102 protein-coding genes, 2 tRNA genes and 5 pseudogenes (2 of these 109 running past the window's edge) are annotated in these 113,292 nt (G+C 64.1%); 68 read left to right on the top strand and 41 right to left on the bottom strand.

The window, feature by feature from the left end; genetic code table 11:
• The 3 genes from WDM24_RS18930 to WDM24_RS18940 form a co-directional block, all read right to left on the bottom strand.
• Positions 1 to 2,139, bottom strand: the 5' portion of a protein-coding gene (locus WDM24_RS18930; protein ID WP_338832079.1) for an autotransporter domain-containing protein. The gene continues 1,728 nt to the left of window position 1, outside the view; 2,139 of the gene's 3,867 nt are visible here — the first part of the coding sequence; the start codon lies at positions 2,137 to 2,139; its stop codon lies off the left edge, out of view.
• A 185-nt stretch (positions 2,140 to 2,324) separates the two neighbouring features.
• The gene (locus tag WDM24_RS18935; protein WP_338832080.1) at positions 2,325 to 2,957 is read right to left on the bottom strand and encodes a helix-turn-helix transcriptional regulator; all 633 of its coding nucleotides are present in this window, start codon (positions 2,955 to 2,957) and stop codon (positions 2,325 to 2,327) included.
• Between the two features lie 251 nt (positions 2,958 to 3,208).
• Positions 3,209 to 4,162, bottom strand: a complete 954-nt coding sequence (locus tag WDM24_RS18940) for a helix-turn-helix transcriptional regulator (RefSeq protein ID WP_338832081.1) — start codon at positions 4,160 to 4,162, stop codon at positions 3,209 to 3,211.
• 344 nt (positions 4,163 to 4,506) lie between these two features.
• On the opposite strand from WDM24_RS18940, the gene WDM24_RS18945 reads away from it, so the two are divergent.
• Complete coding sequence (locus tag WDM24_RS18945) at positions 4,507 to 6,003, top strand: caspase family protein (RefSeq protein WP_338832082.1); 1,497 nt, start codon at positions 4,507 to 4,509, stop codon at positions 6,001 to 6,003.
• A 72-nt stretch (positions 6,004 to 6,075) separates the two neighbouring features.
• The gene (locus WDM24_RS18950) at positions 6,076 to 7,320 is read left to right on the top strand and encodes an FAD-dependent oxidoreductase (protein ID WP_338700598.1); all 1,245 of its coding nucleotides are present in this window, start codon (positions 6,076 to 6,078) and stop codon (positions 7,318 to 7,320) included.
• Positions 7,321 to 7,450: 130 nt separating this feature from the next.
• On the opposite strand, the gene WDM24_RS18955 is transcribed toward WDM24_RS18950, so the two are convergent.
• The 4 genes from WDM24_RS18955 to WDM24_RS18970 form a co-directional block, all read right to left on the bottom strand.
• Positions 7,451 to 8,221 carry an SDR family NAD(P)-dependent oxidoreductase gene (locus WDM24_RS18955; protein WP_166294959.1) on the bottom strand — a complete coding sequence of 257 codons (771 nt, stop codon included), beginning with the start codon at positions 8,219 to 8,221 and terminating at the stop codon, positions 7,451 to 7,453.
• Between the two features lie 186 nt (positions 8,222 to 8,407).
• On the bottom strand, positions 8,408 to 9,199 hold the full coding sequence (locus WDM24_RS18960; RefSeq protein WP_338832083.1) for a porin family protein: 792 nt from the start codon (positions 9,197 to 9,199) through the stop codon (positions 8,408 to 8,410).
• 229 nt (positions 9,200 to 9,428) lie between these two features.
• Entirely contained in the window at positions 9,429 to 11,489 is a 2,061-nt protein-coding gene (parE, locus tag WDM24_RS18965; RefSeq protein WP_338832084.1) for a DNA topoisomerase IV subunit B, read from the bottom strand.
• A 127-nt stretch (positions 11,490 to 11,616) separates the two neighbouring features.
• Positions 11,617 to 11,985 (bottom strand): hypothetical protein, encoded by a 369-nt coding sequence (locus WDM24_RS18970; RefSeq protein ID WP_338832085.1) that lies wholly within the window; start codon positions 11,983 to 11,985, stop codon positions 11,617 to 11,619.
• 188 nt (positions 11,986 to 12,173) lie between these two features.
• Between WDM24_RS18970 and WDM24_RS18975 the strand changes: the two genes are divergently transcribed.
• The 5 genes from WDM24_RS18975 (at position 12,174) to WDM24_RS18995 (ending at position 16,451) form a co-directional block, all read left to right on the top strand.
• Positions 12,174 to 12,704, top strand: a complete 531-nt coding sequence (locus WDM24_RS18975) for a DedA family protein (protein ID WP_166294967.1) — start codon at positions 12,174 to 12,176, stop codon at positions 12,702 to 12,704.
• 152 nt (positions 12,705 to 12,856) lie between these two features.
• Complete coding sequence (locus WDM24_RS18980) at positions 12,857 to 13,846, top strand: MBL fold metallo-hydrolase (RefSeq protein ID WP_338832086.1); 990 nt, start codon at positions 12,857 to 12,859, stop codon at positions 13,844 to 13,846.
• Between the two features lie 336 nt (positions 13,847 to 14,182).
• Complete coding sequence (locus WDM24_RS18985; RefSeq protein WP_338700610.1) at positions 14,183 to 14,860, top strand: FMN-binding negative transcriptional regulator; 678 nt, start codon at positions 14,183 to 14,185, stop codon at positions 14,858 to 14,860.
• Positions 14,857 to 15,849: an N-acetyl-gamma-glutamyl-phosphate reductase gene (gene argC / locus WDM24_RS18990; RefSeq protein WP_338832087.1), complete on the top strand. Its 993-nt coding sequence runs from the start codon at positions 14,857 to 14,859 to the stop codon at positions 15,847 to 15,849. The genes WDM24_RS18985 and argC overlap by 4 nt, the downstream gene beginning before the upstream one ends.
• Before the next feature lie 14 nt (positions 15,850 to 15,863).
• Positions 15,864 to 16,451 (top strand): class I SAM-dependent methyltransferase, encoded by a 588-nt coding sequence (locus tag WDM24_RS18995; protein ID WP_338832088.1) that lies wholly within the window; start codon positions 15,864 to 15,866, stop codon positions 16,449 to 16,451.
• 137 nt (positions 16,452 to 16,588) lie between these two features.
• On the opposite strand, the gene WDM24_RS19000 is transcribed toward WDM24_RS18995, so the two are convergent.
• Together WDM24_RS19000 and WDM24_RS19005 are read right to left on the bottom strand one after the other, a co-directional pair.
• The gene (locus WDM24_RS19000; protein WP_029083359.1) at positions 16,589 to 16,987 is read right to left on the bottom strand and encodes an MAPEG family protein; all 399 of its coding nucleotides are present in this window, start codon (positions 16,985 to 16,987) and stop codon (positions 16,589 to 16,591) included.
• A 73-nt stretch (positions 16,988 to 17,060) separates the two neighbouring features.
• Positions 17,061 to 18,860, bottom strand: coding sequence for a PHA/PHB synthase family protein (locus WDM24_RS19005; RefSeq protein WP_166294974.1), 1,800 nt, complete (start codon positions 18,858 to 18,860; stop codon positions 17,061 to 17,063).
• Between the two features lie 303 nt (positions 18,861 to 19,163).
• Between WDM24_RS19005 and WDM24_RS19010 the strand changes: the two genes are divergently transcribed.
• The 7 genes from WDM24_RS19010 to WDM24_RS19040 all read left to right on the top strand — a co-directional run bounded on the left by WDM24_RS19010 (position 19,164) and on the right by WDM24_RS19040 (position 27,006).
• On the top strand, positions 19,164 to 19,475 hold the full coding sequence (locus tag WDM24_RS19010; RefSeq protein WP_166294976.1) for a hypothetical protein: 312 nt from the start codon (positions 19,164 to 19,166) through the stop codon (positions 19,473 to 19,475).
• 214 nt (positions 19,476 to 19,689) lie between these two features.
• The gene (locus WDM24_RS19015) at positions 19,690 to 20,910 is read left to right on the top strand and encodes an LL-diaminopimelate aminotransferase (RefSeq protein ID WP_166294978.1); all 1,221 of its coding nucleotides are present in this window, start codon (positions 19,690 to 19,692) and stop codon (positions 20,908 to 20,910) included.
• Between the two features lie 22 nt (positions 20,911 to 20,932).
• A complete protein-coding gene (locus WDM24_RS19020) occupies positions 20,933 to 22,252 on the top strand; it encodes a homoserine dehydrogenase (protein WP_338832089.1) in 1,320 nt (439 codons plus the stop codon).
• Between the two features lie 79 nt (positions 22,253 to 22,331).
• Entirely contained in the window at positions 22,332 to 23,330 is a 999-nt protein-coding gene (glpX, locus tag WDM24_RS19025; RefSeq protein ID WP_029083354.1) for a class II fructose-bisphosphatase, read from the top strand.
• A 126-nt stretch (positions 23,331 to 23,456) separates the two neighbouring features.
• Entirely contained in the window at positions 23,457 to 24,176 is a 720-nt protein-coding gene (locus WDM24_RS19030; protein WP_338832090.1) for a haloacid dehalogenase type II, read from the top strand.
• Positions 24,177 to 24,330: 154 nt separating this feature from the next.
• On the top strand, positions 24,331 to 26,172 hold the full coding sequence (recJ, locus tag WDM24_RS19035; protein ID WP_338832091.1) for a single-stranded-DNA-specific exonuclease RecJ: 1,842 nt from the start codon (positions 24,331 to 24,333) through the stop codon (positions 26,170 to 26,172).
• A gap of 18 nt (positions 26,173 to 26,190) precedes the next feature.
• Positions 26,191 to 27,006 carry a glucose 1-dehydrogenase gene (locus WDM24_RS19040; RefSeq protein WP_338832092.1) on the top strand — a complete coding sequence of 272 codons (816 nt, stop codon included), beginning with the start codon at positions 26,191 to 26,193 and terminating at the stop codon, positions 27,004 to 27,006.
• Positions 27,007 to 27,105: 99 nt separating this feature from the next.
• Here the strand turns inward: WDM24_RS19040 and WDM24_RS19045 are convergent, their stop codons facing one another.
• Together WDM24_RS19045 and WDM24_RS19050 are read right to left on the bottom strand one after the other, a co-directional pair.
• Entirely contained in the window at positions 27,106 to 28,338 is a 1,233-nt protein-coding gene (locus WDM24_RS19045; RefSeq protein WP_166294990.1) for a lytic murein transglycosylase, read from the bottom strand.
• A gap of 55 nt (positions 28,339 to 28,393) precedes the next feature.
• Entirely contained in the window at positions 28,394 to 28,966 is a 573-nt protein-coding gene (locus WDM24_RS19050) for a MarR family winged helix-turn-helix transcriptional regulator (RefSeq protein ID WP_338701316.1), read from the bottom strand.
• Positions 28,967 to 29,059: 93 nt separating this feature from the next.
• Between WDM24_RS19050 and WDM24_RS19055 the strand changes: the two genes are divergently transcribed.
• The 4 genes from WDM24_RS19055 to WDM24_RS19070 all read left to right on the top strand — a co-directional run bounded on the left by WDM24_RS19055 (position 29,060) and on the right by WDM24_RS19070 (position 31,795).
• On the top strand, positions 29,060 to 29,533 hold the full coding sequence (locus tag WDM24_RS19055) for a carboxymuconolactone decarboxylase family protein (RefSeq protein ID WP_338700629.1): 474 nt from the start codon (positions 29,060 to 29,062) through the stop codon (positions 29,531 to 29,533).
• Between the two features lie 51 nt (positions 29,534 to 29,584).
• Positions 29,585 to 30,091, top strand: coding sequence for a cupin domain-containing protein (locus tag WDM24_RS19060; RefSeq protein ID WP_338832093.1), 507 nt, complete (start codon positions 29,585 to 29,587; stop codon positions 30,089 to 30,091).
• A gap of 147 nt (positions 30,092 to 30,238) precedes the next feature.
• The gene (locus tag WDM24_RS19065) at positions 30,239 to 31,132 is read left to right on the top strand and encodes a dihydrodipicolinate synthase family protein (RefSeq protein WP_338832094.1); all 894 of its coding nucleotides are present in this window, start codon (positions 30,239 to 30,241) and stop codon (positions 31,130 to 31,132) included.
• Between the two features lie 240 nt (positions 31,133 to 31,372).
• A complete protein-coding gene (locus WDM24_RS19070) occupies positions 31,373 to 31,795 on the top strand; it encodes a chorismate mutase (RefSeq protein WP_338832095.1) in 423 nt (140 codons plus the stop codon).
• A 101-nt stretch (positions 31,796 to 31,896) separates the two neighbouring features.
• Here WDM24_RS19070 and WDM24_RS44270 read toward each other — a convergent pair.
• The 4 genes and pseudogenes from WDM24_RS44270 to WDM24_RS19100 all read right to left on the bottom strand — a co-directional run bounded on the left by WDM24_RS44270 (position 31,897) and on the right by WDM24_RS19100 (position 36,031).
• Positions 31,897 to 32,673, bottom strand: a pseudogene (locus WDM24_RS44270) (IS5 family transposase).
• 169 nt (positions 32,674 to 32,842) lie between these two features.
• The gene (locus WDM24_RS19090; protein WP_338832097.1) at positions 32,843 to 34,429 is read right to left on the bottom strand and encodes a M23 family peptidase; all 1,587 of its coding nucleotides are present in this window, start codon (positions 34,427 to 34,429) and stop codon (positions 32,843 to 32,845) included.
• A gap of 144 nt (positions 34,430 to 34,573) precedes the next feature.
• Entirely contained in the window at positions 34,574 to 35,140 is a 567-nt protein-coding gene (efp, locus tag WDM24_RS19095) for an elongation factor P (protein WP_029083344.1), read from the bottom strand.
• 165 nt (positions 35,141 to 35,305) lie between these two features.
• The gene (locus tag WDM24_RS19100; RefSeq protein ID WP_338832098.1) at positions 35,306 to 36,031 is read right to left on the bottom strand and encodes a hypothetical protein; all 726 of its coding nucleotides are present in this window, start codon (positions 36,029 to 36,031) and stop codon (positions 35,306 to 35,308) included.
• 243 nt (positions 36,032 to 36,274) lie between these two features.
• Here WDM24_RS19100 and epmA point away from each other — a divergent pair, with 243 nt between their 5' ends.
• Genes epmA through WDM24_RS19120 form a run of 4 tightly spaced genes read left to right on the top strand, consistent with a single transcriptional unit; the run spans position 36,275 to position 38,927 of the window.
• Entirely contained in the window at positions 36,275 to 37,327 is a 1,053-nt protein-coding gene (gene epmA, locus WDM24_RS19105; protein ID WP_338832099.1) for an EF-P lysine aminoacylase EpmA, read from the top strand.
• Entirely contained in the window at positions 37,324 to 38,415 is a 1,092-nt protein-coding gene (locus WDM24_RS19110; RefSeq protein ID WP_338832100.1) for a lysine-2,3-aminomutase-like protein, read from the top strand. Before epmA ends, WDM24_RS19110 begins: the two co-directional genes overlap by 4 nt.
• Positions 38,416 to 38,422: 7 nt before the next feature.
• Positions 38,423 to 38,635: a hypothetical protein gene (locus WDM24_RS19115; RefSeq protein WP_338832101.1), complete on the top strand. Its 213-nt coding sequence runs from the start codon at positions 38,423 to 38,425 to the stop codon at positions 38,633 to 38,635.
• A 25-nt stretch (positions 38,636 to 38,660) separates the two neighbouring features.
• On the top strand, positions 38,661 to 38,927 hold the full coding sequence (locus WDM24_RS19120; protein ID WP_166295008.1) for a hypothetical protein: 267 nt from the start codon (positions 38,661 to 38,663) through the stop codon (positions 38,925 to 38,927).
• A 119-nt stretch (positions 38,928 to 39,046) separates the two neighbouring features.
• On the opposite strand, the gene WDM24_RS19125 is transcribed toward WDM24_RS19120, so the two are convergent.
• The 5 genes from WDM24_RS19125 to WDM24_RS19145 form a co-directional block, all read right to left on the bottom strand.
• The gene (locus tag WDM24_RS19125; protein ID WP_338832407.1) at positions 39,047 to 39,886 is read right to left on the bottom strand and encodes a DMT family transporter; all 840 of its coding nucleotides are present in this window, start codon (positions 39,884 to 39,886) and stop codon (positions 39,047 to 39,049) included.
• A gap of 69 nt (positions 39,887 to 39,955) precedes the next feature.
• Positions 39,956 to 40,570, bottom strand: coding sequence for a TetR/AcrR family transcriptional regulator (locus WDM24_RS19130; RefSeq protein ID WP_338832408.1), 615 nt, complete (start codon positions 40,568 to 40,570; stop codon positions 39,956 to 39,958).
• Between the two features lie 188 nt (positions 40,571 to 40,758).
• Positions 40,759 to 41,844, bottom strand: coding sequence for a 3-deoxy-7-phosphoheptulonate synthase (locus WDM24_RS19135; protein ID WP_338832102.1), 1,086 nt, complete (start codon positions 41,842 to 41,844; stop codon positions 40,759 to 40,761).
• Between the two features lie 237 nt (positions 41,845 to 42,081).
• Entirely contained in the window at positions 42,082 to 42,654 is a 573-nt protein-coding gene (locus WDM24_RS19140; protein ID WP_338832103.1) for an HdeD family acid-resistance protein, read from the bottom strand.
• Between the two features lie 50 nt (positions 42,655 to 42,704).
• Entirely contained in the window at positions 42,705 to 43,742 is a 1,038-nt protein-coding gene (locus WDM24_RS19145; protein ID WP_338700652.1) for a PrsW family glutamic-type intramembrane protease, read from the bottom strand.
• Positions 43,743 to 44,308: 566 nt separating this feature from the next.
• Here WDM24_RS19145 and WDM24_RS19150 point away from each other — a divergent pair.
• Positions 44,309 to 45,214 (top strand): sulfite exporter TauE/SafE family protein, encoded by a 906-nt coding sequence (locus WDM24_RS19150; protein WP_338832104.1) that lies wholly within the window; start codon positions 44,309 to 44,311, stop codon positions 45,212 to 45,214.
• Positions 45,215 to 45,241: 27 nt separating this feature from the next.
• Here WDM24_RS19150 and WDM24_RS19155 read toward each other — a convergent pair whose 3' ends face one another.
• Positions 45,242 to 46,474, bottom strand: a complete 1,233-nt coding sequence (locus WDM24_RS19155; RefSeq protein WP_338832105.1) for a Zn-dependent hydrolase — start codon at positions 46,472 to 46,474, stop codon at positions 45,242 to 45,244.
• A gap of 163 nt (positions 46,475 to 46,637) precedes the next feature.
• On the opposite strand from WDM24_RS19155, the gene WDM24_RS19160 reads away from it, so the two are divergent.
• The 3 genes from WDM24_RS19160 to WDM24_RS19170 all read left to right on the top strand — a co-directional run bounded on the left by WDM24_RS19160 (position 46,638) and on the right by WDM24_RS19170 (position 47,449).
• Positions 46,638 to 46,991, top strand: coding sequence for a hypothetical protein (locus WDM24_RS19160; protein WP_338832106.1), 354 nt, complete (start codon positions 46,638 to 46,640; stop codon positions 46,989 to 46,991).
• Positions 46,992 to 47,066: 75 nt separating this feature from the next.
• Positions 47,067 to 47,228, top strand: coding sequence for a hypothetical protein (locus WDM24_RS19165; RefSeq protein WP_224741639.1), 162 nt, complete (start codon positions 47,067 to 47,069; stop codon positions 47,226 to 47,228).
• Between the two features lie 146 nt (positions 47,229 to 47,374).
• Positions 47,375 to 47,449: transfer RNA gene (locus WDM24_RS19170), tRNA-Glu, on the top strand.
• Positions 47,450 to 47,538: 89 nt separating this feature from the next.
• Here WDM24_RS19170 and WDM24_RS19175 read toward each other — a convergent pair.
• Together WDM24_RS19175 and WDM24_RS19180 are read right to left on the bottom strand one after the other, a co-directional pair.
• Positions 47,539 to 48,540 (bottom strand): NADP-dependent oxidoreductase, encoded by a 1,002-nt coding sequence (locus WDM24_RS19175; RefSeq protein ID WP_338832107.1) that lies wholly within the window; start codon positions 48,538 to 48,540, stop codon positions 47,539 to 47,541.
• 67 nt (positions 48,541 to 48,607) lie between these two features.
• Positions 48,608 to 49,465, bottom strand: coding sequence for an oxidoreductase (locus WDM24_RS19180; RefSeq protein WP_338832108.1), 858 nt, complete (start codon positions 49,463 to 49,465; stop codon positions 48,608 to 48,610).
• Positions 49,466 to 49,583: 118 nt separating this feature from the next.
• On the opposite strand from WDM24_RS19180, the gene WDM24_RS19185 reads away from it, so the two are divergent.
• From WDM24_RS19185 to WDM24_RS19195, 3 genes are all read left to right on the top strand, one after another.
• Positions 49,584 to 50,135 (top strand): TetR/AcrR family transcriptional regulator, encoded by a 552-nt coding sequence (locus WDM24_RS19185; protein WP_338832109.1) that lies wholly within the window; start codon positions 49,584 to 49,586, stop codon positions 50,133 to 50,135.
• Positions 50,136 to 50,389: 254 nt separating this feature from the next.
• Positions 50,390 to 50,647 (top strand): PilZ domain-containing protein, encoded by a 258-nt coding sequence (locus tag WDM24_RS19190; RefSeq protein WP_029083331.1) that lies wholly within the window; start codon positions 50,390 to 50,392, stop codon positions 50,645 to 50,647.
• A gap of 131 nt (positions 50,648 to 50,778) precedes the next feature.
• Complete coding sequence (locus WDM24_RS19195; protein WP_029083330.1) at positions 50,779 to 51,024, top strand: hypothetical protein; 246 nt, start codon at positions 50,779 to 50,781, stop codon at positions 51,022 to 51,024.
• 12 nt (positions 51,025 to 51,036) lie between these two features.
• Here WDM24_RS19195 and WDM24_RS19200 read toward each other — a convergent pair whose 3' ends face one another.
• The 3 genes from WDM24_RS19200 to WDM24_RS19210 form a co-directional block, all read right to left on the bottom strand.
• Positions 51,037 to 51,678, bottom strand: coding sequence for a glutathione S-transferase family protein (locus tag WDM24_RS19200; protein WP_338832409.1), 642 nt, complete (start codon positions 51,676 to 51,678; stop codon positions 51,037 to 51,039).
• Between the two features lie 367 nt (positions 51,679 to 52,045).
• Positions 52,046 to 52,498, bottom strand: a complete 453-nt coding sequence (locus WDM24_RS19205) for a VOC family protein (protein WP_338700799.1) — start codon at positions 52,496 to 52,498, stop codon at positions 52,046 to 52,048.
• Positions 52,499 to 53,375: 877 nt separating this feature from the next.
• Complete coding sequence (locus WDM24_RS19210) at positions 53,376 to 53,549, bottom strand: hypothetical protein (RefSeq protein WP_166295083.1); 174 nt, start codon at positions 53,547 to 53,549, stop codon at positions 53,376 to 53,378.
• Between the two features lie 165 nt (positions 53,550 to 53,714).
• On the opposite strand from WDM24_RS19210, the gene WDM24_RS19215 reads away from it, so the two are divergent.
• The 3 genes from WDM24_RS19215 to WDM24_RS19225 all read left to right on the top strand — a co-directional run bounded on the left by WDM24_RS19215 (position 53,715) and on the right by WDM24_RS19225 (position 55,094).
• The gene (locus WDM24_RS19215) at positions 53,715 to 54,062 is read left to right on the top strand and encodes a GrlR family regulatory protein (protein WP_166295085.1); all 348 of its coding nucleotides are present in this window, start codon (positions 53,715 to 53,717) and stop codon (positions 54,060 to 54,062) included.
• 244 nt (positions 54,063 to 54,306) lie between these two features.
• Positions 54,307 to 54,492, top strand: coding sequence for a hypothetical protein (locus tag WDM24_RS19220; RefSeq protein ID WP_166295087.1), 186 nt, complete (start codon positions 54,307 to 54,309; stop codon positions 54,490 to 54,492).
• A gap of 317 nt (positions 54,493 to 54,809) precedes the next feature.
• Positions 54,810 to 55,094 (top strand): hypothetical protein, encoded by a 285-nt coding sequence (locus tag WDM24_RS19225; RefSeq protein ID WP_338832110.1) that lies wholly within the window; start codon positions 54,810 to 54,812, stop codon positions 55,092 to 55,094.
• 150 nt (positions 55,095 to 55,244) lie between these two features.
• On the opposite strand, the gene WDM24_RS19230 is transcribed toward WDM24_RS19225, so the two are convergent.
• Positions 55,245 to 55,406, bottom strand: a complete 162-nt coding sequence (locus WDM24_RS19230) for a hypothetical protein (protein WP_338832111.1) — start codon at positions 55,404 to 55,406, stop codon at positions 55,245 to 55,247.
• A 266-nt stretch (positions 55,407 to 55,672) separates the two neighbouring features.
• Here WDM24_RS19230 and WDM24_RS19235 point away from each other — a divergent pair.
• The 6 genes and pseudogenes from WDM24_RS19235 to WDM24_RS19260 form a co-directional block, all read left to right on the top strand.
• Positions 55,673 to 56,432: pseudogene (locus WDM24_RS19235) on the top strand (SIR2 family NAD-dependent protein deacylase).
• 211 nt (positions 56,433 to 56,643) lie between these two features.
• Entirely contained in the window at positions 56,644 to 57,309 is a 666-nt protein-coding gene (locus tag WDM24_RS19240; RefSeq protein WP_166295093.1) for a cold-shock protein, read from the top strand.
• Between the two features lie 198 nt (positions 57,310 to 57,507).
• The gene (locus WDM24_RS19245) at positions 57,508 to 57,987 is read left to right on the top strand and encodes a DUF192 domain-containing protein (protein WP_338832112.1); all 480 of its coding nucleotides are present in this window, start codon (positions 57,508 to 57,510) and stop codon (positions 57,985 to 57,987) included.
• A 120-nt stretch (positions 57,988 to 58,107) separates the two neighbouring features.
• Positions 58,108 to 58,184: transfer RNA gene (locus tag WDM24_RS19250), tRNA-Pro, on the top strand.
• A gap of 498 nt (positions 58,185 to 58,682) precedes the next feature.
• Positions 58,683 to 59,459 carry a cyclase family protein gene (locus WDM24_RS19255; RefSeq protein WP_338832113.1) on the top strand — a complete coding sequence of 259 codons (777 nt, stop codon included), beginning with the start codon at positions 58,683 to 58,685 and terminating at the stop codon, positions 59,457 to 59,459.
• 428 nt (positions 59,460 to 59,887) lie between these two features.
• Positions 59,888 to 60,124 (top strand): annotated as a pseudogene (locus WDM24_RS19260) (carbamoyltransferase C-terminal domain-containing protein); the annotation flags it as partial.
• A 111-nt stretch (positions 60,125 to 60,235) separates the two neighbouring features.
• Here WDM24_RS19260 and WDM24_RS19265 read toward each other — a convergent pair.
• The 6 genes and pseudogenes from WDM24_RS19265 to WDM24_RS19295 form a co-directional block, all read right to left on the bottom strand.
• Entirely contained in the window at positions 60,236 to 60,601 is a 366-nt protein-coding gene (locus WDM24_RS19265) for a hypothetical protein (protein ID WP_338832114.1), read from the bottom strand.
• On the bottom strand, positions 60,598 to 61,032 hold the full coding sequence (locus tag WDM24_RS19270) for a hypothetical protein (protein ID WP_338832115.1): 435 nt from the start codon (positions 61,030 to 61,032) through the stop codon (positions 60,598 to 60,600). Before WDM24_RS19270 ends, WDM24_RS19265 begins: the two co-directional genes overlap by 4 nt.
• A gap of 61 nt (positions 61,033 to 61,093) precedes the next feature.
• Complete coding sequence (locus WDM24_RS19275; RefSeq protein WP_338832116.1) at positions 61,094 to 62,431, bottom strand: metallophosphoesterase family protein; 1,338 nt, start codon at positions 62,429 to 62,431, stop codon at positions 61,094 to 61,096.
• A 481-nt stretch (positions 62,432 to 62,912) separates the two neighbouring features.
• Complete coding sequence (locus WDM24_RS19280; RefSeq protein ID WP_338832117.1) at positions 62,913 to 64,052, bottom strand: SagB family peptide dehydrogenase; 1,140 nt, start codon at positions 64,050 to 64,052, stop codon at positions 62,913 to 62,915.
• A 342-nt stretch (positions 64,053 to 64,394) separates the two neighbouring features.
• A pseudogene (locus WDM24_RS19290) lies at positions 64,395 to 66,658 on the bottom strand (TOMM precursor leader peptide-binding protein).
• Between the two features lie 183 nt (positions 66,659 to 66,841).
• Positions 66,842 to 67,240 (bottom strand): hypothetical protein, encoded by a 399-nt coding sequence (locus WDM24_RS19295; RefSeq protein ID WP_338832118.1) that lies wholly within the window; start codon positions 67,238 to 67,240, stop codon positions 66,842 to 66,844.
• A 258-nt stretch (positions 67,241 to 67,498) separates the two neighbouring features.
• On the opposite strand from WDM24_RS19295, the gene WDM24_RS19300 reads away from it, so the two are divergent.
• Positions 67,499 to 68,389, top strand: coding sequence for a VOC family protein (locus tag WDM24_RS19300; RefSeq protein WP_338832119.1), 891 nt, complete (start codon positions 67,499 to 67,501; stop codon positions 68,387 to 68,389).
• A 34-nt stretch (positions 68,390 to 68,423) separates the two neighbouring features.
• Here the strand turns inward: WDM24_RS19300 and WDM24_RS19305 are convergent, their stop codons facing one another.
• Positions 68,424 to 69,590 (bottom strand): OpgC domain-containing protein, encoded by a 1,167-nt coding sequence (locus WDM24_RS19305; RefSeq protein ID WP_166295878.1) that lies wholly within the window; start codon positions 69,588 to 69,590, stop codon positions 68,424 to 68,426.
• A gap of 243 nt (positions 69,591 to 69,833) precedes the next feature.
• On the opposite strand from WDM24_RS19305, the gene WDM24_RS19310 reads away from it, so the two are divergent.
• Positions 69,834 to 70,139 (top strand): ETC complex I subunit, encoded by a 306-nt coding sequence (locus WDM24_RS19310; RefSeq protein ID WP_029082714.1) that lies wholly within the window; start codon positions 69,834 to 69,836, stop codon positions 70,137 to 70,139.
• Between the two features lie 26 nt (positions 70,140 to 70,165).
• Here WDM24_RS19310 and WDM24_RS19315 read toward each other — a convergent pair whose 3' ends face one another.
• On the bottom strand, positions 70,166 to 70,660 hold the full coding sequence (locus WDM24_RS19315) for an Lrp/AsnC family transcriptional regulator (protein WP_338832411.1): 495 nt from the start codon (positions 70,658 to 70,660) through the stop codon (positions 70,166 to 70,168).
• Between the two features lie 2 nt (positions 70,661 to 70,662).
• Positions 70,663 to 71,316 (bottom strand): TetR/AcrR family transcriptional regulator, encoded by a 654-nt coding sequence (locus WDM24_RS19320; protein ID WP_166295875.1) that lies wholly within the window; start codon positions 71,314 to 71,316, stop codon positions 70,663 to 70,665.
• 192 nt (positions 71,317 to 71,508) lie between these two features.
• Here WDM24_RS19320 and WDM24_RS19325 point away from each other — a divergent pair, with 192 nt between their 5' ends.
• The 10 genes from WDM24_RS19325 (at position 71,509) to WDM24_RS19370 (ending at position 87,553) form a co-directional block, all read left to right on the top strand.
• Complete coding sequence (locus tag WDM24_RS19325; RefSeq protein ID WP_166205202.1) at positions 71,509 to 72,681, top strand: isovaleryl-CoA dehydrogenase; 1,173 nt, start codon at positions 71,509 to 71,511, stop codon at positions 72,679 to 72,681.
• Between the two features lie 84 nt (positions 72,682 to 72,765).
• Positions 72,766 to 74,370 carry a carboxyl transferase domain-containing protein gene (locus WDM24_RS19330; RefSeq protein ID WP_166295872.1) on the top strand — a complete coding sequence of 535 codons (1,605 nt, stop codon included), beginning with the start codon at positions 72,766 to 72,768 and terminating at the stop codon, positions 74,368 to 74,370.
• Between the two features lie 14 nt (positions 74,371 to 74,384).
• Positions 74,385 to 76,394, top strand: a complete 2,010-nt coding sequence (locus WDM24_RS19335) for an acetyl/propionyl/methylcrotonyl-CoA carboxylase subunit alpha (RefSeq protein ID WP_338832120.1) — start codon at positions 74,385 to 74,387, stop codon at positions 76,392 to 76,394.
• Positions 76,391 to 77,305, top strand: coding sequence for a hydroxymethylglutaryl-CoA lyase (locus WDM24_RS19340; protein ID WP_338832121.1), 915 nt, complete (start codon positions 76,391 to 76,393; stop codon positions 77,303 to 77,305). Before WDM24_RS19335 ends, WDM24_RS19340 begins: the two co-directional genes overlap by 4 nt.
• Positions 77,306 to 77,970: 665 nt before the next feature.
• The gene (locus WDM24_RS19345; RefSeq protein WP_338832412.1) at positions 77,971 to 78,897 is read left to right on the top strand and encodes a formylglycine-generating enzyme family protein; all 927 of its coding nucleotides are present in this window, start codon (positions 77,971 to 77,973) and stop codon (positions 78,895 to 78,897) included.
• Between the two features lie 127 nt (positions 78,898 to 79,024).
• Positions 79,025 to 80,701, top strand: coding sequence for an arylsulfatase (locus WDM24_RS19350; protein WP_414645760.1), 1,677 nt, complete (start codon positions 79,025 to 79,027; stop codon positions 80,699 to 80,701).
• 186 nt (positions 80,702 to 80,887) lie between these two features.
• Positions 80,888 to 81,913 (top strand): HAD family hydrolase, encoded by a 1,026-nt coding sequence (locus tag WDM24_RS19355; RefSeq protein WP_414645761.1) that lies wholly within the window; start codon positions 80,888 to 80,890, stop codon positions 81,911 to 81,913.
• Positions 81,914 to 82,364: 451 nt separating this feature from the next.
• Entirely contained in the window at positions 82,365 to 83,864 is a 1,500-nt protein-coding gene (locus WDM24_RS19360) for an arylsulfatase (protein ID WP_338832122.1), read from the top strand.
• Between the two features lie 1,141 nt (positions 83,865 to 85,005).
• On the top strand, positions 85,006 to 86,730 hold the full coding sequence (gene ilvD / locus WDM24_RS19365) for a dihydroxy-acid dehydratase (protein ID WP_338700843.1): 1,725 nt from the start codon (positions 85,006 to 85,008) through the stop codon (positions 86,728 to 86,730).
• On the top strand, positions 86,717 to 87,553 hold the full coding sequence (locus WDM24_RS19370; RefSeq protein ID WP_166205194.1) for a tetratricopeptide repeat protein: 837 nt from the start codon (positions 86,717 to 86,719) through the stop codon (positions 87,551 to 87,553). Before ilvD ends, WDM24_RS19370 begins: the two co-directional genes overlap by 14 nt.
• Positions 87,554 to 87,591: 38 nt before the next feature.
• Here WDM24_RS19370 and xth read toward each other — a convergent pair whose 3' ends face one another.
• Positions 87,592 to 88,383: an exodeoxyribonuclease III gene (xth, locus tag WDM24_RS19375; protein WP_166205193.1), complete on the bottom strand. Its 792-nt coding sequence runs from the start codon at positions 88,381 to 88,383 to the stop codon at positions 87,592 to 87,594.
• A 162-nt stretch (positions 88,384 to 88,545) separates the two neighbouring features.
• Between xth and WDM24_RS19380 the strand changes: the two genes are divergently transcribed.
• The gene (locus tag WDM24_RS19380) at positions 88,546 to 89,679 is read left to right on the top strand and encodes an efflux RND transporter periplasmic adaptor subunit (RefSeq protein WP_338832123.1); all 1,134 of its coding nucleotides are present in this window, start codon (positions 88,546 to 88,548) and stop codon (positions 89,677 to 89,679) included.
• Positions 89,680 to 89,682: 3 nt separating this feature from the next.
• Positions 89,683 to 92,808, top strand: a complete 3,126-nt coding sequence (locus WDM24_RS19385; protein ID WP_338832124.1) for an efflux RND transporter permease subunit — start codon at positions 89,683 to 89,685, stop codon at positions 92,806 to 92,808.
• A gap of 56 nt (positions 92,809 to 92,864) precedes the next feature.
• Here the strand turns inward: WDM24_RS19385 and erpA are convergent, their stop codons facing one another.
• Positions 92,865 to 93,194, bottom strand: coding sequence for an iron-sulfur cluster insertion protein ErpA (gene erpA / locus WDM24_RS19390; RefSeq protein WP_338832125.1), 330 nt, complete (start codon positions 93,192 to 93,194; stop codon positions 92,865 to 92,867).
• A gap of 137 nt (positions 93,195 to 93,331) precedes the next feature.
• Between erpA and WDM24_RS19395 the strand changes: the two genes are divergently transcribed.
• The 10 genes and pseudogenes from WDM24_RS19395 to serS all read left to right on the top strand — a co-directional run bounded on the left by WDM24_RS19395 (position 93,332) and on the right by serS (position 104,168).
• Positions 93,332 to 94,540 (top strand): deoxyguanosinetriphosphate triphosphohydrolase, encoded by a 1,209-nt coding sequence (locus tag WDM24_RS19395; RefSeq protein ID WP_166295854.1) that lies wholly within the window; start codon positions 93,332 to 93,334, stop codon positions 94,538 to 94,540.
• 9 nt (positions 94,541 to 94,549) lie between these two features.
• A complete protein-coding gene (gene argS / locus WDM24_RS19400) occupies positions 94,550 to 96,346 on the top strand; it encodes an arginine--tRNA ligase (RefSeq protein ID WP_338832126.1) in 1,797 nt (598 codons plus the stop codon).
• A gap of 118 nt (positions 96,347 to 96,464) precedes the next feature.
• Positions 96,465 to 97,952, top strand: coding sequence for an SPOR domain-containing protein (locus tag WDM24_RS19405; RefSeq protein WP_338700857.1), 1,488 nt, complete (start codon positions 96,465 to 96,467; stop codon positions 97,950 to 97,952).
• Between the two features lie 46 nt (positions 97,953 to 97,998).
• Positions 97,999 to 99,021 (top strand): beta-N-acetylhexosaminidase, encoded by a 1,023-nt coding sequence (gene nagZ, locus WDM24_RS19410; RefSeq protein ID WP_166295846.1) that lies wholly within the window; start codon positions 97,999 to 98,001, stop codon positions 99,019 to 99,021.
• Positions 99,018 to 99,839: a segregation and condensation protein A gene (locus tag WDM24_RS19415; protein WP_166295843.1), complete on the top strand. Its 822-nt coding sequence runs from the start codon at positions 99,018 to 99,020 to the stop codon at positions 99,837 to 99,839. The genes nagZ and WDM24_RS19415 overlap by 4 nt, the downstream gene beginning before the upstream one ends.
• Before the next feature lie 22 nt (positions 99,840 to 99,861).
• Positions 99,862 to 100,617, top strand: a pseudogene (gene scpB, locus WDM24_RS19420) (SMC-Scp complex subunit ScpB); the annotation flags it as partial.
• A 280-nt stretch (positions 100,618 to 100,897) separates the two neighbouring features.
• Positions 100,898 to 101,131 carry a twin-arginine translocase TatA/TatE family subunit gene (locus WDM24_RS19425; RefSeq protein WP_028332136.1) on the top strand — a complete coding sequence of 78 codons (234 nt, stop codon included), beginning with the start codon at positions 100,898 to 100,900 and terminating at the stop codon, positions 101,129 to 101,131.
• A gap of 159 nt (positions 101,132 to 101,290) precedes the next feature.
• Positions 101,291 to 101,836, top strand: a complete 546-nt coding sequence (gene tatB / locus WDM24_RS19430; RefSeq protein WP_338832128.1) for a Sec-independent protein translocase protein TatB — start codon at positions 101,291 to 101,293, stop codon at positions 101,834 to 101,836.
• Positions 101,833 to 102,639, top strand: coding sequence for a twin-arginine translocase subunit TatC (gene tatC / locus WDM24_RS19435; protein ID WP_338700867.1), 807 nt, complete (start codon positions 101,833 to 101,835; stop codon positions 102,637 to 102,639). Before tatB ends, tatC begins: the two co-directional genes overlap by 4 nt.
• Before the next feature lie 197 nt (positions 102,640 to 102,836).
• Positions 102,837 to 104,168, top strand: coding sequence for a serine--tRNA ligase (serS, locus tag WDM24_RS19440; protein WP_338700868.1), 1,332 nt, complete (start codon positions 102,837 to 102,839; stop codon positions 104,166 to 104,168).
• Positions 104,169 to 104,276: 108 nt separating this feature from the next.
• Here serS and WDM24_RS19445 read toward each other — a convergent pair whose 3' ends face one another.
• On the bottom strand, positions 104,277 to 104,588 hold the full coding sequence (locus WDM24_RS19445; protein ID WP_338832129.1) for a hypothetical protein: 312 nt from the start codon (positions 104,586 to 104,588) through the stop codon (positions 104,277 to 104,279).
• A gap of 750 nt (positions 104,589 to 105,338) precedes the next feature.
• Here WDM24_RS19445 and surE point away from each other — a divergent pair.
• The gene (surE, locus tag WDM24_RS19450; RefSeq protein ID WP_338832130.1) at positions 105,339 to 106,106 is read left to right on the top strand and encodes a 5'/3'-nucleotidase SurE; all 768 of its coding nucleotides are present in this window, start codon (positions 105,339 to 105,341) and stop codon (positions 106,104 to 106,106) included.
• A gap of 135 nt (positions 106,107 to 106,241) precedes the next feature.
• On the opposite strand, the gene WDM24_RS19455 is transcribed toward surE, so the two are convergent.
• A complete protein-coding gene (locus tag WDM24_RS19455; RefSeq protein ID WP_029082686.1) occupies positions 106,242 to 106,619 on the bottom strand; it encodes a response regulator in 378 nt (125 codons plus the stop codon).
• 357 nt (positions 106,620 to 106,976) lie between these two features.
• Here WDM24_RS19455 and WDM24_RS19460 point away from each other — a divergent pair, with 357 nt between their 5' ends.
• Positions 106,977 to 107,627, top strand: coding sequence for a protein-L-isoaspartate(D-aspartate) O-methyltransferase (locus tag WDM24_RS19460; RefSeq protein ID WP_338700873.1), 651 nt, complete (start codon positions 106,977 to 106,979; stop codon positions 107,625 to 107,627).
• A gap of 110 nt (positions 107,628 to 107,737) precedes the next feature.
• Positions 107,738 to 109,120, top strand: a complete 1,383-nt coding sequence (locus tag WDM24_RS19465) for a LysM peptidoglycan-binding domain-containing M23 family metallopeptidase (RefSeq protein ID WP_338832131.1) — start codon at positions 107,738 to 107,740, stop codon at positions 109,118 to 109,120.
• Positions 109,121 to 109,228: 108 nt separating this feature from the next.
• On the opposite strand, the gene WDM24_RS19470 is transcribed toward WDM24_RS19465, so the two are convergent.
• Positions 109,229 to 110,200: an ATP-binding protein gene (locus WDM24_RS19470; protein WP_338832132.1), complete on the bottom strand. Its 972-nt coding sequence runs from the start codon at positions 110,198 to 110,200 to the stop codon at positions 109,229 to 109,231.
• Positions 110,201 to 110,390: 190 nt separating this feature from the next.
• On the opposite strand from WDM24_RS19470, the gene yajC reads away from it, so the two are divergent.
• The 3 genes in view from yajC to secF are tightly spaced (at most 40 nt apart) and all read left to right on the top strand, a layout consistent with a single transcriptional unit that may run on beyond the window.
• Complete coding sequence (gene yajC / locus WDM24_RS19475; RefSeq protein WP_166295821.1) at positions 110,391 to 110,747, top strand: preprotein translocase subunit YajC; 357 nt, start codon at positions 110,391 to 110,393, stop codon at positions 110,745 to 110,747.
• A gap of 40 nt (positions 110,748 to 110,787) precedes the next feature.
• On the top strand, positions 110,788 to 112,392 hold the full coding sequence (gene secD, locus WDM24_RS19480; RefSeq protein ID WP_166295818.1) for a protein translocase subunit SecD: 1,605 nt from the start codon (positions 110,788 to 110,790) through the stop codon (positions 112,390 to 112,392).
• A gap of 10 nt (positions 112,393 to 112,402) precedes the next feature.
• On the top strand, positions 112,403 to 113,292 hold the 5' portion of the coding sequence (secF, locus tag WDM24_RS19485; RefSeq protein ID WP_166295815.1) for a protein translocase subunit SecF. 139 nt of this gene lie beyond the right edge of the window; 890 of the gene's 1,029 nt are visible here — the first part of the coding sequence; its start codon is at positions 112,403 to 112,405; its stop codon lies beyond the right edge, outside the window.

Here is a 113,292-nt window from a genome sequence, read left to right on the forward strand (position 1 = left end):
GGAGAAGCCCGAAAACTGGGCGCCGCTGCCGAGCTTCGACAGGTCGAAGCTCGTCGCGGTCGTGCCGCCGAACTGCAGGATGCTGGTCCCGGTGCCGATGACATTGCCGTTGAACGCGGCGCCGGACTGCATTTGCAGCACGTCGTTGGTGCCGCCGAACTGGACAGCGGTGCCACCGGTGCCGGTGATGGTGCCGTTGGCGATCAGCGTTGCGGTGCCGCCCGACGTCGTGATGCCGGTGGCACCGGTGACGGAAGTCCCGGTGGTGATGAAGATGTTGCCCGGCGTCGAGCGCGATGCGGCGATGCCGATGCCACTGCTCAGCACACTGCCCAGCGCGTCGATCCTGATGTCGCCGAGACCGTCGCGCTGGGCGAAGATGCCGTAGCTGCCAGCGGCGAGGCCGTTCGCAACCACATTGCCTTCCGCGCGCAGCGCCAGCGTTGCGGCGTTGTCGGCGCCATGGGTAATGACGCCACTGATGCCGATCGCCGCGGCACTTGTCGAGGTGGCGCTCACGGTGCCTTTGGTAACGAGATCGATGCCGCCGAGCCCCGCGGTGATGGACGAGAAGCGGCTGACGCCGCGGCTCAGCGTGATGCCGGTCGCGGCGCCGTCAGAAGTCGCGGTCACGTCGCCATTGGCGCGAACGGTAAGTGTGCCGGTGTTGACGATGGTCGGCGGCAGGCTGACGGTTGAGGCAGTAATTCCGGTGGCCGTGCTGCCGGCGCCGATCGCAGTGGCCGTCACGGCGCCATCGGCGGTCAACCGGGTCGCGCTCAGATTGTTTTGTGCCACGCTGATGCCAACGACTGTCGACGCGGTGTCGCTGATCGACGTTGCCGTCACGGCGCCGTGCAGGTTGAAGTCGACCGCAACCACGCCGGAGGCTGTCAGGGACGCTCCGGTCACATTTGCGACTGCGCCGGACCGCGTCATGCCGGTGATCGTGATCGATCCGTTGGCGTTCAGTGCCGCGGCGCCGTTGCTGGACGTACTTCCCAAACCGGCGGAAAGGCCGGCGACGCTGCCACCGGCCGAAGGAGACGTGGAAGTCCTGGTGTCGAATGTTCCGGAGATATCGCCATTGAAGGTCGCGGTGTTGGTGCCGGCGCCGGAAAAACCGACGGACGCCAGGGCGCCGTAGTAGGCTTGGTCGGGGCCGTTTCCCTTGGCAATATTGCCGTCCACGACGAGGCTGTTGTTGCCGCCGCCGCCGCCGGACACGGTAAGCGTCCCGCCCGTGATGCCGCGCGTCCGGACCGTCATGGTGCCGGAGCCGTAGTTCTGCAAACTGACGGAGCCGCTGACATCCTGATTGAGTTTCGCCGTGAACGCGCTGATGTTGGCGGAATTGTTGGCCTGCAGGATGATGCCGCCCGCGACGCTCGCATTGGTGGTGAGGTCGACGGTACCGGTGCCGCCGTCCTGGAGATAGATGCCGCCGACGACCGCGCCGTTGGTCGTGACGGAAAGATTGCGCGCATAATAGCTGCCCTGTCCCATGCGGACGTAAATCCCGCCGCCTGTTTGGGTGGTGTCGCCGGTGACTGCGCCTGTCGCGATCGTGACGTCGGACTGGTTACCGTTGCTCAGGACGTAGATTCCGAGGCCGCCTCGGGTCACGATCTGGCTGCCAACCGTGTTGATGTTGACGCTACCCCCCGGTCCTGCACTCAAGACATTGATGCCGGTGCCGGCCGTGATCGTGCCGGCGGTCTGCGTAATCGAGACCGGACCACTGGCCGAGACGTTGATTGCGTACCAGTTGGCGGTGACGTCGGCCGATCCCGTGTAGGTGATCGGGGCTTGGCTGCCGCCGAGGAGCAGGATGCCGTCGTACAGAGCCGATGTGATGCCCGCGGGGTCGTTGTGATTGAACGTGATACTGCCGGAGGCGCTCACGACCACGCCGCGGGTGGTGATCTCGGCGCCGGCGTTGACGTTCACGGTGACATCACCGTTGAAACTCGTGTTGAGCCCGCCGTCCGACGGATGGGCGGCGTCGCAGAGCACGTTGCCGGTGCCGACGCCCGAGCAGTAGACCGCCGCCTCGGCCGTGGACGCCATCGCAATCAATGACGCCGATCCAAGCAGCGCGCCGCGCCACATCCCCGGCCTGCCGCCGCCGCCCGCCATGACCTTGCCCCCACACGCCATTGTAGCTGTTTGTTTCTGGCGTAACGGTCGTGCGGTGTCTTCTCAGTGCGCGCATACCGTCGATCCAAAGCGCACTTGCCGCCGAAATGAGCGCAAGTGTGGCCGCTCGGCACCATGCTGCACGGGCCGCTTCGAGGGCAGCGCCGCCGCGCGGTGCCGCCGTGCTAGAGCCCCGCGGCCCGGTACTCGCCCGGTGTCAGGCCCTCGGATGCGCTGAAGATCCGGTAGAACGTGGCCAGGCTGCCAAATCCGCAGGCAAGGGCGATATCGGCGATCGGCTGCGGCGGCTTTTCGCGCAGCAGCCTTCGGCTCTCGCTCAGGCGCTGCGCCGTGACGGTCTGCGAAAAGCTCGCCTCAGTCGCCTCGAACAGGACGTGCAGGTAACGGACCGAGACGTCGAGCAGGTCGGCGACCATGCCTGGCGACAGCGCCGGCTTCGCGAGATGGCGCGTGATCAGGCGTCGCGCCAGGCTGAGCCGGCCGACGCGGAGCGCCTGCTGGGCACGGCGGCTGCCTGGCCTGATCGCGCCGCGCTCGATCAGCGCGAGGTCGGCCACGATCTTAACCAGCGCAGGGATTCTCGCGGTATCACCGGCCTCGGTCGCGTCCTTGAAGTCGGCAAGGCAGGCTTCGAGCAACGGTGCCCAGCCGCGATTGCTTGCCGTCGGAGCGCTGTGATGAGCGGCCTCGAGGGCTGGCGCCTGATCCGGATGCAACTCCACGACACCGGGGACAACAATGCGCGCCGGGCTGCTGGATGACGCTTCCGGGCTCCGATCCTCGTGCTTGCCGCGCATCGTGCATGACCCCTCGCTCTGCATAAGAGCGCGCGTCGCCGGTAACGAGATTTGCGGTGTCTTGTCCGGGCGAAGCGCCTGCGCGGTTCTGGCGAAATCGCCGGAAAATATCTTCTCAATGCGCGCAGGCTGTTCACGTCGGGTCGGAGAGCGTCGGATTGCGCGGCGGCGTGCCCGGTCGCCGGCACGGACATAGCCATGCTTTAGCAACCCGCCACAGCCCCAGGGCGCGTGCGCGTCCGAACCGACGCTCAGGCCAGTCGTGCCCGGTAATCGCCCGGCGTCATCGATTCCGACGCATTGAAGAGGCGGTAGAACGTCGCAAGGCTCTCGAAGCCGCAGGCAAAAGCGACCTCGGCAATCGTCTGCCCGGGCGTCTCGCGGAGCAGGCGGCGGCTTTGCGCGAGCCGGAGCACGGTGACGGTCTCCGAGAAGCTCATCTCCGTCTCCTCGAACAGGATGTGCAGGTGACGGACCGAGATGCCGAGCAGGCCGGCAATCAGCCTTGGCGACAGCGCCGCATTCGACAGATGCCGCCGGATCAGGCGGCGGGCCAGCGACAAATGGCCGGTTCGCAACGCCTGCTGCGCGAGCCGGCTCTTCGGCCGCATGATGCCGCGGTCGATCAGCGCGATATGGGCGAGCGCCTGCACCGTCGGAGGCGCGTCCGCCGCCGCGGCGTTGCTGCCTTCGACGAGGTCGCGGAAGCATGATTCGAGCAGCGTCCGCAGCGCGGTCTGATCCGGCACGGGCCTGGGAACGAGTTCGCCGAGCTCGGCGCCCGGTGGGATAATCCCTGCTACCGGGATCTTGATGATGCGCAGATGGAAGCCGTCGTCGTGCAGCGGGACGGTGCGATAGGGCAGGTCCGAATAGCTGGTCGCGAACATGCCGTCGCGAACCGCGAACTCATCGAGCCGTGCGCCGCCGAACCAGCCGCCACCGCCGAGCTGCTGATAGATGCACAGGCTGTCGCTCTGCGCATCGGCGATGTCAGCTGCGCGCCGTTCGACGCGGTAGGGCGAGGCGCGCAGCTCGACCAGCCCTGCATCGCCGAGCTTGCGCAGCGAGAACTCGCCGAAGAAGTCCCGACGCTGCTCGGGCTCGAGCTCCGCGGTGACGCCGAACAACCCCTTGGCGCGCACCTCGCGCCAATAGTCAAAGCGATCCCGGGGATCGACTTGCTCAGTGGACCATGTGTACACGGAAAAGCTCGTGGAAAACCTGTGGGACCTGCGGAGAGCTCGAGCCGGATGGAGAGGGCGAATCTTATCACGCGGACCGGAAAAAGAAACTTGACCTAAGGCCGGTGGGGCGCCTCATTCGGGCCGGGGGTGGTCGGTCGGAACGGCCATCCGCGGCCGGCCTTGAACCGGCCAAACGGCTGATCCGACTATTAGAGCGCGATGAGATTAGGTTGAATCGTCCATCGCGCATTAGTCTGTTGTTTAAGCATGATCTTTTCGGAAAACCGCTTCGCACTTTTCCGGATCATGCTCTAGGCGGCGGTCGCACGGGCGGCGCACTTGTCGTGCAGGCGGGAAATCGGATGAAGAGCTGGCTTTCGAGACTTTCGGCGACCGTTTTGGCGGTTGGATTGGTCGCATTGGCCGCGCCCGCCCAGGCCGAGAAGCGCGTCGCGCTGGTGATCGGCAACAATGACTACAGGAACGTACCCAAGCTGCAGAAGGCGGTGAACGACGCCCGCACCATGGGCGACGCGCTGAAGCAACTCGGCTTCAACGTCATGGTGGCCGAGAATTTGAACCGGCAGGCGTTCTCCGAGACATTGCTCGCTTTCGACCGCGCCGTGGAACCCGGCGACACCGCGTTCTTCTTCTATGCCGGCCACGGCTTCGAGATCGCCGGCCAGAACTTCCTGCTGCCGACCGACGTACCGGCCGCGACCGAAGGGCAGGAGGAACTGGTGCGCGACGCCTCGGTGCTCGCCGACCGCATCATCGAGCGGTTGCAGAACAAGAAGGCGCGTACCTCGATCCTGGTGTTCGACGCCTGCCGCAACAATCCGTTCGAACGCGCCGGCACGCGCGCCGTTGCCGGCGGCGGCGGGCTGGCGCCGATGACGCAGCTGCCCGAAGGCGTGTTCTCGGTGTTTTCGGCCGGGCCGCGCCAGACCGCGCTCGACCGTCTCTCGAACGACGATGCCAATCCCAATTCGGTGTTCACGCGAACCTTCGCCAGGGAGTTGCTGCAACCCGGCGAGAACATGGTGCAGGTCGCCCAGCGCACGCGGCGCCTGGTCAGCGAGATGGCCGACACCGTGAAGCACAAGCAGATCCCGGTCTATTTCGACCAGATGGTCGACGATGTCTTCCTGAACGGAATCGCGAAGGGGCAGGCCGAGGCGGCCAAGCCGTCCGCTCCACCGCAGCAAGTGGCCGCGCTGCCGCCGGTATCGGTGCCGAAGCTGCCGAAGGAGGATACCGTCAACGCGCCGATCGCGAGCTTCTCGCGGCACAATGGCGGCTGGTCCGTCGTGTTCTCGATCGCCGATCCGACGCTCGGCATTTCCTGGCGGATCGGCGACAGCGGCGATTTCCGCGAGACCGGCTTCATGGACACGCTCGACCCGCGCACCCGCAAGCGGATGCCCAATCCGTCGATCGAGCTGCCGGCCGACGCGCCGGCGGCCACGATCCAGCTGTGCTATGTCGACACCCAGGGCGAGATGCAGGGGCCGTTCCCGATCAAGTTCGATCCCGACGCCGCGCTGATCCGCGACCAGCGCAAGATCCTCGACATGACCGCGACGAGCTGGCTGTCGTTCCGCGAGTTCAACGGGCTGCTGGTCTACTACACCCATTTGATGTCGTATCGCTGCGCGATCCGCGAGGTGCGGATCGGCATCGATAGCGCGGTGCCGGACAAGGTGTTGAAGATGCCGGCCTGTAATCAGCGCGATCCCAGCGCGATCCCGTCCGACGCGCAGCCCTATCTGAAACTCGCGCCGCAAACCAAATCGGTCTCGGTGGAGCTGACCTATCGCGACGGCAGCGTGTCGGAAATCAAGACGTTCAGGCGATAGGCTTGCAGCCCAGTCGTCCGATCCGCGCTACAATCAGGACCTGAGGCGCGCAGCAGCGGTGAGGACGGCATCATGGATGCAGGCAATCCGGAGCAGGCGAACCGGCGTCGGATGAAGGTGCGCTGCTGCGTGGTCGGCGGCGGCCCGGCCGGCATGATGCTCGGCTATCTGCTCGGACGCGCCGGGGTCGACGTCGTGGTGCTGGAGAAGCACGCCGACTTCTTCCGCGACTTCCGCGGCGATACCGTGCATCCCTCGACCCTGCAGGTGATGGACGAGCTCGGTCTGATCGACGGCTTCCTCAAGCTGCCGCACCAGGACATCCAGAAGCTCGACGGCATGTTCGGCGGCAAATCTGTGCGGATCGCCGACCTCAGCCGCCTCAGCGTCAAATATCCCTTCATCGCAATGATGCCGCAGTGGGATTTCCTCAATTTCCTGCGCGAGAGCGGCAGGCGCTTTCCTTCGCTGCAGGTGCTGATGAGCGCCGAGGCGACCGACCTGATCCGGCGCGGCGACGCCGTGACGGGCGTCCGGGCCAACACGGCTGATGGTCCCGTCGATATCGAAGCCGAGCTGACGATCGGCTGCGACGGCCGCCATTCCATCGTGCGCGAGCGCGCCGGCCTCGAGGTCGAGGAGATCGGCGCGCCGATGGACGTGCTGTGGTTTCGCGTCGGCCGCCGTCCGGACGAGACCGAGAATCTGTTCGCCCGTGTCGAGCACGGCAAGATGATGGTGACGTTCGACCGCGGCAACTATTGGCAATGCGCCTATGTGATCGCCAAGGGACAATACGAGGCCGTGAAGGCGAGGGGGCTAGCGGCGCTGCTCGACGACGTGGTGCGTCTCGCGCCGATCCTCAGGGACGGCATTGCCGACGTCAAAAGCTTTGACGACGTCAAGCTGCTCACGGTGGCGATCAATCGCCTGACGCGCTGGACCCGTCCCGGCCTGCTCTGCATCGGCGACGCCGCGCATGCGATGTCGCCGATCGGCGGCGTCGGCGTCAACCTCGCGGTGCAGGACGCGGTCGCCACCGCCAATATCCTGGCGGCCAAGCTCGTGCACGGCTTGCCGTCGGAGGACGAGCTCGATGCTGTCAGGCGTCGCCGCGAATTTCCGGTGCGGGTCACGCAGCGCATGCAGGTGATCGCGCAGAACAACCTCATCACCGCGGCGCTGAAGCCAGGCGATCAGCCGGCGCCGTTCGCGTTGCGGCTGATCACGGCGATGCCCTGGCTGCAGGGGCTCACGGCGCGTCTGGTCGCTGTCGGGGTGCGGCCGGAGCACGTCCATTCGCCGGCGGCGCGCTGATCCGCGCGGTCGGAAATTATCAAGGACAACAGTTACTTAAATTGGTCATTAAAAGTTGCGTGGTCGCGCCGGTCAGCGCGCTACTCAACAGGATGCAGGAGCCCCGGCGATCCGCCGGGGCTTTTGTGTTTCAGGCCATCACCGAATAGCCGCCATCGACCGGGATAGCGGTGCCGGTGACGAAGTCCGAGGCCGGCGACGCCAGGAACACGGCGATGCCGGCGAAGTCGTCGATCGCCCCCCAGCGTGCCGCCGGCGTGCGTGCGAGCACGCGCTCGTGCAGACCGGCGACCTGCTGGCGCGCGCCCTTGGTCAGATCGGTGTCGATCCAGCCGGGAAGGATGGCATTGACCTGGATGTTGTCGGGGGCCCAGGCATTGGCGCAGGCGCGCGTGTACTGCACGATGCCGCCCTTGCTCGCGGCATAGGCCGCAGCGAAGCTCGCGCCGAAGATCGACATCATCGAGCCGATATTGATGATCTTGCCGTGGCCCGACGCCTTGAGCGCCGGATAGGCCGCCTTCGAGCACAGGAATGCGCTGGTGAGGTTGGTGTCGATCACCTTGCTCCACTCGTCGAGCTCGAGCTCGTGCGGCGGCTTGCGGATGCTCATGCCGGCGTTGTTGACGAGGATGTCGATCCCGCCGAGCTCGCCGATGACCCGCGCGACCATCGCCGCGACCGCCGCCTTGTCGGTCACGTCGGTTGCCACCGCGATCGCCTTGACGCCGCGCTTGCCGAGATCCTCGACGGCGGCTTTCGATTTCGCCTCGTTGCGGCCGACCACGGCAATCGCGGCGCCGGCGTCCGCCAGGCCGCGCGCCATGCCGAGCCCGATGCCGCCATTGCCGCCGGTGACGATGGCGACCCGGCCCGAGAGATCAAACTGTCCGTTTTTCATTGTTGTTGTCCGCTTTGGTTTGAACCGGGGATCAAGAGTGCCCGATCGCTACAACGCTGACCAGATCAGGCGCAGCCGGGCGGCTCTGCGCCAGCCGGCATGCGCAGGGGGCTGCCTCGCGAAGACGTTAGCGCAACAAAAAAGCCCCGGACAATGCCGGGGCTTTTGGTCTGCTATCAGCAGAGATCAGTACTTGGCGACAACCGGGCCGGTCCAGTTGAAGCGGTAGACCAGTGCGGTGCTGATGGTCTGGACGAGCGGCCTGAAGGTGATGTCGCGACCGTTCGAGATATTGGTGCCGTCAGCCAGCTCGGAGATGTTCCTGTTGTCGTAGTAAGCGGCGCGGTACTCGGTCTTCATGAACCAGCCCGGCGCGGTGATGCCGAAGATGTTCAGGTTGTTCTCGACGCCGCCGCCGACGAACCAGCCGCTGCGGTCGAAGCCGTCGGTGTGCAGACCCGAGGGAAGAGCGGTCGCGGTGTTGAACAGCGTGGTGCCCTTCCAGTGCGAGCTGGAGTAACCGGCGTTGACGTAGGACAGAACGTTCGGAGCGACCAGATAACCCAGGCGCGCACCGGCGGCCCAGCTGTAGTCGTTCTTGATATTGCCGGCGAGGAACGTACCCTGATCCTGGATCGTGCCCTTCAGGCTGCCGAACTGACCGTCGGCGAACACGCCGATAACCCAGCTGTTGGCGGTCTGCCAGTCGTAACCGGCGCCGACGGTGCCATACCAGCCATCGCCGCCCTGGCGCTGGTTGAAGCCGAGGATCGGCGCGCCCGTGGTGGTCGACTGGACACCGGTGTCAGCGTCCCAGATGCCGCCGCCGCCACCGCCGAAGATGTAGAAGCCGGTCCAGCTCGGAGCGACCGGGAGCGGAGCGGGGGCCTTGGTGTAGGGGCGGGCGGCCAGGTCGGCAGCCGACGCCGAAGCCGTCATCGCAGCAACCGCGGTCAGAGCGAGCAAAATCTTCTTCATTTCCAAATCCTCGACTTTAGCGTTCGATCGGGTCGCTGACGGGAGCGCCTTGGCACCGATTCCCGAAACTCATGTTGGGGACTATACGTGGTTCCGCCGGAAATGCTGTTGCGGGTGAGACACAACCGCCCGAAAACGAAATCGTCGGCGCTCTCGGAAAAGGCGAATGAAAACGGCCGCCCCGATCAGGAGGTGGCCGGAAAATCATTTCAAATCAGTTGGTTACGACCTAGACGTCGAGCAGATCGTCGCTCGCGAATTCGGCCTTGTCCGAGATGAAGGCAAAACGGGCTTCCGCCTTGGTGCCCATCAGCCGCTCGACCGAGTCGGCGGTGCCCTCGCGATCGTCGGCGAGCAGCACCACGCGCAGCATCGTGCGCTTGGCCGGATCCATCGTGGTTTCCTTCAGCTGCGCCGGCATCATTTCGCCGAGGCCTTTGAAGCGGTTCACCTCGACCTTGGCGTTGGCGTTGAACTCGTTCTTCAGCAACTCGTCCTTGTGCGCGTCGTCGCGGGCATAGATCGACTTGGTGCCGTGCTTCAGCTTGTAGAGCGGCGGAACCGCCAGATAGAGATGCCCTTCGTCGATCAGCCGCGGCATCTGCCGGTAGAAGAAGGTGATCAGGAGCGAAGCGATGTGCGCGCCGTCGACGTCGGCGTCGGTCATGATGATGATGCGCTGATAGCGCAGATCCTCTTCGCGGTAATGTGCGAGCGTGCCGCAGCCGATCGCCTGCACGAGGTCGGAGAGCTGCGCGTTGGCGGTCAGCTTGTCCTTGCCGGCAGACGCGACGTTGAGGATCTTGCCGCGCAGCGGCAGCACGGCCTGCGTCTTGCGATCGCGCGCCTGCTTGGCGCTGCCGCCGGCCGAGTCACCTTCGACGATGAACAGTTCGGAGCCTTCGGTGCCGGCGTCGGAGCAATCCGCGAGCTTGCCGGGCAGACGCAGCTTCTTGCCGGCGGTCTTGCGCGCGGTTTCCTTCTCCTGGCGGCGGCGCAGCCGCTCCTCGGCACGATCGATCACAAAATCGAGCAACCGGTTGGCCTGGTTCGGATTGCCTGACAGCCAGTGATCGAACGGGTCCTTGATCGCCTGTTCGACGATGCGCTGCGCTTCGGCGGTGGCGAGGCGATCCTTGGTCTGACCCTGGAATTCAGGCTCGCGCACGAACACCGAAAGCATCACGGCCGCGCCGACCATCACGTCTTCCGAGGTGATGGAGGCTGCGCGTTTGCCCTGGCCTGCACGTTCGGCATGATCCTTCAAGCCGCGCAGCAGCGCGCTGCGCAGGCCCGATTCATGCGTGCCGCCGTCGGGCGTCGGCACCGTGTTCGTGTAGGACGACAGGAAGCCGTCGGCATCGGCGGTCCAGGCCACCGCCCATTCGCAGGCGCCGTGGGCGCCGCTGCGGCCGGACTTGCCGGAGAAGATGTCCTGATGCACCAGTGTGTCGGCGTGGATCGCCGCGGCCAGATAATCCTTCAGGCCGCCGGGGAAGTGGAATTTGGCTTCCGCCGGGACGTCTTCGACGCCCTTCAACAGCTCCTGGTCGCAACGCCAGCGAATCTCGACACCGCCGAACAGATACGCCTTCGAGCGCGTCATCTTGAACAGACGCTGCGGCTTGAAGGCCGCCTTGGCGCCGAAAATGTCGGTGTCCGGCTTGAAGCGGATGCGCGTGCCGCGGCGGTTGTTGATCTTGCCGAGGTCTTCGAGCTTGCCCTTGGGATGGCCGCGCTCGAAGGTCATGCGGTGCAACTGTCCGCTGCGTGCAACCTCCACCTCGAGCCGCGAGGAGAGGGCGTTGACGACGGAGACGCCGACGCCGTGCAGACCGCCCGAGGTCTCATAGACCTTGGAGTCGAACTTGCCGCCCGAATGCAGCGTGCACATGATGACTTCGAGCGCCGACTTCTTCGGGAATTTCTTGTGCGCGTCGACCGGAATGCCGCGGCCATTGTCTGTCACGGTCAGGAAGCCGTCGGCGGTCAGCTCGACCTCGATGAAGGTGGCGTGCCCGGCAAGCGCCTCGTCCATCGAATTGTCGATCACTTCGGCGAACAGGTGATGCAACGCCTTTTCATCGGTGCCGCCGATATACATGCCGGGGCGCCGGCGGACCGGCTCGAGCCCCTCCAGCACCTCGATATCATCAGCGGTATAGCTGGCTTCGGCGCCTGAGGTCGGCCGGGAAGCAGCCTTCGCCGGGGCGCGGCCCTTCGGTTCCGGGGCTCCGAACAGATCTTCAGCGGATTTGCTTTTGGCGTTCGACTTCAATGCTTTGGCCATGGTTCTTCAAGTGGCGCGCCAGTTTTGGCGCAGCGAATCGGTTGCTCTGACTATGCCACGGATGGGCTGCCAATGGGGACGGCCGCGTCCCGGGGGCCCGGCCGCCTCTGTAGATAGGAGCCCGCGATTACGCTTTCGAGGTGCGGAACACAACGACCGTGAACAGGGCCATGGCGACAACCACGGTCAGGGATCCGACGATCGGCGCCGCCTCGAACGAAGGCCCCTTGAGCAGCACCGCCGCCACGCCGGCCGGGAACAGGATGCCGCCGACGATATGCAGCCAGCCCTGGATCTTGGCCAGCAGCATGGTGCCCGCGGCCGGCACCAGCCGGTAGTACAGGCCGAACAGGAACAGCAGCACGCCGCCCACGAGGTTGAGATGCGCGTGCGCCGGTCCTAACGTGAAGTCGTGCTCGATACCCATGGCAATGCCCGCGAGCATTCCGAACAACAGGACGACAACGCTCACGCACATCATCAGTGATCCAATCATCCAGTATTTCCTTTTTCTTGTGAGGGGGATGCCAGCTAGCCTGGACCGCAGGGGCCTTACGGGAAATCACGTTCGATCCCCGCCTTTGTGACTTGATGTCACGCAATCGGCTGGCTTACCTGTTCTTAGGCTGCGAGCCGCTACAAAGGTTCATTCGAGGTTCAACGGAGCGGAAGGCACTCGACGAGATGGAAGATATTACGCGGGCCCTGGCCGAATTCGTCCGCCATCACCAGGTCTGGGCCGCTCCGATCGTCATGCTGCTGGCGTTCGCTGAATCGCTCGCCTTCATTTCATTGCTGGTGCCCGCCTGGGGCGCGCTGGTTGCGATCGGCGCGTTGATCGGCGTCAGCGGCATCAGCTTCTGGCCGATCTGGATCGCCGGCGGCATTGGCGCCGCGCTCGGCGACTGGGTCTCGTACTGGTTCGGCTACCGCTACAAGGAGCAGGTCGCGCAGATGTGGCCGTTGTCGCGCTATCCGGAAATCCTGCCGCGCGGCGAGGCCTTCGTGAAGAGCTGGGGCGTGCCCAGCATCTTCATCGGCCGCTTCTTCGGCCCGCTGCGCGCCTCGGTGCCGCTGGCGGCCGGCATTTTCGAGATGTCGTACTGGCAATTCCAGGTCGCCAATTTCGTCTCCGCGCTGATCTGGTCGGCCGCGCTGCTGCTGTTCGGCGACGTCATTGGCCAGGTCATCGAGTGGATGTGGCGGGCGGTGTAGTGAGCCCGGAATAAGGTCATGAAGCAGGGGTTAGTCGAAGGACGGCCGGCCGCGCGGCCGTCATCGCGCGAGCATCGAAACGCTGATACAACCTCACCCCAACAAGCGCGGCTTCCATCGATCGCATCATCGTTTCACCGGGAGGACATGATATGGAATTGACACGACGTCACGCTCTCGCCGGCGCTGCCGGCATCGCGGCCGCACCGTTGTTGTCAGCCGTTCCCGCGGCGGCCACGGCGCCCGCAGCCGACAAGCAGGCGCCGAGCTTCTATCGCTACAAGGTCGGCGACATCACGGTCACCGCGGTATCCGACGGCAAGAACGTCTTCAAGCTGGAAGACGCCTTCATTCCCAATGCGAAGCGGGAAGATATCAACGCGGCGCTGGAGAAGGCGTTCATGCCGCGCGACATGGTGACGATCTGGTTCGCGCCGCTGGTGCTCAACACCGGCGGCAAGCTGGTCGTGATCGACACCGGCAACGGCGCGCTGGCAAAGGCCAGCTCGAAGGGCGCCAACGGCCTGTTCGCCGACAATTTCGTCGCGGCCGGCTTCGATCCCAAGGCCGTCGACATGGTGGTGATCTCGCACTTCCACGGCGACCACGTGAACGGCTTGCTGACCGCCGAAGGCACGCCGGCCTTCCCGAATGCCGAGGTGCTGGTGCCGGCCACCGAATGGAAGTTCTGGATGGACGATGGCGAGATGAGCCGGGCGCCGGCCGGCCGCATGGCGGGCCTGTTCAAGAACAACCGCAATATCTTCGAGGCCGGCCTGAAGAAGAAGGTCACGCCCTACGAATGGGGCAAGGAGATCGCGCCGGGCCTGACCTCGGTCGAAACCGTCGGCCATACGCCGGGCCACACCTCCTATGTGCTGGCCTCGGGCCCGGACAAGGTCTTCATCCAGTCCGACGTCACCAACAATCCGCATTTGTTCGCGACCAATCCCGGCTGGCATGCGTTCTTCGACCAGGACGCCGACGTGGCGGAGAAGACCCGCCGCCGCATCTACGACATGATCGTTGCGGAGCGGCTGCAGGTGCAGGGCTTCCACTATCCGTTCCCGGGCCTCGGTAACGTGGTGAAGGACGGCAGCGGCTACCGGCTCGTGCCGGCGCCGTGGAATCCGGTGATTTAGCCAGTCATTTCGGGGCGCGCGGAGCGCGAACCTCAGATGCGGTTTGCGCATCGGGGAATCCAGAAGTTACGGCGCGAGATTCCGGGTTCGCCTCTTCGAGGCGCTCCGGAATGACGAGACTGTATCTTGACGCCAAGCGGGCGCGGCCTTATAGCCGCGCCCATGATCAACGCCGCGACCATCATCATTGCCCGCCGCCGCCGCATTCTCGCGGTATGGGCGGTCGCTCGCGTTTAAGACCATCGCCTCTGCCGCCGGATCCTGTCCCGCGGCGCTCTCCTCAAAAAGACACGCGGTTCGATCTGGCGGCTCCTTCGTCATGCAGGAGCTTCGACCATGTATACGCCGCCGCCTTTCAAGCCCGACCGCGCCGCAAGCCTCGCCTTTGCGGAAGCGCGCGGTTTTGGCATGGCCTGCGCGTGGGACGGCGGCAAGCCGATCGCCTCCGCACTGCCGTTCTACCTGAGCTACGCCGCCGACGGGACGCCGCGGGCGCTGTTTCATGTTGCCCGTCACAATCCGCTGGTAAAGCTGGCAGGCGAGGCGGCTTGCGAGGTGCCTTGGCTGCTGGCTGTCACCGGCGCGGATGCCTATGTGTCGCCGGACTGGTACGTGTCGCCTGACCAAGTGCCGACCTGGCTCTATCAGGCCGTGCATCTGACCGGGCCGGTGCGGATGTTGTCGGGTGAGGAACTTGCCGCTCAGATCGACGCGCTGAGCGCCAAGTTCGAGGACCGGCTGTTGCCGAAGAAGCCGTGGACGTCGGCTAAGATGACCGCGGCGCGGCTCGATGCCATGAAGAAGGCGATCGTGGGCCTTGAGATGACGGTGGAAGAGGTGGAGGGCAGCTTCAAGCTGAACCAGCACAAGTCCGAGACCGATTATGCGGCGGTCGCGGGCAACCTTGCCGCGCAGGCGGACGCCGGCGCGCAGCACATCGCGCATCTGATGCGGCAGGCGCGGCCGGATGTCTTTGCTATCAAAACGAACGAGCTCGAAAGGAGCGTGCCATGACCCTCACCGACACCAACCAGCCCAAGAACCAGCTCAAGACCACAAGCGGTGCGACCAGGGCCACCGTGTTCGTCGACGGCGCATCCGGCACCACCGGTCTCGGCATTCAGGAGCGGCTGCACGCGATCGGCGACGTCTCGGTGAAGCACATCGCCGAGGACAAGCGGAAGGATGCCGGTGCCAAGCGCGCACTGATGGAGGAGGTGGATCTCGTGATCCTCTGCCTGCCTGACGAGGCCGCCAAGGAGACCGTCGCGCTGATCGACACCATGGGTAATTCAGCGCCGAAGGTGCTCGACGCATCGACGGCCTATCGGGTCGCGCCCGACTGGGCCTATGGCTTCGCCGAGCTGGCGCCCGACCAGGCCGACAAGATTCGCAACGCGAAGAAGGTCTCCAATCCGGGCTGCTATCCGACCGGCGCAATCGCGCTGCTGCGGCCGATCGTCGATGCCGGCCTGCTGCCGGCGGATTACCCCGTCACCGTCAACGCGGTGAGCGGCTATTCGGGCGGCGGCAAGTCGATGATCGCAAGCTTCGAGGACGGCTCGGCGCCGGCCTTCGAGCTCTATGGCCTCGGCTTCGAGCACAAGCACGTGCCGGAGATGCAGCTGTATTCGCATTTGACGCGGCGGCCGATCTTCATCCCGTCGGTCGGCAACTACCGGCAGGGCATGCTGGTCTCGGTGCCGCTGCAGCTCGACGCGCTGCCGGGTAAGCCGACCGGCGCTGATCTGCAGGCTGTATTGGCGAAGTGGTACGCCGGCAGCAAATACGTCTCGGTGATGCCGCTGCAGAACGAGGCCAGCAAGGGCGGCCGGCTCGAGCCGGAGGCGCTCAACGAGACCAACCAGCTCGAACTCTATGTCTTCGCCAGCGACAAGCACCATCAGGCGGTGCTGGTCGCCCGCCTCGACAATCTCGGCAAGGGTGCGTCGGGCGCTGCCGTGCAGAACATGCGGCTGATGCTTGGACTGGCCGACAGCTAACCGCGAGGCGTATCGTGGACGACGCCACGCTGCAATTCTACCGGCGCAATGCCGAGGCCTATGCCGGGTGGGCGAAAGCACCGTCCGCCCGGCTCAAGGGCTTTCTTGGCCTGTTGCCGAGAGGCGGCGCGATCCTCGAACTCGGCTGCGGCGCCGGCAATCATGCCGCCGTCATGCTCGCCGAAGGCTTTGTGCTGCGTGCGACCGATGGTTCACCCGAGATGGCTGAAGTCGCCGCGCGCCGCATCAATCATCCGGTCGAGGCGATGCTGTTCGATCAGCTCGAGGATCTGGACGCCTATGACGGCGTCTGGGCCAGCGCCTGCCTGCTGCACGTGCGGCGCGACGAACTGGCCGGCATCATCGGCCGCATCCACCGGGCGCTGAAATCCGGCGGTATCTTCTACGCGAGCTACAAGATCGGCCATAGCGATGGCCGCGACAGCATCGGCCGCTACTACAATTACCCCGCGGCCGACTGGCTGGCGGCGACCTACGCATCGTCAGGGGCGTGGACCCAAGTCTCGTCCGACACCAGCGAGGTCAAGAGTTTTGACGAGGCGCCCGCGACGATGCTGCATATCGTCGTGCGCAAGGGCTAAGGAATAGCGCCGGCGCGGCTAGAGCATGATCCGGAAAAGTGTGAAGCGGTTTTCCGAAGCGATCATGCTCAAGAAAAGGGTTGAAGCGCAATGACTTCATCGTGCTTCAGCACCGCGGCCGGCGCGAATCTTGTTGCTCAGACGATCTTGAAGATCGCGAGCGCGAGCACCGCTTGCGCGATGAAGCCGACCGTAAAGGCCAGGGTGCGGAACACCGGCAGGCCGAGCGTGTAGACGACCAGATGCGCGACGCGGGCCCAGAAATAGACGGCGCAGGCGAGCACGGTCCATTTGGTGGAATAGTCGGCGGCGTTGAGGATCAAGACCAGCGGCGCGAAGATCACGAGGTTCTCGACCGCGTTGTCGTGCGCGAACATCAGCCGGTTGGCCCATTCGGCGTGCGGCTTGTCGTTGCGCGAGGGATTGCCCATCGCGCCGGAGAGGCCGCGCACCTGGCAGCGGTTGATGATGTAGGGAACCCACAGCAGCCCGGTCAGGATCACCGTCAGCGACAGCCAGAACAGTTCGCGCGTCATCGTCTCCCCCTCACGTCAATTCGATTCCCGACCGTCGGGATCGTCCGTTTATAGCTGAGCGGGAGACCGCGCGCTACGCGCGGACACGGACATAGCTGCCCGGGGCGTCCTCGAGCGCCGGCATCCCGACCGTGCGCGCCGGCACCGTCTCCGGATCATGGCTCTCCAGCCAGCCGCGCCAATCGGGCCACCATGAACCTTTGTGCTCCTCGGCGCCTTTGAGCCAGTCGGCGAGCTTGATGTCCTTGATGTTGTCGTTGGTCCAGTACTGGTACTTCTTCGAGGCCGGCGGATTGACCACGCCGGCGATATGGCCGGAGCCGGACAGCACATATTTCACCGGGCCGCCGAAGAACTGCGAGCCGTACAGCACCGATTCCGCCGGCGCGATGTGATCTTCGCGTGCGGCGAGGTTGTAGACCGGCACCTTCACCTTCGACAGATCGAGCAGCGTGTTGTCGAGCACCATGGTGCCGGTCGACAGCCGGTTCTCCAGATAGCAGTTGCGCAGATAGTAGGAGTGGTTCGACGACGGCATCCGGGTCGCATCCGAATTCCAGTGCAGCAGGTCGAACGAGGACGGCGACTGGCCCTTCAAATAGTTGTTCACGACATACGACCAGATCAGGTCGTTGGAGCGCAGCATGTTGAAGGCCATCGCCATCTTGCTGCCTTCGAGCACGCCGGATTCCTGCATGTCGCGTTCCAGCGCCGAGATCTGGTCCTCGTCGACGAACACCAGGAGGTCGCCGGCGTGGCTGAAGTCGACCTGCGCGGCAAAGAACGTCGCCGACGTCACGCGCTGGCGGCGCTTCTCGGCGAGGTAGGCGAGCGTCGAGGCGAGCAGGGTGCCGCCGACGCAATAGCCGGCGGTGTGCACCTTCAGCTCGCCGGTGGCCTTCTCGATCACGTCCATCGCGGTGAGCGGGCCTCCGGTCATGTAGTCGGCCCAGGTCTTCTTGCCGAGCTCCTTGTCCGGATTGACCCAGGAGATCACGAACACCGTGATGCCCTGGTCGACGCACCATTTGATGTAGGATTTCTCAGGGCGCAGATCGAGGATGTAGAACTTGTTGATCCACGGCGGCACGATCAGGAGCGGCGTGCGCAGCACGTTCTCGGTCGCCGGCGAATACTGGATCAGCTGCATCAGCTCGTTCTGGTAGATCACCTTGCCCGGCGTCGTCGCCATGTTGACGCCGACCTCGAGATTGGCCGAATCGGACTGGCGGATCCGCAGCGTGCCGTGGCCGGCCTCGATATCCTCGGCCAGCATCTTCATGCCGCGCACCAGATTGTCGCCGTTGCTCTCGACGGTGGCGCGCAGCACCTCCGGATTGGTCAGCACGAAATTCGACGGCGCCAGCGCGTTGCTGATCTGCTGGACATAGAACTCCGCCTTCTTGCGGGTATGCGGATCGATCCCGTCGGCGTCGTGAACCAGCTGCTGCGCCCATTTCGCGGTCAGCAGATAGAGCTGCAGGATGAAGTCGAAGAACTGGTTCGACTTCCACTCCGGATCCTGGAACCGCTTGTCGCGCGGTGCCGGCGCGATCGCGGGCTTGGCATCGGCTTCGCCGGCCATGCGGCGCACTGCCGCGCCCCAGAGATCGAGGTAGTCCTTGCCGAGTTGCATCTGCAGCGACGAGGCGCGCTCCTTGTCGGACAGCCAGTATTCGGCGATCACGCTGAAGGTCTTGATGACCTCACCGAGCTCATTCGGCGGCTTGTCGCGGACTTCCCCGGTCTGGCGCGGCTTTAGATAGGCTGCAAGCGCCTGGCCGCTGCTCTCCAGCGCCCGGGCGATGTTCATGGCGAAGGCTTCGGCGTTGAATTTCGGGGTGGCTTGGGTGTCGGTACTGACGTTGCTCATCTGAGGGACAATATCGCCTGGTTTGGGGGGCGTCATCGCGCGGTGCGGCAACGGGAATCGGTCAAAATCCAATGTTTCGCTCTGCTGCAGTGCGATAAAAAATTCTTTGTTCTGACATATTGAAGCCTCAGGGGTCGCATTTCTTGTTCACGCTTTAAGCGTTTCGGGCGACAATGGTTTGAAACGCTAAAGCCGGGATTAACGCAGCGGGGACGCTGCAAAGCTCGTACCAAGGCTCGTACAGTGCGACCCGTGTCGGCAACGTGCGACATGCGCGCTAGCTTGTTGGGGACAATTCGGCACATGCCGATCGATTGGATGAAAAGGGCGCTCGTTGCCGCAGCGCTGCTCGCGTCGTTGACGGCGCTGAGCGGCTGCTCGAGCACGATTGCCGATATGACCATGCCGGCCGACGCTCCGGCGCGGCCGAAGGATGCCACCGGCTACCTCCCGGTCCACGATCTGCCGCCCGACCGCGCCGATCCGACCATCAAGCCGGCGGATCAGGCCAAGATCGAGCAGGAGCTGATCGCCGCGCGCGAGCGCCAGGCGTCGGCGGCAGCCCAGAGCGGGACGCCAGCCCCAAGCGCGACGACAGCCCAGAGCGGGAAGTAGGCGTTCCAGGTGGCCGATCAGCGCTGGCGCCGCCCGGTGTCCGTGCTAAAAGAACCTCAATTCAACCGCATATCCGGCCGTAGCCTTCAGATCGTGCGCCTGAATTCGCTCTAAGTTATTGATTTGGCGCGATTTCTGTAAGAGCCCGAGCAGGCTTCGGCATCGATCCCAAGGGCGTCGATTCTGGCATTGCGGTTGTCGGAGCAAGGGTCCCATGGAAGATTTTTACCGCATTCGCCGTCTGCCGCCTTACGTCTTTGAGAAGGTCAACCAGGCCAAGGCGGCCGCGCGCAACGCCGGGGCCGACATCATCGACATGGGCATGGGGAACCCGGACCTGCCGACCCCGCCGCATGTGATCGAGAAGCTGAAGGAGACGCTGGGCAAGCCGCGGACCGACCGCTACTCGGCCTCGCGCGGCATCAACGGCCTGCGCAAGGCCCAGGCCGCCTATTATGCCCGCCGTTTCGGCGTCAAGCTCAACCCCGATACCCAGGTCGTGGCCACCCTCGGCTCGAAGGAGGGGTTTGCCAACGTCGCGCAGGCGATTACCGCGCCCGGCGACGTCGTGCTGTGCCCCAATCCGAGCTATCCGATCCATGCCTTCGGCTTCCTGATGGCGGGCGGCGTGATCCGCTCGGTGCCGTCGGAGCCGACGCCGCAGTTCTTCGAGGCGGTCGAGCGGGCCATCATTCATTCGATCCCGAAGCCGATCGCGCTGATCGTCTGCTATCCGTCGAACCCGACCGCCTATGTCGCGGACCTCGACTTCTACAAGGATCTCGTCGCCTTCGCGAAGAAGCACGACATCTTCATCCTGTCCGATCTCGCCTACGCCGAGGTCTATTTCGACGAGAACAATCCGCCGCCGTCGGTGCTGCAGGTGCCCGGCGCGATCGACGTCACCGTCGAGTTCACCTCGATGTCGAAGACGTTCTCGATGGCCGGCTGGCGCATGGGCTTTGCGGTCGGCAATGAGCGCATCATCGCCGCACTTGCGCGGGTCAAATCCTATCTCGATTACGGCGCCTTCACGCCGGTCCAGGTGGCGGCGACCGCCGCGCTGAACGGCCCTGACGACTGCATCCGCGAGATGCGCGACACCTACCGCAAGCGCCGCGACGCGCTGGTCGAGTCGTTTGGCCGCGCCGGCTGGGAGATTCCGCCGCCGCAGGCCTCGATGTTCGCCTGGGCGCCGCTGCCCAAGGCGTTCGAGGCGGTCGGCAGCATGCAGTTCGCAACCCTGATGGTGGAGAAATCCGGCGTCGTGGTGTCGCCCGGCGTGGCGTTCGGCGAGCACGGCGAAGGCTATGTCCGCATCGCGATGGTGGAGAACGAGCAGCGTATCCGGCAGGCCGCGCGTGGCGTGCGCCGCTTCCTTGAAAGCGGCATCGAAACGTTGCACAACGTCGTTCCTCTCGCCAACCGGCGCTAATCCTTCCAGGTTGCTTAATCTCATGGTCGCACCCCTGAACGTGGGCATAGCGGGGCTCGGCACCGTCGGTGCCGATGTCGTCCGCCTCATCGAAACGCAAGGACGGGCGCTGGCCGAGCGCAGCGGCCGCGGCATTCGCGTCGTCGCCGTCACGGCGCGCTCGAAGGCCAAGAAGCGCGGCCTCGACCTGCGCGGCATCGCGTGGGCGAAGAGCCCGCAAGCGCTGGCCGAGGATCCCAATATCGACTGCTTCGTCGAATTGATGGGCGGGGCCGGCGATCCTGCGCTCTCTGCGATCGAGACGGCGCTGAAGGCCGGCAAGTCGGTCGTCACCGCCAACAAGGCGCTGATCGCCAAACACGGCCTGCGTCTCGCCACAGCCGCCGAGAAGCACGGCGGCGCACTGAATTTCGAGGCGGCGGTCGGTGCGGCGATCCCGGTCATCAAGACGCTGCGCGAGGGTCTCGCCGGCACCAGCGTCAACCGCGTCTATGGCATCCTCAACGGCACCTGCAATTACATCCTGACCCGGATGGAGCAGGAGGGATTGTCGTTCGAAGAATGCCTCAAGGACGCCCAGCGTCTCGGCTATGCCGAAGCCAACCCGTCGTTCGACGTCGATGGTCACGACACCGCGCAGAAGCTCGCGATCCTGGCGAGCCTCGCGTTCGGAACCAAGGTCGCCGAAAGCGCCGTCTACGTCGAGGGCATCTCCTCGATCACGCCGGAGGACCTCAAAGCGGCCGCGGAACTCGGCTACCGGGTCAAGCTGCTCGGCGTCGCGGTGCGCACGGCAAAGGGCATTGAGCAGCGCGTGCATCCGACCATGGTGCCGAAATCGTCCCCGATCGCGCAGGTGATGGGCGTCACCAACGCGGTGGCGATCGACGGCGAGGGCATTCCGCCGATCACGCTGGTCGGCCCGGGCGCCGGTGGCGGCGCGACCGCCTCGGCCGTGGTCGCCGACATCGCCGACGTCGCCCGCGGCATCCGCGCCAAGCCGTTCGGGCGCCCGGTGGAGCGGTTGCGCGACACCGCCAAGGCGCCGATGGAACGTCATGAGGGTGGTTATTATATCCGCCTGATGGCGCGCGATCTTGCAGGCACTGCCGCAACAATCGCCACCCGGCTTGCGGAACAGAAGATATCTCTGGAGTCCATCGTGCAGCGGCATCCGGATGGCGTCGATGTGAACGGTGCGGCCAAAAAACCTTCACCGGTCCCGGTCATTCTGATTACCTATGCGACCAGCGAGGATGCGGTGCATCGCGCGCTGGCCGCAGTGCAGCGCGATAAGGTCATCAGCGGCCGGCCGCAGGTGATCCGGATCGAGAAAAACTAGCGCATGGCCTGAACGGGTCGGGCGTGAGACGATTGATGCGGGCAGGCTGGCCTGTCCCCGAGGCTTAAGGAGTACGCTGATGTCGACCCATATTTCCGTTCCGCCGCAAATGTTGCTTGAGCGCATCCTGACGCTCGAAATCGTGCGGGTGACGGAGCGCGCGGCGGTGTCGGCCGCGCGGCTGCGCGGCCACGGCCAGGAAAAGGCCGCCGACAAGGCTGCGGTCGATGCGATGCGGCGCGAGCTCAACAAGCTGCCGATCGAGGGCACGGTCGTGATCGGCGAGGGCGAGCGCGACGAGGCGCCGATGCTGTTCATCGGCGAGAAGGTCGGCCTCAATGCCGGTCCCAAGGTCGACATCGCGGTCGACCCGCTCGAAGGCACCACGCTGTGCGCCAAGAACATGCCGGGCTCGATCGCCACCATGGCGATGGCCGATGGCGGCACGCTGCTGCACGCGCCCGACGTCTACATGCAGAAGATCGCGATCGGTCCGGGCTACGCCAAGAACGTGATCGAGCTCGACGCGCCGCCGGCCGACAATGTCCGTCGGCTCGCCAAGGCCAAGGGCGTCGACCCCACCGCCATCAACGTGCTGGTGCTCGACCGTCCGCGACATGCCGACATCATCAACAGCGTGCGCTCCACGGGCGCTGCCGTGCAGCTGATCACCGACGGCGACGTCGCCGGCGTCATTCACTGTGCCAAGCCCGATGAGACCGGCGTCGACATGTATATCGGCACCGGCGGCGCGCCCGAGGGCGTGCTGGCGGCGGTCGCGCTGCGCTGCATCGGCGGTCAGATGCAGTGCCGCCTGATCCTCGACACCGAGGAGAAGCGCGAGCGCGCGCACAAGATGGGCGTCATCGATCCGAAGATGATCTACGGCATCGAGGACATGGCCAAGGGCGACTGCCTGTTCGCCGCCACCGGCGTCACCACCGGCTCGCTGCTGACCGGCGTGAAGTTCAAGAAGGACGTGATCGAGACCGAGACGGTCGTGATGCGCTCGGTCACCGGCACGGTGCGCTACATCAAGGCCGAGCACCGGCAGCTGGAGAAGTTCCACCTCGACTAATATCCGCTGTCGTTCCGGGGCGATGCGTAGCATCGAACCCGGAACCTCGAGGTTCCGGGTCTGGTGCTGCGCACCATCCCGGAACGACGGGATCAATAAATAACAACAAGAAAAAGGGAGACGAGCATGTCCGATCTGTCCGGCGTCAAGGCACTGGTGTTCGACGTGTTCGGAACCGTCGTCGACTGGCGCACCAGCCTGATCAACGATTTCGCCAAATGGGGCGAGACGCGGGGTATCAAGGCCGACTGGACCGCGCTGGTCGATGGCTGGCGCGCGGTCTATGCCGCCTCGATGGACGAGGTGCGCAAGAACCCGCAGAACGGCTACGTGATCCTCGACGTGCTGCACCGCCGCTCGCTGGAGAAGCTGGTCGCGCAATTCGACATCCAGGGGCTGACCGAGGTCGACTTGCAGCACCTGACGCTGGGCTGGCATCGCCTGCACGGTTGGCCCGACAGCGTCGCCGGCCTGACGCGGCTGAAGACCAAGTACATCATCTCACCGCTCTCGAACGGCAACGTCGCGCTGCTCACCAACATGGCGAAGTTCGCAGGCCTGCCGTGGGATCTGGTCATGTCCGCCGAACTGTTCGAGCATTACAAGCCCGATCCGGAAACCTATCTCGGTGCCGCAAAACTGCTCTGCCTGCGGCCGGAGCAGGTGATGATGGTGGCCGCGCACAATTACGATCTGAAGCATGCGCAGAAGCATGGCCTGAAAACGGCGTTCGTGGCGCGGCCGGCCGAATACGGACCCCTGCAGAAAGTCGATTTCGAGGCCACCGGCGAATGGGACATCGTGGCCAAGGATTTCGGGGAAATCGCCACCCGGATGGGTTGCTAGAACTGGTCTGCGAATCATCGAAGCGCTACGATTCCTGGCTGGAGCGTCGGTTCTGATTGGGTCAGAACCGAAGCCCTAGATTTATTTTGACGCGTTTTCTTCACGCGAACCGCTACCCGCTTCGCTCGAAATCGCTCTGGCTCCAGAAGGGATCATGACGCTGCACGCATCCGCACTGCCCGTCGAGGCGCCGCCGGCGTTCCTCGGCGTGAGGCGGTCGTTGACCGGAAAGCTCTGGCGCGACCGGCTGGATGCGCGCGGGGCGGCGCGTGCGCTTGCGATGGTCCAGCGTCACAATCTGCCGGAAATGCTGGCGCGCGTGCTGGCCGGGCGCGACGTCGCGATCGATGAGGTCGCCGACTTCCTCGACCCGACCATCCGCAAGCTGATGCCGGATCCCCACACCGTCACCGAAATGGAGCTTGCCGCCAAGCGCATTGCGGATGCCGCGGTGCGTGGCGAGAAGGTCGCGATGTTCGGCGACTATGACGTCGACGGCGCGACCTCGGCGGCGTTGCTCACCTGGCATCTGCGCCATTGCGGGCTTGATCCGCTGATCCACATTCCGGACCGCATCTTCGAAGGCTACGGTCCGAACATCGACGCTGTCCGCGCGCTGGCTGCCAAGGGCGCGACGCTGCTGGTCACGGTCGATTGCGGCACCACCAGCATCGAGCCGCTGGCGGAGGCGAAGAAGCTCGGCATGTCGGTGGTGGTGATCGATCATCACCAGACCGGCGATGAGTTGCCCGAGGTGGACGCGCTTGTGAATCCGAACCGGCCCGACGATCTCTCGGGCCTCGGTCATCTTGCAGCCGTCGGCCTCGTGCTGGTGACATTGGTCGCGGTCAATCGCGAGCTGCGCCAGCGCGGCTTCTGGACCGGCGAGATGCCGGAGCCGGACCTGCTCGGCATGCTGCATCATGTCGCGCTCGGCACCGTGGCCGACGTCGCGCCGCTGATCGGGCTCAACCGCGCCTTCGTCGCCAAGGGCCTGATCGCGATGCGCCGCCGCGACCATGTCGGTCATACCGCGCTGATGGATGTGGCGCGGCTCAACGGCCCGCCGGAGGCCTGGCATCTCGGCTTCATGCTGGGGCCGCGCATCAATGCCGGCGGCCGCATCGGGCGCGCCGATCTTGGCGTGCGGCTGTTGCTCGAAGGCGATGTCTCGGAGGCCGCGCGGATCGCGGCCGAGCTCGACCGCCTCAATGCCGAACGGCGCGTGATCGAGCAGGCCGCTGAGGCGCAGGCCGAAGCCGAGGCGTTGGCCTCGCTCGGGCTCGAGGACAAGGGCGCGGTGATCGTCACCGCCGCCGAAGGCTGGCATCCCGGCGTGGTTGGGCTGGTCGCGGCGCGGCTGAAGGAGAAGTTCGCGCGTCCGGCGTTTGCGATCGCGCTCGAGCCGGGCGGCATCGGTACCGGATCGGGCCGCTCGATCGGCGGCGTCGATCTCGGCAAGGCGGTGCGGCAGGCGGTGCACGACGGCCTCCTGATGAAGGGGGGCGGGCACGCGATGGCGGCCGGCGTCACGCTACGCAAGGAGAAGCTCGCCGAATTCCGCGCCTACATGGAGAGCGCGCTCGCGGCCGACGTCGCCAACTCGCGTCACGAGAACGAGCTGTTCATCGACGGTGCGGTGACCGCGCGCGCGGTGACGCCGGAATTTGCCGCGACGCTCAATCGCGCCGGCCCGTTCGGCAGCGCCAATCCGGAGCCGGTGATCGCGCTGCCGTCGCATCAGCTGGTCTATGCCGACGAGGTCGGGCAGGCGCATTTGCGGCTGCGCTTCAAGTCCGGCGACGGTTCGATCGTCAACGGTATCGCATTCCGCTCCGTCGGACAGAAGCTCGGCAGCGCCTTGACGCAAAATCGCGGCCAGCAATTGCACGTGGCAGGCTCTCTCGCAGTCGACCGTTGGCAAGGCACCGAACGTGTGCAATTCCGTGTGCTCGACGTCGCGGTGCCGGATCAGGGCCCGACGGTGATCCGATAAGAAACGTTGGGAGTGAACATGTCAGGACAGGTTCAAGGCAAGGTCGCGCTGGTGACCGGCGGCGCATCAGGTATCGGCGAGGCGATCGTTGAATTGTTCGCGCAGGAAGGCGCGACCGTTGTTGCGACCGATATCGACGAGTTGAGGGGACCGGAGCTCGCCGCGCGGCTCAAGAAGGCGGGTCGCGAGGTGATCTTTCTGCCGCAGGACGTCACCAGCGAGGAGCGCTGGATCGAGGTCGTCGCTGACATCGGCAAGCGCTATGGCCGCCTCGATATCATGGTGTCGAACGCCGGCATCGGCATCGGCGCGCCTTCGATTGTCGAGATGTCGCTCGCCGACTGGCGCCGGCAGACCGCGATCAATATCGACGGCGTGTTCCTGTCGGTGAAGCATTCCTTGCCGCTGATGCGCAAGCATGGCGGCGGCTCCATCATCATGATGTCGTCGCTCGCGGGTCTGCGCGGAGCCGCGAACCTCTCCGGCTACAGCGCGACCAAGGGCGCGGTGCGGCTGTTCGCCAAATCGATCGCGATGGAATGCGCGCAGGTGAACGACGGCATCCGCGTCAACTCGGTGCATCCCGGCATCATCGACACGCCGATCTGGGGCAAGATCCCGACCGGGGCGACCGGCGCCGGCCAGAACGCGCCGATCGATCCGGAGGAGCGCGCGAGATTCGCAACGCCGCTCGGCCGCGCCGGCCAGGCCATCGAGATCGCGCAGGGCGTGCTCTATCTCGCCTCCGACGCGTCGCGCTACGTCACCGGCACCGAGCTCGTGATCGACGGCGGCATGAACGCGGGCGGCGTGGTGCGACAGCCGGCGAAGTAGGGACCGTAGCCCGCATGAACGAAGCGACATGCGGGAATGCGGCCCCCGGATATCGCTTCCGCTCACCCGGGCTACGCAGCTCACCGTGACGGCAGAGGGCTAGCCGCCTTGCCGTAGCCGCGCCAGCACCTTGAGCCCGCCGTAACCATCGGCGGGCAACAGGCCCATTTTGACCTGATAGTCCTTGATCGCCTTCATGGTGTCGTTGCCGACGCGGCCGTCGGTGCCGCCGGTGTCGAAGCCGGCCTTGGTCAGGCGCGTCTGCATCTCCTGCACCTCCGCGAGCGTCAGTGCGCGCTCCGAGCCGGGGAAGGGCTGGATGAAGGGCGGTCCGCCGAGGCAGCGGTCGCCGAGATGGCAGATCGCCAGCGCGTAGTTCATCGAGGGATTGTAGCTCTTCACCGAATTGAAGTTGGGGCCGAGCAGGAACGCGGGGCCGCCGGCAACCGGGATCCAGAGCTGCGCTGACGCGTTCGGCTGCGGAAACGGCTGGCCGTCGGCTCTGACGACGCCGGCGCTGGCCCAGGCCGCGTAGGTGCGGCTGCCGCTGGCACCGCCGGGCGCGCGGACCTCGTAGCCCCAATGCTCGCCGCGGTGCCACTTGCCGCGATTGACCAGGTATTTCGCAGTCGAGCCCAGCGCGTCGTCGGGACGGCCGAACGGCGAGACCTTGCCGTCGCCGTCATAGTCGAAGCCGACATTGAGCCAGACTTCCGGCATCCATTGCGAATGGCCCATCGCGCCGGCCCAGGAGCCGTTCATCTCCTCAGGCGTGCTCCAGCCGCGCTGCACGATCTTCATCGCGTTGATCAGCTCGGTCTCCCAATAGGCCTTGCGACGCGGCTCGTTCCAGGCGAGCGCCGCAAGCGAGGGAAACACCGGCGTCATGTGGTTCTGCTGCACCAGCGGATCGCCATAGGCTGATTCGACGCCCCACAGCGCGAGCAGCGTGCCGCGCTCGACGCCGAAGTCGCGCTCGATCCGGCCGAACAGCGCCTCGTTCTTCTTGAGCGCCTCGCGGCCGTGGATGATCCGCCAGTCGGAGACGCGCCGGTTGATGTACTGCCAGATCTGCTCGTGGAATTCGGGCTGGTTGCGCATCTGCCTGAACACGCTCATGTCGGGCTCGACCCGTCCCATGCAGCGGTTCCAGGTCGCCTCCGAAATGCCCTTTGCGAGGGCGCGGGCGCGAAAATTGTCGCGCCATTGGTCGAAGCCAGGAGGCGCGGCCGCCAGCGCGTCGAGCGGATTGGTCAGCGCGACGCCTGCCGCGAGCCCCGCCTTCAGGAGGTCGCGACGGGTAGGGGAGTTCAAAGAATCAGGCTGTTTCATGCGGCCAGTCTAGCGGCGCCGTCGAAATGGGCCAAAAGCCACGCCGCCGCATGGACTAGCTATCCTGCAAATCTGTGGCGATTTTTGACAGCCATTGGCGGACAATTTGTTCCGACTTGCCGTCAAGGCTGGCGGCGAGCCGGCGCTCCTGCGCCTGGGCGATATGGCGGCATTTCTCCAGCAGCGCGGTTCCATGGCTGGTCAGCGTCCACTGCAGCACCCGGCCGTGGACGGGGTGCGGCGTCTTGCGGATCGCGCCGTCGCGTTCGAGGTTGCGGATGATCACGCTGACGGTCTGCGGAGTCAGAAACGCCACCCGCGCCAGATCGGCGCCTGAGAGCCCCGGATAGGCCTTCAGCATCGTCAGCACGACGAATTGCGGCGAGGTGACGCCAAGCTGCGCGAGCGCGCGCTCCATCGACAGCCGCGAGGCCGCGTGCGCCTGGCGCAGCAGATAGGCGAGATAGCCCTGTTCGCCGCGCTTGCCTTCGCCGGGCGGCGGGATGGGCGTGGCGAGCAGGGCGTCTGCGGCCGATCCTGTCCCGACAGTAACCTTGCCGGCCGCCGTTTTCTCCGCCGGCCGCCGCTCGGCGACGCCCGATTTCCCGCGTTTCTGCATTCCCGCCATGTCGTCCGATGCCGCCTTCGCCGATGTCCGCATCTTGCTCAGTATCAGAGCTCTGATAATATATCAGTACACTGATAACATGAGGCCAGGCCGATGTCACATGCCCGCAAGGAATACACCGACTTCGAGAAGCTCGCGCCCGATGTCTTCGCCACCGTGCGTGCGCTCGGCCAGTTCGCGGCCAAGGCCGGTCTCGACAAGCAGCTGCTCGAGCTCGTCAAGCTGCGCGCCTCGCAGATCAACGGCTGCGCGTTTTGCGTGCAGTACCACATCCTGCAAGGCGAGAGCCTCGGCGTGCCCACAGACAAGCTCAACCTCGTCGTGGTGTGGCGCGAGGCGCCGCAGTTCTCGGCCCGCGAGCGCGCGGCGCTGGCCTGGACCGAAGCGCTGACGACCTTGCCGAACGGTGTCAGCGACGAGGTCTATGCCGAGGTCTCCGCCGAATTCTCCGAGCAGGAGCTGACCTATCTCACCTCGGCGATCGCATCGATCAATGTCTGGAACCGGTTCGGCGCAGCCTATCGCTGGACGCCGCCGCCGCGCAGGCAGAACGCGGCGGCTTCGTGAGCCGGACCGCGCGCGACGAATGAAGCAGCAACTGACAGGGGAGAAACACCAATGACCTCGATCGTGATGACACCATTTCTTCCATTCGCGCGACCGCCGCGGCCGGTCTCGCTGGCCATAGCAGCGGGACTGGCCTGCGCCTTCGTGATCGGCAAGGCCTTGCCGACGCCGATGGATGCGATCGCCTCGGTGATCGCGCCGCTATGCGCGAGCGCGAATGCGGCGTCGCCGCTCGACAAGGTCGAGGTCATCACCTCGCATGCGTTGCCGAACGTGGCGGGCAAGCGGGTCACGGTGGTGCGCGTGTTCTACGGTCCCGGCGGGTTCACGCCGCCGCACCGTCATTCGGGTTCGGTGACCGCCTACATCACCAAGGGTGAAATCCGGTCCCAGCTCGGCGGCGGACCGGTCGAGACCTTCAAGGTCGGCCAGTCCTTCTTCGAGCCGCCGGGCTCGACCCACATGGTGTCGGCCAATGCGAGCACCACGGAGCCGGCGGAGCTGATCGCCGTGTTCGTCGCGGATGAGGGCGCGCAGCTGACCACGATGCTCGAATAGCGATCGGCGGGGCTCAGGTCTTGCAAGACGCGCGCACTGGACCAGTTCGGTGCCGAACTCGCGTGAAAGTGGACCTTGCGCGCAATGCGGTGCGTGGATTGATTGCGCGACAGGTTGCTGCGCAGGCTACTGACGAGGAACAAACCGATGACAAGTCTGAAGGGGCTCTCCGCCTTCCCGATTACGCCCTCGAACCGGGATGGGCGGGTGGATGTGGGAGCTCTCCGCGCATTGCTCGAGCCCGTGATCGCGGCGAAGGTGGATTCGATCGGGCTGCTCGGAAGTACCGGTTCATATCCGTATTTCAGCCGCGACGAGCGGCGGCGGGCCGTTCAGGCAGCTGTTGCCCTGGCCGAAGGTCAAATGCCGATCTTGGTTGGCATCGGCGCACTGCGCACCGACGATACGGTGCGGCTGGCCCAGGATGCGCGTGCGGCCGGCGCGACGGCCGGCCTTTTGGCGGCGGTTTCCTATACGCCTTTGACCGACGACGAGGTCTTTGAGCATTTTCAAACCGTGGCCCGCGAGAGCGGGCTGCCGATTTGCATCTACGACAATCCCGGAACGACCCATTTCCGATTCACGCCGGCACTCATCGGCCGTTTGAGCTGCGTCGAGGGGATCGTCGCGGTGAAGAGTCCTGCGCCGGACGCGTCCGCTGTGTCCGGCCATCTCGGGGAATTGCGGGCTGTCGTTCCAGGCGGCCTCGCGTTGGGTTACAGCGCCGACTGGAATTGCACCGAGGCGCTGTTGGCAGGTGGGGACACCTGGTACAGCGTTCTTGCAGGCATTTTCCCCAAGGTTTGCGTGAACATCGTCCGTGCCGTGACGAGCGGCGATGCGGTCCGGGCGCGGCAGCTCAATGCGAGTCTGCAGCCGATGTGGGATCTGTTCAAGACATTCTCGGGTCTGCGCGTTGTCTACGCGATCGCCAATCTCAGAGGTGTCTGCGTGGCCGAGCCGCCGCGTCCGATCTTGCCGCTGCCCGCGGACGCCCAGAAGAAGATCAGTGAGGTGTTGGCCGGAATGGACATCGGTTGATCGCATCACACGGTGTGATGGCGCGCATCGATGCCATTTCGAATGGAGCCCGCGGTCGTCCCGCTGGCGTCGTGGCTTCCATCGGCGTGCAAAATCGGCATAACAATCGCTGGAGCGTTTTCGAGCGAAGTGGACGCCGGTTCGCGTGAAGAAAGCGCGTCAAGACAAGAAACTAGAGCTTCGGTTCTGATTCCATCAGAACCGAAGCTCTAGGTGTGCTCGCTAGCCCGGAGGTGTTCGATGCGATTGCCGGCAATTCTGTTGACGCTTCTGGTTCCCGCGATGGCCTGGGCCGAGGAGCCGGCAACCAATGCGCCTGCGCTGTGGGGCAGTCCCACCGTCGACAATGGCGCGTGCTGCAAGACGCTTGGCGAGGTGCGCAGCAATATCGACCGGCTCGACCGCGAGATCGTGCGCCTGATAGCCGAGCGCGGCCGTTACGTTCATGAAGCTGCCCGCTTCAAGGCCAACCCCGCGCAAGTCGAGGCGCCGGAGCGCGCCGAGGCGGTGGTGAAGAAGGCGATGGCGCTCGCGGAAGCGGACGGGCTGTCGCCCAAGGTTGCCGAAGCCGCCTATCGCGCGATGGTGCGCGCCTTCATCGACTACGAGCAGGGCATCTTCGCCGATGCCGCCGCGCGCGGCGACGCGCCCTGGAAGAAGTAAGCGCACGCGCTGACCATGCGGTGCTCGCTCCAGCGCATGGTCGCGAAATAGCCGGTCGACGGCACTGCACAGCGATGGTGCGCGCTAGGTGGTGTGGACACTTATCGCATCCATAGGACGATGGCTGCGAGAGTGACGACGGCCAGGTAATTTCGGGCGGTCTTTTCGAAGCGGGTTGCAACGCGGCGGAACTGCTTGAGCTTTGAGAAGCAGCACTCGACGAGATGGCGCTGGGCATAGAAATGCTTGTCGAGTGGATATTTGAGCGCACGTGACGGGTTGTTGGGGATGACGGCGAGCGCGCCTTTGGCGGCGACGGCTTGGCGCAAGTGGTCGGCGTCATAGGCCGTGTCGGCCATGACGACCTCGGCGGATAAGCCTTCGATCAATGCGGCGGCTTGCGGTGCATCGCCCTTCTGACCTGCGGTAAGCGTGAACCGCACCGGACATCCCAAGCCGCGGACGGCCATGTGTATCTTGGTGCTCAGGCCGCCGCGCGAGCGGCCGATCGCTTGATCTTCCGCTTGATCTTCAGACCCCCCTTTTTGGCGCCGGCGGCGTGCTGATGCGCCCGAACAATGGTGGAATCGACGATCAGATATTCGAAGTCCGGATCATCGGACATCGCCTCGAAGATCCGCCACCAAACACCCTTGATGCTCCATCGACTGAAGCGCCGGAACACGCTGTTCCAGTCCCCAAACACCTCCGGAAGATCGCGCCAGGGAGAACCCCGTACGCACGATCCACAGCACACCTTCCACGAACATCCGGTTGTCGCGCCCGGTGGAGCCCTTCTGATCGGGGCGCCCTATGATCAGCGGCGCTATCCGCTCCCACGCCGCGTCGCTCAATACCAAACGGTCCATCACACCCAAGGCTGCCTCCCCAAAAGCAGCCTTGAATCTGATTTGCTCCTAAAAGGGAATCCTTAGAGTCCACACCACCTAGAGCTTCGGTTCTGATTGAATCAGAACCGAAGCTCGAGCTTCTTGTTTTGACGCGTTTTCTTCACGCGAACCGGTGCCCACTTCGCTCGAAAACGCTCTAGTTGCCGCCACCCTCCAGGGTGTCGATGCGATGCACGACGTCGTCGGGCAGGGCGTGCGCCACGGCGGCCGCAGGTCCGGGCTCGGGTCCGATCTCGCGGCCGCGGCCGCGGATCAGCCGCTCATAGGCCGACACCAGCGTGGTGTACGGATTGACCCACAGCCAGCCGTCGCGGGTGAACACCTGGACGTCGAAGTGCAGATGTCGCGAGGTGCCGTTGGGGTGGTCGAGATAGTTCGAGACCACGCCGATCTTCTCGCCCTCGCTGACGCGGCGTCCGTTGAGCAAACCATCGGCATCCATCGCCGACGGGTTCATGTGCATGTAGCGGAAGCGGATATGCTCGGTGCGGGTGTTGACCTGTAATGTCGCGGCCTGCTGCTGCGGCGAACGGATCACGATGCTGTCGCGCACCGCGACCACGCCCTGCTGCTTGGGGTCGCAACCGTCCTTGCTGTCTGCGGGACAGGCGCCTGGCCTGATATCCTGGCCCTGATGGCCAAAGCCGCTGGTGCATTGGCCGACCTCAAAGCTGCGGGCCTCGCAGAAATTGTCCTGCCAGGGATACACGTCGACCGTCGCGCCCGCCTTGCGCCTGGCGAAGGATTGCGAGTGTGCGAAGGCCGGCGCCTTCTCCAGTGGAAAGCGGATCTGCGAATAGACGGTGAAGTCGGCGTGGCCCCCTTGCTGCCTGTGTCCGCCGCTGCCCGCGACGATGTCGCCGCTCGGGCGGTAGGTGAAGTCAGCCGATGCGGCCGCCGGCCGCTCCGCGATGTCGGAGGCGATGTCGCTGCGCGACCGCGACGGCTGGCCGCCTGCGATGTGCAACGCCTTCAGGAAGCGCTCGGCGACCGGATAGGCCTCACGACAGGCCAGCCGCTTCGGCCGCGGCGCGCTGTCGAGGCACTGGATCGAGACGACATAGGGAATCCCGAAACGGGTGAAGGCGTAGCGGACATAGCCTTCGCGGATGAAGCGGCGGATGTCCGGAAACTGCGCGGCCAGCGTCTTGACCGGCTCGCCCTTGCCGCCGAGCCGGTCGGCGAGGTCGTAGACCAGGATCGAGCCCGAGATCTGCACCTCGACCGGTTTGGCAAACGTCCGCGGCGGCATGCCGTCGCCGGCGCCCGGGTCGAGCGAGAACACCGCGTCGTAGCCGGACGTGCCGGCATGAAAGATATCGGCCGCGCGGAAATCGGCCTGATAGCGCGCGACCGAGAGGCTGTCCGGCGCACCGCTTTGCCGCGCATCGAGATAGCTTGCGGGGTCGAACGGCAGCAGCACCGGGATCGGGCTGCGCGCGATGCCGGGGAAGAGCGGCGACGTCAGCGCGTTCAGTTGCACCAGCGCGGGGGTCGCGCGCGGATCGGTGGCCGGGACCCGGCGTTGGCCGGCGAAGGCGAAGTTGGAGGCAATCGCCGGGCGGGTGCCGATCTCCTGCCGCAACTGGTCGAGCACCGCGCGCCATTCGACCCGCATGGCCGAGATCGACGCCGTTCGGAATTCGTCGGCATGAGCGCTGGGAGGAGGCGAGAGCAGGACTGCCAGCCAGCAACTGATGAAGCTGACAACCTTCCTGTTCACTGCACCCCCCGGCTCATGTCTGACCGCCGGGGATTCTAAAGCAATATCCGGAAAACTGTGTAGCGGTTTTCCGGAAACTTTATGCTTAAACAACGAGCTGATGCGCGGTGATGATTCATTCTAAATTACACCGCGCCTCAGCGCTCAGTCCTTGGCGCGTTCGACGTAGGAGCCGTCCTCGGTCATGACCACGATGCGCGTTCCGGCGGCAACGTGCGGCGGCACGCCGGTGCGCACGCCATTGGACAGGATCGCGGGCTTGTAGGACGAGGAGGCGGTCTGCCCCTTGGTGACGGGCTCGGTCTCGACCACTTCCAGCGTCACGCGCTGCGGCAGCTGGATCGCGACCGGGTTGCCCTCGTGCATCGAGAGCTTCACGGTCATGTTCTCCTGCAGATACGGCGAGGAGGAGCCGACGATCTCCTTGGAGACCTGGACCTGATCGTAGTTGTCGTTGTTCATGAAGTGGAAGCCGTCGGCGTCTTCATAAAGGTAGTTGTAGTTGTGGTCTTCGACGGTGGCCTTCTCGACCTGGTCGGTGGTCTTGTAGCGCTCGGAGACCTTCACGCCGTCGCCGATGCGGCGCATTTCGATCTGGCTGACCGGGGTGCCCTTGCCGGGGTGAATGTTCTCAGCGGACAAGACCACATAGAGCCGACCGTCCTGCTCGATGATGTTGCCCTTGCGGATGGAACTGGCGATGACTTTCAAAGGTGTTTTCCTGAATTTGGGAGGCGGGGGCGCAAACCGGATGGCAGCCCCTCGGCCATGGCGGCGATTTCGGGCTGCAACATACTGATTTGTCCCTGAGATGCCAGCCTTTTGCGGCCGATTTTGGCAGTTTGCCAACCGCTGAAACCGGCCCGGAACGGGCCGTTATGGCTGGTCCTTGCCGGGGATATTGCGGGCCTTCGCGTTGTGTTCGGCAAAGCTTGCAGGAACCGAAAACGTCCCGGTCTTCAGATCGTAGACGCAGCGCCAGTCCTCGACCCATGGGAAGGGGGGATGCTCGCCCTGGATGTCGAAGGACATGCCGAGCACGAGGTAGCGGCTGTCGGGCCATTTCATGCCCAGCCAGGCGTAGTTCTCGTCAAAACCCTTGATCAGTCCGATCTGCATATGGTCGAGCGTATAGGGGTCATCCGGGTCGCGGCGCACGCCTTCGGCTGCCGGCTGGGTGTAGAAGAAGTCCCAGGCGGCCTCGCCAAGCGGCTTTTCGGTCGCCGGCACGAACCGTTCGCCGGTCCGCTTGTAGAGGTAGAGGGTGTGGTAGCCGGCGCCGAGCTTCTGCATCCGCACCAGCCAGCGGCTGTCCGGGCTGAAGCGGAAGCCAGCCTGATAGCCGGCCGCATCGGTGCCTTCGCCCTGGTTCAGCAGCGCGCCGTGCTTGCGGGCGCGGTCGAAGGTCCAGAACTGGAAGAGGAGACCTTCATCGCCCATGTCCTTCGCATACTGCTCGACGCGGACCGTTCGATCCGGCGAGGTAAAGCTTGCGTCCGCAACCCGCTTGAACTCGCTGCCCGGGCTGTCGGCCATTGCCGGCGTCGCCGCGGCCAAGCCGAGCAACAGCAGCAGTCCTGCACTTCGTAACCAGCCGACCATGGGCGCATCCCGTTTTCGCGCAACTGGCGGTGGGACGCGCGAACCGGTGTTCAGGTTCAGCGGATCGCGAACATGGACAAGGCGGGCGTCTTTCGACATGAAGGGATCAGCTAAGCCGGGTGGCGCGGAGACCAAGGTCGTGTGGGCCATGAAGTCATTTGAAATCAGTCACTTGTTCCCGACTCTTAAGTGGAGCCGGCGGCTTGTTGATGTGGAATCCATGAGATCCGGGGTGCACCGGCAATGACGGGTCATGACCAGACCTCGCCGTGGTGGACGCCGCAGCGCTATGCCGACCGCCGGCCATTCCTGCAGGCGCGGTCCGCGATCACGCGGGCGCTCCGCGGCTGGTTCGAGGAGCAGGGATTCGCTGAGGTCGAGACCGCCATCCTGCAGATCTCGCCGGGCAACGAGACGCATCTGCACGCGCCGCGCACCGAGCTCACGCGGGCCGACGGTTCGCATGCGACGCGCTATCTGCGCACCTCTCCGGAGTTCGCCTGCAAGAAGCTGCTCGCGGCCGGCGAGCCCAAGATCTACGAGTTCGCGCGGGTGTTCCGCGACCGCGAGCGCGGCGATCTGCATTTGCCCGAATTCACCATGCTGGAATGGTACCGCGCCAATGCCCCCTACGATGCCATCATGGCCGACACGATCGTCGTGATCGCGCATGCGGCGCAGGCGACCGGGATCGGGCGGTTTTCCTTCCGCGGCAGGATGGCCGATCCGTTTGCCGAGCCGGAGCTGCTGACGGTCGCGGCCGGCTTCGAGCGCTTCGCCGGCATCGATCTGCTGGCAACGATTGCGGGCCGCAAGGGCGATCGCGAGGCGCTGGCGTCGGCGGCGAAGGGGCGGGTGCGGATCGCCGACGACGACACCTGGTCGGATATCTTCAGCAAGGTGCTGGTCGAGCATGTCGAGCCCAATCTCGGTCAGGGCCGTCTGACCGTGCTGTTCGAATACCCGTCGCCCGAGGCCGCGCTGGCGCGCACCAAGGCTGGCGAACCACGCGTCGCGGAGCGTTTCGAGGTCTATGCCTGCGGGGTCGAACTCGCCAACGGCTTTGGCGAGCTGACCGATGCGGTCGAGCAGCGCCATCGTTTCACCGCTGATATGGACGAGAAGGCCCGCCGTTACGGCGAGCGCTATCCGCTCGACGAGGATTTCCTTGCCGCGGTCGGCCAGATGCCGGAGGCCAGCGGGGTTGCGCTCGGCTTCGACCGGCTGGTGATGCTGGCGAGCGGCGCACCACGAATTGATCAGGTGGTCTGGACAGCGCCTGCAGGAGAGACATGAACAGGATCGATCCGAAGATGGCGGCGACCCTGCGCCAGCCGCGCGAACTGGTCGATGCGGGCCTCGCGCCGGTCGATGCGCTTGCCGGGCTCGAGCAGGTGGCCGCGCGCTACGCGGTCGCGGTGACGCCGGAGCTTGTCGCGCTGATCGATCCGGCCGACGTCAACGACCCGATCGCACGGCAGTTCATCCCGAGCGCCGACGAGCTCATGGAGCAGCCGGGCGAGAACGCCGATCCGATCGGCGACGATGCGCATTCGCCGGTTTCCGGGATCGTGCATCGTTATCCTGATCGGGTTCTGTTCAAGCTCGTGCATGTCTGCGCGGTCTATTGCCGGTTCTGCTTCCGGCGCGAAATGGTCGGGCCGGGAAAGGCCTCGGCCTTGTCCGACGACGCCTATCGCGCGGCGCTGGATTACATCCGGAGCCATCGGGAGATCTGGGAAGTCATCCTGACCGGCGGCGATCCGCTGATGCTGTCGCCGCGCCGGCTGACCGAGATCATGGCCGATCTCGCTGCCATCGATCATGTGAAGATCATCCGCATCCACACCCGCGTCCCGATCGCCGATCCCGGACGCATCAATTTCGACATGATCGCGGCGCTGCGGGTCGAGGGCGCGACGACCTGGATTGCTGTTCACGCCAACCATCCGCGTGAACTGGGCGTCAATGCCCGCGCGGCGTGCGCGCGCCTTGCCGATGCCGGCATCCCGCTGGTCAGCCAGTCGGTCCTGCTGCGCGGGGTCAACGACGATGCCGCGACCCTCGAGGCGCTGATGCGCGCCCTCGTCGAGTGCCGCATCAAGCCGTATTATCTGCATCATGGCGACCTTGCGCCCGGCACGGCACATCTGCGCACCACGATCGAAGCGGGGCAGGAGCTGATGCGGGCCTTGCGCGGCCGTGTCTCCGGACTGTGTCAGCCGGACTACGTGCTCGACATCCCCGGCGGCCATGGCAAGGCGCCGATCGGCCCGGCTTATTTGTCGCAGTCGGCTTCGCGCGAACGTGAAGATTCCGCGGAACGGCGCTACCGTATCGTCGATTATTGCGGTGACGTTCATCTCTACCCGCCGCAATCGTGAGCCTGTCATGAGCGGGGCCGGGGACGGACGGCAGGAGCCGCCCGAGGACGAGAGCAACCGCAGCATCGAAAATGCTGTGATGTTCGGCTTCTTTGCGGTGCTGGTCGCCGCGGGAATCTGGCTCCTTGGCACGATGGCCGATATACGGAAAGTGCAGGATTGCGCAGCGCAGGGACGACGCAATTGTGCTACCGTCGAGGCGCCGGAACGGGCGCGATAGGGTTGAGAAGCAGCGGAGACGCGAGATGCGGAAGACAGTTTTGGTGATGGCTCTGATGATGGTTGCCCTTGGAGCGCCCCAGATCGGAGCACCCCAGGCTTGGGCGCAGCAGCAGGGCGGATCGTCCTCCATGCAGAAGAGCGCGCCGCTGCCGGAGGCGCCGATCGGACATCGTCAGCCACGCCGCGGCGACGTTCCCAACGAGAAGAACCTCAACGATCCGAACAGCGCGGTGAACAAGGAAGACGCCGCGCTCGACAGGAAGATCAAGAACATCTGCCGCGGTTGCTAGGCTGCGTTCTCATTAACTTCGACGACGCCGGCTTCGCTCCGATAGCGGCGATCTTGTGCCAGCGCGCAAAATGATGCGATCGGCCGAACCCGGAAGTCGCCGCGGCGAGACTTCCGGGTTCAAACGGGTCGAGCGCGTGGTCTTGCTTGGGTCATGGCGACGCCGGAGATCGCGAGCAGTCCACCGACAATCAACTTTGGCGTCATGCGGTCACCAAGGAACAACACGCTCGAAATCAAGGCGAACACCGGAAGCAGCAGGCCGAATGGTGCGACGCGGCCCATGGAGCAACGGGCAATCAGCCAGAACCAAAGGCCAAACCCGACAATTCCTCCGATGAAGATTGTGTAGGCGAGTGCCAGCCAACCGCGTCCGTCCGCCGTGACAAGGCTCGCCAGCTGTCCGTATTCGAGCAGCAGCGACATCACCATGACCTGCGGCACCGTGAGCAGCGACGACCACCCCATCAACATCAGGGGATCAAAAGGGCCATAGCGTTTCGTCAAGACGTTGGATACGGCGAATGCGAAGGCTGCGCCAACCACAAGCAGCAGCGGAAGCGGGTTCGCCGACAGGCCTGGCTCCGCTGCCAGCACGACGACGCCGGCGAATGCGAGCACCACTCCGGCTGATGTGATGAGCGACGGTCGCTCCGCGAGCAGCGGCCAGGCCAGCAGGACCGTGAAGGGCGTGGCGAGTTGATAGGCGATGGCCGACAGGCTTCCCGAGCCGAGCCCAAGGCCAACATAGAACAGCCCGAAGTTCAGTCCGCCAAGGAAAAGAGAAATAGCGGCGACAGGGCCGAACTGTTGGCGCGTGGGTCTTTTGACGAACGGAACAAGCAGCAGCGCGAGGAAGAACAGCGGCGGAAACTCCGCAACTCCCACCTTGATGGCCACGAACTGATAACCCCACAGCAAGGGAACGGCCACTGCGCAGACCATCTGAATGGCAGACATGGCATCTTTTCTTTCAAGACCGTTCAGTCCAGATTTAGGCGTGCTCAAAGCCGGAGTGTCCATGGGTGCTTACCTGATGAAACGGTCGAGAAGGGCGTCGGCGGTGGCTTGCGATGTGATCCGTGCCGGCGCCGTTTTGCCGACCACCCGCAGCCCCTCGACGAAACAGACGAGAATTCGGGCGGCGGTCGAAGGCTCCACGCCATCGGCCAGCTTGCCGACTGCCTTTGCGCGGGAAAGTGCATCCGCCACTCTGGCCTCCATGACTTTGAAGAAGCTCGCGATGCGACGGCCAACGTCGGCATCCTGGCCGGCCAGTTCCATGGCTGTGGCCACGAGCAGGCATCCGCGCCGGCCATTGGCACCGCTGGTGCGGTCGACGTAGCCGGCAAGGTAGGCCCGCAGGCCGTCGACCGGCTCTCTGCCGGGAGCGAGTTCGATATCCATCCGTGTCACGGCATCGGCGATGTAGCGATCAAGCGCGCGCAGGAACAGCGAGTGCTTGTCGCCGAACGCGGCGTAGAGGCTGCCGCGCGAGAGCTTCGTCGCACGAAGCAGGTCCGGCAGCGCGGTGGCATGATAGCCGCGCGACCAGAACACGCCCATCGCGCGTTCGACAGCAGCGTCCACGTCGAAACTTCGGGGGCGGCCACGGGGCAACTGCACAGGGGTTTGGCGGCTCATCGCCAATATATAGACCAATTGGTCTTGAAATCGCAAGTCACCGCTTCGGGGGCATTTTCGACCGGTTCAGCGGGATTGTCGGCTGGTTGATGTCCGCTTGGCCCTGACGGCTCCGCGGCCTCACACGCGGGAGACCGGCGGAACGCAACATTGCGTCCCGCCGGCAGCGCTCAATCGGTTCGGCGGCGTCAGGCCGAACGCCCCTTAAGGCCGTCGCGCTGCACGCTGCGCCTTGCGTCGACGGCGTCGGCGAGCTGCTTCAGCACGTCGGCCGTCGTCGCCAGATCGATGCAGCCGTCCGTGATGCTCTGACCGTAGGTCAGCGCCTTGCCCGGCACGACGTCCTGGCGTCCGGCGACAAGATTGCTCTCGATCATCACGCCGACGATGCGCTGTTCGCCGCCTGCGACCTGGCGGGCGATATCGGCGGCGACCACCGGCTGGTTCTCCGGCTTCTTGCTGCTGTTGGCGTGGCTGGTGTCGATCATCAGGCGTGCTGCGACACCGGCGTGGCCGAGCTCGGCCGCGGCGGCATCGACGCTTGCGGAATCATAGTTCGGCACCCGGCCGCCGCGCAGGATGACGTGGCAGTCCTCATTGCCGCTGGTGGCGGCGATGGCCGAGCGGCCGCCCTTGGTGACCGCCATGAAGTGATGCGGGTGCGAGGCCGACTTCACCGCGTCCGCAGCGATCCGCACACCACCATCGGTGCTGTTCTTGAAGCCGACCGGGCAGGACAGGCCGGAGGCCAGCTCGCGATGGATCTGGCTCTCGGTGGTACGCGCGCCGATCGCCGCCCAGGAGACCAAATCGGCGATGTATTGAGGCGTCGTCATGTCGAGGAATTCGGTGCCGGCGGGCAGGCCGAGATTGTTCACGGCCGACAGCACGCTGCGGGCGAGGCGCAGGCCCCTGTTGATGTCGAAGCTGTTGTCGAGATCGGGATCGTTGATCAGGCCCTTCCAGCCCACGGTGGTGCGCGGCTTCTCGAAATAGACCCGCATCACGATCTCGAGGCGGTCGGCGAGCTGTTCGCGCAGGCCGGCGAGACGCTCGGCGTAATCGACGGCCGCCGCGGGATCGTGAATGGAGCAGGGGCCGACGACGACCAGCAGGCGGTCATCGCTGCCGTTGAGGATCGCGTGGATGGCGTTGCGGGCGCCCATCACGACGCGTGTCGCGGTCAGGGTGCGCGGAACTTCCCGCATCACCTCTTCGGGCGTACTGAGCTCTTTCAATTCCTTGATGCGAAGATCGTCTGTCGTACTCAACACGGCTGGCTCCTTTGGATTTTTGGGACCTGCCGGCGCATAAAAAAAAGCCGCCAGGTCTGGCGGCTTGTTTCGGACGTTTGCTGCAATTCTTCAGATTGAGCGCGATCCTCCTGCCGCCAGCGAGCTGTCGTAGCTAAAGTACCAAAAATAGCTGGTGGCGACGGTGATCATGGCGGCTCTATAGCGCAGGGATTTCTGCCTGTCACCCCCAAATCCGCGGGGGCAGCCGGTTCGGCGTCAGGTGTTGCGCGCCGCCAACGCCATACCTATCAGGGTCGCCCCGCCGAACATCAGATTGAGGCCGACCAGGAGGCCGATCGCCCATTCCGCCGAGCCCGGCAGGCCCGCGATGACGAAGAAGGCGATCACGATGTCCATCAGCCCGGCGATCAGGAGCCAGGACCAGCGTCCTGACAATTCGCGGCGGTGCTCCAGCGCGTACATGATGGTGGCGACGCCCTCGGCGACGAAATAGGCGCCGATGACAATGGTCAGCGTCAGCACGCCCTGCATCGGACGGGCGAGCAGCACCATCCCGGCCAGCACGGCGAGCGCGGCTGAAATCAGCGACCACCAGAAGCCCGGCATGTTGCGCGCCCAGAACGTCACGATCAGCCCGCCGATGCCTGAGATCAGGAACATCCAGCCGAGGAAGATGGTGACGGCGAGGCTCGCGAGGGCCGGCACGATCATCGCCGCGATGCCGAGGATCGCGAGCAGGATGCCTTCGAACAGGAACGCCTTCCAGTGCTGCTTGACCGCGGCCTGCATCTGCGATCGCAGCTTGTCGAGGTCGTTGGACAGGGTCATCGCGGCTCTCCAAATCTGCGAACGAGACGTTTGCGCGCGTGCGGCGTATCCTAGCCCTGGCTTGGCGCTGACGGAAAGCCCTCCGCGGCGGTCCGCATCCGGTTGCGGCCGAACAGGTAGACAGCGGTGGTCGCGATCAGCAGCGCCAGCCCGATCAGGATCGAGGTGAAGCCGATCGGGACCAGGATGAACGACGCATTGCGCTCGGGATTGACGTACCAGTGATGCAGTGAGGTGAGCAGGAAGCAGACGCCGGCAAAGCCGGTGCCGCCGCCGATCAAGAGCAGCGCCCACATCCGCCGCAGCTGGCTGAGCCGCTCGCGCGCAACGTCGGTGCGCGGCGCATGATGCTTGCCGAGGCGGCGCACCAGGCGGATCGCAAAACCGATCGAGGAGAAGCCGATCAGCACGCTGGCCGAACCGAGCAGCAGCCGCGTGGTCGAGCCGAGATCGGGGATGCGCTGCAGCGCGAGCAGCGGAAAATCGAACGCCGCGTGCAGCGCGACCGGCGCGACCAGCACCAGCGCCCAGTTCGTGATGCGCGCCCAGTCGCGGTGGCCGCGATAGGCGCCGAGCGCGCCGCCGGAGCGCGCGATGGCGAGATAGGCGCCGGCGATGATGCCGAGCGCGCCGTGGAACGGCACGGTGAGCACGCTGCGCAACGCCGCAAGCGCGCGCCACATGTCCTTGTGCTGGACCAGATAGGCGAGGTTCTCATAGGCGGCGAAGCCGAGACCGGCGGCCGCGCCATAGACCACCGTATCCATCGGATCGGCGAAGGCGCGGCGCCGCGTCGAGATCGCGACGATGACGAGAACCTTGACGATCTCCTCCGGCGCCGCGACGCCGAATGCCGCGCGCACCGCCTGCGTCGCCCAGGGATTGTCGGGAATGGCGAGCAGCGCGTTGAAGGGAATTCGTGCCAGGCCGAGCAGCGAGATGCTGGCCGCGCCGAGCACGAAGGCGAGCCACACCTGCACCGGCGGTCCGGGGCGCTCATCGGCGGCGATGACGAGCCACAACACGAGCAATGCGGGGGCAATGGCGGCGGCGCCGATTACTGTTGGAAGCGACTCAAGCAACAACATGAGCCGGACGGGCCCCTTTGATGGCACCAAAGCGATGCGTCCCGAAGAAATGGCAGCAAGTTCAGCGGATTGCAAATCGAGCGATGGGGAGAATCGGTTCGACAGACGCCGTTCTCGTGTCCAAAATGCCACGGTGCCTGCGAAAGCGTGGCGGAAGCGTCTCGTAACGGGGGCTCGGTCAGCTCAAAGCAGAGGGCGGCTACCCGGCCGCCGGGCGGGTTCCCGACGGCGCTGCGTACGCGGTGGCGACCTGCGGGTCCAACCAGTTGCCGGAACGTCGCGGGCCGTGCGGCGACGCCGTACCACTGTGAGGTGGGGTGTGCACCGACAGGGTGGCCCATGCCATGACGACATCGCCGATCCGCAGATCGCGGCGAATTTCACGGCGCGTGGCTGTGCGCACGTGGCGGCAGCCGATGGTCTCTCGCGGGCGCAATTCGTTGCTCGGTCAGGCAGACGCGATGCGTCGGCTTCGCAAAGCACGACCGCCGCAAGTTTTGGCACCGCATGCCCATCGTTGCGCTATAATGCCGCGGGCAAAGCGACTGATCCGGTAGAAGCCAAAGATGCTTTCGATTGATTCTGCGGTGATCGTTCTTGCCGTGATCGCTCTGTTTGCGGCCTTTGTGAACGGTGCGCTTGGTTACGGGTTTTCCTCTCTCACCGTGCCGGTCGCGCTGGTCTTCTATACCAACCGCGTTCTCAATCCTGCGGTTGTCATCGTCGAAGTCTTCGTCAACCTGTATGTTCTGTGCATCAATCTGAGCGGCGTTCCGGCCGTGTGGCGGCGCGTGCTGCCTATTCTCATCGGCATGCTGCCCGGCATCGCAGTCGGAGCCTTTGCTCTGACGTCGCTGCAGCCCGGCTGGATCAAATTCGCCACCTACTCGATCATTCTGCCGCTTATCCTGCTGCAGGCGGCCGGTTGGCGGAAGCCGATGCAGTCGAAATGGCTCGTCGGTTTGCCCTTTGGCGCGGCGCTCGGAGTCCTGTACTCGGTCACGACCATCTCGGGACCGCCGCTGGCGATCCTTTTCAACAATCAAGGCCTCGTCAAAGATGAGTTTCGGGCCGGTCTCGCGCTGGTTCGGGTGACGGAGTCGAGCTTGACTGCGATCGCATACTACAAGCTTGGTCTGTTCATCGAAGAGAGCCGGAGCATCCTGTTCGTGCTCGTTCCCTGCGTTGTCGTCGGCATACCGCTCGGTGCCTATCTCATCCGGCGGCTGGATGCGGAGACGTTTCGCCGGATCTGCATGAGCTTTGATGCATGGGTCGTGGGATTCGGCCTGTCGCGCGTGTTGATCGAAGTGAAGCTGATGGAAAGCCCGTGGGCCTACAGCGTCATGGCCGGCACGATCCTGATCGACGTCTGCTTGTTGTACGTCTTCTTCACCGCGCGGAGAGGGACCGCGCAGGGCCCGCATGCGTTGGCTTCGCTGAGATCGGGCAACCAGGGCGGTCCGACCTGATACCGACATGCCGTGGGACGGCGTCGGCTAACCTGCCAGTAGGCGCCGGCAGGTTTCGACGAAGACCTCGGCGCCGGTGACGATGTCGGCGTCGTCGGTGTTCTCGGTCCAGTGATGGCTGATGCCGCCGATCGACGGCACGAACAGCATCGCCGCCGGCATGATGGTGGCGAGCACCTGGGCGTCATGGCCGGCGCCGCTCGGCATCCGGATCGATTTGCCGCCGGCGCAGGCTGCGCTCGCGGCCTCGATCGCATCCTGGAAGGCAGGCGTCATCATCGCAGGCACGCCGGTGCGGATGCGCTCGACCTCTACGGCGCAGCGGCCCTGCGCAGTGGCCTCGGCTGCCAGGCGATGCAGCTGCGCCTCCAGACGCGCGATCACCTCGGGATTGTCGTCGCGGATCTGGAACAGCATGTCGGCGCCGCCGGGGATGATGCTCGGCGCACCCGGGTCCAGCGTGATGCGGCCGGTGGTCCACACCGTGCGCGGTCCGCACAAGGCGGGGAAGCAGTCGTCGATCGCGACACAGAACCGCGCCAGCGCCAGGCCGGCATCCTTGCGCACCGCCATCCGTGTGGTGCCGGCATGGTTCTGCTCGCCGGTGAAGCTGATGCGGTACTGCCAGATGCCGACAATCGAGGTGACGACGCCGATCTTGAGCCCGCTGCTTTCCAGCGTGTCGCCTTGCTCGATATGGGCCTCGAGATAGCCGATGTGGCGGCGCGGTTCGGCGGTGAGGCGCGGGCGGCCGGCGAAGCCTGCCTCGCGGAGCGCCTGTCGCATCGTGCGATCGCTGGAGCGGTCGCGCGCCGCATCGATGTCGGCGTCGGTCACGGCGCCAACGAAGGACCGGCTGCCGAGGAAACTGCCGAAATGTCCTTCCTCGTCGCACCACGCAGCGACCTCGACTGCACCGTTCGTGCCGGGATCGGTGTTGATGACGCGCGCGGCTTCCAGCGCATAGATCACGCCGAGCGGCCCGTCGAGCCAGCCGGCGTGGTTCTGGCTCTCGAGATGCGAGCCGGCGAGCAGTTTCGGTCCCGCCTTCGCGCTGGTGCCGAGCACATTGCCGATGCCGTCGATCGTCGCGACAAGGCCGGCGTCGGGCAAATGTCCGGCGAGCCAGTCCAGTGAGCGCAGATGCGGTTCCGAGAAGGTCGGCTTGTGCACGCCGGTCTTGTAGGCGCCGATCGCGCGCAACGCGTTGAGATCGGCGAGCACGCGCTTGCCGTCGAAGCGACCGTTGATGCCTGGCATGAGTTGGACTCCGGATTTGCGTCTTGATCTTACGTGTTGGCGCCTCAATCCCGTCTTGATGCCGTCGCGGTTGGATGCGACGGAACAATCAGGGCAAACGATTTCTTAGCGGTTCTGCTCTTAGGTCGCAGTACGACAGTACGAATAGCGTGTGAGTGTGATGATGTCTGCATTCCGGAACTGGGCTCGCAAGGCCGCTGTGCTGTTTCTTCCGATCGCGCTCGGCGCCTGCGCGCAATATTCGCAGCAATACAGCATGACCACACCGTCGGCGGGGACCGGGCCGCTGGCCTGGGACGGTGCCGGACAGGACCCCAATCTCCCGCAATCGCGGCGCCATGCCCGCAATGCGTCACCGGCCGTCGCGGAGACGCCGGATGCGCAGATGTCGGAAGCCGATGCGGACGCTCGGCTGGCGCGCAAGCTCGTGATCTGCAGCACCTGCATCAAGCAGACGCCGGTGGCGCAAGCGAACAATCGTCAGGGCCAGGACGTCGCGAGCGCGGCCAATCATTAGCGCTCGGCGAGGCGTGCGCCGTTCCCAGATTTCGATCGATGTCCGCTGGCCTTAGTTAGGCCACGATATCGTTCGATGCGCAGCCTCATGTCGCTCCGAAGATTCATTGTTCCCGCCGTCGTCGTTGCGCTTGCCGCCGCCATCCTGATTCATGTGGGCGGTTCGCGGGCCCATGCGCATGTGCCGTTGCATTGCGGCTTCTGGACCTCGATCGAGGCCGGATTGTCCTGCCAGTGACCCGGGGGGCGGGGATCCGGGAAAAGCATTCTCAACGCTTGCCCGTCCGCCCAATCGCCACTATACGTTCGGCCGTCGCAGCCGTTCGCCGGTAGCGGCCAATCTGGCATGTCTCACGTCTAACGTATTGATTTGCCGGGAGTTTTGCTCCCTTCGTCTATCGGTTAGGACGCCACCCTTTCACGGTGGAGAGAGCGGTTCGATTCCGCTAGGGAGCGCCATCGGCGCCAATCCGCGATGATCTGCGACAATGCATGATGCGGTCCTGTTCAGCTCAGGGAACCGCAATCGACGGCCAACGTCGACGCCATTACGTCATCCGGACAACGACCTTTCCTTTGGCTCGACCCTGATCGAGATACGCAAGCGCTTCCTTTGCCTGCTCGAATGGAAATACCCGATCTATCACCGGCCGAATGTGCCCAGCCTTGAGAAGCTCACCGATCTCTGCAAGTTGACCACCGTCCGGGCGCACGAACAGGAACGAGTAGGCGACGCCGTACTTTTTGGAGCGGCGAATAATCTTGCGGCTCAGTAACCCGAACAAGGACACCATAAGAAAGTTCATGCCTCGGGCCCGAGCGAATACGGCGTCGGGCGGGCCGATAAGCGAGATGACGGTGCTTTTAGGCTTCAGAATCCGCAGGGATTTTTCGAGAGCGTCGCCCCTGACTGTGCCCAGCACGGCATCATAGTCCCGCAGCACATCCTCAAATTCCTGCTTCTTGTAATCAATCACCTCGTCGGCGCCGAGGCTCCGCACCAGATCCACGTTTCCGGTGCTGGTCGTCGTCGCCACCTTTGCTCCAAGGTATTTCGCGAGCTGGATCGCGAACGTGCCAATGCCCCCGGAGCCTGCGGGGATGAACACCTTGTTACCCGGCTTGAGGTGCGCACGCTCCTTGAGCGCCTGCCACGACGTCAACCCGACCATCGGGATCGAGGCCGCTTGCACAAAGTCGAGATTTGGCGGTTTGAGTGCCGCGGCACTCTCGGGCACGAGCGCAAATTCGGCAAGCGCGCCGCCGACCAGATCGAAGATACTGGCGAAGACGGCATCGCCCGGCTTGAAGCGAGTCACGCGACTTCCAACCTCCACAACGACCCCGGCCAAATCGCTGCCCAGCGTGGCCGGCAGCTGAAGCCGGAGGATGGGCTTGAACATTCCTTTCGGAATCATGTTGTCGATTGGATTCAATCCCGCCGCGTGGACCTGAACGAGAATGTCATCCGGCTTTGGCACTGGCCGGGGAGCATCAACCAACGCGACTTGATCCGGCTTGCCATAACGCTTTAAGACAAGTGCTCTCATGCTTTGCGATGTCCCTGGGGGCTTGACTGTGGCAACGACAGTAGACGCATGCACCGCGCGCACGCCGTCAGAAAGCACGGGCAGGGCGGGCGGGCTGCGACGCGATTGGTGCATCTAGCCGAAGGTCCTTTCGAATCCCGGCGTCCACCAGGCGTGCAGGCGCGAATCTGCGAAGCAATCGCAACCGGTTCGCAAGTCGACCGGCAGCGTATCGGATCTTCGGACGCGCCGCGTTGGCCGCCTTCAGCACGGTGTCTGCAACGACGCCACGCGGTTCGGCGGTCGCCATCACTTCGCTCACCCTTTTGCTTACGCCCGCACGGGCCTCGCGATACTCATCGAGCTTGGCATCCGGTTCGATCAAGTTCGCGTCGAATGGCGTCTTCGTGTAGGCAGGCTCGATGACCGAGACCCGGATGCCCCTCGTGCGGAGCTCGTGGTCGAGTGATTCTGAATAGCCTTCCACTGCGTGCTTGGTGGCGGCATAGAGCGCGCCATACGGCATCGGCAGAAAGCCGAGCACGGAGCCGATGTTGATGATGCGACCACTGCCTTGCCGTCGCATGTGAGGCACGACGGCGCGCGTCATCCGGACAAGCCCGAAGAAGTTTGTTTCGAAGATCGACCGGGCCTGTTCGAGCGAGCTCTCTTCCGCGCCGGCGGGCGCAACACCGAAGCCGGCGTTGTTCACGAGCAGATCGATGCGACCGTGGCGCCGTATCACTTCGCTGACGGCAGCCTCCACGGATTCGTCGCTTGTCACGTCGAGGGGTAGGATCTCGAACGATCGTTTGCCTGCTCGGGCTTCCCGTCTGCTGGTGCCGTAGACTTTGTAGCCAGCTTTCGCGAGCCGCTCCGCCGTGGCTTCGCCGATGCCTGACGAAGCGCCGGTCACGAGCGCGATTTTTTCCTCGATCCTGGTCATGGCCTTCTCCTGACAACGCGCCGATCCCATCGTTGTTGATGACGATCGTAACTATTGATTTACATGACGATCGTAATTATAATTGTCAAGACCCCGCCCCAACCCCGGGAACTGCGACATGCGCGTTTCAAAAGAGCAGGCTGCCGAAAATCGCGAGCGTATCCTCAAGGCCGCCTCACGCCTGATGCGGGAGCGCGGCATCTCCGGCGTAGGCGTCGACGCGCTGACCGAGGCGGCCGGGATGACGCACGGCAGCCTGTACAGTCAGTTTGGCTCCAAGGAACGGCTGGTCGAGGAAGCGGTGGCCTATGCGATAGCCACCAAAGGGCAAGAAGTGCCTGAGGTATTTGCTCTCTCCGACTACATTTCAGAATACCTTTCGGACGCGCACCGGGACATGCCGGGAAGCGGCTGCCCCTTCGCAGCCCTGTGCTGTGAGATGCCGCGCCAAAGCAGCGGTGTGCGAGAGCGTTTCACGGCAGGAGTGCGGGGCATGATCGGGCAGCTGAGCGGTCGAATGGGTTCCGGGCTGAAGCCACGGCAGCGCGAGGAGAAGGCGCTCGCGACCGCCGCCTCCCTGGTTGGGGCGCTCGTGCTCGCGCGGGCCGTGAACGATCCCAAGCTGTCGGACGACATTCTTCGCGCAACCAAGAAAGAATTGGGCAACTGACCGCTCATCGCAATGGCTGCGGTGGAGTGCGGGAGGCGGGGGCCATCGCCCGAATTGGGGGATCGGCCGCGGGCGCAGTGCAGATTTGGCGCCAAATCGAAAATCCAGCAAACTCAACAAATTAGCGCAGGAGCGGACGCTTCGCCGGACTGCTGTGCGCTGATGTGTACAACCCCGCGATTGCTGCAATCCGCCGCGATTTCGCAACCCTTTGTAAAGCCAGCGGCGCTAGGCGTGAGCCTGGGGATGATGGAATGGCTTTAGGGTCCAAGAAGCGCGAAACGCGCAAATCGCTCCGTCAATCCGGCTGGATCACGCTCGACGGCGGATTCGCCGCGCGTCCCTGCATGGTCGAGGACATCTCCTCGACGGGTGCAAAGATCACCGTCCAGGACAACAACACGCTGCCGGCCAAGCTGCGGCTGGCGTTTGCGCGGGATGCCCGCACCGGGCGCGCCTGCGAAGTGGTCTGGCGCAAGGGCAAGACGTTCGGCGTCAAATTCGTGCGCTGAGCATGATCCGGAAAAGTGGAGGCCGGTTTTCCGAACAGATCATGCTCAAAAGAATGAGCTAGCTCATGATGCGATTCCTCCAAATCGCATCATGCGCTAGCCTGATCCGGTCGCGCGCGATAAAAGGCCGGATGCGCAAGATCTGCTTCGCCATCGTCGCCGTCCTGCTTCCCGCCGCTGCGTTCGCGCAAGCCGGCGACCGCCGGAATTTTCAGACGCCCCCCGACGCCGGCAAGACCTTGCCGTCGAAATCCGCGACGCGGAGCAATCCTTGCGCCTCGTACGGACCGGGCTTCGTCAAGGTCGAGGGCTCCGACACCTGCGTGAAGCTCGGTGGCGCCGTCAGTGTCGGTGCCGGGATGTCCAGCGGGCGCTGAACGGCTTGCGGTTCAGGACATCGGCGGCGCGACGACGCGCACAAAGGCCGGCCGCTGTGCGATCTCGCCGAACCAGCGTTCGAGATTGGGCAGCTTCGGCTTGGTGACCCCCTCGACACCGAACCAGCGCCGCGCAAAGGCGCCGAGCGCGACGTCGGCGATCGTGAACTGATCGCCCTCGACAAAGCGGCGCGCTGCAAGCTGCGCCTCGACCACGCGCCACACCACGCCTTCGGCATCGGCGTCCTTCTGGATCTGAACCATGTCGCGCTTCTCCGGCGGCGTGCGCACCAGTCCCCAGAACACCGGGCGGTCGACCGGCTGCAGCGTCGACAGCGTCCAGTCGAGCCAGCGGTCGACGACGGCGCGCGCCTTCGGCGATTGCGGATAGAGCGGCGAACTCTGGCCATAGGCCATGCAGAGATAGCGCATCACCGAATTGGATTCCCACAGCACATAGTCGCCGTCGACCATGGTCGGGACGCGGCCATTCGGATTCATCGCGAGATAATCAGGCTGATCGTTCTTGCCGAACTGCATGCCGGCATCGATGCGCTGATAGGGGAGGTCGAGCTCGGCGAGGCACCACAGCACCTTCTGCACATTGACCGAATTGGCCCGGCCCCAGATCGTCAGTTGCGGCTTGCTGTCCATCACGCGTTTCTTCCCGCTGTTGTGCTTTGCGCGCGTTCTTAGCGGAATCGATCCGGAAATGCGCGGGATGATTTGTACCGAGAGCAAAAAAGAGCACAGAAAAAGAGGCTCCGCCGCATCGCGGCAGAGCCTCGTTCATACGCGTTACGCATCAAGACGCGGTCAGTGACCGAACAACAACCACAGCACGATGATCACCGGGATCGGCACACCCAACAGCCAAAGCAAAACACCTTTTCCCATCTCGTCGCCTCCTCGCATCCGTCATATGGGGAGGCAACGTCAGGGGGTGCGCCATGTTCCTATCGTTTGCTCCGCGTTGATCACGTGGCAACGTTGACCGGGAACGGACACGCAAGCGGGGCGTTTACCAGTGCCCGGTGTTCGGCATCGAGGCCCACGGCTCGGCCGGCGCCTTCGGTTCGCCCTTCTGCAGGAGCTCGATCGAGTGCAGGTCGGGCGAACGGACGAACGCCATGTTGCCGTCGCGCGGCGGCCGGTTGATGGTGACGCCCATCTTCATCAGCTTCTCGCAGGTCGCGTAGATGTCGTCGACCTCGTAGGCGAGATGGCCGAAATGCCGGTCCTCGCCGTATTTCTCCTCGTCCCAATTGTAGGTCAGCTCGACCAGCGGCGCGCCGCGGCTTTGCGGCAGCGACTTGAGCAGATAGAGATCCTCCTCCGCGCAGAGAAACACCAGCGTGAAGCGGCCCTTGTCGTTGTCGATGCGGCGCACTTCCCTCAGCCCCAGCGCGTGCTGATAGAACTTCATCGCGATATCGAGATTGCGAACGCGCAGCATGGTGTGGAGATAACGCATTTTTTTATCCTCCTGAGGATTCAGCGATTTTGTTTGGGCTCGGGCGAGACGGGGCAAGAAATAGCAGCAAAATGCGACGTGGGGCAGGGGTCTGCACGACTTTTGCCGACCCCTCAGGTCCCTCGCATTCTCAAGCTTTCGCGAGCTTTCAACGCGCGGCGGCGATCGCGCTCCGGGTCGAGAGACCCTGCCATCACTCAGCCTGGTGATAGAGCGCGCGGATGCGGTTGCTCAGAATGCGGTCGACACCAACGACTGGCACAGCGACACGCTTGCACAGGACGAGATACGAGAAAGCCCCGCCCGGCAAAATTTCCGGGACGGGGCTTTCGTGGTCGAGCCTTGTAGTCACGCCTTGGAGGCGCGGCCTCTATCTCACCAATCGCTCATCACGGCCAATCAAGGACGCGCGAGGTTGGACGTCCTCTAAAAAGAAAATCCCGCGAGCGGGCTCGCGAGGTCTGCTGCCGACCGGCCTTGGGGAGATCGTGCCGGCAACCGGACACACAACAGTGCGCGCGGCGGAAGGCTCCCCCATCCCAAAAAATGGAAAGCCCCGCAGGCTGGATGCGGGGCTTTCCCAGCTGACGGACTGGGGATCTCTCAGGGCGTGAGCCGTCAACTGTTGGGAGCCAAACTTAAGGTTGAATTCATAAAATGCAACAGCGCCGCGTAGACGGAGTATCTTCGTCCCACAGCGCTGCGCCAGACACTGGGCCCTGAAATCCCCAGTGCCGGTTTGTCTTCGAATTGCCCCGAAGGTTCAAAAGAAAAACCCGTTAGCAGGATTTCGCGCGGGCTTCCAAACGCAGGGTGCAATCTGCGCGGGTGCGCGTCGCTTACATCTCACGAGCAACCCGGCGTCGATCGCCGGTCCTCACACCTTGATGTCGAGGATGGTCTCGACGGCATCGCGAACGGCCTGGTTCTTGGCGGCGAAGACGTCAAGCAGGTCCTCGCTGATGACGCGCGGCTGCGCCTTCGCCGTCTGGTCGACGACGAGCTGCACCCTGGCTTGCGTCACTTCGGCAGGTATGGGGTAAACCAGCATGGCTCTGTCCCTCCGGCTGACGAACCTTGTCAGGGCTTTCTTAACGATTTGTAAGCGCCCGGATCGGGCCTTTTGGGCGCGAATCGGTGGCCGAACCGGTCGGCCCGCTCGCGTGCGGCGCCGGTTGGGGCCATAATGTGGGCCTTTCGGAACATGGCATGATCGATGAAGAACGGGCTCTATTCGGTCCATCTCCACATGACTGACGGCGTGCAGGGCCGCGACAGCAGCGTCCTTATCCTGCGCGACGGTCTCTTGATCGGCGGCGGGCCGCACTACTGGTCGATCGGGGCCTATACGGTCGGCGAGGGAACGTGGAAGGGCTATCTCAGCACCAACCAGCATACCCCCTTTTCCGATCCGTTCGTCCGGCCACTGTTCGCCGGGCAGGAGGTGACGAGCGGCTTCTCCGGCACGTTCAGCGGTGACGAGGCCGAGGTGTTCGGGACCGTGCTGGTTGGAACCCGCAGCATGAGCTTCCAGGCAACCCTGAAATGGCTGGCGGATGCATGATCGCCGCGAGGCTGTGGACGAGTGCGCAGCAAGATGCGCATCTTGTTGGGCAAATGCGTCCGCCGGGGCTGTGGATTTGCTGCGGACAAGGGCGGGATATCGCTGTGGATCAGCGCAGACGGCCGGCGAGGGGGCGTCGTCGGAGACCATACCGGGCTACCGCTAACCCTACCTAGTTAGGTTAAGGGCAGCATCGTGTTGTCACGACCTGGGATTGCACCGAGGATGGCTGCAGGTGACAGCCATGACGCCATCGTTCCACAACGCTGACCGACCGACCCACCGGCGAGTGATGGTGGTGGGCTTGCTGTTCTGTTCGGCGTTTGTCGTGATCAGCTTCTGGCTCCGGCCGCAGCCGGACAACGGCAAGGTGCTGGTGAAGGCGGACCGGCTGGTCCGGACCGCGGGAGAGCCACGCAAGTCAAACTAGGACTGGCGAACTCCAATGCCGCCGGCGCTCAGTCCGGCGATTTCCCGTTCGGATGCTTGTGATGCATCGCGATGCCGATAAAGCCGGCGAAGCCCAGCACATTCAGCAGCAGTTCCATCCAAACTGGCATCGATGCCAACCTCTTTCACCACCGAAGATAATCTTTGAGGTTGTGTTTTTGTTCCCGCGCTAACCGATGGTAGCTTTGCGCAATCGCATGGCTGCGGAACCAGAACGCGCGCCCCGGAACCCACTCCTGTTGCAACCGTCCCATCCGGGCCGACGTTAGCCCTTCGAACCTACGTGAGGAGGTTGCGATGAAAAAGGCATTGGCAGTTTTAGCGACGGTTGCGACCGTTGGCGCGACGATGGTCAGTGCGCCGGCGCAGGCGCGCGGTACGCGCGGTATTGGTCCTGGTCTGGCCTTTGGTTTGGCCGCCGGTGCGCTCGCCGCGGGCGCGGCCGGAGCGTATGCGTACGGCCCACACTATTACGGGCCCGGCTATTATTATGGCCCGCGTTACGGCTACTACGGCGATCCCGGCTACGCCTATTATCGGGGTCCGTACTCCCGGCACCATTACTACCGCCATTATTGGTAACGGCGATCAGCCCGGAGCACACCGCTCCGGGCTTTCTCGATTGCGCCTCATGGCGTGATTGCGTGCGAGCACGGGCATCAACGGCAGCTTCCCGCATCGTCGGACCATGAGCACGCTCGCTTCCGCGCGACATCAAGCGCGCTCCTGCGATCAAGCGCTCTTGCGCTGAAATCCGCTCCAGACATTGCCGAGCGTGTTGTCGTAATATTCCTGGCGATCGCGCTCGAACTTCTGCTGGGTCGCCCGGAAGCTGGCAACGCGTGCGACGATCTCCTCGCGCTCGCGCGCGACGCGGTCTTCCTGATCGGTCATTACCCATCCTCTTCGTCGTGGTCCTATCCCCGCCGCGCATTGGCATCAGTGAATTGGGCGTCAATGCGGAGCAGGCTTTGCAGGATTGTGATGAAGCCAAGGCAGCGGGAGAGGAAACTGACGCGCCGGCGGAGCAGGTCGCCCACGCAGCCGGCATCGCTGCGGCCTGACGCCGATCGCTCACGTCCTGGTTGAGCTCGCAATCGCTTCGACCATGCTATAGTCGCGACCGGCCAACCTAATCGTTCCCAGTGATTGCAAAAGAAGTGATTGCAAAAGACTTGCGCAGCGGCGTCGAGCAACTCGGCAACATGATTGCCGAGGCATCATCGATCGTGCCCTTCACCGGGGCGGGCATCTCCACCGAGTGCGGCATTCCGGACTTCCGTTCGCCGGGCGGGTTGTGGACCCGCAACCGGCCGATCCCGTTCGACGAGTTCGTCGCCAGCCAGGAAGCGCGCGCCGAGTCATGGCGCCGCCGCTTCGCGATGGAACCGACATTTGCTGCAGCAAAGCCCGGTCGCGGGCATCGCGCGCTTGCTTCGCTCTACCGGGCCGGCAAGGTTCCCGGCATCATCACGCAGAATATCGACAATCTGCATCAGACCTCAGGCTTCAAGGCCGACGACGTCATCGAGCTGCACGGCAACACCACCTACGCCCGCTGCATCGGGTGCGGCAAGGACTACGACCTCTCGTGGGTGAAGCTGCACTTCGACAAGACCGGGTGTGCGCCCGACTGCGCGGACTGCGGCGATCCGGTGAAGACCGCGACCATCTCGTTCGGGCAATCGATGCCCGAGGATGCGATGCGCCGCGCGGCGGAACTCTCGGCAGTGCGATCTGTTCCTGGCGATCGGATCGTCGCTGGTGGTGTGGCCCGCCGCAGGCTTTCCGATGATGGCGAAGGAGAGCGGCGCGCGGCTCGTGATCATCAACAACGAGCCGACCGATCAGGACGACATCGCCGACTTGGTGATCCGCCACGACATCGGCGACACGCTTGGTCCTTTCGTAGGCAATTGATGCCCGATTGATTCGCGGCTGTGCAAGGCTGTTCATAGTTCCCGCAAGAATCGATTTTTAGCTATGCCCGGCAACCGGGAGTGTTATCTTTTGATTGAGAGATTCGCGCAGCGTCCAGATGAGTGTCCAAGTGAGTTGGTCATGGAGAGCAGCGTGTACAGGGTGCGCCGCAACGACGGCGATTTGCATTTGATGTGTGGGGTCCGGGGTCATGGGGTCGGACGGATTTGAGTCCAAGAAGCTCGGCGGACCGCCGACCGGCGGGGTTGGGCAAAGCAGGATTGGACAAGGCGAGTACGGCGGCAGCGCGCCGCGCGACCCGGCGATGGATGCCTTCTCCGGTCTCGGCGACGCTGCGGCAAACCTCGTCGAAGTCTCCGGCGTCATCAAATGGTTCGACGCCTCGAAGGGATACGGCTTCATCGTTCCCGACAATGGCTGGCCCGACATCCTGCTGCATGTGACGGTGCTGCGCCGCGACGGCTATCAGACCGCCTATGAGGGCGCACGCCTGATCGTCGAATGCGTGCAGCGCGCCAAGGGCTACCAGGCCTTCCGCATCGTCTCGATGGACGAGTCGACCGCGATCCATCCGGCGCAGATGCTGCCGCCGCGAACCCATGTCACGGTGACCGCGACCAGCGGGCTCGAGCGCGCGCAGGTCAAGTGGTTCAACCGGCTGCGCGGCTTCGGCTTCGTGACTTGCGGGGAGGGCACGCCCGACATCTTCGTGCACATGGAGACGCTGCGCCGCTTCGGCATGACCGAGCTGCGACCCGGCCAGTATGTGCTGGTGCGGTTCGGGCCCGGCTCCAAGGGCATGATGGCCGCCGAGATCCACCCGGAGACCGGCCCGTCGGCGCTGTCGTCGCACTAAAGTGTGATCTTCAAAACGTGCGAAACGGTTTTCCCTCGCGACAAGCGCGGAGCGATCGCGCGTTAAGCGCAAGTTGGAGCCGACGCCGGACGCCCTGACGGAAACGTGAGCCGCCGGCGAGCCTCCTGGGCTCTGGCATTTGCCGCAATCATCGGGTTAGGGTCCGCCGGAAAATCTTCTCGGTGCGAGTATTTGTCGATGAATTTCGATCGTGTTGTGGGGCGGCTTCGCCCGTGGCTGCTGGCCGGGCTCGTCGTCATGTTCGGAGCGCTCTTGGCTCCGGCTGCGCAGGCTGCAAGCGTCCAGCCGCTTGAGATCGTCACCAAGTCCGGCGTGCACGTCTTCGCGGTCGAAATGGCGACCACCGAGCAGGAGAAGGAGACCGGCCTGATGTACCGCAAGGAGCTCGCGGACGGCAAAGGCATGCTGTTCGACTTCTCGCCGGAGCAGGAGGTGTCGATGTGGATGAAGAACACCTACATCTCGCTCGACATGATCTTCATCCGCGCCGACGGGCGCATCCTGCGGATCGCCGAAAACACCGAGCCGCTGTCGACCAAGATCATCCCGTCGCGGGGGCTCGCCAAGGGCGTCCTCGAAGTGATCGGGGGCACCGCGCAGAAATACGGCATCCAGCCCGGCGACCGGGTCGCCCATCCGCTGTTCGGCGGCCGCTAGCTCTCTGTTACTACGTGATTTCCGGCCCGAAACCGGTGCCGATTTCGCTGCAACAAGCCCCGCATCGGCGCCTTGCTGGCGCTGGCTGAAGCGTGTATCCACGGGGCTTCTCGGAAATGTCGGGGTATAGCGCAGCCTGGTAGCGCGGCAGTTTTGGGTACTGCAGGTCGTTGGTTCGAATCCAGCTGCCCCGACCATCCCATCCCAAGGCATCATCCCAAGGCATCATCCCGAGGCATCATCCCAAGGCAAATTGCCAAGAACTTGTCGCCAAGAACGTGCCGCGCTGGCCCTGCGCGCGCGGCGGGAAACTCCGGGTCGAAATTGTATCGCCTGATGCAACAACGCCGCCTGGACGGAATATGCTCGTCCAGACGGCGCCGTCGAATTACTGGGCCCTGAAATCCCCAGTGCCCATGGGTCGCCCCGGTGGCCAATAGGTTCAACGTTGCGGCGCCTTGCCGCTGCGGCAGGCCGCAGGGTGTGAGCAGCATCACGAGCAGATGATGGGGCCCGGCGGTCGAACGGGATGCGGCAACTTGTCCCGTTCCGGTTGCCTGCTAGTGTCCCGGCGGCGAGAGGGCTTGCTGGATCGGGGGCCGGCGTGTGAGCACCGCCAAATGAATGCAGACGTTCTTAGCGGTATCGATCGGCAGCTAGCCCAGCTCGACAACAACAATCAGAGAGGAACGGCCATGGCGCGCAGACTGATCGATATCTCCGTTCCCCTGCAGAACGACATTCCGGCCGATCCGCCGGGCAATCACCCGACCATTCAATATATCGACCATCAGCAAGGGCTGCCGCGCATGCTGCAGTTCTTCGATGGATTGAAGGCCGAGGACCTGCCTGACGGGCAGGGCTGGGCGGTCGAGCAGGTCTCGCTCTCCACCCATAACGGCACGCATCTCGATGCGCCCTGGCATTTTCATCCGACCATGAACCGCGGCGAGCGGTCCTGGACCATCGATGAAGTGCCGCTGGAATGGTGCTTTCAGCCGGGCGTGAAGCTCGACTTCCGGCATCTGCCTGATGGCTACGTCGCGACCGCCGGCGATGTCGAGGCCGAGCTGAAGCGCATCGGTCACACCCTGTCGCCGCTCGAGATCGTCGTCGTCAACACCAGCGCCGGCGCGAAATACGGCCAGCCCGATTACGTCAATTCGGGCTGCGGCATGGGCTACGAGGCGACGATGTATCTGCTCGAGCGCGGCGTGCGGCTGACCGGCATCGACGGCTGGAGCTGGGACGCGCCGTTCGTCTTCACCGCGAAGAAATATGCCGAGACCAAGGACGCCAGCCTGATCTGGGAAGGCCACAAGGCCGGACGCCACATCGGCTATTGCCACATCGAGAAGCTGCACAATCTGGAGCTGTTGCCGTCGACCGGGTTCATGGTGTCGTGCTTCCCGGTGAAGATCGAGCGTGCCTCGGCGGGGTGGACGAGGGCGGTCGCGATCCTCGACGGTTAGGCGTTTTCGGGGTTTCCGCCAGTTTAGGGAACCGGTGGACAAGCCGATCATTCCATCAGGTTGTTGCGGCACGGCTACAGCCTGAGGCAGCCGAATCTGCTTTCATGCACGTCGTAGATGCATTGGGTGATCGGGCCGGCGGCTCGTCCTCGCGTCCTGACCTCCGAAGCGTTCTCTCCCGTGACTAGAGCCCCGGCGTCTTCCGGGGCTCTTTCTTGCGCGCGTCAGGTCGGCCATCACTTCAAAGAAAATCATGCCCGCAAAAGAAAATCAGGTGCGCCGGAACCGACACACATGATCTCTGTCTGCAATGTCGCTTGTCTTGATCGCTTATCTTGGCCGGGCAGTTGTCGATCGCTTCCTTATAGAAGCCCGAGGCGTGCCTCTCGCGAGCGATGCGCTCCTTGGAGATCGCGCAGGCAATCGCGACCGGCGCGCCGGTCTTGATCAACACCTCGTTCAACGTCAAGGGCGAGCCGATCATCGAAACGCCTGAGGACGCCGTAAGCTGCTTCCTCACCACAGGGATCGACCATCTCGTGCTGTACGACACGCTGGTGTCGAAGACCGCCATGCACAAGGTCGTCACGCCCGTGATGACGACGTTCGGCGACGTCGCCACCATTGTCTCCTCGACCACGCAGGACGGCAGTCGCGGTGGCTGATCACAATCTTCCAACTAACTCATAAATCCGGGATGTCCGCTTTCGAGAGGTAAAGCGGACAGGCGGCCGCAGGGATGTCGCCTTGTGGCCCAATTCGGAAATCGCGCCCCGTCAGAGCCGAAACCAAGGCAGCGTGAGATAGACGCACGCGATCATCGAGAGCGCGGGAACCAACCATACCCATCCTCGCCAAAGGGCTCGCGTCCACCGCCCGGGCAAAAGCGTAGCAACAAAGCCGAACGTCGATGCCCCGAGCGCGGCCGTTGCTGCCCAGCCATACCAGTAGATCGCCGGTGCGAGGAAGCCCATCGCGGGGTCGGCGACGTCTCGTGTATGATGCGTGCCCGCGAGCACAACGCCCAGCGAGGGAAAAACGGTGAACAGCGCCATATCCTTGGCGACGGCAACCACGTAAAGGACCGCGAATGTCGTGCCGAACGCAAATCCAAAGCGGCGGAACGAGGCCGATGACGTCATGAACCAAAGCCCATGATGTTGTTTGCGAAATGACCGGTCAGGAAGCTCCACCAGACAATAAAGGCAAGGATCGAGGTGAGCGCGGTGCGTGTTTGGGCAGACTCATCGGCATGCGGTTGTCGCCAGCAAACCCAGTACGCGGGTAGCAAGGCCAATCCGATGGCCGTGAAGTGCTCCTTGAGGTCGAAGAAGCCGAGGACATGCCAGTGACCGGCGCGCTCTAGTTCAGGCCTGACATCGAGGCGAAAGTGCAGATACAAGATTGCGCCCAGTAGCGCGGAGACCACGTACAAGATGACGACGGCGTTGGCGAACGAGGCCGACGGTATGGAACGAAAGCGGCCAAAGAACGAGCCGGGTCGCGCGTCCGCCGATCCCCATGCCGCTAAAGTCTGGTGTGTTATCGCGCCAAGCAGTGCGACCGCGACCAAGCCGTGAATGATCAGAATAGCTGTCGCCAGAACCTCACTCCCGTAAACACCGGCATCCTGCTCACTTGAAGAGTTCCTCAGTCCCGAATGGCTCTGCCGACCAAGGCCGAAAGCGATTGAGGGTGAATTTCGTCTTCTGGCCGGGTTCGACGTCCACCAGCACGTAGTTGTACTCCTCTTGCGGAGGCTGGCCCTTCCAGTAAAGGTCCTGCGGATAGTCAGCGGGCACCTTGATGCTCGTTCGCCCCGGCAGGATTGGGTCTTGTTCTGCGCCCCCACCGCCCAACATCAGATACTTTATCCCATCTACGTCGTAGATTTCCGTGGTGTGGACGTGCCCGTTCAATACGACCACCTCCATGTCCTTGGCATACGACGCAATCACCTTGTGCGGGTTATCGGGAGCCGGGATCGGGCCTAAGCCTGACCGCGCAAACACGGGATAATGGAAGACGATGAACGCCTTCCGAATGCCATTGGCCTTCGCCTCGTCCATCCACTTTTGAAGCTGGGTCATCTGCTCGGCATATTTTGGCCGGTCAGCGTCCCACAGTGACGGCGAACGGTAATCGTACTTGCCACTCCAGAGATAGATGAAGCGGGTGCCCTTGAAGTCGAATTTGTAGATGAGGTTTTCCGGCGTGACGCCGAATTTTTTCAGATACGGCACAGCGGAAAGAACGCCCTCAATCTTTGGGTCGGCCCACACCTCATGATTGCCCACACTCATGAAAAAGCGCCCATCCAGACCGGCTGCGCGCATCTCCTCATCCGGCGCCGGTAGCTTCTTCAACATCGTATCATTCACGCGCTTCCAGTATGGGCTGTCACTGACGGTCAAGCCTTGATTGCCCCACCAGACGGCGTCACCACTATTGACCACGAATTTGGCGCGACTGGATTGAACGTCCTTCACGATTTCACGGGTCACCCATTCGCCGCCCTGAAGCCGGAACATCGTCCGATGCACTCCAGGAAGCAGTTTCAAGTCTTCAACGGATGCCTCAGTGACCCAACCTTTATCTACCGTCAGGGTCATCACTTCCGTCTTGGATGCGAACGGCATGACTACCTTGATCAGGTCTTTGGTGACCGGATCGAAAATCATCTTTACATCCTTCGCCACAACGGCTTCAGCGACCTTCTCCGGCATCACCAACCCGAACATTTCGACGAAGAACTTGTTGAGGTCCGGCTGCCCCTCCTTCAACGGGAGGTACATCATCGGACGGGTATCGCCGACCGCTGCGAACGAAAAACCGGCCCCCGCGGCAATTGGTGTCTGCGCTACAGTAGTCCGCACACTTGCGACTAGCGGCATGGAGACCACGGGCAGCGCAGCGAGCGTTTTGATTAAGAGGCGGCGGCTTGGTTTGTTGGGTGATTTGGATGATGGCATGATCGCTAATCCCTAGATTGACGAGCGGGAATGACCTACGCCTGCTGCGTGCGGCAAACGACTTCAAGCACGCACGGAACATTATATCCCGACCTCGCGATATTGTCCTTAAGGGAAACAACGGTTACCCGACCCGGGTTGCGCGAATGTCCGCTGTTGGCCCTTATCGGACATGCCGCACTGGCTATCGAAAGTCCGGTGTCGGGGGTGAAGCGGACTTCACGGTTGTGCGTTCCGACTTCCGAGTGTGACCCCTTGGCGGACATTCACCCAAGCATCGTCGATGTCTGCTTTTGAGGGCAACGGGCACCTCGCCAGTCCAGCACGCGCGTACCGGATTTATGAGTACACGCCTTAGAGCGTTTTCGAGCGAAGTGGCAACCGGTTCGCGTGAAGAAACGCGTCAAAACAAGAATCCAGACTCCCGTTCCGATTGATCGGAACGAAAAAGGCTCTGGCTTGTTGCAGCGCTGATCGAGGACTATCCCGCAGGGGGCGATTCCATACCGCGCCCCAGGGCGAACTGGCCGACCGGTCCCTCGACGTGAAAGTCGAGGCCGGTCATCTTCGCGAACAGATCGATATTGGCGGTGCCGATCGCGCAGCCGCCGAGGCCCAGATTCGTCGCCACCAGATACAGCGTCTGGGTCAGGACGCCGACATCCTTCAGGATCAGCGCATAGGCGATGGCGCTGTACTTCCAGGAGATCCGGCCGAAGCGCGCGGCGATCGTGATCAGGATCTGCGGCGGAGACGGCGCGTCCATGGCAAATCCCGCGCTTTGCATCATGGCCTCGACATGCTGCGGGCGGACGTCGATGGCTGCCAGCGCGTGCGCATCGGCGTCGTAGTGATAGAAACCCGGCGTGAGGCCATCGCAATTCGCGACGGCCAGATAGAGCTCGAGCTCGTAGGCGCTGCCTGCTGCGGGGTACGGCCTGCTGGTGTATTCGATGTCGGGACCGTCGTCGACAAACTCAAGCGGGCTGCTCCATTTCGCCCGGACCCGCGCGACGCTGTTCAGGAACGTCGAAAGTTCAGCCAGCGTGATCGGCTTCTGATCGTCGAACTCGCGCGTCGAATGCCTGTCATGCAGCAGTTGGTCGAGTGGCGATGCGATCCGGTCGGAGTCCGGCAGCTTGATGGTTTTGCCGGGCCAGGCAGGCCGGATCGCGGGGAGCGGCGCAATCAGGCCGGTGTGCGGATAAAGGCCACCCAGCGGACTGGCCTGTCGACCCTCCGTGCTGCGGGCATGGAACAGCAGATCGTGAAAATCCCAGAGCACGAGGCTGTCATCGCCCTCCGCCTGCCGCAGCGTATCGGGTTTTGCCGCGTCGACCTTGATCAGGATTTGGCAGTCCAGCAGCAGGGAGAGCAGTGCAGGGCCCGGATAGCCATCCAGGCGCCGGATGCGGCTGATTTTCTGCGGCGTGGCAAGGATAGTCAGCAGGGCCGCAATCCGCTCATCGCAGATGCGCAACAGCGCGCCGGCCCGTGGCGATTCCAGAACCATCTCGGTGCCGCGCCGTCGCAGATAGGCGAAGCGTGACAGCACGACGGTTGCCGCATCGTCGAGCTTCGGCGTGCGCGGCCAGTAATCAGGGGTCTGCGGCTCGACCACAACGAGATCACTGGCGTCGGCTGCACGCGCCAGGCGATATTCCAGCAGGCCGCGGCGTGCCAATTGCCGCATCAGCCGCTCGACCTCTCGCGTGACCGCATCGCCGCTCTCGGAGGAAGGCAGCGGCAGGCCTGCGCCCAGCTTCCGGGCGCGTTCCGCTGCGGCCGTGCTGAATGTCCCCAAAGGCTCCGAATAGCCTTCGACGTGAGCCGCTATGCTCCCGTCAGGTTGCGCTTCGAGCGCGACAGCCGGGTTGAGCCGAACGAACAGAGCCGGCGGCGCGGCGCGTGGTGATTTCTTCTTCTCGTGGGTTTTCCTGGACGCGCGCACGCCGGCATCACCTCAGGTGTGCGGGAGGAATGGCGTCAGCCCGCTTTCCAGCGATGGTCGATCGCGCAATCCGAGGTTGACGGGCACATCATAGAGCCGTCCCGGCGCGAAGCGGCGATAGAAATGGCGCATCCCGGGAACGATGACCCGGACCACCGGAACCTCGACATCGGGCCGTGTCTGGTCGAGAACGAGGAAGTCGAGACCTGCGCGCGCCGCGATGTCGACGCAGGCATCGACTTGTGCACGGGTGTTGTCGAGCGGCACGTCTGCCGCGGCAGCCGGCGGGATCACGGGATTGCGCTTGGAATCAGGAACGGATGTTCGTCGAGCCGCAGCGGATTGACGCCATCGAGGCTCGGCTTCTCGCCGCTGCCGCCGCCCATCAGGCCGATCGAGAGGAACTGATTCAACTCGGTCAACGACCGCAGCAATGCGATGCGCGGATCGAAGTGCGCGCCCGAACCGAACTCGATGTTCTCCTGACCGTTCTGCATCCAGTGCACGATCGCGACATAGGTCGGGACGCGGAGATCGCTGGTGATATCCAGCACCCAGAGCCGGCGGCCCGATTCCTCGAGTTGGGTCTTCAGATCACGGACGTAGGAATCGTCGAACTGGTTCAGATCGACCGCGGCGCGTTGCGACCGGTTGTACCACCAGATCGCGTAGGCATCGCGCTCCATCAGTTCGAGGAAGCCCTGCACGATGGCTTCCTCGCGAGTATTGCCGGCCGCGCAGCCGTTGGAATCGGCAGCGAAGGGGGCGGGACCCTCGTAGAAGAAATACAGCAGGCTGGTTGGAATGTGCCTGAACCGCTTGTCGCGCAACGACCAGACCGGCGTCCATTCGATCCGGGCTGTGGGATCAAACGGCTCCGGGGCCGGTTGGGTGTGGTGCGAGTCGTGGTGGTTCGGCTCAGCCCTGCCGCGGTACTGTTCGTCGCTGAACAGCAGGATGTCGTTGGGGCGGATGGCATCGCCCGACGGAAAGTCGGTGAAGCGCTTGCGCGCCCGGATCTCGTCGCCCTGGAAAATTCCCGAATACCGCTCGATTGCTTCCATCAGCGCGCTGGCTTCGCCTTGCTCGGCCGTGCTGCCCTTGCCGAAACTGCCGCCGCTCAGCCCTGCGCGAAGCTGGTCCACATTCTGCGCCGGTGCGGAGAAATTATGCTGCGCGTAGAAATTGGTGTTCATCGGCAGGTCGACCTCGATCCGCTCCAGCCGTGTCACCACGCCGGTGAGGGGGCTGACATGCTTCCTGAAGCGCGCCACCGTGGCGCCTGACGTCACCGTACGATAGCCGCCGCTGGTCATGACAAGCTTGGCGCCGGGCCCCAATTCAATCGGCTCCGGTGCGCGTCGCGGGTTCTGCAATTTCTTGCTTCCGCAGGTCGGACATTGCGGGCGGGCTGCCACGTAGTGCCTGGCGATGGTCGAGCCCAAGAGGTCGAGACTGACGATGTGATTGCGCAGATCGGTGCGGAAGCCGCTGGCGATCGCCTTGGCGATTTCAACGGCAGCCAGCTGAATGGCGCTCTGCCCAACCGGGTGCTGCGCGAGTGGAGAAACCGCGACCGGCCGCGCCGCGCCGCGATCAAGGAAGCCCTTGACCTCGCGGTTGCGGATCATCCGATCGAACAGGCAGGTCCAGCACGCGGTCTCGCCCGGATTGAACACAGGGCCGACCAGGGGAAATACGCCTGACGGCTGCACCAGCAGCCAGGGTGATCCGTCGGATACGCGCTGCAGGTTGCGCTCGGCAAGCCGCCGGTCGAGATAGTCGTTCACCAGTGTGACCGTGAGGTCGGCCGATGTCTTGACGACGCGGACGCCGAGCTCCTGCAGCGCCTTGCTCAATTCGGCGGCGCCCTTGACGTCGATCGTCTCAAGTCGCACGCGGCAGTTGTGAAGGTTTTGTTCGGCGGCCGTGTCGGGAAGGCCAAGGCTCGCCCAAAGCCCGGCAACCGTGTTGGCGTGAGCTGGTACGTGACCTGACGGCTTCGAGATCACATAGCGGCGGTCGAGCAGTCGCTTGATGGCTTCATTGATCGCCTCAGGCGGAAATTTTCGCGCGAGCTCGTCGGCGAGCTTGGCGGCGCTGCATCCCTTGGTGCCGATAGCGGATGCAAGTGCACAATAGAGCTCGCCGTGAAGAAAGAACTTTCGGTCTTCGGAATAGAGGCAGACGACCTCCGGAGGCAGCACATAGGCCGTGAAATTCGGTGCGAACTGCAGAACGTCCTTGTTGGCGCGCTGGCTGGATTTTCCTGGCAAAGAATCGTTCCTGTGCAGCTTGTGGGGCGATTGTGGAATCGGGCGAGGCGCCGGCCTCGACAGCTCCGCTCCGTTGGGCGAAGCGAGCCGCGCAACGATACGGGGACAACATAATTTGGCCGGGTCGACGTGTGTCGGACCCGGCCATAACGATCGATAGATGTCAACGTGACGCTGTCTCGATCAGCAGAGGCGGCAGGCGCCCCACGACAGACAGCAGCCACCGCCGCAACCACCACAGCCACCGCAGCGGCAGCCACGGCAAGCGCGACAGCCACGGCAACCTCGGCAGCCGCCGCATCCGCGCCACGCCACCTGGACGCCGGCGCCGGCGGTCTCCTTGTCGAACAGATGGAATGTCGCCAAGCTGACGTCGGCGATTTCTTCTTCGCCGAGTGTGATGGCTTGCGTCGGGGTGTACTTCTGGATCTGCGGCGCGTCTGCTGCCGGCACGGCGGCCGCCGACGCACTGCCCACCAGTGAGATCGTCAATCCGGCTGCACCCAGAGCGGGCACAGCGGCCTTGGTCACACGCTTGCTGGTCACGCGCTTGCTCTTGGGGGCTTGCTTCACTCGTGGCATACTCGCATCCTCCATTCCTGACGTGGAATTCAACTCTCGCGCAGTTGTACAATCCGTCGCAGCTGCATGCAAGACGCGCTACGCACACACACTCGCGAGGTGCTAGCGTGTATCAAGTGTTGTCGTTCATCTTCGTTCCCAGGTTCATCTTGATGAACACGATTATTGGCCGGCGCTCTCGCCCAGCCGCAATCGTTAACACTTCGAGAATCTCCATGCTGCATTGCGATCACGCCGCCGCCGAAGCGAGGAATAGGCATGCCGGATGATGGCGCGAGCTTCGCCTGGTACGAGCTGCTGACCACGGACGTGGATGGCGCGACTGCCTTTTACGGCAGCGTCCTCGGCTGGACGACAAAGGATGCGTCCACGCCCGCGCTTTCTTACAGATTGTTCATGTCGGGCGAATTTGCCCGCAGCGGCCTGATGGAATTGCCGGAGGAGGGAAGGCGCCAGGGCGCGACCCCGCGCTGGATCGGCTATGTCGGTGTCGACGACGTCGACCTCGCCGTCCGCCGCATGCAGGAACGCGGCGGCGCCGTTTACGTGCCGCCGACCGGCACCAATATCGGCCGCGTCTCGATCGTCGCCGATCCGCAGCGGGCGACATTCGGATTGCTGAGCGGATCAAGCATCGCGCGTCCCGCGGCCGAAGGCCTCGATGCCCTTGGCCGCGTCGGCTGGCACGAGCTGTTGGCGGCCGACTGGCGCAAGGCCTTTGGTTTCTACAGCGAGGTTTTCGGCTGGCGGCAGGCGGACGGCGGCAACGCCCCCGCCGAGACCTATCAATTGTTCTCGGCCGGTGGGCAGACCATTGGCGGTATCTTCAACAAGCGTCCGCTCGAGCCGATCGCGTTCTGGCTTTACTATTTCAACGTCGACGACGTCGACGCCGCCATCGTGCGGGTCAAGGCCGGTGGCGGACGCGTCTATGAAGGGCCGCTGGAGCTGCCGAACGGGAGCTGGATCGTCCGCTGCCTTGATCCGCAGGGCGCCACGTTTGCCCTGGAGGGAGCGCGCAGCCCCGACGGCATCGCGAAGGCGCCGGCGGCCGAATATCGCTGGACCACCACCTGGGATGAGTTCAGCTCGAAGGGCAGGTGGCGCAGCGGCCAACCGGGCGGCAAAGGGCGGCCGCCCGGAAAATGAGGCGGATCGTCAGCCCGCCGCCTTAGCCTGCGCCTTAGCCCGCCTTGGCGGCCGGTGCGGCGGGTTTCGGCGCCGGCGGCTTGACCGGCTTGTCCTGCCGCTTCGACCACGAGATGTAATAGGCCACGATCGTCATGATCGCGATGCCGGAGATGCTGACGAAGATCTGCGCGAGCAGCGAGCCCGAGCTCATCGAGAGCTCGAAATGTCCGACAAAGGACAGGAACACGCCGACGCAGAACACCGCGAGCGACTGCTGGCCGCAGACGATCAGGGGATCGAACACCTTCCACTCCAGCGCTGCCCAGTCCTTCGGGATGAAGCGGATCACCAGCACCGTGATCACCACGAAATGCAGGAAGCGATAGGGCGCGAGGTTGGTCTTGTCGTTCGGGTTGAAGGTCGCATAGAGCCAATGCGGGAACATCGCGCCGAAGTCCGGGAAGCGGCCGGCCATCGTCATGACGAGCGCGAAGATCATGTAGGCGATGCAGAACCACAGCGTATAGGGCGAGTTGATGATGTGCATGTTCTGCCGTGCGCCACCCATCGCGCACCACGAGCCGAACACGAACAGCACCTGCCAGGCGAACGGATTGAAGTACCAGGTCCCGGCCGGGTAGGCCGGCAGGTTCCAGCCCATCTGGCGCGATACCAGCCACAGGATGATCGAGGCCGCCATGGTCCAGTTCGGCTGCCGCAGCATGAACCACAGCACCGGCGGGAACAGGCCCATCAGCACGATATAGAGCGGCAGCACGTCGAGATTGACCGGCTTGAATTTCAGGAACAGACCCTGCCGCAGCGTCTCGGTGGCGTTGTCGACGAGACCCGCGACGTTGAACTCGTTGATGATCTCGGAATCGCCGAAGCGCAGCGCCAGATAGCTGATCGAGGCGATGTAGATCACGAACAGGATGATGTGGGCGACATAGAGCTGCCAGACCCGCTTGGTCAGCCTTGTCGCGCCGACGATGAAGCCGCGCTCCAGCATCATGCGGGCATAGACGAAGGATGCGGTATAGCCGGAGATGAAGACGAACAGATCCGCGGCGTCGCTGAAGCCGTAATTCCGCGTCGTGATCCAGTTCACGACATTGTCCGGGATGTGATCCAGATAGATGTACCAGTTCGCGACCCCGCGGAACAGGTCGAGCCGGAGGTCACGTCCTTTTTCGGGCAGGGTGGCGTGGATTTCCATGGGAGCGCCGCTTCCTCGATGTGATGTTGTCGAGAACACCGCGCCGCCGGCCCAAGGGACTCCTAAGGGAAGCCTCCCGGGGCCAGATTGTCACAGCGCGGCAGAATGACTATACCGGTCCGGCGAAGGCTACCTCCGAGATCGAGGAATCACCGATCAGATCGTTGATTGGTGTCTCTATACTATCCCGGCGGTCTCCTTCAAATCGCTTCCATGTCGCACATCCCACGGGGCCGACCATCCATGACCGCACGCATTTTTAAGCCCGCCAAAAACGCGATGCAATCGGGACGCGCCAAGACCAAAGAGTGGCAACTGGATTTCGAGCCGGAGCAGCCGCGCACCGTGGAGCCGTTGATGGGCTGGACCTCGTCCACCGACATGAAGCAGCAGCTCACGCTGCATTTCGAGACCAAGGAGGAGGCGACAGCCTATTGCGAGCGCAAGGGCATCGCCTACCAGGTGATCGAGCCGAAGGATTCGGCGCACCGCCAGATTGCCTATGCCGACAATTTTGCGTTCCGCCGCTGGGAGCCTTGGACGCACTAGGTTGGACGCACTGAGGTCCCGACCGATCAGGTCGCCGTAGGAGCGGCGAGGACGCCCGGGAGCGGCAGTGGCGCGTCTTTGGAGACGCCGAGCACCGGAAAGCTTCTAATTTTACGCACGTTCGGCAGGCCGGCAAATTGCAGCAGCTGCTGGCGCATGTCGTCGACGCTGGGGGCGACGCATCTCAGCACAAAATCGGCGTCGCCCGAGATCCGCCAGCATTGCAGGAAGCGCGGCACGGCCGCCACCGCGGCCTCGAACGCCTCGATCGCAGTCAGGGTCTGGCTGTCGAGCTGGATCAGGACGAAGGTCGTCACCTCATAGCCGAGCAGCCGTTCGTCGAGCGTGGCGCGGATCGCCTGGACCACGCCGCGGGTGCGCAGGGCGCGGACCCGGCGCAGGCAGGGCGGGGCGGTGATGCCGACCCGCTCGGCCAGTTCGTTGATCCTGATCCGGCCGTCCCGCTGCAACTCGGACAGGATCCGCAAATCGATGTCATCGAGCTGTGGGCGTTCTGTCACAGTCACGAACCCGCCACCGCGGTCCGCGGGCTCTTGCTGCCGGCACGGAGCTGGGCGATCGCGACCTGCGGTGCGACGCCCGACAGCACCAGCTTCTCATGCGCTGCGATGATGGCGTCCCGGGTCAGGCGGCCGCCGGGGCGGTACCAGGTGCAGAGCCCGGTCAGCATCGCGATGATCGCGAAGGTCCCGACCTGGATGTCGACCACCTCGAACACACCCTCGGCCACGCCGTCGGCGAGGATCTGCGCCAGCCGCTGCTCATAGGCGCCGCGCAGCGCCACCACCGCGTCATAGTTCTTCGGCTCGAGGCTGCGCAGCTCGGAATTGGCGATGAACACCTCGCGCTTGCGGGTCATGTGGTAGCTGACATGGAAGGCCACGAAGGCGCGCAGCTTCTCGACCGGATCGGCCTTGCCCTCCAGCGCCAGATCGAGCTCGCGCAGCAAATCATTGATATGATCCTGCACCAGATCGAACAGCAGCTCCTGCTTGGTTGAGATATGATTGTAGAGAGAGCCGGCCTGGATGCCGACCTCGGCGGCGAGCTGGCGCAGGCTCATTGCCTCGTAGCCGCGCTCGAAGATCAGGCGCACGCCGGCCTTGCGGATCGCCTCCAGCGTCGTGGGGCCATGTGAGCCGATCGTGCGTGCCATCGCGGGCCTCGGATGGGTGTTGGCTTGCTGGAAGCGGAGGAAACAAGCGAACGACCGTATGTTTATTGCATGAAATCCCAGCAGATTCAATGCGCTGCCGATTTCATGCGCAAACCATAGCACGGTTGCTTGCGAAGCCAAGAAAAAAACGTATGATCGTTTAATTGCAAGATGAATCTCACGGGAGGGATCATGGCCTCAAACCGGGCGGCAGTGTTCAATTTCGACCTTGGCGAGACCGCGGATGCGATCCGCGAGACGGTGCACGATTTCTCCAGCAACGAGATCGCGCCGCGCGCCGCCGAGATCGATCGCTCCAACAGCTTTCCGCGCGACCTCTGGCCCAAGATCGGCGCGCTCGGCCTGCACGGCATCACGGTCGAGGAGGAGTATGGCGGCAGTGGCCTCGGCTATCTCGAGCACTGCATCGCGGTGGAGGAGATCTCGCGGGCATCCGCCTCGATCGGACTGGCCTACGGCGCGCATTCCAATCTCTGCGTCAACCAAATCCGCCGCAACGGCAACGAGGCGCAGAAGCGCAAATACCTGCCGAAGCTGATCTCGGGCGAGCATGTCGGGTCGCTGGCGATGTCGGAGCCCGGCGCCGGCTCCGACGTGGTCTCGATGAAGACCCGCGCCGAGAAGAAGGGCGACCGCTTCGTGCTCAACGGCAACAAGATGTGGATCACCAACGGTCCGCACGCCGAGACGCTGGTGGTCTATGCCAAGACCGATGCGAGCGCTGGCCCGCGCGGCATCACCGCCTTCATCATCGAAAAGGGCATGAAGGGGTTTTCCACCGCGCAGAAGCTCGACAAGCTCGGCATGCGCGGCTCCGACACCTGCGAGCTGGTGTTTGAGGACTGCGAGGTGCCGGAGGAGAACGTGCTGAGCGAGGTCGGCCGCGGCGTCAACGTCCTGATGTCAGGCCTCGACTATGAGCGCGCGGTGCTGGCGGCCGGTCCGATCGGCATCATGCAGGCCTGCATGGACGTGGTGCTGCCCTACGTCCACGAGCGCCAGCAGTTCGGCGAGCCGATCGGCTCGTTCCAGCTGGTGCAGGGCAAGATCGCCGACATGTACACCACGATGAACGCTTCGCGCGCCTATGTGTACGCTGTTGCCAAGGCATGCGACCGCGGCGAGACCACGCGCGAGGATGCCGCCGGCGCCATCCTTTACGCCGCGGAGAAGGCCACTCAATGCGCGCTGGATGCGATCCAGCTGCTCGGCGGCAACGGCTACATCAATGAATATCCCACCGGCCGGCTGCTGCGTGACGCCAAGCTCTACGAGATCGGCGCCGGCACCAGCGAGATCCGCCGCATGCTGATCGGCCGCGAGTTGTACGCCAAGACGGCCTGAGCTTCGCACCTGCTGCCGCGCTCCCGGCGCGGCGGCCTGCCTTCAAAAAATCCCGACGGCTCCTCCAACGAACGTGCAACACAGATGCCGCTTCATTCGACGATCGATCCCGCATCTTCTGAATTCGCCCGCAACGCCGATGTGATGCGCAGCCTGGTCGCGGAGCTGCGCGACAAGCTCGGCAAGGTGGCCCACGGCGGCGGCGAGACCTCGCGCAAGCGCCACACCTCGCGCGGCAAGATGCTGGCGCGCGATCGCGTCGATCTCCTGGTCGATCCCGGCACCGCGTTCCTCGAGCTGTCGCCGCTCGCCGCCAACGGGCTGTACGGCGGTGACGTGCATTCGGCGAGCGTCATCACCGGCGTCGGGCGCATCTCCGGGCGCGAATGCATCATCGTCGCCAACGACGCCACCATCAAGGGCGGCACCTATTACCCGATGACGGTGAAGAAGCATCTGCGCGCCCAGGACATCGCGCGGCAGAACAATCTGCCCTGCGTCTACATGGTGGATTCCGGCGGCGCCTTCCTGCCGCTGCAGGACGAGATATTTCCCGATGAGCGGCATTTCGGCCGCATCTTCTACAACCAGGCGCAGATGTCGTCGCAGGGCATCCCGCAGATCGCGATCGTGATGGGCTCCTGCACCGCCGGTGGCGCCTATGTGCCGGCGATGTCGGACGAGAGCATCATCGTGCGCAACCAGGGCACGATCTTTCTCGGCGGTCCGCCGCTGGTGAAGGCTGCGACCGGCGAGGTCGTCACCGCGGAAGAGCTCGGCGGCGCCGATGTCCATTCGCGACAGTCGGGGGTTACAGATCATTACGCGCAGAACGACGCCCACGCGATCGGCATCGCGCGCCGCATCGTCGGCACGCTGAAGCAGCCGGCGAAGGCGCCGCTCAATATGCGCACCGTCCAGGAGCCGCTGTTTCCGGCCGAGGAGATCTACGGCGTCGTCTCCGCCGACGGCCGCAAGCCGTTCGACGTGCACGACATCATCGCGCGGATCGTCGACGGCTCCGAATTCGACGAATTCAAGAAGCTGTACGGCACCACGCTGATCTGCGGCTTCGCCCATATCTGGGGCTATCCGGTCGGCATCATCGCCAACAACGGCATCCTGTTCAGCGAGAGCTCGCTGAAGGGCGCGCATTTCATCGAGCTGTGCTGCCAGCGCGGCATTCCCCTGGTGTTTTTGCAGAACATCACCGGCTTCATGGTCGGCAAGAAGTACGAGGCCGGCGGCATCGCGCGCGACGGCGCCAAGCTGGTGACCGCGGTTGCGACCGCCGGCGTGCCGAAATTCACCGTCGTGATCGGCGGCTCCTACGGCGCCGGCAATTACGGCATGTGCGGCCGCGCCTACAGCCCGCGCTTCCTCTGGCTGTGGCCGAACGCCCGCATCTCGGTGATGGGCGGCGAGCAGGCCTCGATGGTGCTCAGCCAGGTGCGCCGCGACAATATCGAGGCCAAGGGCGAGAGCTGGTCGGCGGAGGAGGAGGACAAGTTCCGCGCGCCGATCCGCGCCCAGTATGAAAGCCAGGGCAATCCCTATTACGCCACCGCGCGGCTGTGGGACGACGGCGTGATCGATCCGGCCGATACGCGCCTCGTGCTCGGGCTCGGATTGTCGGCCGCCGCCAATGCGCCGATCGAGCCGACGAAGTTCGGCCTGTTCAGGATGTGACCCAGGAACTGACCATGGACCGCTCAAAACTCTACCGGCGTTTCCGTACGCTTCTGATCGCCAACCGCGGCGAGATCGCCTGCCGCGTCATCCGCTCGGCGCGTGCGATGGGGCTGCGCACCGTTGCGGTCTATTCCGAGGCCGACCGCGACGCGATGCATGTCGCACTCGCCGACGAGGCCGTGCTGCTCGGGCCCGCGCGGGCGCGCGACAGCTATCTCAACATCGAACGCGTGATCGCGGCGGCCAAGCAGACCGGCGCCGAGGCCGTGCATCCCGGCTACGGCTTCCTGTCTGAGAATGCCGAGTTCGCGCAGGCCTGCCTCGAGGCAGGTTTGGTGTTCGTCGGCCCAACCGCCGCGATGATGACGGCGATGGGCTCGAAGTCCGGCTCGAAGGCGCTGATGGAGAAAGCCGGCGTGCCGCTGGTGCCGGGCTATCACGGCGAGGCCCAGGACGAGGCGACCCTGGCGGAGGCTGCCAACCGGATCGGCTTCCCGCTGCTGGTCAAGGCCTCGGCCGGCGGCGGCGGCCGCGGCATGCGCGTGGTCAATTCGGCGGGCGAGCTGTCGGCCGCGATCACGAGCGCCAAGCGCGAAGCCAAGGCGGCGTTCGGCGACGACCGCATGCTGATCGAGAAATACGTGCAGAACCCGCGCCACATCGAGGTGCAGATCATCGGCGACAGCCATGGCAATCTGCTCTCGCTGTGGGAGCGCGAATGCACGCTGCAACGCCGCCACCAGAAGGTGATCGAGGAGGCGCCGTCGCCGACCCTGAACGCCGCGCAGCGCGACACGGTCTGCGAGGCCGCGCGAAAAGCGGCCGGCGCGGTCAATTATGTCGGCGCCGGCACCATCGAGTTCGTCTCCGACGGCAAGGACGTGTTCTTCATCGAGATGAACACCCGCCTGCAGGTCGAGCATCCCGTCACCGAGCTGATCACCGGCGTGGATCTGGTCGAGTGGCAGCTACGCGTCGCCTTCGGCGAGGCGCTGCCGCTCAAGCAGGACCAGATCACGCTGAACGGGCACGCCATCGAGGCCCGGGTCTACGCGGAAAATCCGCAGAAGAATTTCATGCCCTCGGTCGGCCGCATCAAGACCTGGCGGACGCCGCCGGAAGGCGACGGCCTGCGCATCGATGCCGGTTATCGCAGCGGCGACAATGTCTCGCCCTATTACGACGCAATGCTCGCCAAGGTGATCGCCTGGGCGCCGACGCGCGAGGGCGCGATCGAGAAGCTCAATCGCGGGCTGCAACAGACCGATGTCCGCGGCATCGTCACCAACATCCCGTTCCTGTCGGCGCTGGTGACACATAAGGACACGCGCGCCAATGCGATCGATACCGGCTTCATCGAGCGCGAGCTGAAGAACCTGACGGCCGGCACCGGCGCGGCTGGTGAGTTCGAGCTCTGTGCGGCGGTGGCTGCGATCGTCAACGCTGAGCAGAAGGCGGCGCGAAGCGAGGCGAACTCGCCGTGGCGGGCGTTCGGCTGGATGCCGGTCGGCCGCCGCCAGCGGGTATTTTCGTTCCGGCAGGGCCATGAGCCGCCGCATATGATTACGCTGCACTATGGCCACGGACCGATGACGCTGTCAGTCGGCGGGCACGAGCTCGGCTTCGCGATCTCGTCATCCGGCGAGGACGGCTTCGACCTGACGCTCAGCGGCCTCAAGTCGCGCGTCACAGCGGTCGTCGAGGGCCACGAGCTTTATTTGCGCACCCGCAACGGCCGCTTCGACCTGCACTGGGTCGATCCGTTCGGCGGCGAGAGCGAGGAGCAGGCCGGCGAGGACAAGATCGTGGCTCCCTTGCCGGGCACCGTGGTCGCGCTGCTGGCCGAGGAGGGCGCGACCTTGGAGAAGGGAGCGCCGATCCTGACCCTGGAAGTGATGAAGATGGAGCAGACCCTGCGTGCGCCCTATGCCGGCGTGCTGAAGAAGCTCAAATGCAAGGTCGGCGACATCGTCGGCGAGGGCGTCGAACTGGCCGAAGTCGAGCCTGCGGCCGCGTCATGAGCGATCAGGTCCATATCGTCGAGATGGGGCCGCGCGACGGCCTGCAGAACGAGAAGACGCCGGTCAGCGTCGAGGCGCGCATCGCCTTCGTCGAGGCGCTGGTGGCGGCAGGGCTTAACACCGTCGAGGTCGGCGCCTTCGTGTCGCCGAAGGCGATCCCGCAGATGGCAGGCTCCGACCAGGTGCTGCGCGGCGTCAACCACCTCAAGGGCGTCGAATTCCACGTGCTGGTGCCGAACGAGAAGGGCTATGACGCCGCGCGCGCGGCCGGCGCGAAGGTGGTCTCGGTGTTCGCCGCGGCCTCCGAAGGCTTTTCGCGCGCCAACATCAACTGCTCGGTCGCGGAGTCGATCGAGCGCTTCAAGCCGGTGCTGGCGCGCGCCAAAGACGATGGCGTCAAGGTGCGCGGCTATATCTCCTGCGTGCTCGGCTGTCCGTTCGACGGCGAGATCAAGCCGAAGGCGGTCGCCGACCTTGCCGTGACCCTGTGGGACCTCGGCTGCTACGAGATCTCGCTCGGCGACACCATCGGCGTCGGCACGCCGCTCAAGGCCAGGGAGATGTTGCGCGCAGTCAGCGCCGAGCTTCCGGTCCGCAATCTCGCGATGCACTTCCACGACACCTACGGCCAGGCGCTGGCCAATCTCTATGCCGGCATGGAGGAAGGCGTCCGCGTCATCGATGCCGCCGCCGGCGGCCTCGGCGGCTGCCCCTATGCCCCCGGCGCCACCGGCAACGTGGCGACCGAGGATGTCGTCTACATGCTCGACGGCATGGGCGTGAAAACCGGCGTCGACATGGACAGGCTGCTGGCCACGACGAACGAGGTGGCAAAATTGCTCGGCCGTCCACCGGTGAGCCGTGTTGCCTCAGCGCTCAACGCGAAGCGGAAACGGCTCAGCGGATCGTAGGATGGGTGGGGCGAAGCGATACCCATCGTGTCTCCGCACATATTGATTGACATGATGCGCTCCGCCCGTCCTACGAACCATTTCCGTCCGGCGGGGGCGTGTCGAATTGACGACGCGCGCGCTTTCGGCCGTACGGACGTGGCCGGTGACTCGTGTCTGGGCATGATCGGCTTGATGGCAACCCATTCATAATCGGCGAGTTCGTAGCGGATGATTCGAGCCCCAGTTTGGGAGTTTGAATCACGGGCGTCTGGCCGAACGCAACGCTCCTGGGCGGTCTTCGTTCGGCGCTTAGGGGCAGAAGCGGACATCAACCAAACGACAATCCCTGCTGAAACCGTCGAAAATGACCTGAGCGGACGCCGCAGCCCCTTTGGCTGCCACATCTTTGCAGTGATCGGAACGAGAGGGAAACTAGGTCGAGACCGCAATCGGCAGAGGGCAGTCGCATTGATCTAGATCAACGTCGCCTTAATCGAGTGAGTGTCATCTGATTTGGGTTCAAGGCGGCTAACCATAGAGATACGGATATTCGACCAAGGTCCCCGCACGAGGGTTTTGCCACGTAGCGTGTAACACGTCGGCCCGGAGGTGACGCCTTGACAGCGAAGCCCAAGCGAACACGCGATATCGCCATTTGCGATGATCCGTCAGATATCGACAAGATGATCTACATACCCGGCGGGACATTCCGCATGGGATCGGACAAGCATTATCCAGAGGAGGCGCCGGCACATCGGGTGACTGTCGACGGCTTCTGGATGGATCGCCATCCTGTCACAAACAAACAGTTCAGAAAGTTCGTCAAGGCGACAGGTCACGTTACTGTGGCCGAGATTGCGCCCGACCCGAGAGACTATCCCGGGATCCTACCGCATATGGTCTATGCGGGCTCACTGATGTTCTTGCCGCCGGGGCGTCCGGTCAGCCTGCGCGACTTCAGCCAGTGGTGGACCTTCGCCAAGGGGGCTGACTGGCGCCATCCCTACGGACCGAATAGCAACATCCATGCGCTCGACCATCATCCCGTCGTGCACGTGGCCTTCAACGACGCGCTTGCCTACGCGCAATGGGTTGGCAAGGATTTGCCGACCGAAGCGGAATGGGAGTTTGCGGCACGCGGCGGGCTCGACGACGCCGAGTATGCGTGGGGCGACGAATTCATGCCGCACGGCCGTCACATGGCCAACACCTGGCAGGGTGATTTTCCGCACCAGAACACCAATGCCGACGGTTTCGAACGTACCTCGCCGGTCACCGCATTCCCGCCGAACGGCTACGGCCTTTACGACATGATCGGCAACGTCTGGGAATGGACAACCGACTGGTATTCCCCCAGGCACGAAGCCGACGCGCCTAAGGCCTGCTGCATCCCGGAGAACCCGCGCGGCGGGCGCGAGGCCGACAGCCATGACCCCCGAACAACCAACGTGAAGATTCCACGGAAGGTCATCAAGGGCGGCTCGCATTTGTGCGCGCCGAATTACTGCCGACGCTACCGGCCGGCGGCGCGACACGCAGAGCCGGTCGATACCTCCACGAGTCATCTTGGCTTTCGATGCATCAGTCGAGGAGCCACTGACCCATCATAAAAAGGAAAGCGACGCCATGTTGGATTCTATATTCAATGACAAGCCGCCTTCTGCCGCAACGCCGCCAAGCAAGGCGTCCGGTTGTCTCAAGCGATCCTGCGCCGCCCTGTTAGGCGCATCGATGTTGATGCCACTGTCCGCACTGGTCAGCGCGCCGGCGGCGGCGCAGCAACCGCCACAGAAACCCAATATCCTATTCATCATGGGTGACGACATCGGCCTCTACCAGCCAAGCATCTACCATCGCGGGTTGATGGTCGGCGAGACGCCCAACATCGATCGCATCGGCAATGAAGGCGCGATATTCACACATTACTACGCAGAGCAGAGCTGCACCGCCGGTCGCAACGCCTTCTTCACCGGCATGCATCCGCTGCGCACGGGCATGATTCCTCCGCAGCTTCCCGGCAGCCCGTCCTATCTGCGGCCCGGGACGCCGGCGCTTGCCAAGTTCCTGCTCGATCTCGGCTACAACACCGGCGAGTTCGGCAAGAACCATCTCGGCGATCATACCGACGCGCTGCCGACCGCGCACGGCTTCCAGGAATTCTGGGGCTACCTGTATCACCTCGACGCGATGCAGGGCGTGAGCTTCCCGGACATCAACAAGACGCCAACCCAGCAGACGGTTGCCCCGCCATGCAAGAACACGCCGATCCCGGGTCTTGCGGAAGTACCGGGCGCAGTTGATCCGAAAACGTCGGTTTGCCTGACGCCGCCGCGGCCCGTGCTGGCGTGCAAGTCCTCTGACGGTACCGCCAAAAACATGACATGCGAGGACCAGGGTCCGCTGACACTGGAGCGATCGAAGGGCGTCGATGAGGAAATCTCGGCCAAGGTCGTTGACTTTCTCGATCGCAACGACCCCAAGAAGACCAACAAGCCGTTCTTCGCCTGGTATAACCCGGCCCGCATGCACATCACGACCGTGCTAAATGACAAATACGCAGGCATGATCGGCGAGGCAGGCGGCAAGGACTGGGGCCTCAACGAGGCCGGCATGAAGCAGTTGGATGACAACATCGGCGTTGTCATGAAGAAGCTCCAGGACATGGGCCAGCTCGACAACACGATCATCGTGTTCACGACCGATAACGGCGCCGAGACCATCACCTTTCCGGACGGCGGCACCACTCCGTTCAAGGGCGGCAAGCTGAGCACCTGGGAAGGCGGCATGCGCGCGCCGGCGCTCATTCGCTGGCCGGGGGTCATCAAGCCCGGCACCATCAAGAACGACATCTTCGCTTCGCTCGACTGGCTACCCACGTTTGTCAATATCGCGGGCGGCGCAAAAGGAGACGCGCTGAAGAAACAGATCGAGGCCGGAAGTTATCCCGGCATCGTCAAGACGACGCTCGATGGCGTCGATCAGGTTGAATATCTTTCGGGGCGTTCGGAAAAGTCGGCGCGCGATACCTTCTTCTATTATTCGGGCAAGGACCCGTCGGCGGTCCGCTACAAGAACTGGAAGATCTACTTCACGATGGTGTCCGACAACCCACAGGGCTTTATTGCCGGAGCGCTTCCCTATCACTGGGCCCAGGTCGTCAATATCAAGCGAGACCCGTTCGAGACCTCGATTGGTTCACAATACAAGACGCTCATGGGTATGGGCGGCACAATCGGCTCCGCTTCTACAGCCTACGTCTACGACTGGAACATGCTGCCCATCGGCCAGGCGCTCTGGCTGAAGGAGCTTGAGAGCTATATTCCGTACCCGCCGCTGCAGGATCCGGCGAGCTACAACCTCGACCAGGTGCTGCAACAGGTCAAGCAGGCCAAAATTGCCGGTCGCAGCGACTAGTCGCTCGATACTAAATTGGCGGGCGTCACTTTCGGCGCTCGCCAATCTACTGCGCTCAGAACCCAACTGCTCACGAAGCTGCATATCGGCAAGCGTGCGACGAACAGCAGCGATACACCAGCCTCGCACTTGCCCTCAATGTTGACCAGTGCGGGCCATCGAATCGGACCGACAATGAAACGGATCATGCGGTTTCCACGCCTTGACCGTCGCGCGCTGCTCTCGTCTCTGGCGATTCTTCCGTTTCTATCTGCCGCTCTGCGTTCCACGTCCGCCGTGGCCCAAACGCAAACCGGTCCTCTGCCATCTTGGAATGAGGGTCCGACGAAAGCTTCGATCGTCGATTTCGTCGAACGGGTCACAGAGAATGGTGGACCCTATTTCGTACCGCCCGATCAACGCATCGCGACCTTCGACAATGACGGGACGCTTTGGATCGAACAGCCGATGTATGTGCAGCTCGCGTTTGCGCTGGATCGCGTGAAGGTTCTTGCGCCAATGCATCCGGAATGGAAGGACAAGCAGCCCTTCGCGGCAGTCCTGAACGGCGACTTGAAGGCGTTCGCAGCTTCCGGCGAAAAAGGCGTAGCCGAGCTGGTAGCGGTGACTCACGCCGGTATGACGACAGCGGAGTTTGAGAAGATCGTCACAGACTGGCTTGCGACCGCGCGTGATGATCGCTTCAAACGCCCCTACACCGAACTCGTTTATCAGCCTATGCTCGAATTGCTCGCTTACCTCCGCGCCAATGGCTTCAAGACCTTCATCGTGTCAGGTGGCGGCGTCGAGTTCATGCGGCCATGGACCGAGACGATTTATGGAGTGCCTCCTGAGCAGGTCGTCGGATCGTCAATCAAGACCCGCTATGAAATGCGCGACAGCACGCCGGTTCTGTTTCGTTTGCCCGAGATCGATTTCATCGACGACAAATCCGGCAAGCCGATCGGGATCAATAGCCACATTGGCCGGCGTCCGATCGCCGCCTTCGGCAACTCCGATGGCGACCTCGAAATGCTGCAATGGGCGACGCTCGGTACCAGCGGCGCGCGGTTCGGCCTGATTGTCCACCATACCGACGCGGAACGCGAATATGCCTACGACCGCCAGTCGCATTTCGGTAAGCTCGACGTAGCGCTCGACGCGGCGGCGGTAAACAGGTGGACCGTGGTCGACATGAAGAAGGACTGGAAAAGGATATTCCCGTTTGAATAGCGGCGGAATCGCGACGTTCGTGGCCGCGCGGATGCGGCGCACAGCCAACCCCAATGCTCGCCATCCGGCGATATTCCAGTCGGCGCATATGATCCCAGCCGATCCCGGTAGGATTTTTAAGGCGGCTTATAGCCTGATCGCAGGGTGTATCGATCCGGTTGTTTTAAAAGGCCAAGCTTCAACATGATTGGCTCAAAGTCCAGCACGCGGGCCGCCTTTGCTTCCGCTTTAGGCGGCATGGCGGACTTGGCCGTGCTGTTGGCTCGACTTGGTCGCGAATGACCCGAAACCGACATCAGAGCGGCAGGCTAACCACGGTGGTTGCCCTAAGGGGCAATACCGCCCCTCACAGGTTTGGGACTAGGTTGGCCAACACCCTAGCGTGCGCGTGGCGGTGAGGCGCGATTTCAGTCCGCGGGTCGCACTGCGGTTTCGCTGCGGGAGGTGGACCATGCTCCAATGTTCGCGACGAATGCTTGGCGCCTTGATGCTGGGATCATGCGTTGCGGCATTGCCGGGCGCGGTGGCGCTGGCCCAGCAGCAAAGGCCCAACATCCTCTTCATCCTTGCGGACAACCTCGGTTACGGCGACCTCGGTGTTTACGGCGGCGGCGAGCTGCGCGGGGCGCCGACACCGCGCATTGATGAACTCGCCGCTGAAGGACTGCGGCTAACACAGTTCCTCGTTGAGCCGGGATGCACGCCCTCCCGAGCCGCCTTTATGACAGGGCGCTATTCCATTCGCTCGGGCTTATCGCTAGTCGCGGTGGAGGGAAGCACTACGGGTTCGCTTCCGGCGACAGAAATCACGATGGCTGAGATGTTGCGCGATGCCGGTTATGCGACGGCGTTGTTCGGTAAATGGCATCTCGGAAGCGCGCCCTCGGCTCAGCCGCAAAACAAGGGTTTCGACGAATACTATGGCATCCCGCCCGGCGTTAGCTGGGACGCGTTCCTCGCAATTCCGCAGGGCCGTCAGACCAAGACGACCGATATCCCGCTGGACAAAGGGCCCCAGATCGTTGAGGCCAAACGGAGCGAAACGCTGAAGGAGGTAAAGCCCTACACCGAGGAGGTACGACGCGAGATCGACTGGGAGCTGGTGGAGCGAGGCATCGACTTCATGAGGCGGCAAAAAGCATTGGGTAAACCATTCTTCCTCTATCTCCCGATATCCCGCACGCACTACCCTAATTTGCCGTCAAAGCGCTTTGAAGGCCAATCGCGCATAGGCCAGTTCGGTGACTCCTTGATGGAGGGAGATGCTATCGTCGGAAGGATGCTCGACGCCTTGAGGGACGTCGGCCTCGACGATAACACGATCGTCGTCTTCGCCTCCGACAACGGTCCGCAAGGCTCGGTGGTGCGCGAGTTCGGCGGCGGCATGCCGGACATGGGATCGCCGGGACCTCATCGCGGCGAGCTGGGTGATGTAAGCGAGGGCTCCATCCGCACTGCTGCGATGATCCGCTGGCCCGGCCACATCAGGCCGCGTTCATCGTACACGATGTTCTCGATCATGGATTTCTTCCCGACATTCGCCCGCCTCGCGGGAGGCAAGGTGCCGAACGACCGCCCAATCGACGGCGTCGACCAGACCGACTTCCTGCTCGGCACGAACGATGGCGGACGGCGGGACACTCTGCTGACCTTCGTTGGTCCCGATCTCGTGGCAGTGCGCTGGAAGCAGTTCCGCGCGTATTTCGCCGACGTTGCGCCGGGCCGCAGCGGGTGGGGCGGCGCGAACCTCTTGGCGGGAGTCGGCGGTAGTGCGGCGCCGATGAACGGCTACCCCAAGATCTTCAATATCGAGTCGGACCCGCGCGAGGAGTACAACATCGGAGCAAAGTACGAGTGGGTGATCGGGCCGGTATTGAAGGCGGTAGAAGAATATAAGGCGAGTCTCGTGAAGCATCCGAACCCACCGGCCGCGAACTTGACGCGGTTCTGAGATTTCCGAACACTTTATTCAAGTCTCTTGGTGGACCAATCGGCCTATTGGAATGTCTGGATGTGGCCCATCGCGTCGTTTAGCTGCGCTGCAGAATTTGGTCGCTATCGGTGCATAGCGGACTTTGACAAGCCGTCCGCCGGCAGATTTATGGGTTCGCGGCCTAACCAAGCCGCGATTGCCGCGCTCTATCGTTTCGTCAACCGCTGCGTTGGGTTGTGCGAAGCGGCGCAAAACAGTCGCCATGTTGCGAACGGACGACCCATTGTAGCGGGCGCCCACCGTTGGGTGACGAGCCACCACGATATCGAATTCGCTCGGATCGCCTGGGTGCGGCCCTGCGGGCCTGCCCGAAATGACGGAACGAGGTGCGACAAAACAACCCGACGGGCAACTCAGCAAAACCTGTCAATCCTCGCGCGTGAAAATATTTCGGTTTATCGGAATGGCAACTCAGTGTATGGTTCGCCCGTCTCACCCGATCGAGGGGCGCTTCGCGATCGTCACGAACGCGGTGTGAGATGCGGTGGACGCGGAGCGTGTGACTGACGAGAGCACGCAATGCGGACGGTGAAGTCGTGTGGTCCTGACGCCCTAGCGGCAGGTGTCTCGTCGCAACATGCGAAGGCGTGATGCGAAGGCGGTGACAAGCAAGCCCAGTCTCGCCGGGGAGAGCACGAAGTAAGCCGTAACCCATCGCGCAGGGAAAGCCGGATTGCTCCGGTTACACCTGTGGTCCTACCCCCGAGCTTACTACCCATTGCTCGGGGCCCATGGGTGCGATCGGCACCCGGCTTTCCCTGCGCCCTCTGCTCAACGAGAGGGCGATGACCAGGCAACAACTCGGACGAGTTTCGTCGCGAGACAGCAATCTCTCGTCTGCTCCGTCAGGCGCGCGTCAGGTTCCCATAAGGATCGATAATACATGGTTGCCCGGGGGCCACGATTGTTGCGCAACTGCCACGGTACTTAACCATTTAACCCTAAACACAGCCGGTCCGTAGTCGCGCCGCTTTTTAGCCACACCCCGACATGAAAGGATGTAGCTGAATTGCCAGCGCTCCGACGGCGGGACTTTTGATGGGTTCCGGCGTTGATGAAGCAAAGAGCGCTGGAAACAGGATCGCGATTGGACGCCAGGATGGACGCCAAGACGAACATCAAGGGCAGGCTGCCGAGCCGTCACGTGACGGAGGGGCCCCAGCGCGCGCCGCATCGTTCCTATCTCTACGCGATGGGACTGACGACAGCCCAGATTCATCAACCCTTTGTCGGCGTTGCTTCATGTTGGAATGAAGCCGCTCCATGCAACATTTCACTGATGCGCCAGGCGCAGGCGGTGAAGAAGGGCGTGGCCTCTGCCGGCGGCACCCCGCGCGAGTTCTGCACCATCACCGTCACCGACGGCATCGCGATGGGCCATGACGGCATGCGCTCGTCGCTGCCGTCGCGCGAATGCATCGCCGATTCGGTCGAGCTGACCGTCCGCGGCCATTCCTATGACGCGCTGGTCGGGCTCGCCGGCTGCGACAAGTCGCTGCCGGGCATGATGATGGCGATGGTCCGGCTCAACGTGCCCTCGATCTTCATCTATGGCGGCTCGATCCTGCCCGGCAACTTCCGCGGGCAGCCGGTGACCGTGCAGGACATGTTCGAGGCGGTCGGCAAGCACTCGGTCGGCGCCATGTCGGACGAGGACCTCGACGAGATCGAGCGGGTGGCGTGCCCGTCGGCCGGCGCCTGCGGCGCCCAGTTCACCGCCAACACCATGGCGACCGTCTCCGAGGCGATTGGCTTGGCGCTGCCGTATTCCGCCGGGGCTCCGGCGCCCTACGAGATCCGCGACGCCTTCTGCTCCGCCGCCGGCGAGAAGGTGATGGAGCTGATCGAGAAAAACATCCGGCCCCGCGACATCGTCACCAGGGAAGCCCTTGAAAATGCTGCAGCTGTGGTTGCAGCCTCAGGTGGTTCGACCAATGCTGCACTGCACCTGCCGGCGATCGCGCATGAGTGCGGCATCAAATTCAATTTGTTCGACGTTGCCGAAATCTTCAAAAAGACTCCTTACGTCGCGGATTTGAAGCCGGGCGGCCGTTATGTTGCCAAAGACATGTTTGAAGTAGGTGGCATTCCGCTGCTGATGAAGACGCTGCTCGACAATGGCCACCTGCACGGGAATTGCCTCACCGTCACTGGCCGAACGATCGCCGAAAACCTCAAAAGCGTGAAATGGAATCCGCACCAGGACGTGGTGCGGCCCGCCGACAATCCGATCACCGTGACAGGTGGTGTTGTCGGGCTGAAGGGTAATCTCGCTCCGGAGGGTGCGATCGTGAAGGTCGCGGGAATGTCCAACCTGAGGTTCACCGGTCCGGCCCGGTGCTTCGACCGCGAGGAAGACGCCTTCGAGGCGGTGCAGAAGCGCACCTACAAGGAAGGCGAGGTTATCGTGATCCGCTACGAGGGGCCGAAGGGCGGTCCCGGCATGCGGGAGATGCTGGCGACCACGGCGGCGCTAACCGGGCAGGGGATGGGCGGCAAGATTGCCCTGATCACCGATGGCCGGTTCTCCGGCGCCACCCGTGGCTTCTGCATCGGACATATTGGACCCGAAGCGGCCGTCGGCGGGCCGATCGGGTTGTTGCAAGACGGTGACATCATCGAGATCGATGCGGTCGCCGGCACCCTTAACGTAAAATTGAGCGACGCCGAACTCGCAAATCGTAAGACCAAATGGGCCCCTCGCGCGACGAACCATACATCTGGTGCGCTGTGGAAGTACGCCGAGCAAGTGGGGCCGGCGGTGGATGGCGCAGTCACCCATCCGGGTGGCGCGTACGAGAAACAGTGTTATGCGGACGTTTAGGCGTACGATAGTTGCGTTGGCGTTAGGGGCCATTCCGATGGCGGGCCCCGGATTCGGATTCGACGGTGCCCCGGTCAATCCCCAGGATACGGTCCTTCCGGTGGTTTCCCCGCAGCCGGGGACGGCCGGCGCGCTGAAGCGGGCCACGACCCCGGTGACCCCGGCGGCGACCTCGCCGACCTCATCCTTCAGCACGCTGCAGTATCAGGCCGAGGGCGGCCACCCCGTGGCGCAGTGGAAGCTCGGCAAGATGTACGCCGAGGGCGATGGCGTCATCCAGGACGACATGCGCGCCTTCGAATATTTCAGCCGGATCGCCAATGCGCATGCCGAGGACTCGCCGTCGGCGCCGCAGGCCTCGATCGTGGCCAACGCCTTCGTGGCGCTCGGCCGCTACTATCTGAACGGCATTCCCAATTCCAAGGTGAAGGCGGACACCGAGCGGGCGCGGGAGATGTTCTCCTATGCCGCATCCTATTTCGGCAATGCCGACGCCCAGTACGACCTTGCCCGGCTGTACCTGAAGACGCCGGACGCCTCGCGGGACGATTTCCGCTATGGCGCGCGCTGGCTCGGGCTCGCCGCCCAGAAGGGCCAGCATCAGGCGCAGGCGCTGCTTGGCGCGATGCTGTTCAACGGCGACCGGTTGCCGCCGCAGCGGGCACGCGGCCTGATGTGGCTGACGCTGGCGCGTGACAGCGCCACGCCGGACGAAGCCTGGATCAAGGAAAGCTACAACCGGGCGATCGCCAAGGCCTCCGAGGACGATCGCGCGATGGCGCTCCAGATGCTCGAGCACTGGGTGCAGGGCCGCCGCGATTAGAGGCCGCCGGGATTGATCTCCCGGCTCGGCCGCCGCGCTCAGGCGGTCTCGAAATCCAGATCGGCCCAGACCGGAACGTGGTCTGACGGCTTCTCCCAGGCACGGACATAGCTGTCGATGCCGACGTCGATCAGCCGGTCGCTGGCCTGCGGCGACATTAAGAGGTGGTCGATGCGCAGACCCCAGTTCTTCTGCCAGGCGCCGGCCTGGTAGTCCCAGAAGGTGTACTGGCCGGGCTCGTCATTGACCGCCCGCAGCGCGTCGGTGAGACCGAGGCCGAGCAGCGACTGGAAGGCCTCGCGGGTGGCGGGGCGGAACAGCGCGTCGTCGGCCCAAGCGGCCGGATTGTAGACGTCGCGGGCCGCCGGAATGACGTTGAAGTCGCCGGCCAGGATCAGCGGCTCCTCGGTCTTAAGCCGCTCCCGCGTGTACTCAAGAAGCCGCGACATCCATTTGAGCTTGTAGGGATATTTGTCGGTATTCGCAGGATTGCCATTGGGCAGATAAAGGCACGCGACCCGCACCACGCCCTGCTTCAGCGTGACGACGCCTTCGAGGAAGCGGGCATGGGCGTCCTCGTCGTCGCCGGCCAGCCCCGATTTGGTCTCGTCGAACGGCAGCTTGGAGAGCAGCGCGACGCCGTTGAAGGTCTTCTGGCCGTGCGTGACGACATTGTATCCGAGCGCCTCGACCTCAAGCCGGGGAAACGCGTCGTCGACGCATTTGATCTCCTGCAGGCAGACGATGTCGGGGGAGCACTCCTTCAGCCAGCTGACCAGAAGCTCGATCCGTTGCCGGACCGAGTTGACGTTCCACGTAGCGATGCGCATGCAAATGACCGGGATTGAGCCGCACGATTTTACTTAGGTGGCATACCATGGGCGGTGCGCCTGTGCTAACCCTCTCCGGAAACAAGGCGTAACAATTGCCGACGGGGGAGTGACGAAGCGTTCCGGCCTTCAAGGGTGGCCTGTGGCGCACGTGTAAAACATATGAAAAAACGCAATTTGGTTCTGACTGTCGCCATTCTCGGCATTGCGGCCGGGGCGGCTTACATGACCCGCGCTTCATGGATGGCTGGCGGTGCCGCCACCGCGCAAGGGACCCCGCGGCCGCGTGTGGTGTCGGTGGATCTCGCCAAGGCCGAACGCAAATCGGTGCCGGTCGACGTCGACGCCATCGGAACCGTCACGCCGATCTCCAGCGTGGCGTTGAAGTCGCGGCTGGAGACCACCATCGTCTCGGTGCATTTCGAGGACGGCGCCAAGGTCAATGAGGGCGACCTGCTGTTCATGCTCGATGCCCGCCAGATCGACGCCCAGATCGAGCAGGCCGTGGGTGTGCTGGCCCGCGACCAGGCCCAGTTCGAGGGCGCGCAGCGCGACCTCCGCCGCTACACCGAACTGGTCGGCAAGGGCGCGACCACCCAGGTCAATCTCGACAACGCCAAGACCCAGTCCGACGTGCTGATCGGCACCATCAAAGCCGACCAGTTCGCGCTGGAAAATCTCCGCGTCCAGAAGAGCTACACCGTCATCCGCGCGCCGTTCGCGGGCCGGATCAGCGCGGCCAACGTCAAGGTCGGCAACTTCGTTCGCCCCGCCGACACCCAGCCGCTCGCCGTCATCAACCAGATGGCGCCGGTCTATGTGACCTTCGCGATCCCGCAGCGTGCGCTGGTCGATCTGCGCGACGCGATGGGGAAGGGCGATTCGAAGGTGATCGCGACCATTCCCGGCCACCAGCGCTCCGAGAGCGGCAAGGTCGCGATGGTGGAGAACGCCGTCGACGCGACCACCGGCATGGTCACCGTGCGCGGCATCATGAACAATGCGAGCGAGACGCTGTGGCCCGGCACCATCGTGCAGACCAAGCTGATCATCCGCAGCGAGGACGCCGTCGTGGTGCCGACGGTCGCGGTCCAGCGCAGCCAGAACGGCAATTTCGTCTTCGTCGTCAAGGACGGCGTCGCCAAGGTCCAGCTGGTCAAGGTCGATCGCACCTTCCAGGGTAGCTCGGTGATCTCTGAGGGACTGGCGGGCGATGAAAGCATCGTCGTCGACGGTCAGCTCTTGCTCTCGGAAGGATCGCGGGTCGAGCAGCGGGCGCGCAAGGCCGGAGCCTGACCGATGACGCTCTCCGAGCTCTGCATCCGCCGCCCGGTCATGACGACGCTGATCACGGCGTCGATCATCGCATTCGGCGTGTTCGGCTTCCGCCTGCTGCCGGTCTCGGCGCTGCCCAAGGTGGACTTCCCGACCATCGCGGTCACCGCGACCCTGCCGGGCGCCAGCGCCGACACCATGGCCGCTTCCGTTGCCGGCATCATCGAGCGCCAGCTCTCGACCGTTTCCGGCATCTCCTCGATGAACTCGAACTCCTCGCAGGGCACGAGCGTCATCACCATCCAGTTCGACCTCAACCGCAACATCGACGCCGCCGCGCTCGACGTGCAGACGGCATTGACCATCGCGCAGCGCCGGCTGCCGATCGAGATGACGATCCCGCCGAGCTTCCGGAAGGTGAACCCGGCGGACTTCCCGGTGCTGTTCGTCTCGCTGGGGTCGGCGACGCTGCCGCTGTCGAGCGTCAATGAATACGGCGACATCACGATCGGGCAGGCGCTGTCGCAGCTGCCGGGCGTCGCCCAGGTCCTGATCTACGGCACGCAGAAATTCGCGATCCGCGTCCAGGCAGATCCGGAGGCCGCGGCCGCCCGCGGTGTCTCGATGGAGGATATCCGCGCCGCGGTGTCGCGCGCCAATTCCTCGACGCCGGTCGGCACACTGAACGGTCCCAAGCAGGATGTTGCGCTGCAGGCCTCCGGCCAGATGGACAAGGCGGCCGACTACCGCAAGATCTACGTGGCCTGGCGCAACGGCTCGCCGGTTCGGCTCGACGAGATCGCCAAGGTCTATGACAGCGTCGAGAACGACAAGATCGCGACCTGGATGAACGACGAGCGGGCAATCGTGCTCGCGATCCAGAAGCAGCCCGACGCCAACACCGTGGCGGTCGTCGATGCCGTGCTGGCCAAGCTGCCGGCGCTGCGCGCCGCGATCCCGCCCTCGGTGACCATGCAAGTCATGATGGACCGCTCGGTCTCGATCCGCCAAGCGGTCAGCGACGTCGAGGAGACCCTGCTGATCGCGGTCGCACTGGTGATCCTCGTGATCTTCCTGTTCCTGCGCTCGGCGTCGGCGACCTTCATTCCGGCGCTGGCGGTGCCGATCTCGCTGTTCGGCACGTGCGCGGTGATGTACGCGCTGGACTACTCCATCAACAACATGACGCTGTTGGCACTGACACTCTCGGTCGGCTTCGTGGTCGACGACGCCATCGTCATGCTGGAGAACATCGTCCGCCATATCGAGCACGGCATGAAGCCGTTCGAGGCGGCGCTGAAGGGCGCCCGCGAGATCGGCTTCACGATCATCTCGATCACCTTCTCGTTGATCGCCGTGTTCATCCCGGTGCTGCTGATGGGCGGCATCGTCGGCCGCGTGTTCCGCGAATTCGCGGTCACGATCTCGGTCGCAATCATCGTCTCCGGCTTCGTCTCGCTGACGTTGACGCCGATGCTGTGCGCCCGCGTGCTGCGCGCGCATGACGCGACCAAGCGGCCGAACGTCGTGCTGCGGGCGTTCGAGGCGATGTTCGAGGCCTGGCTGCGCGCCTACGAATGGGCGCTGGACTGGGTGCTGGCCAAGAAGGCCCTGATGCTGGTGGTGACGCTCGCGACGCTCGGCGGCACCATCTACCTCTACATGATCGTGCCGAAGGGCTTCTTCCCGCAGGAGGACACCGGCTTCCTGATCGGCGTGACGGAGGCGGCGACCGACACCTCGTTCGAGGCGATGAGGGTGCGGCAGCAGGCGCTGGTCGAGGTGCTCCGGACCGATCCGGCGATCGACTACATCAACTCCACGGTCGGCTCCGGCGGTCCCAACCCGACCACGAATTACGGCCGGCTGTTCATCGCGCTGAAGCCGCAGAAGACCCGCGACAACGCCGTTGTCGTGATCGGCCGTCTCAGGCAGAAGGCGCGCGAGATCCCGGGCATGCAGGCGTTCTTCCAGAGCGTCCAGAACCTCAACATCGGCGGCCGCATCTCCAAGAGCCAGTATCAGTATGTGATGCAGAGCGGCGATACCGAGTCGCTCTACCGGCTGGCGCCCGAGATGCGGGACAAGATCGAGAAGATTCCGGGCCTGCTCGACGTCACCACCGACCTCTACATCAAGAACCCGCAGATGACGGTCGACATCGACCGCGAGAAGGCGGCGGTCTACGGCGTCACCGTCGATCAGGTCCGCAACCAGCTCTACAACGCCTACGGCGCGCGGCAGGTCGGCACCATCTACATGCCGTCGAACGACTACCAGATCATCCTGGAGGTGCAGCCGCAGTTCCGTGTCGATCCGTCCGATCTGTCAAAACTCTACATGAAGACTGGCAACGGCCAGACCATCCCGCTGGATGCGGTGGCGAGGCTGGTGCCGACGGTCGGGCCGCTGCAGATCAACCACCAGGGCCAGCAGCCGGCCGTGACAATTTCGTTCAACCTCGCACCGGGCACTTCGCTCGGCTACGCGGTCGACAAGATCACCGAGCTCGAGCAGACCGCGAACCTGCCGCCGACGATCGCGACCGGCTTCTCGGGCACCGCGCAGGTGTTCCAGGATTCGCTGCGCGGGCAGGGCGTCCTGATCCTCGCTGCGGTGTTCGCGGCCTTTGTGATCCTGGGCATTCTCTACGAGAGCTTCATCCATCCGATCACGATCATCTCGGGCCTGCCGTCGGCCGGCATCGGCGCGATTCTGACGCTGATGATGTTCGGGATGGAGCTGTCGGTAATTGCGATGATCGGCATCGTGATGCTGGTCGGTATCGTCAAGAAGAACGCGATCATGATGGTCGACTTCGCGCTGGAGCGCCGCCGCGTCGGCTTAAGCGCCGAGCACGCGATCCGCGAGGCGGCGCTGCTGCGCTTCCGCCCGATCATGATGACGACGTTTGCGGCGATCTTCGGCACGCTGCCGATCGCGCTCGGCGCGGGCGCCGGCGCAGAGCTGCGTCAGCCGCTCGGCGTCGCCGTGGTCGGCGGCCTCTGCGTGTCGCAGCTGCTGACGCTGTTCATCACGCCTGTCATCTACATCTACCTCGACCGCATCGACCGCCGGCTGCGGCGCAAGCTCGATCCGCAGGCGGAGGCGGGCGGCGACGTCGAGCGCCCGCAGGTCGCGGCAGAATAGCCGCGCACCCCGGCGAGCCGGTTAGCGTCGGGGAAACGCGTCAGAGCGTCGGGTGATTAGACCGAGAAGCTGGTGCCGCAGCCGCAGGAGGCGGTGGCGTTCGGATTGACGACGCGGAACGAGGCGCCGATCAGGTCGTCGACGAAGTCGACTTCCGAGCCGGCGAGGAACGGGACCGAGGCGGGATCGATCAGCACCACGGCGCTATCGCGCTCGATCACGAGGTCGTCATCGGCCTGGGTGCGCTCGACGTCGAATTTGTACTGGAAACCGGAGCAGCCGCCGCCCTCGACCGAAATGCGCAGCTTGGCGCCTTCGCCTTCCTTGCTGAGGATCTGCCCGATCTTGCGGGCGGCCCGTTCGCTGACGGTGATGGCAACAGTCATGTCGGTCTCCGAAACCCTATTTGAGCATGGTCTGATCGGATCATGCCCGGCGTCATACCCAATTCATTTGGTCGGCCGCCTCAAGCATAGTTAAGTGCGTCGGACCATGGAATCAAATGGATAAGGACTAAAATACCGTGTCGGTCGGAATGGCTGCCCCCCGCGCGCCCTATGCCTGCGACCCCGATCGCAGCCGGGGTCGGCTGGTCGCGGAGCCGCCGAGCCGGACCAGGAGCCCGTTCCGGCGCGACTGCGACCGGGTGATCCATTCCACCGCGTTCCGCCGCCTCAAGCACAAGACCCAGGTCTTCGTCTTCCATGAGGGCGATCATTACCGCACCAGGCTGACCCATTCGCTGGAAGTGGCCCAGATCGCCCGTGCGCTGGCCCGCCAGCTCGGGGTCGATGAGGATCTGACCGAGACGCTGGCGCTGGCGCATGACCTCGGCCATCCACCGTTCGGGCATGCCGGGGAGCGGGCGCTCGACGCGTGCCTGAAGGATGACGGCGGCTTCGACCACAATGCGCAGGCGCTGCGGGTGGTCACCTCGCTGGAGCATCGCTATCCCGAGTTCGGCGGGCTGAATCTGACCTGGGAATCGCTCGAGGGGATCGTCAAGCACAACGGGCCGCTGACCGAACGCAGCGGTGCGCCGGCGGGCCGCTACCTGGAGAGCGGCATTCCGGTCGGGATCGCCGACTACAACAGGAGCTACGATCTCGAGCTCTGGAGCTACGCTTCGCTGGAGGCGCAGATCGCTGCCTTCGCCGACGACATCGCCTATGATGCCCACGACATCGACGATGGTCTGCGCGCCGGTCTGTTCGCGGTCGACGACCTCAAGGAGATGCCGCTGACCGCCGAGATCATCGCCGAGATCGACCGGCATTATCCCGGGCTCGACGAGGTCCGGCGCGGCGCCGAACTGGTGCGTGAGCTGATCTCACATTTCATCAATGCCGTCTTCACGGAGGCGAACCGGCGCCTTGCGGCGGCCCGGCCGCAATCGGCCCACGATGTGCGCCACCACAATGCGCCGCTGATCGCATTTCCGTCCGAGGTGGCCGAGCAGGAGGCGGCGATCAAGGCGTTCCTGTACCGGCGGATGTATCGCCACCAGCGGGTGATGATTGTGATGCGGGAAGCGGAGCAGGTGGTCCGCAATCTCTTCGAGCGCTACCGGCAGTCGCCTGAAGACCTGCCGGCGGAATGGATCGAGGGCAGCGCCGAGGAGACCGGGAGTGCGCGGAACAGGCGGATAGGCAATTTCATTGCCGGGATGACCGACCGTTTCGCCCTGATCGAGCACCAAAGGCTTTTTGACTCGACCCCGGATTTGCGTTAGCGCCCTGCCATGGCCGACATCACTGCTTCACCACACCTTTTTGCCGACATTCTGACGCGCGTGCACGCGATCTGTGCCGCTGTCGCAGCCGAGGATAGCTGGCCCGCCGGCATCGATCTCTCCCGCGTCGTGGTGGAGCCGCCGCGCGACGCCAGCCATGGCGACATGGCGACCAATGCCGCGATGGTGCTCGCCAAGGATGCCAAGGCCAAGCCGCGCGAGCTCGCCGACAAGATCGCCGAGCGGCTGCGCGCCGACGCACTGGTGGCCTCAGTCGATGTCGCCGGTCCCGGCTTCATCAACCTGACCTTGAAGCCGCAGGTCTGGGCCGACGCGCTGCGCGCCGTGCTGGCCGCAGGTTCAGCCTATGGGCGCAGCGGCATCGGCAAGGACGAGAAGGTCAATGTCGAATACGTCTCGGCCAACCCGACCGGGCCGATGCATGTCGGCCATTGCCGCGGCGCCGTGTTCGGCGACGCGCTGTGCAGCCTGCTGCAATTCGCGGGCTTCGACGTCTGCCGCGAATATTACATCAACGACGCCGGCGCCCAGGTCGACGTGCTCGCGCGCTCGGCGTTCCTGCGCTATCGCGAGGCGCTCGGCGAGGACATCGGCGCGATCCCGGAAGGGCTCTATCCCGGCGATTACCTCGTGCCGGTCGGCGAGGCGCTCGCGAAGGAGCATGGCGACAAGCTCCTGCCCTTTCCGGAAGCCGCGTGGCTGCCGATCGTGCGCGACAAGGCGATCGCCATGATGATGGAGATGATCAAGGGCGATCTTGCCGCGCTCAACATCCATCACGACGTGTTCTTCTCGGAGCGCTCGCTGATCACGTCAGGCAATAACAAGGTCGCCGAGACCATCGATTTCCTGCGCGCCAAGGGCGACATCTACGAGGGGCGTCTGCCGCCGCCGAAGGGCAAGCCGGTCGAGGACTACGAGGACCGCGAGCAGTCGCTGTTCCGCGCCACCGCCTATGGCGATGACGTCGATCGTCCGCTGATCAAGTCGGACGGTTCGTACACTTATTTCGCATCCGACATCGCTAACCACCGCTACAAGTTCGAGCGCGGCTTCACCAATCTGATCGACGTGTTCGGTGCCGATCACGGCGGCTACATCAAGCGGATGCAGGCGGCGGTGAAGGCGGTGACCGCGGGCAAGGCTGCGCTCGACGTCAAGATCGTGCAGCTCGTCAAGCTGCTGCGCGACGGCGAGCCGGTGAAGATGTCGAAGCGTTCCGGCGAGTTCGTGACGCTGCGTGAGGTGGTCGACGAGGTCGGCTCCGACGCGGTGCGGTTCATGATGCTGTTCCGCAAGAACGACGCGGTGCTCGATTTCGACCTTGCCAAGGTGATCGAGCAGTCAAAGGACAATGCCGTCTTCTACGTCCAGTACGGCCACGCCCGGGGCCATTCGATCTTCCGCAATGCGCGGGAGGAGGCGGTTCCAGACCTGCCGGAGACCGACGAGGCGCGGCTGGCCTATCTGCGCAATGCCGCCGTCGAGCGGCTGACCGATCCGGCCGAACTCGATCTGCTCAAGCGTCTTGCGCTTTATCCACGGATGATTGAGGCGGCGGCCATTGCACATGAGCCGCACCGAATCGCTTTTTATCTCTATGATTTAGCCAGTGAATTTCATGCACTCTGGACCAAGGGGCGGGATTTGCCCTATTTACGCTTCATTATCAATAATGATGCAGAGATCACGAGGGCGCGACTGGCAATGGTTCAGGGCGTCGTCTCGGTTCTGGCATCGGGCTTAGCTGTTCTAGGCGTCCAAGCTCCAACCGAGATGCGGTAGGTAGGGGCATTTGGCCCTCACGAGTGGGGATTTGTGAGGGCATCTGGCAGGGGCCAATTCGTTCGGACCAGCAGCGCCGGCGATCCTGGCGCTGTCCCGGAGGGGATGCATCATCACAATGGCTGATCGATATCAGGACCGAAATTTTTCCGCCGACACGGCCCAGAGGGCCGAGGCCGATCCGCTCGCCGAACTGGCCCGGCTGATCGGCCAGACGGATCCGTTCGGCAGCGCCAACAAGCCGCCGCCACCGCATCCGCTGCAGTCGCGCGCCAACGTGCGACCACAGCAATATCAGCCGCAGGCGGACGACGAGGATGCGCCGCCCGCAGGCCCGCCGCCCTGGATGCAGCGCGCGCGGCAGGAGGCTGTCGTTCCGCCCCCTGTGCAGCTGGCACCCGTGCAGCAGCACGCCGAGTACGACGAGCCTGAGCAGGACGACCAGCCGAAGCCGGTCCATCCGTTGCACCGCTACACAGCTCAGCAGACGCAGCCCGCGCCTGCGCCGGTGGCGCAATATCGGCCAGTCGAGACCCCCCGGCAGCCCGAGACATTTGACGAAGAGCCGCACTATCAGGGCGCCGGTCAGAATGGCGATCCGTCGCGCTATGACGATGCGCTTTATGGCCAGCTGGAAGCCGGCCAACAGGATCTCCAGCGTGACCCGGCCTATCCGGACGATCCCTATGCCTATGAGGGCTACGAGGAAGAACCCGAGCCGCGCAAGCGGCGCAGCGGCCTGATCACGGTCGCAGCGGTGGTGGCGCTTGCGGTGGTCGGCACCGGCGCTGCGCTCGGCTATCGCAACTATGTCGGCTCGCCCCGCAGCGGTGAGCCGCCGATCATCAAGGCCGACAACACGCCGACCAAGGTGATCCCGGCCCAGGCCGATGCGCCGGCCAAGACGCCGGACCGCATGGCAACGGGGGACGGCACCGAGAAGATCGTCTCGCGCGAAGAAGCCCCTGTCGACGTCAACTCGAAGACCGCCGGACCGCGCGTCGTGTTTCCGCCGCTGAACGCCAATGCGAATCCGCCGCCGGCGGCGAGCGTGCAGACGACGCCGCCCGCGCCGGCCCCGGTCAATGCGAACGGCACCTTGCCGAACAACGAGCCGCGCAAGATCCGCACCCTCGCGGTCAAGGGCGATGGACCTGATGGCACGCAGGCCACGGCGGCCGTGCCGGCCAAGCCTCCGGCGGCTGCGAAGCCCCCGGTGTCACGCGGCAACCCAGCTGCGGCCAATGCCAGCGTGAACGCGCCGATGTCGCTGGCACCCGGTCAGGCTGAGGCGGCGCCTACCGCGCCTCCGACCCGGGTGGCATCGACCTCGACGGCCTCGGTCGGCGGTGGTGGTGGATATCTGGTTCAGGTGTCGTCGCAGAAGAACGAGGCCGACGCGCAGTCGTCGTACCGGACGCTGCAGGGCAAATATCGCAGCGTGCTCGGTTCGCAGCCTTTGGTGGTGAAACGCGTCGATCTCGGCGAGAAGGGCGTCTATTACCGCGCCTTCGCTGGCCCGTTTGCGTCCTCGGAGGAGGCGAGCCAAGTGTGCAAGAGCCTGATGTCGGCTGGTGGGCCGCAGTGCCTCATCCAAAGAAATTAAAGTCCGTTTCCTTGACCCGTGAGCTGCATACGGCCTAATCGGCCGAATGACGAACCGCGCATTCATCACGGGCGTATCCGGGCTGACCCTCAATGACGCTGAACGCGAATTCATTCGCGCCGAGCGGCCATGGGGCTTCATCCTGTTCAAGCGCAACATCGAGAGTCCTGCCCAAGTGGCCGCTCTTGTTGCGGAACTCAGGTCTGCAGGCGGTGAGGCCGATGCTCCGGTCCTGATCGACCAGGAAGGCGGCCGGGTACAGCGGCTCGGCCCGCCGCATTGGCCGGTCTATCCGCCCGGCGCGAGCTTCTCGGCGCTCTACGACATCGACCCGAAGCTCGGCCTTGCGGCGGCCAGGCTCAGCTCACGGCTGATCGCAGCCGACCTGATCGACCTCGGAATCACCGTCGATTGCCTGCCTTTGGCCGACGTTCCCGTGGCCGGGGCGGACGCGGTGATCGGCAACCGGGCCTATGGAACCGAGCCCGGCAAGGTTGCGGCCATCGCTCGTGCCGTCACGGAAGGGTTGGAACAGGGCGGTGTGCTGCCGGTTCTCAAGCATATTCCCGGCCATGGCAGGGCCACGGCGGACAGCCATTTCCGGCTTCCGACGGTCGATACCGCCAAAGGTGAGCTGGAACGGAGCGATTTTGCCGCGTTCCAGCCGCTTGCGGACCTGCCGATGGCCATGACTGCACATGTTGTGTTTAGCGCGCTGGACCCCGTCCATCCGGCAACGACTTCTGCGACAATCATCGAACAGGTGATTCGCGGCCTGATCGGGTTCCAAGGTTTGTTGATGAGTGATGACGTGTCGATGAATGCGCTGGCCGGATCAATTGCCGAGCGGACCCGCGCCATCGTCAGCGCCGGTTGCGACGTGGTTCTGCACTGCAACGGCAACATCGACGAGATGCGCGAAGTGGCGCGGGAGACGCCGGAACTGACCGGCAAGGCGCTTGAGCGCGCCAAGGCGACGCTCGTGGCGCGGAAGCAGCCTCAGCCGCTCGACCGGCAGGCGGCACGGGCTGAACTGGATGCGTTGTTGGATCGGGTAGGGACGGCATGACCGCTGAAATTCTATCGTTTGAGACCGGGCGGCCGGCTGACCTCGCCGAGGGCGAACCGGCGTTGGTGGTCGATGTCGAGGGCTATGAGGGCCCGCTCGATCTGCTGCTGACGCTGGCGCGGCAGCAGAAGGTCGATTTGTCGAAGATCTCGATCCTTGCGCTTGCCGACCAGTACCTTTCGTTCATCGAGGCGGCGCGCAAGATCCGCCTCGAGCTCGCGGCCGACTATCTGGTGATGGCGGCCTGGCTTGCGTTCCTGAAGTCGCGGCTGTTGCTGCCGGAGCCGCCTAGCGCGGAGGGGCCGAGCGCCGAGGAAATGGCGACCGCGCTCGCCAACCGGCTGCGCCGGCTGGAGGCGATCCGCGAGGCGGCGAACCGGTTGATGAACCGGCCGCAGTTCCAGCGCGATATCTTTCCGCGCGGCAATCCGGAATCGATCGCCGAGATCAAGCATCCGAAGTTCACCGCGACCTTGTACGACCTGCTGTCGGCCTATGCCACGCAGCGCGCGTCGCGCGTGCTGACTTCGGTGCATCTGGCCAAGCGGACGGTGTGGTCGCTCGCCGAAGCGCGCGCCTCGCTGGAACGGCTGGTCGGCCTCGCTGAGGACTGGAGCTGTCTCGACGAGTATCTGATGAACTACGTCGCCGATCCCAAGCAGAGAGCGACGGTGTTCGCATCGAGCTTCGCTGCCGCCCTCGAGTTGGTTCGCGAGGGCGAGATGGAGATCAACCAGAAGCAGGCGTTCGCGCCGATCTATTTCCGAAAGCGTCCAGCGCAAGCCGCAATGGCCGCGCCGGACCTGTCGGTTGAGTAAGTGGAAGAAGGAGAGCAGGCCCATGGCAAGCTTGGCGGAAGTGCGCAGAGAAGAGCCCGAGGAGGAGGTTTCTCCTATGGATCCGGTGGCGCGTCCTGAGGAATTGCGGCTCCTGGAAGCCCTGTTGTTCGCATCGGCCGAGCCGATCGATCAGGCGACGCTCGCAAAGCGGATGCCCGACGGCGTCGATATCAAGGTGGCGCTCGCACAGTTGCAGGCGGAATATGCGCCGCGCGGCGTCAATCTGGTGCGTGTCGCCAACAAGTGGACGTTCCGCACCGCCGGCGATCTGTCGTGGCTGATGACGCGCGAGAGCACCGAGACCCGCAAGCTGTCGCGTGCAGCGATCGAGGTGCTGGCAATCGTCGCCTATCACCAGCCGGTGACCCGCGCCGAGATCGAAGAGATTCGCGGCGTGGTGACGTCGAAGGGAACCATCGACGTGCTGCTGGAGACCGGCTGGATCCGCCCGCGCGGCCGCCGCAAGACGCCGGGCCGTCCGCTGACCTTTGGAACCACGGACGGATTCCTGTCGCAGTTCAGCCTGGAAGCGCTCGGCGATCTGCCGGGACTCGAGGAGCTGAAGGGCACCGGTCTGCTCGACTCGCGCCTGCCGACCGGCTTCTCCGTTCCGTCGCCCTCGGACGACGCGACGCTGCGGGAAGACGAGGAGCCGCTTGAGCCGGGCGATACGCTGGAGCTGCTGCTGGCGCCGGCCGTCGAGCCGGAGGCCGAGGAACCGAAGACCGCAACCGAAGCGTCGGCTGAGGCTGAAATGACGGTCGAGGCCGAAATCGAGATCGAAGCGGACGTTGCCGACGAATCGGAAGCGGCCGAAGCCGACGCCGACGAACCGGATTCGCACGGCGACGAGCGCGGCGAGGCCGACCCCGAGGACAAGGGCGAATAGCGGCCAAATATTCCCGGTTAAGGCTAGCAATATTACGTAGCCGCGACAGCGATTCGCCGCGGCCGAGGTCCTTGTTTTTGACACCCCGCGGGCCTACCTTCCGGCAAAGTTCAGGCCGGCCCGCCGGCCATTTCTGGAGGGTTGCAGGATGGGTTCACTCAGCATTTGGCACTGGATCGTCGTGATCGCAGTGGTCCTGCTGCTGTTCGGGCGCGGCAAGATCTCGGACCTGATGGGTGACGTCGCCCAGGGCATCAAGGCCTTCAAGAAGGGCATGCAGGACGACGACAAGGTCGCCGAGAAGACCGAGCCCACCAAGTCGATCGATCACAATGCGGCGCCGTCAGCCGCGCGACAGGATGTCGGCAGCAAGGCCGTCTGACGCGCCTGTACCGACACATATTTCGACGTTTATCTTTGCGCGAAACGGTGACGCCGTCGCTCGGAAGCGCTATTGACGCCGATTGAGAAAAGGCGCCGGCGGCCCCAAATCCTGTTAGGACCGATGGGGCCGATCGCGGCGCGCTAGGCGGAAGAATTCATGTTCGATATCGGGTGGAGTGAACTGGTCGTCATCGCGGTCGTCGCGCTGATTGCCATCGGCCCGAAAGAACTGCCGGGCGTGCTGCGCATGGTCGGGCAATGGATGGGCAAGGCCCGCAAGATGGCCTCCGAATTCCAGGGCCAGTTCCAGGAAGCCATGCGCGAGGCCGAGATGGCCGACATCAAGAAGAGCTTTGACGAGGTCAGGGAAGCCGCAACCGGCATCACCAGCGGCAACATCATGACCTCGCTGCAGAAGGACGTCAGCGACGCGCTGCAGATCGACAAGCCCGTCGATGCGCAAGTCGCCTCCGCGATTGATGCACCCGTGACGTCAAGCGACGCACAGGTGACGTCAAGTGACGCACTGGTCACGCCAACAACACCCGCAGCGCCGACGCCGGAGACTTTCGTCGAGGCTGAGACGCACGCTGCCACAACTGAGCCGCTTGCGATCACCAGCGAGGTGAAGCCCGAGCCGGCACCGTCGCAGGATGTGACGCCGGCGGAGCCTGAGGTGCTCAAGGACGCGAGGGCGTCATGAGCGCAGAAGATATCGAGGCCAGCAAGGCCCCCTTGATGGATCATTTGATCGAGCTGCGCTCGCGGCTGATCAAGGCGCTGCTCGGCTTCGGCGTGGCCTTTATCATCTGTTTCTTCTTTGCCAAGCAGATCTACAACGTGCTGGTCTGGCCGTTCGTGCTGGTGGCGGGGCCTGAGAATTCGAAATTCATCTACACGCAGCTGCTGGAATATTTCATCACGCAGTTGAAGCTCGCGATGTTCGGCGCCGCCTTCATCTCGTTCCCGATCGTTGCCGGACAGATCTACATGTTCGTGGCGCCCGGCCTCTACAGGCACGAGCGCAACGCCTTCCTGCCGTATCTGATCGCGACCCCGGTGTTCTTCGTGATGGGCGCGATGTTGGTCTATTTCGTCGTGCTGCCGATGCTGGTGCGGTTCTCGCTCGGCATGCAGCAGGCCGGCAGCGCGGAGACCGCGCAGATCCAGCTGCTGCCCAAGGTCGGCGAGTATCTGTCGCTGATGATGTCGCTGATCTTCGCCTTCGGCATCGCTTTCCAGCTGCCGGTGATCCTGACGCTCTTGGGCCGCATCGGCATCGTCACCTCGAAGATGCTGAGAGAGAAGCGGCGCTACTTCATCGTGATCGCCTTCATCATCGCCGCGGTGCTGACGCCGCCGGACGTGCTGAGCCAGGCCTCGCTCGCGATCCCGCTGCTCGCGCTCTATGAGGGCGCCATCATCGCGGTCCGGATCGTGGAGAAGAAGGCCACGACCAAGGCAGCCTCGTCCAGCGTCCCGCCGGCGGCCAATCCGGCCGAGTAGGGCCCGTCTCCCCCGAAACAGGTGTCATACCCCGCGAAAGCGGGGTATCCAGTACGCTGCGGCCCCTCCGTCACGCACGGACGTCCCTGGAATACTGGATCACCCGCTTTCGCGGGTGATGACGGTCGTGGTAGTGGAAACATGCAACGCAAGCGTTGACGTACGACGTTATCTGCAAGCCCGCCATCAGGACTGCCATGCACGACATCAAAGCGATCCGCGACAACCCGACAGCGTTCGACGCCGGCCTGAAGCGCCGCGGACTTGGGGCGCTGTCGCCGTCGCTGCTGGCGATCGACGAGAAGCGCCGTGCCGCGATCCTGGCGTCCGAGCAGGCTCAGGCGCGGCGCAATGCGGCCTCGAAAGAGATCGGCGACGCCAAGAAGGCGAAGGACGAGGCGCGTGCGGCCAAGCTGATGGCCGAAGTCGCGGAGCTCAAGACCACGATGCCGGAGCTCGAGCTGGCGGCGAAATCGTTCGACGACGAGCTGACGAAGGAGCTGTCGTCGATTCCCAATTTGCCGCTCGACGAGGTGCCGGACGGCACCGACGAGCACGGCAACGTCCAACACCACGTGTTCGGCAAGAAGCGCGACTACGGCTTCGCGCCGAAGCTGCATGACGATCTCGGCACCGCGCTCGGCGACATGGATTTCGAGGCGGCGGCGAAACTGTCCGGCGCGCGCTTCGTCGTGCTGAAGAGGGGGCTGGCGCGGCTCGAGCGTGCGATCGGGCAGTTCATGCTCGATCTGCACACGGGAGAGCATGGCTACACCGAAATCAATCCGCCGCTGCTGGTGCGCGACGCCGTGATGTTCGGCACCGGGCAATTGCCGAAATTCGAGGACGACCAGTTCTGGGCGATCAAGGGTGAATTGCTCGCGACGCCGAATGCCGATTTGCGCAGCGAGCGCCTCGGACTGATTCCGACCGCCGAAGTCTCATTGACCAACCTCGCGCGCGAATCCATCCTCGATGAAAAAGAGTTGCCGATGCGGCTCACCGCGCTGACGCCGTGTTTCCGCGCCGAAGCCGGCGCGGCGGGACGCGACACGCGCGGCATGATCCGCCAGCACCAATTCACAAAGGTCGAGCTGGTGTCGATCACGACGCCCGAGGCCAGCAAGGACGAGCTCGAGCGCATGCTGTCCTGCGCCGAGCAGGTTCTGCAGAAGCTCGACCTGCATTATCGCGTGATGACGCTGTGCGCCGGCGACATGGGTTTCTCCGCGCAGAAGACCTACGACATCGAGGTCTGGATGCCCGGGCAGGGCGACGGCGGCGCCTATCGCGAGATCTCGAGCTGCTCGGTGTGCGGTGATTTTCAGGCCCGCCGGATGGACGCGCGCTATCGCGGCCCCGACGGCAAGCCGCGCTTCGTGCATACGCTGAACGGCTCCGGCACGGCGGTCGGGCGCGCCCTGATCGCTGTGATGGAGACCTATCAACAGCAGGACGGTTCGATCGCGGTGCCCGATGTGCTGCAGCCCTATATGGGCGGGCTCAAGGTCATCGAGCACGGCATGTGAGGCGAGGGCCAGTGTGATGCCGCTCCACCGTGACATCCACTGGCTTGGTCGACAATGGGCCGTCACGGGCCATGGTCTGCAGCTGATCAATCAGAAGCAGATGGGCTATTACGACATCGAGGCCGCGCGCCTGTGGGAGGCGCGCGTGACCGAGGTGCAATCGAAGGCCTGGATCGACAGGCCGGACTTCGACAACGCACTGGAGCTCGCACGCGCCAGGTTCGCCCACCTGGCGCCGGCCGATTTTTCGCCATCAGCGGCGGTTGCACCGCCGCCGCCATCGGCCCGGACGCCGCCGCCGGCCTCGCCGCGTGCTCCGCTTGAACCGTCGTCGGTGCCCTCGATCGAGGAGCTGCTGGCCAGGCTGAAATCAAAATCGGCTGCGGCAGCGCCGGTCGCAAAACCGGCCGAGGCACCCACAGCGGCTCCGCCCGAACCCGAAACGCCTCGGATTGAGCTTCGCCAGGTTGAAGCGAGCAAGTCAGAGCCTGCCAAATCAGAGCCTCCCAAATCCGAGCTTCCCAAGCCAGAGCTTCCCAAGCTCGTGCTTCGCCGAACTGCGCCCCCGGAGCCACCCGGGCCTGCCCGGACGCTTGAACCTCCGCAGGCTCTGCCTGCCGAACCCGTGGTTCTCAAGCCCGAGCCTCCCAGACCTGCGCCCGGCAAGTCCGAAGCTGGCAAGTCCGAAGCTAGTAGGTCCCAAGCTGGTAGGTCCGGGCTTCTGAAGTCGGAGCCTCCGAGCGCTCCCAAGCCGGAGCCTCGCCAAACAGCGCCGGTCGCCCCTGAGCAGCCCAGCTCCGAAGCACCTGGGGTTGAACCTGCCAAAGCTGAAGTCGCCAAGCCCGAGCTCGCCGAGCCTGCGTCTGCCGAACGCGAGGGCCCCAAGCCTGAGTATCCGAAGCCAGAGCCTCTCAACGCCGAAACTGCCAAGCCCGACGTGCGCCGGCCCGCCGTTGTGCTTGTGCGGCCGCGAGCCGGGCCCGCCTGGCCGGCGTTCGACGGCAAGATTGCCGCGACCGGCAGATTTGTGCGTCCATGGCGCGTGACGTCGGCGCAATGGCACGGGCCTTCGGCGGGTTTGCCTCCGCGGCCCTAGCCGGTTAAGACGGCAATCAACTCAAGAAACTGCAACTAACCCGCGTCGAATCGGAACAAAAGGCACTTTGACGGATGCGAATTCTTTGCACCAATGATGACGGCATCCACGCTCCCGGCCTGCAGGTCGTCGAGCAGATCGCGCGCTCCTTGTCCGACGACGTCTGGATCGTTGCCCCCGAGCTCGATCAGTCCGGCGTCTCGCATTCGCTGTCGCTCAACGATCCGCTGCGGCTGCGCGAAGTCAGCCCGCGTCACTTCGCGGTGCGCGGCACGCCGACCGATTGCGTCATCATGGGCGCGCGCCACATTCTCGGTGACAAGCTGCCCGATCTCGTGCTGAGCGGCGTCAACAAGGGCCGCAACGTCGCCGAGGACGTGGTCTATTCCGGCACCATCGCCGGCGCACTGGAAGGCACCATCCTGGGCTTTCCGTCGTTTGCGTTGTCGCAGGAGTTTTCGATCGAGACGCGCAACGCACCGCTGTGGGAGACCGCGCTCAAATTCGGACCCGACATCATCCGCAAGGTCATTGCCGCTGGCGTTCCCAGGAACACCGTCGTCAACGTCAACTTCCCGTCCTGCATGCCCGATGACGTCAAGGGCATCAGGATCACACGGCAGGGCAAGCGCAATCAGGGGTTTCTGAAGATCGATCGCCGTCACGACGGACGCGGCAATCCGTATTTCTGGATCGGCTTCGAGCGCGCGGCGATGATGGATACGCCGGCCGAAGGCACCGATCTCGCCGCGCTTGCGGCGCGCTACGTCTCGGTGACGCCGCTGCGGCTCGACCGCACCGATGAAGCGTTTTCGGAAACGCTGACCGCGACGCTGAAGTAATTTTTCGTAGCCCGGATGAGCGAAGCGAGATCCGGGACGGTCTGAGCAATGGATCCCGGATGTCACGGAGCCTGTCACCGGGCGCGCGTTCGCGCGACCCGTTGGCTCATCCGGGGCTACGTAGTGACGTGACCGTTAGACCGGCGCGCTCTTCATCGCGCTTGATATCACCTGGGCCAGCGTTTCCAGCTGGAAGGGCTTTTGCAGCGCCGGCCGGTCGCGATACTCCGGAGGCAGGCCGGACGAGCCGTAGCCGGTCGCGAAGATGAAGGGGCGGTTGCGGGCGTTGATCAGCTCGGCGACCGGGGTGATCACCTTGCCATTGACGTTGACGTCGAGGATCGCGAGGTCGAATTCGGTGGATTGCGCAAGTCTGACCGCCTCGCCGATTTCGCCGGCCTCGGCCGCGACGGTGTGGCCGAGCTCCTCCAGCATGTCGGCGACCATCATCCGGATCATGACCTCGTCCTCCACGAGGAAAACTGAACAGCCCGCCGGCCGTATCGCTGTCATGATGGAATCCTTGCCCGTCCCTGAAATAGGCTCGCAAATAACATTACAGCGCGCAACGCAAACGTTTGGGATTTGGTCGTTTTCCAGCGCCGACCGCCGTTCGTCGCATCGCCCCGCTGAGGCTTTACCCGGCAGTCAGCGAGGTGTGGCGATACAGCCGGATACCCAGGTCGGCAGCTGGGCGTTAACCGCGCGGCGTTGCCGATTATATGGGATGGTGCCAACGCCAAATCAGGGTGCTGGTTCCTGACGGGGAACAAAACGCAACGGGAAATTTTTCCTTAACGCGGTATTTCGGATTTCAATGGCATCAAGCAGAGCAAGATTCCGCGCTGCTGCCCAGAGACGCTGACGACCATGGCCGTGAAGTCAGATCCGACCGAGAAGATGATGTTTCAGCTCACCCTGCGGCGGCGCGGCGTGAGCGATCAGGCGGTGCTCCGCACCATGGAGGAGGTGCCGCGCGAGCTGTTCGTCGATCCGCGCGATCGCAGCGAGGCCTATCGCGACAGCGCGCTCGCGATCGCCTGCGGGCAGACCATCAGCCAGCCCTTCGTCGTGGCCTACATGACCGAGCAGCTGCAGCTGCAGAAGGACCACCGCGTGCTCGAGATCGGCACCGGCTCGGGCTACCAGGCGGCCGTGCTGTCCCGGCTGTGCAAGCAGGTGCTGACCATCGAGCGCTACCGGACGCTGGCCGACGGCGCCCGCAAGCGCCTCGAAAATCTCGGCTATTACAACATCGAGGTGCTGCTCGGGGACGGCTTCGACGTCCCGGCGGGAGCAGGTGATTTCGACCGCATCATCGTCACCGCGGCGATGGAGCAGATCCCGGAGAAGCTCTTGGAGCGGCTCGAGCCGGGTGGCGTCCTGATCGCCCCGGTCGGGCCCCATCAGGGCACCCAGACCCTGGTCCGCGTGGTGCGGACGGAGAACGGCTTCGACCGCAAGGAGCTGGTCGACGTCCGCTTTGTGCCGGCGCTGCCGGGAATCGCGCGCGAATTGTAAATTTCGCGATTTGCCGCTTGGTGCCAACGCCTTATTCGCAGGGTTAAGCGGTTATTTACTCGGTACGTGTTTACTCAAAACAGTCTTTTGTTGCGTACGAGTGAGTAACCATGTCTGGGGTTGTCGAGTTGCTTCGCTCGCGTCGCGTGCCGCAGGTTGCGGTGCTGACGCTGATGTCCATGGCTTTTGCCGGTTGCAGCGCCGACATGTCGTCGCGCTTCTCGCAAAACTCCTACTCGCAAAATCCGTTTGCGCTTGATCCGCAGCCGACCGGCACCGTGCCGCAGCAGGCACAGCCGCCGCGCGAGCTGCCGCAATACGCACGGCCGCGCACCCAACCGCAGTATTCCCAGTATCAGTCACAGCCATTGCCGCCGCCGGTTGCGGCGCCGCAATCCTATCCGGTCGCCGGCGCTGGCGTCTCCGGCGGAGGGCGCGGGCTTTCGTCCTACACCCCGCCGCCCGCGCGCCCGCAGATCGAAGCCACCGGCACCGTTCCGCGTTCGGTCGCCGCGGCGCATGCCGGGCATAACGGCACCACCATCATCGTCGGCACCAGCGATACGCTGGACGTGCTGGCGCGCCGCTACAACGTCTCGTCGGCCGAGATCCTGCGCGCCAACGGTTACAAGGGACCGCGCGCGCTGTCGCCTGGCCAGCAGCTGATCATTCCGCGCCCGACGGCGTCAGCCGCGGCACCCGCGATGGCGGCGCCGGCCGCGCGTCCTGTTGCCGTGGCAGCCGCGCCTGCCGGCATCCACTATGTCAATCGCGGCGACACGCTGCACAGCATCGCGCGCCAGCACCACATCCCGGTCGCCGAGCTTGCCCGCGCCAATAATCTCGATCAGTCGGCGCGGCTCAGCCTCGGCATGAAGATCGTCGTGCCCGGCGCCAAGACTGCGATGGCGGCTCCCGCGCCCGTTGCGCAAGCTGTTGCTGCTGCGCCCGTCGCAGCGGCCCCGGTGCCGGCCCTGGCAGCTCCGAAGGTCGTCGCCACCGCGCTGCCGCAGCAGAGTGCGCGGCTGGTTCAGCCGACCGCGACTGTCGAACAGCCCGTTGCTGCCGCAGAAGCGCCCGCAGCCACCAAGTCGAGCGAAGCCACCGGCGCATTGCCGACCTTCCGCTGGCCGGTGCGCGGCAAGGTCATCACCGCCTATGGCTCGAAGACCAACGGCAAGGTCAATGACGGCATCAATGTCGCTGTGCCCGAAGGCACGCCGGTGAAGGCGGCGGAAGACGGCGTCGTCGCCTATTCGGGCAACGAGCTGAAGGGCTACGGCAATCTGGTGCTGGTCCGCCATTCCAACGGCTACGTCACCGCCTACGCCCATGCCAGCGAAATCCTGGTCAAGCGCGGCGATACCATCAAACGCGGCCAGGTGATCGCCAAATCCGGCCAGTCGGGTGAGGCGGGTTCGCCGCAGCTCCACTTCGAAATTCGCAAGGGATCGTCTCCGGTCGATCCGCTCCAGTTCCTCAACGGCGCATAAGTTACGCGCCGGGACTTCCAAGGGACTTCCAAGGGACTTCCAAGTCTCACAGCAAAGACAACGGGGGAAGCGCAAGCCTCCCCCGTTTTGTTTTGATCGTTGATGCGATTACTGGCCGGCGAGCCGCACGCCGAGCCGGCCCGCCAGTTCCTGGGTGTATTGCCAGGCGACGCGGCCGGAGCGCGATCCGCGGGTGGTCGACCATTCGAGCGCCTCGCGCTCGAGTTCGTCTTCGGCGATCTTGATGCCGTAATGGTCGCAATAGCCCTTCACCATTGCGAGGTACTCGTCCTGGCTGCAGCGATGGAAGCCGAGCCAGAGGCCGAAACGGTCAGACAGCGAGACCTTTTCCTCGACCGCTTCGCCCGGATTGATCGCGGTCGAGCGTTCGTTCTCGATCATCTCGCGCGCCAGGAGATGCCGCCGGTTCGAGGTCGCATAAAGGATGACGTTGTCGGGGCGCCCCTCGATACCGCCTTCGAGCACCGCCTTCAGCGATTTGTAGGAAGCGTCGTTGCCGTCGAAGGAGAGGTCGTCGCAGAACACGATGAAGCGGAATGACGAGCTGCGCAGCAGCTCCATCAGGCCGGGCAGGCTCTCAATGTCCTCGCGGTGAATCTCGATCAGCTTGAGCCGGTCGGCCGGCTTGCGGTCGACATTGATGCTGGCATGGGTGGCCTTCACCAGGGATGACTTGCCCATGCCGCGGGCGCCCCACAGCAGCGCATTGTTGGCGGGCAGTCCGTTGGCGAAGCGCTCGGTGTTCTCCATCAGGATATCGCGCATCCGGTCGACTCCCTTGAGCAGGCCGATCTCGACGCGGCTGACGCGTGGCACCGGGGCCAGGCGCCCATCCGGGTGCCAGACAAAGGCGTCCGCGGCACTGAGCGACTCGGCCGGATCGGCGGCCGGGGAGGCAGCCGCAAGCCGGCTCGCAATGGTCTCCAGGGCGTTCGCGATCCGCTCGGCGGTCGCGCCGTCGAGCGGCGTTTCCGGGCGTTTTGTCGCGGCTTTCGCAGCGCGTTTGCCGGCGGTTTTGGGGGCTGTTTTACTGGTGGTTTTTTTGGCTTTTTTCGGCATTCGTCCAGTTCCTGACGGCGCAGCCTTATCGGGCTGGCGGCGGTCCCGCAAGCGCCCTAAATGAAGGTCCGTTAACGTTGCAATTGGGACCGCGGCCGCTATAGTCCGCGCGAATTTGTCCGGACCGCCATACCGCCCCGAATCCGAGGGCGCTGCCGGTTCTTTCCCGTCTTATCCGAGGATCGTCCGAATGCTGATTACTCCTGCGTTTGCTCAGGCTGGAGCTGGCACTGATACCAACAGCATGTTGATGTCGCTGCTGCCATTCGCGCTGATCTTCGTCATCATGTACTTCCTGATTCTGCGCCCGCAGCAGAAGAAGGTGCGCGATCACGCAGACCTCGTGAAGAACATCCGCCGCGGCGACACCGTGGTGACCTCGGGCGGCCTCGTCGGCAAGGTGACCAAGGTGGTCGACGACGACCAGATCGAGTTCGAGATTTCGGACGGCGTTCGCGTGCGGCAGATGCGCCAGATGATCTCGGGCGTGCGGACCAAGGGTGAGCCGGCGAAGGGCGACGCCAAGGACGAGGCGTCCGCGAGCTGATCGCCGCGGAGCCTTTTGCCGAATCTGACAGGTCAATTCGATGTTGTATTTCACGCGGTGGCGAGCGCTGGGGATCATCCTGACAGCGCTGGTGGTCTGCCTGTGCGCCGTGCCCAATTTCTTTCCCGAGGCGCAGGTCAAGACCTGGCCGGCCTGGGCGCAGCGGCGTCTCGTACTCGGCCTCGACCTGCAGGGCGGCTCGTATCTGCTGCTCGAGGTCGACGCCAACTACGTGAAGAAGGAAAAGCTCGAGCAGGTTCGCGACGATGCCCGGAAGGCGCTGCGTGACGCCCGGATCAGTTTCACCGGGGGCGTGCAGATCCGCAACGACGGCGTCGAGGCTAGGATCGCGAAGGAGGCCGACGTTCCAGCGGCGTTGGCGAAACTTCGCGAGGTCGCGCAGCCGATCGGCGGCCTGCTTGGCTCCAGCGGCCAGCGCGACGTCGACGTGACCGATGCGGGCGGCGGCTTGATCCGTCTGACCGTGTCGCAGCCCGCGATGATCGAGCGGATGCGCAAGACCATCGAGCAGTCGATCCAGATCGTCGAACGCCGCGTCAACGAGCTCGGCACGGTCGAGCCTGTAATCCAGCGTCAAGGCACCGACCGCATTCTGGTGCAGGTGCCGGGTCTGCAGGACCCGACGCGGCTGAAGAAGCTGCTCGGCGAGACCGCCAAGATGGATTTCCGGATGGTCGACACGTCGGTGTCGCCCGATCAGGCCCAGCAGGGCCGGGTGCCGCCGGACTCCGAACTGTTGATGAGCGCGTCGCCGCCGCCGGTTCCGTATGTCGTCAAGAAGCAGGTTCTTGTTTCCGGTGGCGAGCTCTCCGACGCCCAGCCCGGCTTCGACCAGCGCACCGGCGAGGCGATCGTCAGCTTCAAGTTCAATACGTCGGGCGCCCGCAAATTCGCTCAGGCGACCGCCGATAACGTCGGGCAGCCGTTTGCGATCGTGCTCGACAACAAGGTGATCTCGGCACCCGTGATTCGCGAGCCGATCACCGGCGGACAGGGCCAGATCTCCGGCAGCTTCAACGTACAGTCGGCCAACGATCTGGCGATCCTGATGCGCGCCGGCGCGCTACCGGCGCCGCTGACCGTGGTCGAGGAGCGCACCGTCGGTCCCGGCCTCGGGCAGGACTCGATCGAGAAGGGCGAGCTCGCGGCCTATGTCGGCTCGATCCTGGTCATCGTGTTCATGCTGCTCACCTATCGGCTGTTCGGGGTGTTCGCCAACATTGCCGTGGCCATCAACGTCGCCATGATCTTCGGGCTGCTGTCGCTGCTCAACGCCACGCTGACCTTGCCCGGCATCGCCGGCATCGTGCTGACCGTCGGCATCGCGGTCGACTCCAACGTGCTGATCTATGAGCGCATCCGCGAGGAATTGCGCGGCGGCCGCAACGCGATCTCGGCAATCGACGCCGGCTTCAAGCGGGCGCTGGCGACCATCCTCGACTCAAATATCACCACCTTCATCGCTGCCGCCGTGCTGTTCTACATCGGCACCGGACCGGTGCGCGGCTTTGCCGTGACGCTCGGTATCGGCATCATCACCACGGTGTTCACCGCCTTTACCCTGACGCGCCTGATCGTCGCCGGGTGGGTGCGGTGGAAGCGGCCGCAAACCGTGCCGATCTGAGAGGCCTGTTGTGACTCATATCGTTCTCATTGGCCTTGGCATCCTGATCGCCGTGCTGACCGTGGTCGCGGTGCTCGGCCTGCTGCCGGCGCTGCGTATCGTGCCCGACGATACGCATTTCGATTTCACGCGCTTCCGTCGCATCAGCTTCCCGATCTCGGCGCTGCTCTCGATCCTCGCCATCACCCTGTTCTTCACCCACGGCCTGAACTTCGGCATCGACTTCAAGGGCGGCACACTGCTGGAAGTACGGGCCAAGTCCGGCACCGCCGACATCGCCGGGATGCGCACGACCTTGAACGGTCTTGGTCTCGGCGAGGTGCAGTTGCAGCAATTCGGAGGTCCGGCCGAAGTCCTGATCCGTGTCGCCGAGCAGCCCGGCGGCGATAAGGCGCAACAGGATGCGGTGACGAAGGTGCGGGGCGCGCTTGGCGAATCCGTCGAATACCGGCGGGTCGAAGTGGTAGGACCGCGGGTCTCAGGCGAATTGCTGGCGTTCGGCATGCTCGGCCTGATGCTCGCGATCGTCGGCATCCTGATCTATCTCTGGTTCCGGTTCGAGTGGCAGTTCGCGCTCGGCGCCATGATCGCCAACGTCCACGATATCGTGCTGACGATCGGTTTCATGTCGATCACTCAGGTCGATTTCGATCTCACCAGTATCGCGGCGCTGCTGACAATTCTCGGTTATTCGCTCAACGATACCGTCGTCATCTACGATCGTATCCGCGAGATGCTGCGACGTTACAAGAAGATGCCGATGCCGCAGCTCCTCAACGAATCGATCAACTCGACGCTGTCGCGCTCGATCATCACCCACGTCACCGTGACCCTGGCGCTGCTCGCGCTGCTGCTGTTCGGCGGCCAGGCGATTCACAGCTTCACTGCGGTGATGATGTT

It is taken from the genome of Bradyrhizobium sp. 27S5, from assembly GCF_037217225.1.
Lineage (GTDB): Bacteria > Pseudomonadota > Alphaproteobacteria > Rhizobiales > Xanthobacteraceae > Bradyrhizobium > Bradyrhizobium septentrionale.

Excerpts from the sequence above, each read along its gene's own strand:
- WDM24_RS18935 (WP_338832080.1), bottom strand. The coding sequence starts at position 2,957 with ATGCGCGGCAAGCACGAGGATCGGAGCCCGGAAGCGTCATCCAGCAGC.
- WDM24_RS18945 (WP_338832082.1), top strand. The coding sequence starts at position 4,507 with ATGAAGAGCTGGCTTTCGAGACTTTCGGCGACCGTTTTGGCGGTTGGA.
- WDM24_RS18950 (WP_338700598.1), top strand. The coding sequence starts at position 6,076 with ATGGATGCAGGCAATCCGGAGCAGGCGAACCGGCGTCGGATGAAGGTG.
- WDM24_RS18955 (WP_166294959.1), bottom strand. The coding sequence starts at position 8,221 with ATGAAAAACGGACAGTTTGATCTCTCGGGCCGGGTCGCCATCGTCACC.
- WDM24_RS18960 (WP_338832083.1), bottom strand. The coding sequence starts at position 9,199 with ATGAAGAAGATTTTGCTCGCTCTGACCGCGGTTGCTGCGATGACGGCT.
- parE (WP_338832084.1), bottom strand. The coding sequence starts at position 11,489 with ATGGCCAAAGCATTGAAGTCGAACGCCAAAAGCAAATCCGCTGAAGAT.
- WDM24_RS18970 (WP_338832085.1), bottom strand. The coding sequence starts at position 11,985 with ATGATTGGATCACTGATGATGTGCGTGAGCGTTGTCGTCCTGTTGTTC.
- WDM24_RS18975 (WP_166294967.1), top strand. The coding sequence starts at position 12,174 with ATGGAAGATATTACGCGGGCCCTGGCCGAATTCGTCCGCCATCACCAG.
- WDM24_RS18980 (WP_338832086.1), top strand. The coding sequence starts at position 12,857 with ATGGAATTGACACGACGTCACGCTCTCGCCGGCGCTGCCGGCATCGCG.
- WDM24_RS18985 (WP_338700610.1), top strand. The coding sequence starts at position 14,183 with ATGTATACGCCGCCGCCTTTCAAGCCCGACCGCGCCGCAAGCCTCGCC.
- argC (WP_338832087.1), top strand. The coding sequence starts at position 14,857 with ATGACCCTCACCGACACCAACCAGCCCAAGAACCAGCTCAAGACCACA.
- WDM24_RS19000 (WP_029083359.1), bottom strand. The coding sequence starts at position 16,987 with ATGACGCGCGAACTGTTCTGGCTGTCGCTGACGGTGATCCTGACCGGG.
- WDM24_RS19005 (WP_166294974.1), bottom strand. The coding sequence starts at position 18,860 with ATGAGCAACGTCAGTACCGACACCCAAGCCACCCCGAAATTCAACGCC.
- WDM24_RS19010 (WP_166294976.1), top strand. The coding sequence starts at position 19,164 with ATGCCGATCGATTGGATGAAAAGGGCGCTCGTTGCCGCAGCGCTGCTC.
- WDM24_RS19015 (WP_166294978.1), top strand. The coding sequence starts at position 19,690 with ATGGAAGATTTTTACCGCATTCGCCGTCTGCCGCCTTACGTCTTTGAG.
- WDM24_RS19020 (WP_338832089.1), top strand. The coding sequence starts at position 20,933 with ATGGTCGCACCCCTGAACGTGGGCATAGCGGGGCTCGGCACCGTCGGT.
- glpX (WP_029083354.1), top strand. The coding sequence starts at position 22,332 with ATGTCGACCCATATTTCCGTTCCGCCGCAAATGTTGCTTGAGCGCATC.
- WDM24_RS19030 (WP_338832090.1), top strand. The coding sequence starts at position 23,457 with ATGTCCGATCTGTCCGGCGTCAAGGCACTGGTGTTCGACGTGTTCGGA.
- recJ (WP_338832091.1), top strand. The coding sequence starts at position 24,331 with ATGACGCTGCACGCATCCGCACTGCCCGTCGAGGCGCCGCCGGCGTTC.
- WDM24_RS19040 (WP_338832092.1), top strand. The coding sequence starts at position 26,191 with ATGTCAGGACAGGTTCAAGGCAAGGTCGCGCTGGTGACCGGCGGCGCA.
- WDM24_RS19045 (WP_166294990.1), bottom strand. The coding sequence starts at position 28,338 with ATGAAACAGCCTGATTCTTTGAACTCCCCTACCCGTCGCGACCTCCTG.
- WDM24_RS19050 (WP_338701316.1), bottom strand. The coding sequence starts at position 28,966 with ATGGCGGGAATGCAGAAACGCGGGAAATCGGGCGTCGCCGAGCGGCGG.
- WDM24_RS19055 (WP_338700629.1), top strand. The coding sequence starts at position 29,060 with ATGTCACATGCCCGCAAGGAATACACCGACTTCGAGAAGCTCGCGCCC.
- WDM24_RS19060 (WP_338832093.1), top strand. The coding sequence starts at position 29,585 with ATGACCTCGATCGTGATGACACCATTTCTTCCATTCGCGCGACCGCCG.
- WDM24_RS19065 (WP_338832094.1), top strand. The coding sequence starts at position 30,239 with ATGACAAGTCTGAAGGGGCTCTCCGCCTTCCCGATTACGCCCTCGAAC.
- WDM24_RS19070 (WP_338832095.1), top strand. The coding sequence starts at position 31,373 with ATGCGATTGCCGGCAATTCTGTTGACGCTTCTGGTTCCCGCGATGGCC.
- WDM24_RS19100 (WP_338832098.1), bottom strand. The coding sequence starts at position 36,031 with ATGGTCGGCTGGTTACGAAGTGCAGGACTGCTGCTGTTGCTCGGCTTG.
- epmA (WP_338832099.1), top strand. The coding sequence starts at position 36,275 with ATGACGGGTCATGACCAGACCTCGCCGTGGTGGACGCCGCAGCGCTAT.
- WDM24_RS19110 (WP_338832100.1), top strand. The coding sequence starts at position 37,324 with ATGAACAGGATCGATCCGAAGATGGCGGCGACCCTGCGCCAGCCGCGC.
- WDM24_RS19115 (WP_338832101.1), top strand. The coding sequence starts at position 38,423 with ATGAGCGGGGCCGGGGACGGACGGCAGGAGCCGCCCGAGGACGAGAGC.
- WDM24_RS19120 (WP_166295008.1), top strand. The coding sequence starts at position 38,661 with ATGCGGAAGACAGTTTTGGTGATGGCTCTGATGATGGTTGCCCTTGGA.
- WDM24_RS19125 (WP_338832407.1), bottom strand. The coding sequence starts at position 39,886 with ATGTCTGCCATTCAGATGGTCTGCGCAGTGGCCGTTCCCTTGCTGTGG.
- WDM24_RS19130 (WP_338832408.1), bottom strand. The coding sequence starts at position 40,570 with ATGAGCCGCCAAACCCCTGTGCAGTTGCCCCGTGGCCGCCCCCGAAGT.
- WDM24_RS19140 (WP_338832103.1), bottom strand. The coding sequence starts at position 42,654 with ATGACCCTGTCCAACGACCTCGACAAGCTGCGATCGCAGATGCAGGCC.
- WDM24_RS19145 (WP_338700652.1), bottom strand. The coding sequence starts at position 43,742 with ATGTTGTTGCTTGAGTCGCTTCCAACAGTAATCGGCGCCGCCGCCATT.
- WDM24_RS19150 (WP_338832104.1), top strand. The coding sequence starts at position 44,309 with ATGCTTTCGATTGATTCTGCGGTGATCGTTCTTGCCGTGATCGCTCTG.
- WDM24_RS19155 (WP_338832105.1), bottom strand. The coding sequence starts at position 46,474 with ATGCCAGGCATCAACGGTCGCTTCGACGGCAAGCGCGTGCTCGCCGAT.
- WDM24_RS19160 (WP_338832106.1), top strand. The coding sequence starts at position 46,638 with ATGTCTGCATTCCGGAACTGGGCTCGCAAGGCCGCTGTGCTGTTTCTT.
- WDM24_RS19165 (WP_224741639.1), top strand. The coding sequence starts at position 47,067 with ATGCGCAGCCTCATGTCGCTCCGAAGATTCATTGTTCCCGCCGTCGTC.
- WDM24_RS19175 (WP_338832107.1), bottom strand. The coding sequence starts at position 48,540 with ATGAGAGCACTTGTCTTAAAGCGTTATGGCAAGCCGGATCAAGTCGCG.
- WDM24_RS19180 (WP_338832108.1), bottom strand. The coding sequence starts at position 49,465 with ATGACCAGGATCGAGGAAAAAATCGCGCTCGTGACCGGCGCTTCGTCA.
- WDM24_RS19185 (WP_338832109.1), top strand. The coding sequence starts at position 49,584 with ATGCGCGTTTCAAAAGAGCAGGCTGCCGAAAATCGCGAGCGTATCCTC.
- WDM24_RS19190 (WP_029083331.1), top strand. The coding sequence starts at position 50,390 with ATGGCTTTAGGGTCCAAGAAGCGCGAAACGCGCAAATCGCTCCGTCAA.
- WDM24_RS19195 (WP_029083330.1), top strand. The coding sequence starts at position 50,779 with ATGCGCAAGATCTGCTTCGCCATCGTCGCCGTCCTGCTTCCCGCCGCT.
- WDM24_RS19200 (WP_338832409.1), bottom strand. The coding sequence starts at position 51,678 with ATGGACAGCAAGCCGCAACTGACGATCTGGGGCCGGGCCAATTCGGTC.
- WDM24_RS19205 (WP_338700799.1), bottom strand. The coding sequence starts at position 52,498 with ATGCGTTATCTCCACACCATGCTGCGCGTTCGCAATCTCGATATCGCG.
- WDM24_RS19210 (WP_166295083.1), bottom strand. The coding sequence starts at position 53,549 with ATGCTGGTTTACCCCATACCTGCCGAAGTGACGCAAGCCAGGGTGCAG.
- WDM24_RS19215 (WP_166295085.1), top strand. The coding sequence starts at position 53,715 with ATGAAGAACGGGCTCTATTCGGTCCATCTCCACATGACTGACGGCGTG.
- WDM24_RS19220 (WP_166295087.1), top strand. The coding sequence starts at position 54,307 with ATGACGCCATCGTTCCACAACGCTGACCGACCGACCCACCGGCGAGTG.
- WDM24_RS19225 (WP_338832110.1), top strand. The coding sequence starts at position 54,810 with ATGAAAAAGGCATTGGCAGTTTTAGCGACGGTTGCGACCGTTGGCGCG.
- WDM24_RS19230 (WP_338832111.1), bottom strand. The coding sequence starts at position 55,406 with ATGACCGATCAGGAAGACCGCGTCGCGCGCGAGCGCGAGGAGATCGTC.
- WDM24_RS19240 (WP_166295093.1), top strand. The coding sequence starts at position 56,644 with ATGGGGTCGGACGGATTTGAGTCCAAGAAGCTCGGCGGACCGCCGACC.
- WDM24_RS19245 (WP_338832112.1), top strand. The coding sequence starts at position 57,508 with ATGAATTTCGATCGTGTTGTGGGGCGGCTTCGCCCGTGGCTGCTGGCC.
- WDM24_RS19255 (WP_338832113.1), top strand. The coding sequence starts at position 58,683 with ATGGCGCGCAGACTGATCGATATCTCCGTTCCCCTGCAGAACGACATT.
- WDM24_RS19265 (WP_338832114.1), bottom strand. The coding sequence starts at position 60,601 with ATGACGTCATCGGCCTCGTTCCGCCGCTTTGGATTTGCGTTCGGCACG.
- WDM24_RS19275 (WP_338832116.1), bottom strand. The coding sequence starts at position 62,431 with ATGCCATCATCCAAATCACCCAACAAACCAAGCCGCCGCCTCTTAATC.
- WDM24_RS19295 (WP_338832118.1), bottom strand. The coding sequence starts at position 67,240 with ATGCCACGAGTGAAGCAAGCCCCCAAGAGCAAGCGCGTGACCAGCAAG.
- WDM24_RS19300 (WP_338832119.1), top strand. The coding sequence starts at position 67,499 with ATGCCGGATGATGGCGCGAGCTTCGCCTGGTACGAGCTGCTGACCACG.
- WDM24_RS19305 (WP_166295878.1), bottom strand. The coding sequence starts at position 69,590 with ATGGAAATCCACGCCACCCTGCCCGAAAAAGGACGTGACCTCCGGCTC.
- WDM24_RS19310 (WP_029082714.1), top strand. The coding sequence starts at position 69,834 with ATGACCGCACGCATTTTTAAGCCCGCCAAAAACGCGATGCAATCGGGA.
- WDM24_RS19320 (WP_166295875.1), bottom strand. The coding sequence starts at position 71,316 with ATGGCACGCACGATCGGCTCACATGGCCCCACGACGCTGGAGGCGATC.
- WDM24_RS19325 (WP_166205202.1), top strand. The coding sequence starts at position 71,509 with ATGGCCTCAAACCGGGCGGCAGTGTTCAATTTCGACCTTGGCGAGACC.
- WDM24_RS19330 (WP_166295872.1), top strand. The coding sequence starts at position 72,766 with ATGCCGCTTCATTCGACGATCGATCCCGCATCTTCTGAATTCGCCCGC.
- WDM24_RS19335 (WP_338832120.1), top strand. The coding sequence starts at position 74,385 with ATGGACCGCTCAAAACTCTACCGGCGTTTCCGTACGCTTCTGATCGCC.
- WDM24_RS19340 (WP_338832121.1), top strand. The coding sequence starts at position 76,391 with ATGAGCGATCAGGTCCATATCGTCGAGATGGGGCCGCGCGACGGCCTG.
- WDM24_RS19345 (WP_338832412.1), top strand. The coding sequence starts at position 77,971 with ATGATCTACATACCCGGCGGGACATTCCGCATGGGATCGGACAAGCAT.
- WDM24_RS19350 (WP_414645760.1), top strand. The coding sequence starts at position 79,025 with ATGCCACTGTCCGCACTGGTCAGCGCGCCGGCGGCGGCGCAGCAACCG.
- WDM24_RS19355 (WP_414645761.1), top strand. The coding sequence starts at position 80,888 with ATGCGGTTTCCACGCCTTGACCGTCGCGCGCTGCTCTCGTCTCTGGCG.
- WDM24_RS19360 (WP_338832122.1), top strand. The coding sequence starts at position 82,365 with ATGCTCCAATGTTCGCGACGAATGCTTGGCGCCTTGATGCTGGGATCA.
- ilvD (WP_338700843.1), top strand. The coding sequence starts at position 85,006 with ATGGACGCCAAGACGAACATCAAGGGCAGGCTGCCGAGCCGTCACGTG.
- WDM24_RS19370 (WP_166205194.1), top strand. The coding sequence starts at position 86,717 with ATGCGGACGTTTAGGCGTACGATAGTTGCGTTGGCGTTAGGGGCCATT.
- xth (WP_166205193.1), bottom strand. The coding sequence starts at position 88,383 with ATGCGCATCGCTACGTGGAACGTCAACTCGGTCCGGCAACGGATCGAG.
- WDM24_RS19380 (WP_338832123.1), top strand. The coding sequence starts at position 88,546 with ATGAAAAAACGCAATTTGGTTCTGACTGTCGCCATTCTCGGCATTGCG.
- WDM24_RS19385 (WP_338832124.1), top strand. The coding sequence starts at position 89,683 with ATGACGCTCTCCGAGCTCTGCATCCGCCGCCCGGTCATGACGACGCTG.
- erpA (WP_338832125.1), bottom strand. The coding sequence starts at position 93,194 with ATGACTGTTGCCATCACCGTCAGCGAACGGGCCGCCCGCAAGATCGGG.
- argS (WP_338832126.1), top strand. The coding sequence starts at position 94,550 with ATGGCCGACATCACTGCTTCACCACACCTTTTTGCCGACATTCTGACG.
- WDM24_RS19405 (WP_338700857.1), top strand. The coding sequence starts at position 96,465 with ATGGCTGATCGATATCAGGACCGAAATTTTTCCGCCGACACGGCCCAG.
- nagZ (WP_166295846.1), top strand. The coding sequence starts at position 97,999 with ATGACGAACCGCGCATTCATCACGGGCGTATCCGGGCTGACCCTCAAT.
- WDM24_RS19415 (WP_166295843.1), top strand. The coding sequence starts at position 99,018 with ATGACCGCTGAAATTCTATCGTTTGAGACCGGGCGGCCGGCTGACCTC.
- WDM24_RS19425 (WP_028332136.1), top strand. The coding sequence starts at position 100,898 with ATGGGTTCACTCAGCATTTGGCACTGGATCGTCGTGATCGCAGTGGTC.
- tatB (WP_338832128.1), top strand. The coding sequence starts at position 101,291 with ATGTTCGATATCGGGTGGAGTGAACTGGTCGTCATCGCGGTCGTCGCG.
- tatC (WP_338700867.1), top strand. The coding sequence starts at position 101,833 with ATGAGCGCAGAAGATATCGAGGCCAGCAAGGCCCCCTTGATGGATCAT.
- serS (WP_338700868.1), top strand. The coding sequence starts at position 102,837 with ATGCACGACATCAAAGCGATCCGCGACAACCCGACAGCGTTCGACGCC.
- surE (WP_338832130.1), top strand. The coding sequence starts at position 105,339 with ATGCGAATTCTTTGCACCAATGATGACGGCATCCACGCTCCCGGCCTG.
- WDM24_RS19455 (WP_029082686.1), bottom strand. The coding sequence starts at position 106,619 with ATGACAGCGATACGGCCGGCGGGCTGTTCAGTTTTCCTCGTGGAGGAC.
- WDM24_RS19460 (WP_338700873.1), top strand. The coding sequence starts at position 106,977 with ATGGCCGTGAAGTCAGATCCGACCGAGAAGATGATGTTTCAGCTCACC.
- WDM24_RS19465 (WP_338832131.1), top strand. The coding sequence starts at position 107,738 with ATGTCTGGGGTTGTCGAGTTGCTTCGCTCGCGTCGCGTGCCGCAGGTT.
- WDM24_RS19470 (WP_338832132.1), bottom strand. The coding sequence starts at position 110,200 with ATGCCGAAAAAAGCCAAAAAAACCACCAGTAAAACAGCCCCCAAAACC.
- yajC (WP_166295821.1), top strand. The coding sequence starts at position 110,391 with ATGCTGATTACTCCTGCGTTTGCTCAGGCTGGAGCTGGCACTGATACC.
- secD (WP_166295818.1), top strand. The coding sequence starts at position 110,788 with ATGTTGTATTTCACGCGGTGGCGAGCGCTGGGGATCATCCTGACAGCG.